The 109259-nt window shown below is 68.0% G+C and carries 109 protein-coding genes (1 of these 109 running past the window's edge); 59 read left to right on the plus strand and 50 right to left on the minus strand.

All coding sequences use genetic code 11. From position 1 onward, the window contains the following. Positions 1-573: the 3' portion of a 4-hydroxyphenylpyruvate dioxygenase gene (gene hppD, locus AC1Q6E_RS00590; protein ID WP_152793527.1), read on the plus strand. It extends 531 nt beyond the left edge of the window; only the last 573 of its 1104 coding nucleotides appear in the window; its start codon lies off the left edge, out of view; its stop codon occupies positions 571-573. Between the two features lie 124 nt (positions 574-697). Here the strand turns inward: hppD and AC1Q6E_RS00595 are convergent, their stop codons facing one another. Beyond that, positions 698-1132 carry a hypothetical protein gene (locus AC1Q6E_RS00595; protein ID WP_152793528.1) on the minus strand — a complete coding sequence of 145 codons (435 nt, stop codon included), beginning with the start codon at positions 1130-1132 and terminating at the stop codon, positions 698-700. A 147-nt stretch (positions 1133-1279) separates the two neighbouring features. On the opposite strand from AC1Q6E_RS00595, the gene gspG reads away from it, so the two are divergent. From gspG to AC1Q6E_RS00655, 12 genes are all read left to right on the plus strand, one after another. After that, positions 1280-1723 (plus strand): type II secretion system major pseudopilin GspG, encoded by a 444-nt coding sequence (gspG, locus tag AC1Q6E_RS00600; RefSeq protein WP_296554797.1) that lies wholly within the window; start codon positions 1280-1282, stop codon positions 1721-1723. Beyond that, positions 1695-2246, plus strand: a complete 552-nt coding sequence (locus AC1Q6E_RS00605) for a prepilin-type N-terminal cleavage/methylation domain-containing protein (RefSeq protein ID WP_152793529.1) — start codon at positions 1695-1697, stop codon at positions 2244-2246. Before gspG ends, AC1Q6E_RS00605 begins: the two co-directional genes overlap by 29 nt. Beyond that, positions 2233-2604, plus strand: coding sequence for a type II secretion system minor pseudopilin GspI (gene gspI / locus AC1Q6E_RS00610; RefSeq protein ID WP_152793530.1), 372 nt, complete (start codon positions 2233-2235; stop codon positions 2602-2604). Before AC1Q6E_RS00605 ends, gspI begins: the two co-directional genes overlap by 14 nt. Continuing rightward, a complete protein-coding gene (locus AC1Q6E_RS00615) occupies positions 2601-3215 on the plus strand; it encodes a PulJ/GspJ family protein (protein ID WP_152793531.1) in 615 nt (204 codons plus the stop codon). The genes gspI and AC1Q6E_RS00615 overlap by 4 nt, the downstream gene beginning before the upstream one ends. After that, positions 3212-4219, plus strand: coding sequence for a type II secretion system minor pseudopilin GspK (gspK, locus tag AC1Q6E_RS00620; protein WP_152793532.1), 1008 nt, complete (start codon positions 3212-3214; stop codon positions 4217-4219). The genes AC1Q6E_RS00615 and gspK overlap by 4 nt, the downstream gene beginning before the upstream one ends. Then, entirely contained in the window at positions 4216-5607 is a 1392-nt protein-coding gene (gene gspL, locus AC1Q6E_RS00625; RefSeq protein WP_296556786.1) for a type II secretion system protein GspL, read from the plus strand. The genes gspK and gspL overlap by 4 nt, the downstream gene beginning before the upstream one ends. Continuing rightward, positions 5604-6185 (plus strand): type II secretion system protein M, encoded by a 582-nt coding sequence (locus AC1Q6E_RS00630; protein ID WP_152793534.1) that lies wholly within the window; start codon positions 5604-5606, stop codon positions 6183-6185. The genes gspL and AC1Q6E_RS00630 overlap by 4 nt, the downstream gene beginning before the upstream one ends. After that, positions 6185-6928, plus strand: coding sequence for a type II secretion system protein N (gspN, locus tag AC1Q6E_RS00635; protein WP_152793535.1), 744 nt, complete (start codon positions 6185-6187; stop codon positions 6926-6928). The genes AC1Q6E_RS00630 and gspN overlap by 1 nt, the downstream gene beginning before the upstream one ends. A gap of 4 nt (positions 6929-6932) precedes the next feature. After that, positions 6933-9440 (plus strand): type II secretion system secretin GspD, encoded by a 2508-nt coding sequence (gspD, locus tag AC1Q6E_RS00640; protein WP_296556787.1) that lies wholly within the window; start codon positions 6933-6935, stop codon positions 9438-9440. Then, positions 9437-10861 carry a type II secretion system ATPase GspE gene (gene gspE / locus AC1Q6E_RS00645; RefSeq protein ID WP_152793536.1) on the plus strand — a complete coding sequence of 475 codons (1425 nt, stop codon included), beginning with the start codon at positions 9437-9439 and terminating at the stop codon, positions 10859-10861. Before gspD ends, gspE begins: the two co-directional genes overlap by 4 nt. A 14-nt stretch (positions 10862-10875) precedes the next feature. Beyond that, entirely contained in the window at positions 10876-12090 is a 1215-nt protein-coding gene (gene gspF, locus AC1Q6E_RS00650; RefSeq protein ID WP_152793537.1) for a type II secretion system inner membrane protein GspF, read from the plus strand. 98 nt (positions 12091-12188) lie between these two features. After that, a complete protein-coding gene (locus AC1Q6E_RS00655; protein WP_152793538.1) occupies positions 12189-12692 on the plus strand; it encodes a glutathione peroxidase in 504 nt (167 codons plus the stop codon). 10 nt (positions 12693-12702) lie between these two features. Here the strand turns inward: AC1Q6E_RS00655 and AC1Q6E_RS00660 are convergent, their stop codons facing one another. From AC1Q6E_RS00660 to AC1Q6E_RS00685, 6 genes are read right to left on the minus strand one after another with little or no spacing between them, the layout of a single operon-like run. Beyond that, on the minus strand, positions 12703-13632 hold the full coding sequence (locus AC1Q6E_RS00660; RefSeq protein WP_152793539.1) for a LysR family transcriptional regulator: 930 nt from the start codon (positions 13630-13632) through the stop codon (positions 12703-12705). 51 nt (positions 13633-13683) lie between these two features. After that, entirely contained in the window at positions 13684-14586 is a 903-nt protein-coding gene (locus tag AC1Q6E_RS00665) for a polysaccharide deacetylase family protein (RefSeq protein WP_296556788.1), read from the minus strand. Then, positions 14583-15290 carry an isochorismatase family protein gene (locus tag AC1Q6E_RS00670; protein WP_152793540.1) on the minus strand — a complete coding sequence of 236 codons (708 nt, stop codon included), beginning with the start codon at positions 15288-15290 and terminating at the stop codon, positions 14583-14585. The genes AC1Q6E_RS00665 and AC1Q6E_RS00670 overlap by 4 nt, the downstream gene beginning before the upstream one ends. Before the next feature lie 13 nt (positions 15291-15303). Beyond that, on the minus strand, positions 15304-16926 hold the full coding sequence (locus AC1Q6E_RS00675; RefSeq protein ID WP_492572030.1) for an FAD-dependent monooxygenase: 1623 nt from the start codon (positions 16924-16926) through the stop codon (positions 15304-15306). 4 nt (positions 16927-16930) lie between these two features. Beyond that, entirely contained in the window at positions 16931-17923 is a 993-nt protein-coding gene (locus tag AC1Q6E_RS00680) for a Bug family tripartite tricarboxylate transporter substrate binding protein (RefSeq protein WP_152793542.1), read from the minus strand. Between the two features lie 43 nt (positions 17924-17966). Next, positions 17967-18776 (minus strand): maleate cis-trans isomerase family protein, encoded by an 810-nt coding sequence (locus AC1Q6E_RS00685; RefSeq protein ID WP_296556790.1) that lies wholly within the window; start codon positions 18774-18776, stop codon positions 17967-17969. A gap of 159 nt (positions 18777-18935) precedes the next feature. On the opposite strand from AC1Q6E_RS00685, the gene AC1Q6E_RS00690 reads away from it, so the two are divergent. Next, positions 18936-19313, plus strand: a complete 378-nt coding sequence (locus AC1Q6E_RS00690; protein ID WP_152793544.1) for a RidA family protein — start codon at positions 18936-18938, stop codon at positions 19311-19313. Between the two features lie 6 nt (positions 19314-19319). On the opposite strand, the gene AC1Q6E_RS00695 is transcribed toward AC1Q6E_RS00690, so the two are convergent. Continuing rightward, on the minus strand, positions 19320-19793 hold the full coding sequence (locus tag AC1Q6E_RS00695; protein ID WP_296556798.1) for an Lrp/AsnC family transcriptional regulator: 474 nt from the start codon (positions 19791-19793) through the stop codon (positions 19320-19322). Positions 19794-19949: 156 nt separating this feature from the next. On the opposite strand from AC1Q6E_RS00695, the gene kynB reads away from it, so the two are divergent. The 3 genes from kynB to AC1Q6E_RS00710 all read left to right on the plus strand — a co-directional run bounded on the left by kynB (position 19950) and on the right by AC1Q6E_RS00710 (position 22808). Next, positions 19950-20576 (plus strand): arylformamidase, encoded by a 627-nt coding sequence (kynB, locus tag AC1Q6E_RS00700; RefSeq protein ID WP_152793546.1) that lies wholly within the window; start codon positions 19950-19952, stop codon positions 20574-20576. Positions 20577-20622: 46 nt separating this feature from the next. Beyond that, complete coding sequence (gene kynA, locus AC1Q6E_RS00705; RefSeq protein WP_296556791.1) at positions 20623-21477, plus strand: tryptophan 2,3-dioxygenase; 855 nt, start codon at positions 20623-20625, stop codon at positions 21475-21477. A 140-nt stretch (positions 21478-21617) separates the two neighbouring features. Further along, a complete protein-coding gene (locus tag AC1Q6E_RS00710) occupies positions 21618-22808 on the plus strand; it encodes an amino acid aminotransferase (protein ID WP_492572031.1) in 1191 nt (396 codons plus the stop codon). Positions 22809-22829: 21 nt separating this feature from the next. Here AC1Q6E_RS00710 and AC1Q6E_RS00715 read toward each other — a convergent pair whose 3' ends face one another. Together AC1Q6E_RS00715 and AC1Q6E_RS00720 are read right to left on the minus strand one after the other, a co-directional pair. Next, positions 22830-23834 carry a Bug family tripartite tricarboxylate transporter substrate binding protein gene (locus AC1Q6E_RS00715; protein ID WP_492572032.1) on the minus strand — a complete coding sequence of 335 codons (1005 nt, stop codon included), beginning with the start codon at positions 23832-23834 and terminating at the stop codon, positions 22830-22832. Between the two features lie 35 nt (positions 23835-23869). Then, a complete protein-coding gene (locus AC1Q6E_RS00720) occupies positions 23870-24685 on the minus strand; it encodes an alpha/beta fold hydrolase (RefSeq protein WP_152793550.1) in 816 nt (271 codons plus the stop codon). A 122-nt stretch (positions 24686-24807) separates the two neighbouring features. On the opposite strand from AC1Q6E_RS00720, the gene AC1Q6E_RS00725 reads away from it, so the two are divergent. Beyond that, a complete protein-coding gene (locus tag AC1Q6E_RS00725) occupies positions 24808-25713 on the plus strand; it encodes a LysR family transcriptional regulator (RefSeq protein ID WP_296556792.1) in 906 nt (301 codons plus the stop codon). Positions 25714-25744: 31 nt separating this feature from the next. Here the strand turns inward: AC1Q6E_RS00725 and AC1Q6E_RS00730 are convergent, their stop codons facing one another. The 5 genes from AC1Q6E_RS00730 to AC1Q6E_RS00750 form a co-directional block, all read right to left on the minus strand. Next, positions 25745-27331 carry a CYTH and CHAD domain-containing protein gene (locus tag AC1Q6E_RS00730; protein ID WP_492572033.1) on the minus strand — a complete coding sequence of 529 codons (1587 nt, stop codon included), beginning with the start codon at positions 27329-27331 and terminating at the stop codon, positions 25745-25747. A gap of 103 nt (positions 27332-27434) precedes the next feature. Next, a complete protein-coding gene (locus AC1Q6E_RS00735; protein ID WP_492572034.1) occupies positions 27435-28442 on the minus strand; it encodes a 2Fe-2S iron-sulfur cluster-binding protein in 1008 nt (335 codons plus the stop codon). Continuing rightward, positions 28439-28945: an aromatic-ring-hydroxylating dioxygenase subunit beta gene (locus AC1Q6E_RS00740; RefSeq protein ID WP_492572036.1), complete on the minus strand. Its 507-nt coding sequence runs from the start codon at positions 28943-28945 to the stop codon at positions 28439-28441. The genes AC1Q6E_RS00735 and AC1Q6E_RS00740 overlap by 4 nt, the downstream gene beginning before the upstream one ends. A gap of 1 nt (position 28946) precedes the next feature. Next, positions 28947-30203: an aromatic ring-hydroxylating dioxygenase subunit alpha gene (locus AC1Q6E_RS00745; protein WP_152793554.1), complete on the minus strand. Its 1257-nt coding sequence runs from the start codon at positions 30201-30203 to the stop codon at positions 28947-28949. Between the two features lie 36 nt (positions 30204-30239). Further along, a complete protein-coding gene (locus AC1Q6E_RS00750) occupies positions 30240-31217 on the minus strand; it encodes a Bug family tripartite tricarboxylate transporter substrate binding protein (RefSeq protein ID WP_296556794.1) in 978 nt (325 codons plus the stop codon). A gap of 116 nt (positions 31218-31333) precedes the next feature. Between AC1Q6E_RS00750 and AC1Q6E_RS00755 the strand changes: the two genes are divergently transcribed. Continuing rightward, positions 31334-32242, plus strand: coding sequence for a LysR family transcriptional regulator (locus AC1Q6E_RS00755; RefSeq protein ID WP_296556795.1), 909 nt, complete (start codon positions 31334-31336; stop codon positions 32240-32242). 42 nt (positions 32243-32284) lie between these two features. Here the strand turns inward: AC1Q6E_RS00755 and AC1Q6E_RS00760 are convergent, their stop codons facing one another. Next, on the minus strand, positions 32285-33190 hold the full coding sequence (locus AC1Q6E_RS00760; RefSeq protein WP_152793556.1) for a cell division protein FtsX: 906 nt from the start codon (positions 33188-33190) through the stop codon (positions 32285-32287). Beyond that, positions 33187-33882: a cell division ATP-binding protein FtsE gene (locus AC1Q6E_RS00765; RefSeq protein WP_152793557.1), complete on the minus strand. Its 696-nt coding sequence runs from the start codon at positions 33880-33882 to the stop codon at positions 33187-33189. Before AC1Q6E_RS00765 ends, AC1Q6E_RS00760 begins: the two co-directional genes overlap by 4 nt. A gap of 145 nt (positions 33883-34027) precedes the next feature. Between AC1Q6E_RS00765 and AC1Q6E_RS00770 the strand changes: the two genes are divergently transcribed. The 9 genes from AC1Q6E_RS00770 (at position 34028) to AC1Q6E_RS00810 (ending at position 43054) form a co-directional block, all read left to right on the plus strand. After that, positions 34028-35047, plus strand: coding sequence for an amino acid ABC transporter substrate-binding protein (locus AC1Q6E_RS00770; protein WP_152793558.1), 1020 nt, complete (start codon positions 34028-34030; stop codon positions 35045-35047). A gap of 7 nt (positions 35048-35054) precedes the next feature. Further along, the gene (locus AC1Q6E_RS00775; protein ID WP_152793559.1) at positions 35055-36209 is read left to right on the plus strand and encodes an amino acid ABC transporter permease; all 1155 of its coding nucleotides are present in this window, start codon (positions 35055-35057) and stop codon (positions 36207-36209) included. Positions 36210-36226: 17 nt separating this feature from the next. Beyond that, positions 36227-37339, plus strand: coding sequence for an amino acid ABC transporter permease (locus AC1Q6E_RS00780; RefSeq protein ID WP_492572187.1), 1113 nt, complete (start codon positions 36227-36229; stop codon positions 37337-37339). Positions 37340-37383: 44 nt separating this feature from the next. Next, the gene (locus tag AC1Q6E_RS00785) at positions 37384-38130 is read left to right on the plus strand and encodes an amino acid ABC transporter ATP-binding protein (protein WP_152793561.1); all 747 of its coding nucleotides are present in this window, start codon (positions 37384-37386) and stop codon (positions 38128-38130) included. A gap of 100 nt (positions 38131-38230) precedes the next feature. After that, entirely contained in the window at positions 38231-39142 is a 912-nt protein-coding gene (locus tag AC1Q6E_RS00790; RefSeq protein ID WP_152793562.1) for a LysR family transcriptional regulator, read from the plus strand. A gap of 203 nt (positions 39143-39345) precedes the next feature. Further along, positions 39346-40320: a Bug family tripartite tricarboxylate transporter substrate binding protein gene (locus AC1Q6E_RS00795; protein WP_296556796.1), complete on the plus strand. Its 975-nt coding sequence runs from the start codon at positions 39346-39348 to the stop codon at positions 40318-40320. Next, the gene (locus tag AC1Q6E_RS00800) at positions 40317-41273 is read left to right on the plus strand and encodes a M14 family metallopeptidase (protein ID WP_492572038.1); all 957 of its coding nucleotides are present in this window, start codon (positions 40317-40319) and stop codon (positions 41271-41273) included. Before AC1Q6E_RS00795 ends, AC1Q6E_RS00800 begins: the two co-directional genes overlap by 4 nt. 207 nt (positions 41274-41480) lie before the next feature. After that, entirely contained in the window at positions 41481-42020 is a 540-nt protein-coding gene (locus AC1Q6E_RS00805; protein ID WP_152793564.1) for a cupin domain-containing protein, read from the plus strand. 77 nt (positions 42021-42097) lie between these two features. Beyond that, positions 42098-43054 (plus strand): tripartite tricarboxylate transporter substrate binding protein, encoded by a 957-nt coding sequence (locus AC1Q6E_RS00810; RefSeq protein WP_152794697.1) that lies wholly within the window; start codon positions 42098-42100, stop codon positions 43052-43054. 75 nt (positions 43055-43129) lie between these two features. Here AC1Q6E_RS00810 and AC1Q6E_RS00815 read toward each other — a convergent pair whose 3' ends face one another. After that, complete coding sequence (locus AC1Q6E_RS00815) at positions 43130-44554, minus strand: aldehyde dehydrogenase family protein (RefSeq protein WP_152793565.1); 1425 nt, start codon at positions 44552-44554, stop codon at positions 43130-43132. 190 nt (positions 44555-44744) lie between these two features. Between AC1Q6E_RS00815 and AC1Q6E_RS00820 the strand changes: the two genes are divergently transcribed. The 3 genes from AC1Q6E_RS00820 to AC1Q6E_RS00830 all read left to right on the plus strand — a co-directional run bounded on the left by AC1Q6E_RS00820 (position 44745) and on the right by AC1Q6E_RS00830 (position 46655). Continuing rightward, complete coding sequence (locus tag AC1Q6E_RS00820; protein WP_296556784.1) at positions 44745-45422, plus strand: TetR/AcrR family transcriptional regulator; 678 nt, start codon at positions 44745-44747, stop codon at positions 45420-45422. A gap of 125 nt (positions 45423-45547) precedes the next feature. After that, a complete protein-coding gene (locus AC1Q6E_RS00825; protein WP_152793564.1) occupies positions 45548-46087 on the plus strand; it encodes a cupin domain-containing protein in 540 nt (179 codons plus the stop codon). Between the two features lie 25 nt (positions 46088-46112). Then, complete coding sequence (locus AC1Q6E_RS00830; RefSeq protein ID WP_296556195.1) at positions 46113-46655, plus strand: SRPBCC family protein; 543 nt, start codon at positions 46113-46115, stop codon at positions 46653-46655. Between the two features lie 51 nt (positions 46656-46706). On the opposite strand, the gene AC1Q6E_RS00835 is transcribed toward AC1Q6E_RS00830, so the two are convergent. The 6 genes from AC1Q6E_RS00835 to gcvA form a co-directional block, all read right to left on the minus strand. Further along, entirely contained in the window at positions 46707-47702 is a 996-nt protein-coding gene (locus AC1Q6E_RS00835; protein ID WP_492572039.1) for a Bug family tripartite tricarboxylate transporter substrate binding protein, read from the minus strand. Between the two features lie 79 nt (positions 47703-47781). Beyond that, entirely contained in the window at positions 47782-50139 is a 2358-nt protein-coding gene (locus AC1Q6E_RS00840; RefSeq protein WP_296556196.1) for a xanthine dehydrogenase family protein molybdopterin-binding subunit, read from the minus strand. Next, positions 50126-50632, minus strand: a complete 507-nt coding sequence (locus AC1Q6E_RS00845; protein ID WP_152793570.1) for a (2Fe-2S)-binding protein — start codon at positions 50630-50632, stop codon at positions 50126-50128. Before AC1Q6E_RS00845 ends, AC1Q6E_RS00840 begins: the two co-directional genes overlap by 14 nt. Positions 50633-50643: 11 nt before the next feature. After that, positions 50644-51513 carry an FAD binding domain-containing protein gene (locus tag AC1Q6E_RS00850; RefSeq protein WP_152793571.1) on the minus strand — a complete coding sequence of 290 codons (870 nt, stop codon included), beginning with the start codon at positions 51511-51513 and terminating at the stop codon, positions 50644-50646. A 10-nt stretch (positions 51514-51523) separates the two neighbouring features. Continuing rightward, on the minus strand, positions 51524-52516 hold the full coding sequence (locus AC1Q6E_RS00855; protein ID WP_296556200.1) for an ABC transporter substrate-binding protein: 993 nt from the start codon (positions 52514-52516) through the stop codon (positions 51524-51526). A 172-nt stretch (positions 52517-52688) separates the two neighbouring features. Beyond that, a complete protein-coding gene (gene gcvA / locus AC1Q6E_RS00860; protein WP_152793573.1) occupies positions 52689-53570 on the minus strand; it encodes a transcriptional regulator GcvA in 882 nt (293 codons plus the stop codon). A gap of 105 nt (positions 53571-53675) precedes the next feature. Here gcvA and AC1Q6E_RS00865 point away from each other — a divergent pair, with 105 nt between their 5' ends. Together AC1Q6E_RS00865 and AC1Q6E_RS00870 are read left to right on the plus strand one after the other, a co-directional pair. Next, positions 53676-54473, plus strand: coding sequence for an aspartate dehydrogenase (locus AC1Q6E_RS00865; protein WP_152793574.1), 798 nt, complete (start codon positions 53676-53678; stop codon positions 54471-54473). 18 nt (positions 54474-54491) lie between these two features. After that, positions 54492-55400 (plus strand): alpha/beta hydrolase, encoded by a 909-nt coding sequence (locus AC1Q6E_RS00870; RefSeq protein ID WP_152793575.1) that lies wholly within the window; start codon positions 54492-54494, stop codon positions 55398-55400. On the opposite strand, the gene AC1Q6E_RS00875 is transcribed toward AC1Q6E_RS00870, so the two are convergent. From AC1Q6E_RS00875 to AC1Q6E_RS00910, 8 genes are all read right to left on the minus strand, one after another. After that, a complete protein-coding gene (locus tag AC1Q6E_RS00875; protein ID WP_296556204.1) occupies positions 55397-56176 on the minus strand; it encodes an SDR family oxidoreductase in 780 nt (259 codons plus the stop codon). The genes AC1Q6E_RS00870 and AC1Q6E_RS00875 overlap by 4 nt on opposite strands. Positions 56177-56232: 56 nt before the next feature. Continuing rightward, positions 56233-57711, minus strand: coding sequence for an aldehyde dehydrogenase (locus tag AC1Q6E_RS00880; protein WP_296556205.1), 1479 nt, complete (start codon positions 57709-57711; stop codon positions 56233-56235). Continuing rightward, positions 57708-59402, minus strand: coding sequence for a thiamine pyrophosphate-binding protein (locus AC1Q6E_RS00885; RefSeq protein ID WP_492572040.1), 1695 nt, complete (start codon positions 59400-59402; stop codon positions 57708-57710). The genes AC1Q6E_RS00880 and AC1Q6E_RS00885 overlap by 4 nt, the downstream gene beginning before the upstream one ends. A gap of 19 nt (positions 59403-59421) precedes the next feature. Continuing rightward, positions 59422-60618 carry a M20 aminoacylase family protein gene (locus AC1Q6E_RS00890; protein WP_296556227.1) on the minus strand — a complete coding sequence of 399 codons (1197 nt, stop codon included), beginning with the start codon at positions 60616-60618 and terminating at the stop codon, positions 59422-59424. A 32-nt stretch (positions 60619-60650) separates the two neighbouring features. Next, positions 60651-61418, minus strand: coding sequence for an ABC transporter permease (locus tag AC1Q6E_RS00895; RefSeq protein WP_296556208.1), 768 nt, complete (start codon positions 61416-61418; stop codon positions 60651-60653). A 3-nt stretch (positions 61419-61421) separates the two neighbouring features. Continuing rightward, the gene (locus AC1Q6E_RS00900; RefSeq protein ID WP_296556210.1) at positions 61422-62177 is read right to left on the minus strand and encodes an ABC transporter ATP-binding protein; all 756 of its coding nucleotides are present in this window, start codon (positions 62175-62177) and stop codon (positions 61422-61424) included. After that, positions 62174-63160: an ABC transporter substrate-binding protein gene (locus tag AC1Q6E_RS00905; RefSeq protein ID WP_296556211.1), complete on the minus strand. Its 987-nt coding sequence runs from the start codon at positions 63158-63160 to the stop codon at positions 62174-62176. The genes AC1Q6E_RS00900 and AC1Q6E_RS00905 overlap by 4 nt, the downstream gene beginning before the upstream one ends. Before the next feature lie 124 nt (positions 63161-63284). Beyond that, positions 63285-64568 carry a CapA family protein gene (locus tag AC1Q6E_RS00910; protein WP_296556213.1) on the minus strand — a complete coding sequence of 428 codons (1284 nt, stop codon included), beginning with the start codon at positions 64566-64568 and terminating at the stop codon, positions 63285-63287. A 182-nt stretch (positions 64569-64750) separates the two neighbouring features. Here AC1Q6E_RS00910 and AC1Q6E_RS00915 point away from each other — a divergent pair, with 182 nt between their 5' ends. Further along, the gene (locus tag AC1Q6E_RS00915; RefSeq protein ID WP_296556214.1) at positions 64751-65650 is read left to right on the plus strand and encodes a LysR substrate-binding domain-containing protein; all 900 of its coding nucleotides are present in this window, start codon (positions 64751-64753) and stop codon (positions 65648-65650) included. A gap of 46 nt (positions 65651-65696) precedes the next feature. Here the strand turns inward: AC1Q6E_RS00915 and AC1Q6E_RS00920 are convergent, their stop codons facing one another. Both AC1Q6E_RS00920 and ftsY read right to left on the minus strand, forming a co-directional pair. Then, entirely contained in the window at positions 65697-66218 is a 522-nt protein-coding gene (locus AC1Q6E_RS00920; RefSeq protein WP_296556216.1) for a cupin domain-containing protein, read from the minus strand. 111 nt (positions 66219-66329) lie between these two features. Beyond that, positions 66330-67550: a signal recognition particle-docking protein FtsY gene (ftsY, locus tag AC1Q6E_RS00925; protein WP_152793576.1), complete on the minus strand. Its 1221-nt coding sequence runs from the start codon at positions 67548-67550 to the stop codon at positions 66330-66332. Between the two features lie 113 nt (positions 67551-67663). Between ftsY and rsmD the strand changes: the two genes are divergently transcribed. The 3 genes from rsmD to AC1Q6E_RS00940 all read left to right on the plus strand — a co-directional run bounded on the left by rsmD (position 67664) and on the right by AC1Q6E_RS00940 (position 69236). Next, positions 67664-68266 (plus strand): 16S rRNA (guanine(966)-N(2))-methyltransferase RsmD, encoded by a 603-nt coding sequence (gene rsmD / locus AC1Q6E_RS00930; RefSeq protein WP_296556218.1) that lies wholly within the window; start codon positions 67664-67666, stop codon positions 68264-68266. A gap of 178 nt (positions 68267-68444) precedes the next feature. Beyond that, positions 68445-68945, plus strand: a complete 501-nt coding sequence (gene coaD, locus AC1Q6E_RS00935) for a pantetheine-phosphate adenylyltransferase (RefSeq protein ID WP_152793963.1) — start codon at positions 68445-68447, stop codon at positions 68943-68945. Between the two features lie 30 nt (positions 68946-68975). Further along, complete coding sequence (locus AC1Q6E_RS00940; protein WP_152793965.1) at positions 68976-69236, plus strand: YfhL family 4Fe-4S dicluster ferredoxin; 261 nt, start codon at positions 68976-68978, stop codon at positions 69234-69236. Positions 69237-69252: 16 nt separating this feature from the next. On the opposite strand, the gene AC1Q6E_RS00945 is transcribed toward AC1Q6E_RS00940, so the two are convergent. Then, a complete protein-coding gene (locus AC1Q6E_RS00945; RefSeq protein ID WP_492572188.1) occupies positions 69253-70320 on the minus strand; it encodes a maleylacetate reductase in 1068 nt (355 codons plus the stop codon). 268 nt (positions 70321-70588) lie between these two features. On the opposite strand from AC1Q6E_RS00945, the gene AC1Q6E_RS00950 reads away from it, so the two are divergent. The 4 genes from AC1Q6E_RS00950 to AC1Q6E_RS00965 all read left to right on the plus strand — a co-directional run bounded on the left by AC1Q6E_RS00950 (position 70589) and on the right by AC1Q6E_RS00965 (position 74432). Then, positions 70589-71551 (plus strand): VOC family protein, encoded by a 963-nt coding sequence (locus AC1Q6E_RS00950; RefSeq protein ID WP_296556220.1) that lies wholly within the window; start codon positions 70589-70591, stop codon positions 71549-71551. 41 nt (positions 71552-71592) lie between these two features. Further along, entirely contained in the window at positions 71593-72381 is a 789-nt protein-coding gene (locus AC1Q6E_RS00955; RefSeq protein WP_492572041.1) for an alpha/beta fold hydrolase, read from the plus strand. 75 nt (positions 72382-72456) lie between these two features. Beyond that, positions 72457-73437, plus strand: a complete 981-nt coding sequence (locus tag AC1Q6E_RS00960; RefSeq protein ID WP_152793973.1) for a tripartite tricarboxylate transporter substrate binding protein — start codon at positions 72457-72459, stop codon at positions 73435-73437. A gap of 95 nt (positions 73438-73532) precedes the next feature. Next, entirely contained in the window at positions 73533-74432 is a 900-nt protein-coding gene (locus tag AC1Q6E_RS00965) for a LysR family transcriptional regulator (RefSeq protein WP_152793975.1), read from the plus strand. A 9-nt stretch (positions 74433-74441) separates the two neighbouring features. Here AC1Q6E_RS00965 and AC1Q6E_RS00970 read toward each other — a convergent pair whose 3' ends face one another. Beyond that, complete coding sequence (locus AC1Q6E_RS00970; RefSeq protein ID WP_492572042.1) at positions 74442-75908, minus strand: 2-hydroxymuconic semialdehyde dehydrogenase; 1467 nt, start codon at positions 75906-75908, stop codon at positions 74442-74444. A gap of 22 nt (positions 75909-75930) precedes the next feature. Next, complete coding sequence (locus tag AC1Q6E_RS00975) at positions 75931-77139, minus strand: FAD-dependent oxidoreductase (RefSeq protein ID WP_492572043.1); 1209 nt, start codon at positions 77137-77139, stop codon at positions 75931-75933. A gap of 258 nt (positions 77140-77397) precedes the next feature. Between AC1Q6E_RS00975 and AC1Q6E_RS00980 the strand changes: the two genes are divergently transcribed. Next, positions 77398-79128 (plus strand): thiamine pyrophosphate-requiring protein, encoded by a 1731-nt coding sequence (locus AC1Q6E_RS00980; RefSeq protein WP_492572044.1) that lies wholly within the window; start codon positions 77398-77400, stop codon positions 79126-79128. Positions 79129-79133: 5 nt separating this feature from the next. On the opposite strand, the gene AC1Q6E_RS00985 is transcribed toward AC1Q6E_RS00980, so the two are convergent. Together AC1Q6E_RS00985 and AC1Q6E_RS00990 are read right to left on the minus strand one after the other, a co-directional pair. Beyond that, positions 79134-80006 (minus strand): MOSC domain-containing protein, encoded by an 873-nt coding sequence (locus AC1Q6E_RS00985; RefSeq protein WP_492572045.1) that lies wholly within the window; start codon positions 80004-80006, stop codon positions 79134-79136. Positions 80007-80030: 24 nt separating this feature from the next. Beyond that, entirely contained in the window at positions 80031-82451 is a 2421-nt protein-coding gene (locus AC1Q6E_RS00990; protein WP_296556226.1) for an AsmA family protein, read from the minus strand. A 188-nt stretch (positions 82452-82639) separates the two neighbouring features. Here AC1Q6E_RS00990 and AC1Q6E_RS00995 point away from each other — a divergent pair, with 188 nt between their 5' ends. Both AC1Q6E_RS00995 and AC1Q6E_RS01000 read left to right on the plus strand, forming a co-directional pair. Further along, positions 82640-83521, plus strand: coding sequence for a pirin family protein (locus AC1Q6E_RS00995; RefSeq protein WP_492572046.1), 882 nt, complete (start codon positions 82640-82642; stop codon positions 83519-83521). 119 nt (positions 83522-83640) lie between these two features. Continuing rightward, positions 83641-84618, plus strand: a complete 978-nt coding sequence (locus AC1Q6E_RS01000) for a Bug family tripartite tricarboxylate transporter substrate binding protein (protein WP_296554607.1) — start codon at positions 83641-83643, stop codon at positions 84616-84618. Positions 84619-84696: 78 nt separating this feature from the next. Here AC1Q6E_RS01000 and AC1Q6E_RS01005 read toward each other — a convergent pair whose 3' ends face one another. After that, positions 84697-85545: an AraC family transcriptional regulator gene (locus AC1Q6E_RS01005; protein ID WP_492572047.1), complete on the minus strand. Its 849-nt coding sequence runs from the start codon at positions 85543-85545 to the stop codon at positions 84697-84699. 102 nt (positions 85546-85647) lie between these two features. On the opposite strand from AC1Q6E_RS01005, the gene AC1Q6E_RS01010 reads away from it, so the two are divergent. The 6 genes from AC1Q6E_RS01010 to AC1Q6E_RS01035 all read left to right on the plus strand — a co-directional run bounded on the left by AC1Q6E_RS01010 (position 85648) and on the right by AC1Q6E_RS01035 (position 90790). Further along, on the plus strand, positions 85648-86010 hold the full coding sequence (locus tag AC1Q6E_RS01010; RefSeq protein ID WP_152793994.1) for a nucleotide pyrophosphohydrolase: 363 nt from the start codon (positions 85648-85650) through the stop codon (positions 86008-86010). Positions 86011-86022: 12 nt separating this feature from the next. Further along, a complete protein-coding gene (locus AC1Q6E_RS01015) occupies positions 86023-87063 on the plus strand; it encodes an adenosine deaminase (RefSeq protein WP_492572048.1) in 1041 nt (346 codons plus the stop codon). Positions 87064-87080: 17 nt separating this feature from the next. After that, on the plus strand, positions 87081-88016 hold the full coding sequence (locus tag AC1Q6E_RS01020) for a LysR family transcriptional regulator (RefSeq protein ID WP_152793998.1): 936 nt from the start codon (positions 87081-87083) through the stop codon (positions 88014-88016). Positions 88017-88134: 118 nt separating this feature from the next. Beyond that, positions 88135-88671, plus strand: coding sequence for a phosphonopyruvate decarboxylase (locus AC1Q6E_RS01025; protein WP_296554611.1), 537 nt, complete (start codon positions 88135-88137; stop codon positions 88669-88671). Continuing rightward, positions 88668-89267, plus strand: coding sequence for a thiamine pyrophosphate-dependent enzyme (locus tag AC1Q6E_RS01030; RefSeq protein WP_152794002.1), 600 nt, complete (start codon positions 88668-88670; stop codon positions 89265-89267). The genes AC1Q6E_RS01025 and AC1Q6E_RS01030 overlap by 4 nt, the downstream gene beginning before the upstream one ends. Positions 89268-89311: 44 nt before the next feature. Continuing rightward, positions 89312-90790 carry an aldehyde dehydrogenase gene (locus AC1Q6E_RS01035; protein WP_492572049.1) on the plus strand — a complete coding sequence of 493 codons (1479 nt, stop codon included), beginning with the start codon at positions 89312-89314 and terminating at the stop codon, positions 90788-90790. A 20-nt stretch (positions 90791-90810) separates the two neighbouring features. On the opposite strand, the gene AC1Q6E_RS01040 is transcribed toward AC1Q6E_RS01035, so the two are convergent. After that, positions 90811-91239, minus strand: a complete 429-nt coding sequence (locus AC1Q6E_RS01040; protein ID WP_152794006.1) for a VOC family protein — start codon at positions 91237-91239, stop codon at positions 90811-90813. A gap of 154 nt (positions 91240-91393) precedes the next feature. On the opposite strand from AC1Q6E_RS01040, the gene AC1Q6E_RS01045 reads away from it, so the two are divergent. From AC1Q6E_RS01045 to AC1Q6E_RS01055, 3 genes are read left to right on the plus strand one after another with little or no spacing between them, the layout of a single operon-like run. Further along, the gene (locus AC1Q6E_RS01045) at positions 91394-92629 is read left to right on the plus strand and encodes an acyl-CoA dehydrogenase family protein (RefSeq protein WP_296554615.1); all 1236 of its coding nucleotides are present in this window, start codon (positions 91394-91396) and stop codon (positions 92627-92629) included. A 53-nt stretch (positions 92630-92682) separates the two neighbouring features. Further along, positions 92683-93675 (plus strand): Bug family tripartite tricarboxylate transporter substrate binding protein, encoded by a 993-nt coding sequence (locus AC1Q6E_RS01050; protein ID WP_296554616.1) that lies wholly within the window; start codon positions 92683-92685, stop codon positions 93673-93675. A gap of 19 nt (positions 93676-93694) precedes the next feature. Further along, the gene (locus AC1Q6E_RS01055; RefSeq protein WP_152794013.1) at positions 93695-94786 is read left to right on the plus strand and encodes a flavin reductase; all 1092 of its coding nucleotides are present in this window, start codon (positions 93695-93697) and stop codon (positions 94784-94786) included. On the opposite strand, the gene AC1Q6E_RS01060 is transcribed toward AC1Q6E_RS01055, so the two are convergent. Beyond that, positions 94764-95528: a GntR family transcriptional regulator gene (locus AC1Q6E_RS01060; RefSeq protein WP_296554617.1), complete on the minus strand. Its 765-nt coding sequence runs from the start codon at positions 95526-95528 to the stop codon at positions 94764-94766. The genes AC1Q6E_RS01055 and AC1Q6E_RS01060 overlap by 23 nt on opposite strands. 301 nt (positions 95529-95829) lie before the next feature. On the opposite strand from AC1Q6E_RS01060, the gene AC1Q6E_RS01065 reads away from it, so the two are divergent. Continuing rightward, positions 95830-97434 carry a hypothetical protein gene (locus AC1Q6E_RS01065; RefSeq protein WP_492572050.1) on the plus strand — a complete coding sequence of 535 codons (1605 nt, stop codon included), beginning with the start codon at positions 95830-95832 and terminating at the stop codon, positions 97432-97434. A gap of 40 nt (positions 97435-97474) precedes the next feature. On the opposite strand, the gene AC1Q6E_RS01070 is transcribed toward AC1Q6E_RS01065, so the two are convergent. The 5 genes from AC1Q6E_RS01070 to AC1Q6E_RS01090 form a co-directional block, all read right to left on the minus strand. Then, positions 97475-98377: an isocitrate lyase/PEP mutase family protein gene (locus tag AC1Q6E_RS01070; protein WP_492572051.1), complete on the minus strand. Its 903-nt coding sequence runs from the start codon at positions 98375-98377 to the stop codon at positions 97475-97477. 13 nt (positions 98378-98390) lie between these two features. Next, entirely contained in the window at positions 98391-99011 is a 621-nt protein-coding gene (locus AC1Q6E_RS01075) for a cysteine hydrolase family protein (RefSeq protein WP_492572052.1), read from the minus strand. After that, positions 99008-99538 carry a LeuD/DmdB family oxidoreductase small subunit gene (locus AC1Q6E_RS01080; protein ID WP_152794023.1) on the minus strand — a complete coding sequence of 177 codons (531 nt, stop codon included), beginning with the start codon at positions 99536-99538 and terminating at the stop codon, positions 99008-99010. The genes AC1Q6E_RS01075 and AC1Q6E_RS01080 overlap by 4 nt, the downstream gene beginning before the upstream one ends. Then, a complete protein-coding gene (locus tag AC1Q6E_RS01085; RefSeq protein WP_152794025.1) occupies positions 99535-100812 on the minus strand; it encodes a 3-isopropylmalate dehydratase large subunit in 1278 nt (425 codons plus the stop codon). The genes AC1Q6E_RS01080 and AC1Q6E_RS01085 overlap by 4 nt, the downstream gene beginning before the upstream one ends. A gap of 125 nt (positions 100813-100937) precedes the next feature. Further along, positions 100938-101723 (minus strand): GntR family transcriptional regulator, encoded by a 786-nt coding sequence (locus tag AC1Q6E_RS01090; protein ID WP_296554623.1) that lies wholly within the window; start codon positions 101721-101723, stop codon positions 100938-100940. Between the two features lie 111 nt (positions 101724-101834). On the opposite strand from AC1Q6E_RS01090, the gene AC1Q6E_RS01095 reads away from it, so the two are divergent. After that, complete coding sequence (locus AC1Q6E_RS01095; RefSeq protein ID WP_296554624.1) at positions 101835-102845, plus strand: Bug family tripartite tricarboxylate transporter substrate binding protein; 1011 nt, start codon at positions 101835-101837, stop codon at positions 102843-102845. Positions 102846-102852: 7 nt separating this feature from the next. After that, entirely contained in the window at positions 102853-103611 is a 759-nt protein-coding gene (locus AC1Q6E_RS01100; RefSeq protein ID WP_492572053.1) for a maleate cis-trans isomerase family protein, read from the plus strand. A 42-nt stretch (positions 103612-103653) separates the two neighbouring features. On the opposite strand, the gene AC1Q6E_RS01105 is transcribed toward AC1Q6E_RS01100, so the two are convergent. Both AC1Q6E_RS01105 and AC1Q6E_RS01110 read right to left on the minus strand, forming a co-directional pair. Next, positions 103654-105153 (minus strand): aldehyde dehydrogenase, encoded by a 1500-nt coding sequence (locus tag AC1Q6E_RS01105; protein WP_492572054.1) that lies wholly within the window; start codon positions 105151-105153, stop codon positions 103654-103656. Between the two features lie 12 nt (positions 105154-105165). Further along, positions 105166-106374: an FAD-dependent oxidoreductase gene (locus tag AC1Q6E_RS01110; RefSeq protein WP_296554627.1), complete on the minus strand. Its 1209-nt coding sequence runs from the start codon at positions 106372-106374 to the stop codon at positions 105166-105168. A gap of 181 nt (positions 106375-106555) precedes the next feature. On the opposite strand from AC1Q6E_RS01110, the gene AC1Q6E_RS01115 reads away from it, so the two are divergent. The 3 genes from AC1Q6E_RS01115 (at position 106556) to AC1Q6E_RS01125 (ending at position 108568) form a co-directional block, all read left to right on the plus strand. Next, positions 106556-106987: a carboxymuconolactone decarboxylase family protein gene (locus tag AC1Q6E_RS01115; protein WP_296554628.1), complete on the plus strand. Its 432-nt coding sequence runs from the start codon at positions 106556-106558 to the stop codon at positions 106985-106987. A gap of 31 nt (positions 106988-107018) precedes the next feature. Then, positions 107019-107909 carry an RNA polymerase sigma factor SigJ gene (gene sigJ, locus AC1Q6E_RS01120; RefSeq protein ID WP_152794793.1) on the plus strand — a complete coding sequence of 297 codons (891 nt, stop codon included), beginning with the start codon at positions 107019-107021 and terminating at the stop codon, positions 107907-107909. 176 nt (positions 107910-108085) lie between these two features. After that, a complete protein-coding gene (locus AC1Q6E_RS01125; RefSeq protein ID WP_152794035.1) occupies positions 108086-108568 on the plus strand; it encodes an LEA/WHy family protein in 483 nt (160 codons plus the stop codon). Positions 108569-108575: 7 nt separating this feature from the next. Here AC1Q6E_RS01125 and AC1Q6E_RS01130 read toward each other — a convergent pair whose 3' ends face one another. Next, positions 108576-109220: a TetR/AcrR family transcriptional regulator gene (locus tag AC1Q6E_RS01130; RefSeq protein WP_492572055.1), complete on the minus strand. Its 645-nt coding sequence runs from the start codon at positions 109218-109220 to the stop codon at positions 108576-108578. Between the last annotated feature and the right edge of the window lie 39 nt (positions 109221-109259).

The following is a 109259-nucleotide window of genomic DNA, read 5'->3' on the forward strand; positions in this document are numbered from 1 at the left end:
CACCTGACGCACAACGTGCACCGGGGCCGCATGGCCGAATGGGCGGATTTCTACGAGCGGCTGTTCAATTTCCGCGAGATCCGCTACTTCGACATCGAGGGCAAGGTCACCGGCGTCAAATCCAAGGCCATGACCTCGCCCTGCGGGCACATCCGCATTCCCATCAACGAGGAAGGCAACGACGAGAAGGGCCAGATCCAGGAGTACCTGGATCTCTATCACGGCGAAGGCATCCAGCACATCGCGCTGGGCTCGGACGACATCTACGCCACCGTCGAGGCCCTGCGGGCCTCGGGCGTGGTCTTCCTGGACACCCCCGACACCTACTACGAACTGCTGGACAAGCGCCTGCCGGGCCACGGCGAGGACGTCGCGCGACTGACGAAGAACCGGATCCTATTGGACGGCGCTCCCGGCGGCGGCCTGCTGCTGCAGATCTTCACGCAGACCGTGATCGGCCCGATCTTCTTCGAGATCATCCAGCGCAAGGGCGACGAAGGCTTCGGCGAAGGCAACTTCAAGGCCTTGTTCGAATCGATCGAACTGGACCAGATGCGCCGCGGGGTGTTGTAGCCCCCCTACGCGCTGACGCGCGCCCCCCCAGGGGGCGATGCGGGTGGACCGGCAAAGCCGGATCCACCGCATCCTGGGCTAGACAAACGGCTGGCGAGGGCTGGCGCTTTGTGGTGGTCCGCGTTCAGCGCGGCGCGGTGACGCTGCGGATGCCGTCCACGGGGGGGAGCCTGGTGGCCTGGACTTCGACGCGTTCGCCCCCCTGGTCCAGCACCACGCCACCGCCCAGGACCTCGGCCAGCGTGACGCCTTCGGCCAGCTGGGTGCCGACGGCATAGGCGCGGGCGGGGCGGCCGTCGATGGCCAGGACCGCCGAGCCGCTGGGCCCGGCGGCGATGAGGCCCGCCACGACCACCTGGATCTTCGCTCCCGCGCCCGTGCCGAACCAGCCGGCCACGGGGCCGGTGTCGGTCTGCAGGGCACCGTCGCCCACCGCGGTGGGGGGAGCGGGCGGCGGAGACGGCGCGAGCAGGATGGCTCCCCACACGCCCAGGCCCGCCGCAAGCACGAGCAGCGCGACGAAGGTGCTCAATCGGGGGAGATTGGGGATTACCCGCATTACTGGCTCCGGCAGGGGCCGCTTGGGCGCGGCCGGTCAAAATGGTCCATTTTGCGGGCGGAATATGACAGGGATACCCACATCATGAATTGTCATCTAAAGCAGCGATAATAGGTGCCGCAAAAATTACGACACGGAGTTTACGCTGTGACACGGTCACGCTCTATCCGCGCCCGGCGCCAGGCCGGCTTTACCCTGATCGAGATCATGGTCGTCGTGGTCATCCTGGGCATCCTGGCGGCGCTGGTCGTGCCGCGGGTGCTCGACAGGCCCGATCAGGCCCGGGCCGTTGCCGCCCGGCAGGATGTTTCCGGCATCATGCAGGCATTGAAGTTATACCGTCTCGACAATGGCCGCTACCCCACGACCGAGCAAGGCCTGCGCGCCCTGGTCGAACGGCCCGCGACCGGACAGGTTCCGCCCAACTGGAAACAGTACCTCGACCGCCTCCCCGCCGATCCCTGGGGCAATCCGTACCAATACCTGAACCCGGGCGTACGCGGCGCCGACGTCGACGTGTTTTCGCTGGGCGCCGACGGCCAGCCCGGCGGCGAAAACGCCAATGCCGACGTCGGTTCCTGGGATCTCTAAGCCCCGGCGCAGCACCGCCGCCCGCGGGGTCGGCGCGGGCCCCCGGCGTGCCCGGGGGTTCACGCTGATCGAACTGATGGTCGTGGTCGTGATCGTCGGGATCGCCGCCGCGGCCGTGACCATCCGGGCCTTCCCCGATCGCCGCAAGCTGCTCCGGGACGACGCCGAACGGCTGGCCCAGTTGTTCTCCGTGGCCCAGGGCGAGGTCCGGGCCGACGGCCGCCGCATCACCTGGCAGGCGGACGAACAGGGCTATCGCTTCGTCCGGCGCGCCCGTGCCCTGACGCCGGGCGCGGTCGTGGCCGCCGGCACCTCCACCACCACGCTGGACACCTTCGGCCGCGACGAACTGCTGCGCCCGCGCCGCTGGGCCGACGGCCCCGTCACCGTACAGGTGGAGCCGCCCGGCCCGCCCGTGTTCACATCGGAGTGGATCCCGGGTCCGCTCATCGTCCGGTTGCGCAACGCCGATGCGATCGTGACCATCCTGCGCGACGAGGCGGGACGCTATGCGGTCCAATGACGCCGGCTTCACCCTGGTCGAAGTGCTGGTCGCGCTGGCCATCGTGGGCGTGGCGCTGGCCGCGTCGGTGCGGGCGGTCGGCCTGATCGCGCAGAACAACGCCGCGCTGCGCGCCAAGTCGCTGGCGCTGGTCGAGGCCGAGAACCAACTGGCCGAATTGCGCCTGGCCCGCCTCATGCCGAGCCCGGGGCGCCAGATGGTCGCCTGCCCCCAGGGCGGCCAGGCCATGCAGTGCGAACAGGTCTTCACCAACTCCGACAACACCAACATCCGCCAGGTGATGATCCGCGTCCATCCCGAGGGCGATCCCGACCGCGTGCTGGCGCAGGTCAACGGCTTCCTGAGCGCGCTGCCATGATCCGACGCGCGCAGGCCGGCTTCACCCTGATCGAGGTGCTCGTCGCCATCTCCCTGATGGCGGTGGTGGCCATCATCTCGTGGCGCGGCCTGGAGAACGTCAGCGCCCTGCAGCGCCGGCTGGCGGGCGATGCCGACGAGGTCGAGAACGTCACCCGCATGCTGGGCCAGCTCGAGCGCGACCTGGCCATGCGCGCGCCGGACGCGCTGCTGGACACCGGCACCGCCACGGCCACCGGCGCGCGGCTGCCGCAAAGCCTGCGCATCACCATCAAGGAAACGCCCGACGCCTCCGCCACGCTGGAGATCATCCGCGCCGACGCGGCCGACCCGGCGGGCTGGCAGCGTGTCGTCTGGTTCCTTGACGGTACGGTGCTGCGCCGCGCGGCCGGCGCCCCGGCGCGCCTCTACCCCCTGCCCGCGGCGGGCGGCGGCGCGGCGATACTAGGGGGCGTGACACGCTTCGCCATACGCGCCTGGGTACCCGGCCAGGGCTGGATCAACACACCGTTCCCCGCCACCGGGACCCCGTTCACCGGCCTGGAGCTATCGGCCGAACGCCGGAACGGCGAGCGCGTGGAGCGCTATCGGCGCGTGGTGGTGCTCGAATGACCGGACGCCCGGACCTTCGCGGCAAGGCGCGCCGGCAGCGCGGCATGGCGGTGATCAGCGCCCTGCTCATCGTGGCCGCCGTGGCGGTGCTCGTGACCGGGCTCTTCCAGCGCCAGGCGGCGTCGGTGCGCGCCGTCGAGAACGAACAGGCACGCATCCAGGCGCGCTGGCTGCTGCTGGGCGGCCTGGACTGGGCCCGCCTGGTCCTGCGGGAAGACGCCCGCCGCAACAACACGACGCGCCTGGGCGAGCTGTGGGCCACGCCCGTGGCCGATACCCGCATCACCCGGCCCGGGGACGACAGGGTGGCCTTGTTCTCCGGCCGCATCGAGGACGAGCAGGGCAAGTACAACCTGCGCAACCTGGCCAAGGCCGGCGTGCCGCAACCCGCGGAAATCGCCGCGCTGGACCGGCTGTGCGCGATGCTGGGCCTGCCCGGCAGCCTGGCGCCGCGGATCGCCGTGCGGATCGCCAGCGCCCAGGCCGTGCCGGGCGGTTCCGGGGAAACCGGCACGGGAACGGGAACGGGAACGGGGGCCGGAACCGGCACGGGCCAGAACGGGGACACCGCGCAGAGCCGCGGCCCCTCGGCCCCGATGATACGGACGGTGGACGACCTGGAGGGCATCACCGAGGTGGACGAAAAAACGATCGAGGCCCTGCGCCCCTACGTGACGGTGCTGCCCGAGAACACCGCCGTCAACGCCAACACGGCCCCGGCCGAGGTCCTGGCGACGGTGGTGCCGGGACTGTCGCTGGCGCAGGCCCGCGCGCTGACCGAACAGCGCAACGCCGGCTCCTGGTTCAACGACCGGGCCGATTTCGGCAACCGCCTGGCCAATCCTGACATTACTATCAGCGACGCGCAGATCGTCACCGCCAGCAAGTGGTTCATGGTTTCCGGTACCGTGACGCTGGAGCGCGCCGCCGTCACGATGCAGGCGCTCGTCTCGCGGGCCAATGCCAATTCACCCACCGTGGTCTGGAAGAGGGAGACCAATTGAAGACAACGTTGCGGCTAGAGCTACCCGCCCTATCCATGCTGCATGCCAGTTCGCGGGTGGCGTTCGCGCTGCTGGACCGCCAGCATGCCGTCCAGCGGACGGGCGAACTGCCGCTGGCCGAACTGGCCGCGGCCGTGCCGCCCAGCCGCGTCGAGGCCATCCTGCACCCGGCCGACAGCGTGCTGACCACCGTCACGGTGCCGCCCCTGCCCACCCACCGGCTGCAGGCCGCCGTCGCGGGCGCGGTCGAACCCATGCTGCTGGGCGATATCGAGAGCCTGGCCGTCGCCCACGGCGCCCGCACCGGCGACGGCGCCGTCGCCGTGGCATGGACGGCCCGCGACCCGCTGGCGCGCGCCCTGCGGCTGCTGGCCGACAACGGCTTGCCCGCCGACGTCCTGATGCCGGCCCCGCTGGCCCTGCCGCTGACAGAAACAGGATGGACCGTGCTGGTGCGCGACGACCACGTGGTCGTACGCACCGGCCTGCAGACCGGCCAGGCCTGGGCCATCGACCCCTTCGCCACGACCGATGCCGATCCGGCGGTGGCCGCGCTGCTACCCGCGCTCGAACAGGACACCCCCGGCGTCGTCGGCTGGATCGATCCGCCGCCCGCCGGCTGGCCCGAACTCTCGGATACCGAACGCCGCCCCCTGCCCGCCACCGCTCGCTGGCAGGGCGCCACCCCGGGCTGGTCGCTCGCCCTGGCCGATCTGCAGCCGCACCGCACCGGCCGTTCGCCGTGGCGCCAGCCGGCCCTCTGGGCCGCGGCCGCGGCCGCCGTCTGGCTGCTGGGCCTGAACGTCCATGCCTGGCAGCTGGGCCGCGAGGAAGCCGGCCTGCGCCAGCGCATGACCGCCCAGGTCAAGGCGGCCTTCCCGGACATTCCCGTCGTGCTGGACCCGCTGCGCCAGGCCGAACAGCGGCGCGACTCGCTGCGGGCCGCGGGCGGTGAATTCGGCTCGTCCGATTTCCTGCCCCTGGCGCTGGCGACCACGCAATTGCTGCCGGCCGCCACGAACAACGTCGTGGCGCTGCGCTACACGCAGGGCGAACTGAAGCTGGAACTGGTGGACGACGGCATAGGCATGGTCGCCAAGGCCGGCGCCGCCCCGACCCCGGCGCCGCAGCAACAGGCGACGCATGGCCTGCGGCGCTTCGTGCCGCGCCGGGAACAGGCGGCCACGCCCGCCCCCGCGCCGGCGGCCAGCCGGATGGAAATCGATCCGGCCATCCTGCAACGCGCCGAGAGCCTGGGCCTGCAGGTCGCGCATGACGACGGCGTCTGGACCATCCGCTCCGCCGCCAGCGCGGGCCAGGACGGCAGCTCGCGCCCATCGCCACAGGGCGGCGGCGTGCGCATTCAACAGGACAACCCGCGACGATGAATTTGCCCGCTTTCAAGCTTTCCATGCCGCCGGCGCTCACCCGGCTCGGCGAAGACGCCGGGCGGCGCTGGGCCCGGCTCGCGCCGCGCGAACGCCGCCTGCTGGGCATCGCCGGCGCGGTGGCCGGCGCATCCCTCGTATTCCTGCTGTTCGTCGAGCCCGCCTGGACCCGCGCCAGCCGCCTGGGCACGCAGTTGCCGCAGTTGCGCACCCAGGCGGCCCGCGTCGACGCGCTGACGACCGAGGCGCGCGGCCTGCAACGCGTGACCAGCGGCAGGATGACGGCCGACGAGACCCGCCAGGCCCTGGCCCAGAGCCTGGAACGCGCCGGCCTCGCCGCCGAGGTGGCCCCCGCGGCCTCGCCGGCGGGGACCACCGGCGAGGCCTGGCAGGTCACCGTCGACCAGGTCCAGGCCGCCGGCCTGATGCAGTGGCTGGCCTCGGTGCCAGGCCGCACCCGCCTTCAATTGGCACAGGCCGATCTGGAACGCCCCACGGACGACAACGGCCGCCTGCTGACGGGCAAGGCGTCGGGCGTCCTGGTATTCACCCCGGCCACGACCGGACAGGCCCGCTGATGCGTACCTGGCTGAAGATCCTCCTGTGCACCGCGGTGGCCCTGGCCGCCGCCCTGGCGGTACTGCCGGCCCGCTGGCTGATCGCGATCCTGCCGGCCCAGTGGCCGGTGGCCGTGGTCGACGCCTCGGGCACGGTCTGGCGTGGCAGCGCGCTGCTCGCGCTTGGTTTCCCCGAAGCCCGCAGCACACTGCCGGCGCCGGTCGAATGGCGGACGAGATGGGATGGCGGCCCGATGGTCGAGATCCGCCACCCCTGGCTGGACGGCCCGCTGGGCCTGCGCCTGCAGACCAACGGTTTCCTGCTGTCGGGCCGCACCCTGAAGCTGCCCGCCTCCACCCTGGAGCAACTGGGGGCGCCCTTCAACACCCTGCGGCCCGCTGGCGACCTGCGGCTCAAGTGGCCGTCCCTGCGGCTCAACGGCGGCATTCCTGCCGGCGAGATCCTCGATGCCGAATGGAGCAACGCCGGCACCGCGCTGTCGCTGCTCCGGCCCATCGGCCACTACCGCGCGCGCCTGACCGGCGAAGCCGGCGGCGCCGTCGCGCTGGCGCTTTCCACGCTGTCCGGCCCCCTGACCATGGAAGGGTCCGGCCGCTGGGCCGCGCGCACCGGCTTCAGCTTCAACGGGGTTGCCCGCCCCGCCCCCAATGCCTCGCCCGAGGCCCGCGCCGCGCTGCAAAGCACACTATCGGCGCTCGGCCGCCGCTCGGGCGACGACTCCATCCTGCAAATCGGCCGCTAACATCATGCCCATGCTCAACCAAGCCTCTTTCCGCAACCGACCGGCACCGGCGCCCCTGGCCCGGACGCTGGCCGTGGCGGTCTCCTCGGCCCTGCTGGCGCTGGCCGTACCGCCCGCCGCCGGCGCCGCCGCCGCAGGTGCCGGCGCCGCCAACTCCTCGGCGGCCGACGGCGTGGTGCTCAACTTCGTCAACACCGAGCTGGACGCGGTCGTGCGCGCGCTGGGGCAGTTCACCGGCAAGACCTTCCTGGTCGATCCCCGCGTCAAGGGCCAGCTGACCCTGGTCTCCGAGAACCCGGTCAACCGCGACACCGCCTATCGCATGCTGCTGGGCGCGCTGCGCATGCAGGGCTTCGCGGTGGTGGAGGTGGACGGCGTCAGCAAGGTGGTCCCCGAGGCCGACGCCAAGTTGCAGGGCAGCCCGGTCACCAGCGGCGCCGGCGCCAACAGCGGCCAGCTCGTCACCCAGGTGTTCAAGCTCAACTACGAGAGCGCGACCAACCTGGTGCCCGTGCTGCGGCCCATGATCGCGCCGAACAACCCGATCAATGCCTACCCGGGCAACAACACACTGGTCATCACCGACTACGCCGACAACCTGAAGCGCATCGCCAACATCATCGCCAGCGTCGATACCCCCTCGGCCATCGCCACCGACCTGATCGAGATCAAGTACGGCATCGCCACCGACGTGGCGGCGCTGGTCACCAAGCTGCTCGATCCGGGCACCGGCGGCGACGCCACGCAGCGGATCACCGCCGTGGCCGACCCCCGCACCAACAGCGTCCTGCTCCGCGCCAGCAGCCCGGCGCGCAACAAGCTCGCGCGCGACCTGATCGCCAGGCTGGACAACCCCGCGGCCCGCGCCACCAACATGCACGTGGTCTACCTGCGCAACGCCGAGGCGGTCAAACTGGCCGAAGTGCTGCGGGGCGTGCTGACCGGGCAGTCGGGCACCGGCACGATGGGCGGCACGGGCAGCCTGGGCGGCGGGATGAGCGGCGGACTCGGCGCCGGGCTGGGCGGCTCGACCGGCCTCTCCGGCAACAACACCTCGTCCGTCAGCGGCAACTCCAACACCTCGAACACCTCCGGCGCCCTGGGCGGCGGAACGGGGCTGGGCGGTTCCGGCTCGCTGGGCGGCACGACCCAGGCCGGCTCGACCGTGTTCAGCGGCGGCGGCGCGACGGTCCAGGCCGACGCCACCACCAACACGCTGATCATCACCGCGCCCGAGCCGCTCTACCGCAGCCTGCGCGAGATCATCGACCTGCTCGACGTGCGCCGCGCGCAGATCTTCGTCGAAAGCCTGATCGTCGAAGTCTCGGCCGAAACCGCCGCCGAATTCGGCATCCAGTGGCTGACCGGGCTCGGCAACCTGAACGCGGGCAACGGTACCGCCGTGGTGGGCGGCACCAGCTTCGGCGGCACGGGCTCGAACATCATCGGCGCGGCGCAGAACATCGGCTCCATCGGCAAGGGCCTGAGCATCGGCATCGCCAAGGGCTCGGTCAACATTCCGGGCATCGGCCAGGTCACCAACCTGGGCTTCCTCGCCCGCGCCCTCGAAACCCAGGCCGGCGGCAACATCCTGTCCACGCCCAACCTGCTGACGCTGGACAACGAGCAGGCCAGCATCATCATCGGCCAGAACGTGCCCTTCATCACGGGCCAGTACGCGCAGACCGGCAGCACCTCCACCGTCAGCCCGTTCCAGACCGTGGAGCGCAAGGACGTAGGCCTGACGCTCAAGGTCAAGCCACAGGTGTCCGAAGGCGGCACGGTCAAGATGAGCATCTACCAGGAAGTCAGCAGCGTAGACGAAAGCAAGTCCAACAGCGCGGGCATCATCACCAACAAGCGCGCCATCGAATCCAACGTGCTCGTGGACGACGGCCAGATCATCGTCATCGGCGGCCTGATCCAGGACCAGGTCACGGGCAGCGTGGAAAAAGTGCCGGGACTGGGCGACATTCCCGTCCTGGGCAACCTTTTCCGCTACGACAACCGCAAGCGCACCAAGACCAACCTCATGGTGTTCCTGCGGCCCTACGTGGTACGCGAAGGCGGCTCGCAAAGCAGCCTGATGATCGACCGCTACGAATACATGCGCGCCCAGCAGGCCCAGGCGCAGCCGGGCTCGCACTGGCTGCTGCCCGACATGCAGGCGCCGCAGTTGCCGCCGCGCGTGCCCGGCGTGGGCGACCCCGTCCAGAGCGGCAGTGCCGGCGCCGGCAACGTGCCGCCCACGACGATCCCGCGCGACGTCTCGGCGCTGCAATCGACCGACCCGACCATCGTGCTCCAGGTGTTCGGCGCGCCTTCCGAAAGCGAGGCCCACCTGGCCTCGCGCCGGGTCGCCGACGCGGGCATGAGCGCCTACGTGGTCCACGACGATGCCCTGCGCTGGGACGTGCGCATGCGCGTGGCGCGCGACCGCGTCACGGTGGACTCCACCCTGGCGGCCCTGCGCGACCTGGGCTACGCCGCCGAGATCGTGACACGGCCATGAACCCGCTGCCTTATTCCTGGGCCCGGGCGCAGCGGGCGCTGCTCAGCATGCGGCCCGACGGCAACCTGCTGACGGTCAGCCCGCGCACGCCGGCCTGGGCCATCGCCGAAGTCCAGCGCCGCCACGGCGCGGTGCGCATCGCGCGGATTTCCGACGCCGAACTGGAAACGCGCCTGACCGCGGCCTACGCCGATACCGGGGATGCCGCCGCGGTGGTGGGCGCGGCCGAGAACGAGATCGACCTGGCGCGCCTGATGCAGGACATTCCCGAAGTGGAAGACCTGCTCGAAACCCAGGACGACGCGCCCGTCATCCGGATGATCAACGCGCTGTTCACCCAGGCCGCGCGCGACGGGGCGAGCGACATCCACATCGAGCCCTTCGAGACCCACTCGGTGGTGCGCTACCGCGTGGACGGAACGCTGCGCGACGTGGTGAGCCCGCGCAAGGCGCTGCACGCGGCGCTGATCTCGCGCATCAAGATCATGGCCAACCTCGACATCTCGGAAAAGCGCCTGCCGCAGGACGGGCGCATCGCGCTGCGCGTGGGGGGCCGCCCGATCGACGTACGGGTGTCCACGCTGCCCACCGGCCACGGCGAACGCGCGGTGCTGCGCCTGCTGGACAAGGAAGCGGGCCGGCTCGAATTGTCGCGCCTGGGCATGGACGCCGGACTGCTGAAGCAGCTGGACCGGCTCATCCACCAGCCCCACGGCATCGTCCTGGTCACCGGCCCGACCGGCAGCGGCAAGACCACCACGCTGTACGCCGCGCTGGGCCGGCTCGATGCCTCCACCACCAACATCCTGACGGTGGAAGATCCCATCGAGTACGACCTGCCCGGCATCAGCCAGACCCAGGTCAACGCCAAGATCAGCATGAGCTTCGCGCTGGCGCTGCGCGCCATCCTGCGCCAGGATCCGGACGTGATCATGATCGGCGAGATCCGCGACCTGGAAACCGCGCAGATCGCGGTGCAGGCTTCGTTGACCGGCCACCTGGTGCTGGCCACGCTGCACACCAACGACTCGGTGTCCGCCGTGACGCGCCTGACCGACATGGGCGTGGAACCGTTCCTGCTGTCGTCGTCGCTGCTGGGCGTGCTGGCCCAGCGCCTCGTCCGGCGCCTGTGCCCCGATTGCAAGGAATCGCACACCGAGCCCGACGGCCGCGCCGTGTACCGTCCGGTGGGCTGCGCCACGTGCAGCCACACCGGCTATCTCGGCCGCACCGGCATCCACGAACTCTATACCGTGGACGATGCGCAGCGGCAGCTGATCCATGAAGGCGCGGGCGAGCAGGAACTGCGCAACGCGGCGCAGGCCGCGGGCATGCGCACCATGCGGCAGGACGGCGACCGCTGGATCGACTCCGGCACGACCTCGCCCGAAGAAGTCGTCCGCGTCACACGAGATGTCTAGGAGGAAAGGCTGACATGCCTTCGTATCGCTTCGAAGCCGCCGACGCACTGGGCAAGCTCGACCGCGGGTTGATCGACGCGGACAGCCCGCGCGCGGCGCGCGCCCAGTTGCGGGCGCGGGGGCTGACGCCGCTCGCGGTGGAAGAAGCCAGCGCCCAGCGCAGCGGCGGCGGATCGCGCGCCTGGTTCGGCGCGCGCATGTCCGACTCGGAACTCGCCTGGGCGACGCGGCAGCTGGCCAGCCTGCTGGCGGCCCGCCTGCCGCTGGACGCGGCGCTGACCGCGACGGCCGAGCAGTCCGAGAAAAAGCACGTTTCCGAGGTCCTGTCCGCCGTGCGCGCCGACGTGCGGGCCGGCCATCGGCTGGCCGACGCGCTGGCGACGCGGCCGCGCGACTTCCCCGACATTTATCGCGCGCTGGTGGCGGCGGGCGAGGAATCCGGCGATCTGGCGCACGTCATGGAGAAGCTTGCCGACTACATCGAGGAACGCAACGCCCTGCGCATCAAGGTCCTGACGGCCTTCATCTATCCCGCCGTGGTCGCCCTGGTATCCATCGGCATCGTCATTTTCCTGTTGGGCTACGTCGTGCCGCAGGTCGTCAGCGCGTTTTCGCAGGCCCGCCAGGAACTGCCCTTGCTGACCCGCGTCATGCTGAGCCTGAGCGACTTCGTCCGCAGCTGGGGATGGCTGGTCGCCCTCGTCCTGGCTGCCGCGCTGGCCTGCTGGCGCATGATGCTGCGCGCGCCCGCCACGCGGCTGGCCTGGCATTCCCGCTTGCTGAAGATGCCGCTTGCCGGCCGCTTCATCCTGGGCCTGGACGCCGCGCGCTTCGCTTCCACGCTCGCCATCCTGACCGGCAGCGGCGTGCCGCTGCTGCGGGCGCTGGACGCCTCGCGCCAGACGCTGGGCAACGACCGCCTGCGGACCAGCGTGGACGACGCCACCTCGCGCGTGCGCGAGGGCGTGTCGCTGGCTTCGGCCCTGCAGGTGCAGAAAACCTTTCCGCCCTTGCTGGTGCACCTGACCGCCAGCGGCGAGAAGACCGGCACGCTGCCCGAGCTGCTCGAACGCGCGGCCCAGACGCTTTCGCGCGAGGTCGAGCGGCGCGCCATGGCGTTGACGGCACTGCTCGAACCGCTGATGATCCTGCTGATGGGCGGCTTCGTGCTGCTGATCGTGCTGGCGGTGCTGATGCCCATCATCGAAATCAACCAGCTCGTGCGCTAAGGCACGTTGCACCGGCGGCGGCCAGCGACGTCCCGACGCGCGATGAAACGGCGCGGCCCCTCCTGGGCACGCGCCCGCCGTTCAACCAGGAGCCCGCCATGACGACTCTTTACGATTTTTCCGCCACGGACATCGAAGGCAGCGACGTGCCGCTCGACCGCTTCCGCGGCAAGGTGCTGCTGGTGGTGAACGTTGCCTCCCAGTGCGGCTTCACGCCCCAGTACGCGGGCCTGGAGGCCCTGTACCGCGCCTACCGCGAGCGCGGCCTGGAAATCCTCGGTTTCCCCTGCGACCAGTTCGGCCACCAGGAGCCGGGCAGCAACGAGAGCATCCGGGACTTCTGCAAGCTCAACTACGACGTGACTTTCCCGATGTTCGCCAAGATCGACGTCAACGGCGACGCCGCCCATCCGCTGTACCGCTGGCTCAAGAGCGCCAAGCCCGGCCTGCTGGGCACCGGGGCCATCAAGTGGAACTTCACCAAGTTCCTGGTCGACCGTGCGGGCGCGCCCATCGCCCGCTACGCGCCCACCGACAAGCCGGACTCGATCGGGCCGGACATCGAGGCGGCGTTGGACGCCACCGGACCGGCCCCGTCCTGACCCGCCGCGATCACCCCGCCAGCGCGGCCCCGCTGCCCGGAATCTCCACACCGGGAATGCCGGCCAGGATCTCCGACAGGATGTCGATGAATCCGTGAACCGGCGCGGACAACGCCTTGTGGCGCGGCCAGGCCACGACCACCTTGCGCCGGATGGCCGGCTCGGCCAGGGCCACGCTTCGCAAGGCGCCGCCGAACAACTCCGACGACAAGGCCATGGGCGGAATGATGGACAGCCAGCCCGGCCTGAGCGTGACATGCAACAGGCTCTGCAAGGAGTCGATTTCCAATTGCGGCCGCAAGACCAGCCCCTGCAGGCCGAACTGGGCATCGATCAGGTTGCGCATGGATTTGTAGCGCGACGGCAGCACGAGCTGGAACCCGGCCAGTTCATTCCCCCGCACCAGGTCCCGGTCCGCCAGGGTATCCCGGTGGCCGACCACCACCAGCGCTTCGGTGGAAATGTCCCGGGTCTGCATGTTGAGCAGGTCCTGCGTGGTGCTCAGCAGCGCGCACTCCAGGTCGCCGGCGATGAGCCAGCTGATCAGGTCGCTGCGGTATCCGTCCCGGGACAGGAACTCGACCGCGGGATGGCGTTCGCGGAAGGCCTCCAGTGCCCGCGCCATCACGAACTGGTGAAACGACGCCTGCGCACCGATCCGGATCTTGCCGCTGAACCGGTCCGCGCCGCTCGCCAGCACCGCCCCGGCGCGTTCGAGTTCGGTCAGCACGCGGATGCAGTGCCGGTAGAACTCGTGCGCCAGGGGATTGGGCGTCACCCCATGCGGATCGCGGCTGAACAACTGCACGTCGTGATGCGCCTCGAGCCGCTTGATCTGCTGGCTGATCGCGGGCTGGACGACATGCAGCCGGCGGGCGGCGCGCGTAATGCTGCCCTCTTCATAGAGCGCGACGAAGCAGCGTATCTGGCGTATGTCCATGCTGGGCACCGGGACGGAGAGTGATGCGCGCTTGGGGCCTGGGCGTCCCGTTCAGCGGATGGGAACCACACCCGGCGGCAGGCCCGCGACATGCTCGGCGATCGCTCCGGGTGTCGTCAGCCAGACCCGGTGGCGCTGCGAGGCGATATGGGACAGTATCCGCCGCAACTGCCTGATGCGATGGGGCTGCCCGGTCAGGAACGTATGCAGCGACAGGCAATATACCATCGGGTATTGCGACGATTCCTGGAGCTGCTCGTCGAACGCATCGATGGCCATGCGCGTGAACTCCTCGTCGCTCGCTCCGCGATTCACGTAGGCGGGCAGGTCGTTGAGTTCCATCGACGGATAGGGCACGGCAAGAATGGGGCCATGCTTGGTCCGGAACCACATCGGCTGGTCGTCGAACCACCAGTCCAGCATGTATTTCCACCCCAGCTCCTTGAGCAGTTCCGGCGTGTTCGGACTCTGCGAGATGAACGGACCCAGCCATCCGGCCGGCGCCTTGCCCTCATGCCGCTCGAACAGCGACCTGACCTCGCCCAGCATGGTCCGCTCCGCGTCCGGCGACATGTCCGCCTGGCGCTCGGAGTTCGTGCGGCCGTGCCCGACCATCTCGTCGCCGCGCCGGCGGCAGGCCTCCAGGACCTCCGGGCAGACGTCGTAGACCGACCCATTGGCCAGCACGGCCAATGGAAACCCGAACGACTCGAACTCCCTCAGGATGCGCCAGACGCCCACGCGGTTGCCGTAGTCCCGATAGGCGTAGCCCCGATGATAGGGCGCCGCAGGCATGGAGGTGAAATCATTGCCGGGGTTGCGGCCGAACTCGAAGCCTTCGATGTTGAGGGCGAAATAGACCGCCAGCCGTCGCCCTTCGGGCCAGTCGTAGACCGGCCGGGTAACGATGGCGCTGTAGTCGTAGCGATCATTGCCGTGTTCGAACTTCTTCACTTCGCTTCCTCCTCTGCTGCCGCCGGCGCCAAGGCGTCGAGCGCCGCCAGCAATGTCGTGGTATCCATCACGTCCGCGTACTTCTCCGCCATGTCGTACAGGTTGACGGCATGCGAAGCCTGGTTCCGGTCGTAGACCGCATCCGAAGGAACGGCCACCCGGTAGTTGTAGGAAAACGCGTCCACCACGCTGCTGCGGACACAGCCCGACGTCGCGCAGCCCGTCACCACCAGCGTGTCGGCGCCGGTATTGACCAGATAGCTGGCCAGGGGGGTGCCGAAGAATGCGCTGGGATGCTTCTTGGGCAGCAGCACGTCGCCCGGGCGCGGCGCGATGGCCTCCACGAATTCGTAGCCCTTGGCCGGGATCTGCATCATGGTCGGCACCTTCTCGGTCAATCGGCCCTGGTCAAAGCCGAACTTGGGTGCGACGTGGGGATACAGCACCGGCCAGTTCTTCGCGCGGAACAGGGCCAGCAATCCGGCGATGTGTTCGATGGCCCGCCAGGCGGTGTCGCCGCAGGACGTGGCGAACTCCTGGACGGCCTGCTCGAACGGCATCGGCCTCGTCCCGGCCGTGCGGTACTGCACGTCGATGATCAACAGCGCCGGGCGGCGGCCCAACCCCGATGGCCGGCCAAAGCCGGCCAGCCGGGAAGCGGCCCGGTCTCGCTCGGGAATGAGCGGGTCCCATATTTTCGACATGTCGTTTTCCTCCTCAATGCGCGCCGCGCGCGATATCGACGATCCGGGCCGCGGCGCGGCCGTCGGCCCCCCGCCACGCCACGTGGCCATCGGGACGCACCAACACCAGCGCCGCGCCATACGCCTCGGCCGCCTGCCTGGAGTCGATCCGGTGCACCGCCAGCGGCATCCCCCGGCGATCCGCTTCGCGCACGAACCCGCCCGCCTCGGCCATGGCCCCATCGTCGAACGCCAGCAGCACGAACCCCCTGCCGAACAGATCGAGGGTCGAGCGCCCCGGCGCGAGCCAGGCATGCGGCGCGCGCGCGCCCGGGCGCGCGGTCTGCTCATAGCGCGAATATTCGTCGGGAACCGGCGGCGTGCCGTCCGCCGCGCAAAGCGGCGAGTCGTCGTAGCGGTATCCCATCTGCAGTCCCCACGACTGCCATTCGTACTGCGTGGCGCGCTTCATCCGCTCGCCGGTCTCGCGGCGCGCGGCTTCCGCCCGCTCCGACTCTTCCAGCAGGTACTCACAGCGCGGCGGCGACACCCAGGTCTTGTAGTTATGGGTCGAATAAGCCGCATTGCGCACGGCCACCGGCTTGCGCTCCTGCGTGTAGGCCGGCAGCAAGGCCGGTCCGCCCCATCCCTCGATCATCGCCTGCAGCTTCCACCCCAGGTCGACTACGTCGCCCAGGCCGGTGTTCATGCCCATGCCTCCCGTCGGCGACATCGTGTGGACGGCATCGCCGGCCAGCAGCACCCGTCCCCGCCCATAGCTCTCGGCCACCAGCTCCGCCCGCTTCCACGGCAATATGGACACCACCTCGAACGCGATGCGATCCGTGCCCAGCGCGCGCAGCACCCAGGCTTTCGCATCGAAAGCCTCCATATCGAATTTCGACGCCGTGCCATAGACAGTCAGCCGCCACACGTCGCGTCCGTCTATCACCGTCACGTTGCCCCACGTTCCTTCCGGCCCGATCAGCAGGAAACGCTCGGCGGGCCGCTTGCCGCACAGTTCCAGCAGCCGCGGGCAGGAGAACAGCACGCTCATCGAGTAGTTCAGATGGCCCCGGCCCTCCATGTCTATGCCCAGGCCGGCGCGGACCGTGCTGCCGGCGCCGTCGCATCCGACCAGGTAGTCGGCCCGGATCGTCAGCGGTGCATCCCGGCGCAGGTCGGTGGCGCGGATCAGGACCCGTTCCTCATCCTGCTCGAAGCCATCGACCCGCGTCTGGACCCGGATCGTGCCGCGCCCGCTGTCCCGCAGCGCCGCCTTCAGGACCGGATCGAGCCAATGCTGCGGGCACCGCTGTTTCTTCTCCGGCGACCACTCAGGCAGCGGCATGGCCGCCAGCGCGGGATACTCGTCCCTGGCCAGCGTATGGCCCGCCAGGCTCGTGCAGAACTCGATGGAAAGCGCGAAGTCGTCGGGAAACCCGCTTTCCCGCACGGCTTGCGCGATCCCCCAGCGCCGGAAGAGTTCCATGGTCCGCACGGAGACGAACCCGGCCCGGGGATGCGTCACCTGCCCATCTTCTTTTTCCAGCACCACCGCGTCGATGCCCCGCCACGCGAGATCAAGCGCCAGGGACAAGCCCACCGGGCCCGCGCCCACGATCGCGACCGGGATGGACAACACTTCTTCAGTCATACAGTCACTCCACCGAAATCTTTGCATCCGTCACTACCTGCTTCCACTTCCTGCCTTCGGCGGCGGCCGCCGCCGCGAACTGGTCCGGCGTCTCGTCCACGGGCATGTAGCCGAGCTTGGCGATATCGGCGCGCACCGACGGCTGCTGGCTGGCGTGGCGGAACGCGCTGTTCAGCCGCGCCAGCACGCCGGCGGGAACCCCCTTGGGAGCCACCAGCCCGAACCATTCGAGCGACTCGAACCCGGGATAGCCGCTTTCGGCCAGGGTCGGCAGATCGGGGACCAACGGATTGCGCTCCAGGCTGGAAATGGCGATGGGACGCAGGCCGCCGTCCTGCATGTGCGGCAGCATGTGGCCCAGGGCGATGAACGCCATGTCCAGGTGATCGCCGGTCAGGTCCGTCAGCACCTGCGCGTTGCCCTTGTAGGGGACATGGATCATGTCGATCCCGGCACGCGCCTTGAGCAGCTCGCCGGTCAGGTGGATGATCGACCCCACGCCGGCGGAGCCGAAGCTCAGCCTGCCGGGCCTGGCCTTGGCCAGCGCCACGACATCCGCCACCGTGCGCACGGGCAGTTTGCTGTTGACCGCCAGCACCAGCGGTCCGCGCACGGCCCTGCTGACCGGCTGGAACGAACCGAGCGGATCGTAGGGCAGCGAGGCATACAGCGCCGGCGCGACGGCCAGCGTGCTGGTGCCGCCCCACAGCAGCGTGTAGCCGTCGGCCGCCGCGCGGGCAGCCTGCCCGCCCCCCAGGGTCCCGCCGGCGCCCGGCCGGTTGTCCACCACGACGGTCTGGCCCAGTTCGGGAGCGATGGCCCGCGCGAAGATCCGCGCGGTGACATCGGTGGGACCTCCCGCCGCAAAGGGAACGATCAACGTAACGGGCCGGCTGGGATAGTCCGCCGCCCAGGCCGCGGACAGCGCGGCCGCGGACAGGGTGCAGGCCAGCAGGATTCGGGCGTGACGATGCCACGCCTGTCTGGAAGCGTTCATGCGATTCTCCTGAGGTTGCGCGGTCGCCGCCGCGCCGGGATGACTAAACGGGGATCCGGCCGGCCCATCCGCCGTAGAGCGGTTCGCCCGTGCGCTCGGGGGCGAGGTACGCCTGGCCGCCCGCCTCCCTCACCATGGCCCAGGCCAGGCACAGGTTGGAAGACAGGACGGGCTTGCCGGTCATGGACGAGACTTCGACCAGGGCCCTGAGCGTCGGCATGCCGGTTCCGGTGAACATGATGGCGTCGGCCTCCTGCCAGCGCAGCTGGCTGAACGACGACATCACCAGAGGTGTCGTAATGCCGTAGATATCGCGCGTGTCGCGGGTATCGAGCGCGACCGACGCGCAATCGACGATGTCCAGGCCCCCGGCTTCCCAATAGCGCTTGCTGGCCTCGACCAGGAAGGGCGGATAGGGGGCGAAAAGGGCGACCCGCTTCGCGCCGATGTGATCCAGGGCCCGGCGCAGCGCCTGCGCCGAAGAAATGATGGGATAGCCGAAGCGCGCCGACGCGGCATCCAGCGCGCGCCGCTCCTCGTCCGCCCCGACCAGATACGAACTGCCGGTGCAGGCATAGCCCAGCACGTCCAGCCTGGCGCTGTCGTAGGACTCCAGGCTGGACGGCAGATTGCCCAGGTAGTCGATCAGCCGCTGGCGCGAATCCGTGCGGCTGCCCTGCAGCCGCGTGACAAGCATCGAGAATCCGGCAGGCAGCAGGGCCGCCAGCTCCGGCTCGACCACCGGATTCGCCTGCGGGACCGCCACGCCCAGCACGGCGCCGTTACCGTACTCGCGCACGCCATTCGTACCCGCAAGATCGGCGGGAGGCACCGCCGCTACCACGTCGCTCATGACATTCCTTCGTTCGAGAGTCGAGGAAATTATCTACAGGCGGTGCCATCGCAACAATTAACTTTGTTTGATGGGGGGTATCACGCGGCGGCCCGCCCTGGGCAAATCCCCCCGTTTCATGGGAGCATCTGCGCTTTCCGTCAGACAGCGAGCAACAGCATGAAAGAAGTCATCGACGTCGGCCTGCCCGATGTGGGCCAGCCTTTTTCCTGGGCGGTGCGCAGCGGCGGGATCCTGTTCACCTCGCAAGGCCCGGTGCGCAAGGACGGCAGCATCGACACCGGCCCGATCGAGGACCAGGCCCGGCTGACCTTCCGCAACCTGCAATCGGCGGTCGAGGCGGCCGGCGGCACGCTGGACGATGTCACGCAGGTGCTGATCTACATGACCGACGTCCAGGACATGAAGGCCATCGACACCGTCTACCGCGAGTTCTTCACCGCGCCCTACCCCAGCCGCTCCAGCGCCGCGGTCGCGGCCCTGGTCGTGCCGGGCATGAAGGTGGAGATCGTCGCGTTCGGGGTCGTCAACAAGTAGCGGGTTTCACTCCCGTTCCAGCACTTCGAAGGGCGAGGCCGAGCGCTTGATGTAGCCCAGCACGATGTTGGACTCGATATCGCGCACGCCTGGCGCGCGATACAGCCGGTTGACGATGAAATCCGAATAATGGCTGACGTCGCGGGCCCGCACCACCAGCATGTAGTTGGCTCCGCCCGTGACGATGCGGGCGGACAGCACCTCCGGCCAATCCTGGATCGCGGCCACGAAGGCCTCGTGCCATCCCTCGACCTCGTGGCGCATGGACACGTGCACCACGGCCTCCACCTCCAGGCCCAGCTTGGCGTAGTCGAGCACGCAGCTGTAGCCCTGGACGATTCCCGCCTCTTCCAGCAGCTTCACCCGCCGCAGGCAAGCCGATGGCGACAGTGAAACCCGGGCCGCCAGGTCCTGGTTGCTGATACGGCCATCGCGCTGCAGGCACTCGACAATGCGCATGTCGAGACGATCCAGTTTTATTCGCATGAAATTTTACAAATTCCTTTCATTTCAGAATTTTATTCGAATTCACACCTGCCCAGGCACTGAAAATGCCAGCACATTCGATGGGGGCTTCGTTAAGATTCCATCTGGATGCGGCGTTGCCAGAAACGCCGGCCCTTTCCCCCCGACGCCATGCCCCTGATCGACATCAGCCCTCCGCTTTCTCCCGCCACCCCGGTCTGGCCGGGCGACACCCCGTTCCAGCAGGCCGAGGTCTGGCGCATGGAAGGCGCCTGTCCCGTCAACGTCGGGCGCGTGACACTCTCGCCCCACACCGGCGCCCACGCCGATGCGCCCCTGCACTACGCGCGCGGCGGCATGCCTGTCGGGGAGGTCCCGCTCGACACCTACCTCGGCCCGGCCCGCGTCATCCACTGCCTGGACGCCGGTCCGCTGGTGGAAGCACGCCATGTCGGACACGCCCTGGATGGCGTGCCGCCGCGCGTGCTGCTGCGCACCTATGCCCGCAACCCGGTCGAGCGCTGGGACGACGGCTTCTGTGCGATCGCGCCCGCCACCATCGCGCTGCTGGCGCGGCACGGCGTGCGGCTGGTCGGCATCGACACGCCCTCCATCGACCCGCAGGAATCCAAGACCATGGACGCGCACCGCGCGGTGCACGCCGCGGGCATGGCCATCCTCGAAGGCCTGGTGCTGGACCAGGCCCCCGAGGGCGACTACGAACTGATTGCCCTGCCACTGCGCTTCGCCACGCTGGACGCGAGTCCCGTGCGGGCGGTGCTGCGACCGCTGCGCTGATTCCTCCATCTCCGTTTCAACGACCCATCGTCCAGGACGTTCCTCCATGACTGCCCCCAGGCAAGACAGCGAAGCCTCTCCCTCCTCGTGGCACAGCGCGCAGATGGATTTCTCCAAGTCCATGAGCTATGGCGACTACCTCGGCCTCGACCAGTTGCTGGGCGCCCAGCATCCGCTGTCGCCCGACCACAACGAAATGTTGTTCATCATCCAGCACCAGACCAGCGAACTCTGGATGAAGCTGATGCTGCACGAGCTGTTCGCGGCCCGTGCGTGCATCCAGCGCAGCGAAGTGGAGCCGGCCCTGAAGATGCTGGCGCGCGTCTCGCGCATCATGGAGCAGCTGGTCCATGCCTGGACGGTGCTGTCCACCATGACGCCATCGGAATACACCAAGTTCCGCCCCTACCTGGGCAGTTCGTCGGGCTTCCAGTCCTTCCAGTACCGGCAGATCGAGTTCGTGCTGGGCAACAAGAACGCCGCGATGGTGGCGCCGCATGCCCACCATCCCGAGCGCAAGGCGCTGGTGCAAGCCGCGCTGGCGGCGCCTTCGCTGTACGACGAAAGCCTGATGCTGATGGCCCGGCGCGGATTCGCCATCGCGCCGGAGCGCCTCGCGCGGGACTGGACCCTGCCCACGCAATACGACGCTTCGGTCGAAGCCGCCTGGCTGAAGGTCTACGCCGACCCGGATGCCTGCTGGGACCTGTACGCGCTGGCCGAGAAACTCGTCGACCTGGAAGACGCCTTCCGCCAATGGCGTTTCCGCCACGTGACGACGGTGGAACGCGTGATCGGCTTCAAGCGCGGAACCGGCGGCACGGCCGGCGTCAGTTACCTGCGCAAGATGCTGGAAGTGGTCCTGTTCCCCGAGCTCTGGCAGATGAGAACGAGTTTGTAGCCCCCCCTACGCGCTGACGCGCGCCCCCCAGGGGGCGGCACTGTCGGACCGGCGGAGCCGGATCCGCTGTGCCCTGGGTAGAGCGGCGCTTGAAAAGCGCCACTCTATAATCGATCAACAGTTCCAAGGAAAATCGTTCCATGTTCGAGCACGTCCCCCGCTATGCCGGCGACCCCATCCTGTCGCTGGTGCAGACCTTCCTGAAAGACCCGCGCGAGCACAAGGTCAACCTCAGCATCGGCTTCTACTACGACGGCGCCGGCAAGGTGCCCGTGCTCGGCAGCGTGGGCCAGGCCCGCGACCGCATCGACACCTCGGTGCCGGCGGTCTACCTGCCGATGGAGGGCGATGCCCAGTACCGCAAGGCGATCCAGGAAACCGTGCTGGGCGCCGGGCACCGCGCCGTGGCCGAGGGCCGGGTGGCGACCATCCATACCCTGGGCGGCTCGGGCGCGCTCAAGGTGGGCGCCGATTTCCTGAAGGCGCACTTCCCCGGCAGCGAGATCTGGATCAGCGATCCGACCTGGGAGAACCACTACAACATCCTGGGCGGCGCGGGCTTTCCGATGCACGCCTTCCCCTACTACGATGCGGCCACCCACGGCATCCGCTTCGACGAGATGCTCGCCGCGTTCGAGACGCTGCCCGAGCGCAGCATCGTGCTGCTCCAGCCTTGCTGCCACAACCCGACGGGCATCGATCCGACGCGCGAGCAATGGCTCAAGATCATCGACGTGCTGGTCGCCCGCAATGCCATCCCGTTCTTCGACATGGCCTACCAAGGCTTCGGCGACGGCCTGGAAGAGGACGCCTGGGTCGTTCGCGAGACGGCCGACCGCGGCATCGCCATGCTGGTGGGCAATTCGTTCTCGAAGAACATGTCTCTGTACGGCGAACGCGTGGGCGGGCTGTCGGTGGTCTGCCCGACCGCCGACGAGGCCGGCCGCGTGCTGGGCCAGCTCCAGGCCACGGTGCGCAAGAACTACTCCAGCCCGGCGCTGTTCGGCAGCCGCGTGGTCAGCACCCTGCTGAACGACCCCGCGCTGCGCGAGGAATGGAAAGGGGAAGTGGCGCAGATGCGCACGCGCATCCATGCCATGCGCAGGGGCCTGCGCGACCGCCTGCACGCCCTGCGTCCGGACCTGGACGTGGATTACTTCGTCAACCAGCGCGGCATGTTCAGCTACACCGGCCTGAACCCGGCGCAGGTCGACCGCCTGCGCGACGAGTTCGGCGTGTACCTGATCCAGTCCGGCCGCATGTGCGTGGCCGGACTGTTCGAGGCCAACCTGGACTACGTGGCCGCGTCCATGGCCAAGGTCCTGGCCTGATCCAGGCTGGCGCGGCGCGGCTCAATCGAGCCGGATGTTCGCCTTGTCGATGACCTGGCGATACAGGCCGCGCTCTTCCTCGACCTGCCGCGCCAACGCCGCGGCATCGACGCCGGGCACGTCGAAGCCGCGCTCGTTCAATTGCCTGACGAAGGCCGGATCGCGCAGGATGCGGTTCAGGTGCGCGTCCAGCCTGGCCCTGGCGCGGGCATCCATGCCCGCGGGCGCGAGCAGGCCGACCCAGCTGTCCACGGCGGCCAGGGCCGGATAGCCGCGCTCGGCGAAGGTGGGCGTGTCCGGCAGCAGCGGACTGCGCTGCCGGCCGGTAACGGCCAGCGCGCGCAGCTTGCCCGCCTGCACCTGGGGCGCCACGTTGGTGACGGTGTCGAAGGTGGCCGTGATGTTGCCGCCCAGCAGGCTGCTCATGGCCGGTGCCGCCCCCTGGTAAGGGACGTGCAGCATGGAGATGCCCGCCGCCTGGTTGAGCAGTTCGCCCAGCAGATGGGTGATGTTGCCATTGCCGAACGAGCCGTACGAGACGCTCCCGGGCGCCCCTCGCGCCTTGTCCACCAACGCCGCCAGATCATTCAGGCCACTGCCGCCGCTGGTGGAAAACACCATCTGGTTGGTTCCCACCAGCGCCACCGCTTCCAGGCGCTTCACGTCGAACGGCAGCTTGGCGTAGAGCTGGGGAATGATGGTCAGCGTGGAGTTGGGCGCCAGCATCAGCGTGTAGCCATCCGGCGCGGCCCCGGCCAGGGCGGTGGCGGCGATGATCGTGGCGGCGCCGGGCTTGTTCTCGACCACCATGGGCTGGCCGGTGCGCTCGGAGAAGTCCTTGGCCAGGATGCGGCCCACCAGGTCCATGGCGCCACCGGGCGGATAAGGCACCAGCAGCTTGACCGGCCTGTCCGGATACCCGGCCTGCGCGTGCGCCGCCATGGGCGCGACGGCCGCCAGCCACAGCGTGGCCACGGCGGCGAGCAACAACGATGTTCCTGCGAAAAACGATCTTGCGATGAACATGGGAAGACTCCAGCTCCAAGGGTGGAACGGCGGATTCAGGCGGACGGCGCGCGCCCGGCCAAGGCATCCAGGAATGCGCGCAGGCGCGCGTTGAAGGCCGCGGCCTGCTCGATGTTCAGGAAGTGGCCGCAGTCCTCGAAGATGTCCAGCTCGCTGCCGGCGATGGCCCGGGCGATGGCCTGCATCTGTTCGACCGGCGCGAGCTGGTCCTGCCTCCCGCCCAACACCAGCGTGGGCACGCGGATGTCGGCAAGCGCCAGATAAGGCGGCAACTGTGTGCGCACCGGCACGATCTGGCGGTACTGGTCCAGTCGCAGGCGCATCAGGCTGTCGCGCAGGCGGGCCACGACGTCGGGCGCCGTGGCGGGCCCCATCAGCTTGGGCAGCAGGCTGTCGGCCAGCGCCTGCCGGGGCCGCTCGGACTCCAGGGGAGCCAGGCGGTCGCGGGCGAACTGTTCGCCATGGGCCACGGGCGCGTCCGCCGGCCGGCAGGCGGCCAGCACCAGGGCGCTGACCCGCTCGGGTGCGCGCGCATAGACGGACTGGATCACCAGGCCCCCCATGGACAGCCCCACCAGCGGCGCGCGCGCCAGGCCCAGCGTGTCCATGACCGCCAGCACGTCGGCGGCGAAATCGTGGAAGTCCAGGGTGCCGGGGATGTCGTCGCTATGGCCGTAGCCGCGCAGGTCCAGTGCCACGGCCCGATGATCGCGGCCGAAATGCTCCAGCTGGTCCCGCCAGTTGTCCAGGTTGCCCCCCACACCGTGCACGAACACGATGGGCTCGCCCTGGCCGTGCGACTCGTAGGCGATCCGGGGCGTGCCGGAGGTGAGCTGATATCCTTGATGCATGGGTGTCGCGACCCTCGAAAAAATGGGAAACCTTGGTGGAAGCCCATTCTATGCATGTCCTGGAGCGGCCTGCTAGATGGCTTTGGGCTACCTGAGTCATAACCAATGGATATGGGGCGTGCATGGACGCCAAGCTGCAGCATTTTCTCGCGGTGTACGAACACCGGTCGCTGGGCAAGGCCGGCCGGGCGCTGGGCATGTCGCAGCCCGCCCTGAGCAAAAGCCTGCGCCAGCTCGAACAGTCGCTGGGCATGGCACTGTTCACCCGCCACGCCTGGGGCGTGGCGCCGACGGTCTACGCGCATACGCTGCTGCCCTACGTGCGGGCGATCGACATGCAATTCGCCGCGGCGCAGGAAGAACTGGACGCGCTCAAGAGCGCGCACATCGGTGTCGTGCGCGTGGGCTGCGGCGCCGGGGCGTCGGCCTCGCTGCTGCCGCGCACGCTGCTCAGGCTGTACGGCGAACGCCCGGGCATGCAGGTCTTCGTGGAAGAAGGGCTGTACCACCCGCTGGTCATGAGCGTGCGCGAGGGGCGCCTGGACATGGCGGTGACCATGCTCACCAACCTGGAACTGCCGGCGGCGCTGGCCCATTGCCGGCTGATGGCCGACCCCTTCCATGTCGCCCTGGCGCCCGACCACCCATTGCGGGAACTGCCGGGCCGCTCATGCCTGCCGCGCCTGCGGGACTATCCCTGGGTGCTGCCGCCGCAGAACGGCGTACTCCGGCCGCATCTGGTGGCGTTGTTCAAGCAACTGGAACTACCGGCGCCCACGGCCACCGTGCAGGGGGTCTCCATTCCGTGTACCGCGGAGCTGCTGCGCAAGGGCCGCTTCCTGACACTGTTGCCGGACTCCGTGCTGCGCCACTATCCGGACCTTGCCGTGCTGCCCCTGCCGGAGCTGTGCCTGCGGCGCGACCTGGTCGCCGTCTGGAACCAGGAGATACCGGCGACGCCGGCGGCGGAGTATTTCCTGGCCTTGCTGCGGGACGAGGCTGCGCGGATGTCCCCCGGCACGGCATAGCGCGCAACGCCCGGGCCCGCGGCCCGCGCCTTCACCGCCGGGGCTTCCAGGGCAGCCGGGCCTCGGCCAGCGCGCCAAAGGCCGCCTCGGCCTGGACCTCCAGCTCGCGCAGCCGGGCCGCGATCCATCCCAGCGCGAACCAGGCCTGGGAATGCGCGTCGGCCAGCGAGGCATAGTGCGTGCGCGCCACGACCAGATCGTTGATCTCGCCCAGGATGTCCTGCAGCGCCGAGAGCTTCTTGCGATAGGCGCGCACGCGCGCGGCGCGGTACAAAGGCGCCGACAATGCCAGGCCGTAGCGCAGGCGCTTGGCCAGCTTGCGCAGGGCGTGGCGGCGCTCGTCCTCCAGGCGCACGAAATGCCGTCCGTCGCGCACCAGCCGGCCGTGCCACTTCCGCAGGCGAGGCGTCACCGCGCGCGCGAGGCGGACGGGGCGCCCGGGCTCCGGTGCCGCGGCGGGCTCGGCCGACGGCAGCCCGCCGGCCATGGGCAGGCCGGGAGCCGGCTCGCGTATCCCCACGTTCCAGGCCAGAAGGCCCAGCAACCAGGACTGGAAGTCCACCGACGCCGCCAGCGTGGCCGCGTCGGTCCCGGCCTCTGGCTGCCATTGCAGGGGCGGCATGCCGGCATCGACCAAAGCGGACAAGACCGCGCCGCCCATGACGTCCTGGTCGCGGACCCGGCCAAAGTCGGAAAAATGCCTGCGCGCGCCGTCCCGCAGTCCGGCCGGAGGCAGCTCGGCATTTCCGTCCAGCAGTTTCCACGCCGAGCGCAGCCTGCGCATGCCGACGCGCAATTGATGCACGTGTTCAGCGCCCCCCAACCGCACCCCGGGAGGCGCGTCGGCGGCGGCCAGCGGCGCCGCGTTGCGGGCGATCTGTTCGAAGCATTCGGCGGTCATCGCGGCCAGCGCCCGGTCGGGCGCTTCGTCCTGGCCGAGCTCGATCCCGGCCGCGAAGCGCGGCCCCCAGAACGCGGCGATCTCCGCTTCCCTGACCTGCGGGCGCTCGTCCAGCGGCGCCGCGGCGATCCGCGCCGCCGCGTTGGCCAGCCCGTCGCCACGCTCGGCCTTGCTCCGCAGGTCCAGCACCAGGCCGTGCCGGGCCAGCCAGCGGCCGGCCACGATGAACAGCGCCTGGGGCCGCCCGGACACCAGTTCGAACTCCAGCTCGCACACCGGCAGCTCCAGCCCCTGCGCCCGGATCGTACCCACATCGTAGGCCGCTTCCACCGTGCCCGCGCGGGTACGCACCGCCACCGCCCGGCGCCAGACGTCGGTCTCGTAGCGCACGACCAGTTCGGCGGTCAGTCCGGCCAGCACCGCTTCGGCCGGCGTACCGGCATAGACGGACAGGTCCAGGGCCCGGCCGGGACTGGGATGGTTCAACTCCACGCGCGACATGGCGTCGGCGCCCGCCATCTTGAAGGTCTGCACCCACGTGCGGCCTTCCTGGCGCAGCCGGATCGCCGCCCGCTGGCGGGCGAGCTGCCTGTCGGGCGTGTCGAAATACATCGCGCGCAGATGCATGCGGGGCGCGGATGACAGGGAAGCGAACTGACCGGCGACGGCCTTGTGAGCGGCGGAGGGGACGGAAAACTTGAGTTCTTGTTCTACCATCGGGAGCAGATCGGCCGCGAGCATGAGAATCCCCAATGGTAGCGCTCAGCCCCGCTCCAGATTATGACAATTCATTTTCGAGTAACAAAAACAAGGCCGCCGCTCACGGCCCCACGACGAAAGCGTCGCTGAAGAAGTGCGCGGGCGGCAACCCGGCGTGCGCGGCGAACTCGCTGCGAGCCGCGGCGATCATGGCCGGCGAACCGCACGCGTAGACGTGCGCCGTGGAAAGATCGGGAAAGTCTTCCAGTACGGCCCGGTGGACCATCCCGGCCCGCGCGCCGTCCAGCGCGCCGTCCAGCGCACCGGCCGGCTCGTCCGACAGGACGGGAACGAAGCGCAGGCCGGCATGGCGGGCGCGCCAGGCGGCCACGGTTTCCAGCGCGTACAGATGGCGCGGCGTGCGCCCGCCCCAGTACAGGGACAGCGGCCGCTCGACCTTGCGCTTGAGCATGTCCTCGATGATGGACGCCATGGGCGCGAAGCCGGTGCCGGTCGCCACGAAGACGATCGGCCCTTCGTGCTCCTCGCGCCAATGGAAATCGCCGAACGGCAGCTCGATCTCCAGTGACTGCCCCCGTTCCAGTCCGGGCAGGATCGCGCCGGTGAAATGGCCGCCCGGCACATGGCGGATATGCAGATGCGCCTCGTCGCTGATGCCCGGCGGGTTGGCCATCGAGAACTGCCGCCGCTGGCCGTCCCGCAGCACGACCTGGAGATACTGTCCGGCGCGGAACCGTACCCGCACCCCCGCCGGAAAGCGCAGCCGCAACAGCGTGACGTCGTCGGCCAGGCGGTCGATCCTGTGGATCCTGGCCAGCACACGCTTGCGCGCGGACCGGTCGGCCGGGCGTATCGAGGACGGACGTATGGTCACATCGCTCGACGGCGTGGCCCGGCAATAGAGAATGCCCTGTCCGGCGGCCGTGCATGCCGCGCCCGCCACGACCACCTCGCCGCTGTCCAGCCCACCCTCGCAGTTGCCGCACACGCCTTTGCGGCAGGAATAGGGCAATTCGAAGCCGGCGCGCTCGGCGGCGTCGAGCAGCGACTCCCCCGCCTCGCAGGGAAAACGATGGGGCGTCCCCGCGACGGTGACGTCCCAGGTCATAGCGGTATCGCCAGCAGCGTATCGAAGCTGGAGCTGTCGCACACGACCCGCCGCTCCACGATTTTCGCCTCGTCGCCGGCGTCCAGGCGCAGCACGTCGACGTAGCGGCCGGTCACGAACAGGTCGGTGCGGCCGGTGCGCATGATGCGATAGACGGCGAACGGCGTCTCGGCGCAAGCCCGGCCGCCCTCCAGCGACAGCACCGAGGCGGGGCCGACCAGGTGGCGGTAGCGGTGGCCTTCATAGATGTTGGCCTCCCGCAGGCCCGACACCCGGTCGCGCAGCATGCCCACCGAATCGGCGTAGACGATGCCGCCCACGAATCCCCGGCGATGGTTGTCGTCGGACGTGACGGTGTACAGGCATCCCTCGTCGAAGAAATCCGGCCAGGCCTCCAGTGCGTCGCTGTCTATGCAGCGGGCATAGGCGGCGTTCAAGCGGTCGATGCGAAGCTGCGCGCACATCCGGGCGTCCAGCCATTGTTTGACATCCGATTGGTCCATGTCAGACTCCCATGTGGCGGCGATAGGCTTTCCAGAAACCGCGCACCGACGCTTCGGTGGCGCGGGTGTCGGACGATGCCGTGTCTTCGCCCCCCATCTCCAGGACCGCCGAGTATTCCCGGGCCGTGCCCACGCCGCGCTGGACGAAACCGCCCACCGCGCCGTCCTCCATCGAGACCAGTCCCGCCGGCCCGACCAGGTTCAATTGCCGGTGCCGCATGCGCCGCAGCTCGGGCGTGTCGTCCGCGTAGCCGAGGTAGGTCCAGTTCAGTTCGGTGGCGTCGATGTCCTTGGGCAGCACCTGGCGCACGACCATGCTGTTGTTGACCTGTCCCAGGACGAAGCCCGGGAACACCGACAGGATCTGGAGGGTGATGCCGTCGCCGACCTCGTCCACATAGTCGAGGAAGCTCGGGTCCTGGAGCCGGTAATGCTCGTTGTCGACCCGCAATTCCTGGTCCTTGTATTCCGACCCGGCTTCGAGGCTCTTGTCGATGATCGAGTAGCTGACATGGCTGCCGCCATCGGGCGAGACGATCAGGCCGCCGCGCTGGGTCAGGCGGTTGATCTCGAACGTGGTCAGGAACAGATGCAGCAGGCTCGCGTGGTACGAGTCCTTGACGTTCTCGAAATACAGCTTCCAGTTGTTGGGCAGGATCTGCGTGTAGCGGCCGATGACCTCCAGCGGCCGGTCGCCCAGCAGCCGGCGGATGCGCGCCAGCACGTCCTCGCCGATGTATTCCTCGATGGGATCGACGTCGTCGCTCAGGCTGCCGAACACCAGCCCGCAGGTGGCGGCGATGCGCAGCTTGCGCGGCGCGTGCCGGCCCGCGTCGAAGCCCGCCGGCATGCCGCCCTTGCCGTTCACCCCGTGCTGGAAGGCCACCCCCTTGACGTTGCCCTGCAGGTCGTAGGCCCAGGCATGGTAGACGCAGGAAAAGCCCTTGGCGTTGCCGGCGTTCTCCAGCGCGATCAGCGCGCCCCGGTGCGCGCACCGGTTCTCGAAGCCGTACAGTTCACCGTCCGCGTCGCGCGTCACCACCACCGGCATGGCGCCCATGAAGGTGGATACGTAGTCGCCGGGCTCGCGCAGCTCCGCCTCCAGGCACAGGTAGTTCCAGGTGGCGCCTTCGTAGATGCGCTGCTGTTCCAGGTCGTGCACCGCACGGCTCTGGTACGCCTCGAACGGCACGCGCGTCAGCGTATCCGGCCAGGCCGGCATGCCGGCCTCGATGCGATCCTCTGTGGTCGTTTCCATTTCTGTTCCTCGTCGCCGGCCCCCGGCCGGCACTCCTCAATCCAGCGTGACGTGGGCGGTGCGGATCACCGCCCCCCAGCGCTCGGCTTCCTTGCCGACGAAGGCCGCCATCTCGGCCGGCGTATCGCCGACGGGAGCGGCCGACAAGTCGGCGAATCGCTTCTGCACGTCCGGCATGCGGACGATCTCCGCCACCGCCTGGCTGATCCTGGCGGTGATGGCCGGCGGCGTCCCGGCCGGGGCGGCGAAGGCCACCCAGCTGCCGGCAACGACGTCGGGCAGCCCCAGCTCGCCGAAGGTCGGCACGTCGGGCAGCGAGGCCACCCGCCTGTCCGCCGCGACGGCGATGATCTTGACCCGCCCCGATTGATGGAACGCCAGCGACGAGCTGATGTTGTCGAACATCAGGTCCACTTTCCCGCCTATCAGGTCCGTCAGCGCCGGCGCCGTCCCCTTGTAGGGGATGTGCAGCAGCTGGGCCCGCAGTTCCATGCTGAACAGATTGGCGGCCAGGTGCGAGGTCGTGCCGTTGCCCTGCGACGCATAGGTGAACTTGTCCGGATTCCCGCGTATCTGGCGGAACAGGTCCTGGGGCGGCATGGCGGCCAGCTCGGGCCGCACCACCAGCACCGTGGGCATGGTCGCGGCCACCGAGATGGGCGCGAAACGGCGGGCGTCATAGCCCAGCTTCTTGTACAGGTTGAAGTTGATCGCCATCGGTCCCGGCGGGCTGGCGATCAAGGTATAGCCGTCGGGCTCGGCCCGGGCGAAGGTGTCCGCGCCGATGTTGCCGCCGGCGCCGGGCCGGTTCTCGACGATGACCGGCTGCGACCACTTCAGGGCGAGCTTCTCGGCCACGATGCGCGGGATCGAATCCGCCGTTCCCCCCGCGGGAAAGGGAACGATGATCCGGATCGGCTTGGACGGGAACGTATCGCCGCCCTGCGCCCCCGCGGATCCCATACAGGTCCATGCCACGATGCCCGCTGCCAGCGGTGCCACGAATTGCTTCACGATCGTCTCCTCGGCGCGGTTCCATCACGCCTGTTTCTAAGGTCGACATCGTAATTACTTTTAACTTGAGTGATAATCCACGAATTCGCCCGATCACTTTTTTCATTTCGAGAAAGATGGACACGCTGGACAACATGCGCGCCTTCCTGGCGACCGTCCGTACCGGCAGTTTTTCCGAAGCGGGGCGCCAGCTGGGCGTCTCGCCCTCGGTGATCACCAAGCGCGTGGGGCAGCTGGAGTGGAAGATGCGGGGACAATTGTTCAACCGGTCGACCCGCAGCGTCACGCTGACCGACCTGGGCGAGCAGTTCCTGCCGCGCATCGCGGGCCTGGTGGCCGATTTCGACGACACGCTGGGAGAAATGACGAAGACCCGGGGCGGCCTGCTGGGCCGCATCCGCATCAAGATCCCGACCACGCTGGGCGCCCCCTACCTGGCCCGCGTCCTGACCGAGTTCCAGCAGGCCCACCCGCAGGTGCTGCTGGACGTCGTCATGCTGGACCGGTCCGTCAACCCCGTCGAGGAAGGCTTCGACATCGTGGTCGGCGCCCTGCCCGAGCTGTACGCGAACGTGGACGACGAGTGGCTGGCCCCGTATCCGCGCGTGGTCTGCGCGGCGCCGTCCTACCTCGAGGCGCGCGGCCACCCGGCACATCCGCGCGAGCTGACCGACCACGATTGCCTGGTCTTCACGCCCTCGGGCGCGCTATGGCAGTTCGAAAACGCGAACGGCACGGTGCAGGTGGAGGTCCGGTCGCGCTTCACGTCCAACAGCAGCCGCGTGCTGCGCACCTCGGCCATCGCGGGCAATGGCATCACGGTCCTGTCGGCGGGCATGGCCGCGCCGGCGCTGGCGCGTGGGCAGTTGCGCACGGTGCTGGACGGCTACCGGCTGCCGGAGCTGGCCTTGAAGGCGTTGTTGCCGCGTACCCGCGGCGCCCTGCCCCGGGTACGGGCCCTGGTCGACTGGCTCAAGCGGGGGCTGGCCGAGAACGGGGACTGGAGCGACGAGGAAAGCCTCTGACGCCCCGGGGATCGCGCCCCGCGTCGCGGCGGGGCAGGCGGATCAGAAGCGGGTGTTCCGGGTGACCGACCAGCGCGCGGACAGCGCCCCCAACAGGGCCACCCCGACCACGAAAGCCGCCAGCCACTCCCACTGGGGCAGGCGCAGCGCGAACTCGGTCCCGTAGCTGCGGGCCAGGTCCGCCAGCGCGGCGTTGAGCGGATCCAGCACCAGGGCCACGAGCCCGATGGCGGCCAGCGCGGCCACGCCGCAACTGATCGCCCCCAGGTACAGGAAAGGCCGCCGGACGAAGGACTCGGTGGCGCCCACCAGCCGCGCGACGCCGATTTCCTCGCGCTGCGACAGGGCCTGCATGCGCACGGTGTTGAACACCGCCGCCAGCACGGCCACCGCCACCACCAGGGCAAGGAACAGCAGGCTGGCGCGGGCGAACCGCAGGATGGCCTCCAGCCGCTGCACCCAGGCGCTGTCCACCTGCACCATGTCGACCTTGGCCCAGGTCTTCCACAGGGCGGCGAGCTTGGCCGACCGCTGGGCCAGGCCCTCGCCCTCCAGCGTCACCACGATGGCGTCGGGCAGGGGATTGTCGGGCAGCACCGCCAAGGCCTGGGCGTAGGCCGGGTTGGCCTTGAGCTCGGACAACGCGCGGTCGCGGCTGATCACCCGCAGGGCCTGGATCTCGCTGGCGTGGTCGCGCCGGATCCGGTCGGCCACGGCGCCGGTCTCGGCCGGCGTGGCGCTGACCTGCATGAAGACGGTCATCTCGGGATCGGCCGTCAGGTGGCTGGCCACCGGCCGCAGCGACATCAGCGCCGCCGCGCCCAGCAGGGGAATGGCCAGCGCCAGCGTGATGACGAGGATGTTGGCGACGGACGAGAACGGCTGCGACAGCAGCCGGCGCAGGGTCACGCCCAGCGCGTAGCGATGTTGGCGGATCAGGGGGCTCATGCGTGGACCTCCCCGCCCAGGCGCGGCGTGCGCTTGCCACCGTCGGTAACCCGGCCTTCCTTGACCAGCAGCACGCGCGTGGCGTAGTCGGTGATCAGGCTTTCGTCGTGCGTGGCCAGGATCGTGGTCACCCCCACGCGGTTGAAGTCGCGGAAGACTTCGACGATGCGGCGGGCGCTCTCGCGGTCCAGGTTGGCGGTCGGTTCGTCGGCGATCAAGAGGCCGGGACGGTTGACGATGGCCCGCGCGATGGCCAGCCGCTGCTGGTCGCCGCCGGACAACTCCTGCGGCCGCAGCCCGTCCTTGCCCGACAGGCCGACACGTTCGATGGCGGCGTGCGCCCGCCTGGCGGCGGCCGACCGCGAATGGCCGGTCACGGTCAGGGGCAGCATGACGTTCTCGAAGGCGCTGCGGTCGCTCAGCAGGTGCACGTCCTGGAGGATGGTGCCGATGGCGCGCCGCAGGTAGGGACGGAAGCGGCCGGGCAGCTTGCCGACGTCCTTCCCGTTGACCAGGACCGTGCCCCGGTTGGGAACGTCCAGCCCGGCGATGAGCTTGAGCAGGGTCGACTTGCCCGCCCCGGAAGGGCCGGAGACGAAGACGAATTCACCCTGGGCGATGCCGAAGGTCACATCGGCCAGCGTGTCGATGCCCCGGCCATAGGATTTGTAGACTTGCTGGAATTCGATCATGAGGTCGAAATAGTAACCTGGGCCGCCCGACGACGACAGGCCCCGAGGTTTTCATCATACCCAACACATGCTACGGTACGTTTCCCCACGAGGCCGTGGCCGGCGATGCTTTATAGTCCAGGGCCGTCCGCGCCAGGAGCCCGCCATGAAAGCATTGAAAACCTTCCTCGCCGCCGCCCTGATGATGGGCGCCGCGCACGCCGCCCACGCCGGCCCCACGCTGGACGCCGTCAAGAAGAAGGGCTTCGTGCAATGCGGCGTCTCGACCGGCGTGGCCGGCTTCAGCAATCCCGACAGCAAGGGCAACTGGACCGGCATCGACGTGGACCTGTGCAAGGCCATCGCGGCCGCGCTGTTCGGCGACGCCACCAAATTCAAGCTGACGCCGCTCAACACCCAGCAGCGCTTCACCGCGCTGCAATCGGGCGAGGTCGATGTCCTGCCCCGCAACACCTCCATCACGCTGCAGCGCGACGCGGCGCTGGGCCTGACGGGCGTGGGCGTGAACTTCTATGACGGCCAGGGGATCCTGGTATCGAAGAAGCTGGGTGTCAAGAGCGCGAAGGAACTCAATCAGGCGGCCATCTGCCTGCAGCCGGGCACCACCACCGAGCTGAACCTGGCCGATTGGTTCCGCGCCAACAAGCTGACCTTCAAACCCGTGGTCATCGACAAGTTCGACGAACTGGTCCGCGCCTTCGCCGCGGGCCGCTGCGACGCCTACACCACCGACATCTCGGCGCTGAACGTGATCCGCGCCACCAAGCTGTCCAACCCGGACGACTACGTCGTGCTGCCCGAGATGATCTCGAAAGAGCCCCTGGGACCCATGGTGCGCCGGGGCGACGAACAATGGGCGACCATCGTCCGGTGGACGCTGAACGCGATGATCGAAGCCGAGGAATACGGCATCACGTCCAGGAACGTCGACGAAATGGCCAAGAGCGCCAATCCCAACGTGCAGCGCATCCTGGGCGTGACGCCCGGCGCCGGCAAGAACCTGGGCGTGGACGAGAAGTGGGCCTACAACATCGTCAAGCAGGTCGGCAACTATGGCGAGAGCTTCGAACGCAACCTGGGCCAGGGCAGCCCGATGAAGATGCAGCGCGGCGCCAACGCGCTCTGGACCCATGGCGGCCTGATGTACGCGTGGCCCATCCGCTGACGCGCGCATGTCCCGGTTGAGCTGGAGCAATCCCTCCGTCCGGTCGGCGGTCTACCAGGCCGTGGCGCTGGCCGCCGTCGCCGGGCTCGCCTGGTTCCTGGTCTCGAACACGCTGGCCAACCTGGCCGCCCGCAACATCTCGTCGGGCTTCGGCTTCCTGGGACGCGAGGCGGGCTTCGCCATCGGCGAAACCCCCATCCGCTACGACCCGCAGGACACCTACGCGCGAGCCATCCTGGTGGGCCTGCTGAACACGCTGCGCGTGGCGGCCGCCGGCATCGTGCTGGCGACGCTCCTCGGTACGCTGGTGGGCATCGCCCGCCTGTCGCGCAACTGGCTGGTGGCGCGGCTGGCTTCGGTGTACGTCGAGCTGATGCGCAACACGCCGCTGCTGCTGCAGCTCTTCCTCTGGTATGCGCTGGTCACCGAGACCCTGCCCCCGGCCCGCCAGGCGCTGGAACTCCTGCCCGGCGTGTTCCTGTCCAACCGCGGCATCAAGCTGCCGCTGCCCGCCGACCACCTGGGCTTCGACCTGGCGGCGGCCGGGTTCGGCCTGGCGGTCGTGCTGTCGCTGGCACTGGCGCACTGGATGCGGCGGCGCCAGCAGCGCAGCGGAGACGTGCAGCCCATCACCCGCTGGGTGGTCGCGCTGCTGGTCGGGCTGCCGCTGGCGGGCTGGCTCGCGGGCGGCGCGCCCGTGCGGTTCGACGTCCCCCACCTGCAAGGATTCGGCTTCACCGGCGGCGCCACCCTCACCCCCGAGTTCACGGCCCTGCTGTTCGGACTCGTGGTCTATACGGCGGCCTTCATCGCCGAGGTCGTGCGCGCCGGCATCCAGTCCGTGGACCGCGGCCAGTGGGAAGCCGCCGAATCCCTGGGCCTGCGGCGCGGCAGGGTCCTGCGGCTGGTGGTGCTGCCCCAGGCCCTGCGGGTCATCATCCCGCCCGTCACCAGCCAGTACCTGAACCTGACCAAGAACAGCTCGCTGGCCGTCGCCATCGGCTACCCGGACATCGTCTCCATCGCCAACACGACGCTGAACCAGACCGGCCAGGCCATCGAGGGCGTGCTGATCATCATGGCGGCGTACCTGGCGGTCAGCTTGACGATCTCGGTGCTCATGAATCTGTACAACCGCCGCATGGCGCTTGTGGAGCGCTGATGGGTTCGGCGTCCCACATTGACAACGCACCCGCTCCAGGGCGCCGCGGATCCGGCTCCGCCGGTCCGCCAGCGCCGCCCCCTGGGGCGCGCGCGAAGCGCGTAGGGGGGAACCTCTTCGCAACACCTCTGAATATCGTGCTGACGCTGCTGGTGGCTTGGCTGCTGCTGATGATCGTCCCCGCGCTGGTGGAATGGGGGCTGATACGCGCGACCTTCGTCGCCTCGTCGGCGCAGGAATGCCGCGAGGCCGGCGGCGCGTGCTGGGCCTTCATCGCCGAGAAGCACCGGCTGATCCTGTTCGGTCTGTATCCCTACGACGAACAATGGCGTCCGTTGCTGGCCAGCGCGCTGCTGATCGGCGCCGTCGTGGCCAGTTGCCTGCGGCGTTTCTGGAACCGGTGGCTGGCGCTGATCTGGATCGTCGCGCTGACGGCCACCGGCATCCTGATGTGGGGCGGCGTATTGGGCCTGCAATACGTCGAGAACACGCTGTGGGGCGGCCTGCCGCTGACGCTGATCCTGGCGACCTTCGGCATGGGCCTGGCCTTTCCCCTGGGCGTGCTGCTGGCGCTGGGACGCCGCTCGCGCCTGCCCGCGATCAAGGCCCTGTGCGTGGTCTACATCGAACTGATACGCGGCGTGCCGCTGATCAGCCTGCTGTTCATGTCCTCGGTCATGCTGCCGCTGTTCCTGCCCGAAGGCATGAGCATCGACAAGCTGCTGCGCGCGCAGATCGCCATCGTCATGTTCGCCGCCGCCTATCTGGCCGAACTGGTGCGGGGCGGCCTGCAGGCCATCCCCAAGGGCCAGTACGAGGGCGCGGATTCGATCGGCCTGCACTACTGGCAACAGATGCGCCTGATCATCCTGCCGCAGGCGCTCAAGACCATCATCGCGCCGCTGGTCAGCATGTTCATCCTGGTATTCAAGGACACGTCCCTGGTGGTGATCATCGGCATCTTCGATCTCACCCAGTCAGCCAAGGCCTCGCTGGCCGATGCCGCCTGGCCGGGCGTCTCGGTCGAGGCCTACCTGTTCATCGCCGCCATCTACTTCGCCTTCTGCTTCGCGATGTCGCGCTACAGCCAATCGCTGGAGAAACGCCTGCGCACCGGCCGGGAACGATGATGTCCCCTCCCGGCCCGGCCCAGGCCACCGACAGGAAACCCGCCATGTCCTCATCCACGCAGCCGATCATACAAATGGAAGGCGTCAGCAAATGGTTCGGCAAGTACCAGGTGCTGCGCGACATCGACCTCGCCGTCGAGCGTGGCGAACGCATCGTCGTCTGCGGGCCCTCCGGGTCCGGCAAGTCGACGCTGATCCGCTGCATCAACCGCCTGGAAGAGCACCAGCAAGGCCGGATCGCCGTGGGCGGCATCGAGCTGACCAGCGACCTGAAGGACATCGAGGCGATCCGGCGGGAAGTCGGCATGGTGTTCCAGCATTTCAACCTCTTCCCCCACCTGACCGTCCTGCAGAACCTGACGCTGGGGCCGATCTGGGTGCTCAAGCAGCCCAAGGCCCAGGCCGAGGCCGCCGCCATGCAGTACCTGGAACGCGTGCGCATCCCGGAGCAGGCGCACAAATACCCGGGACAGCTCTCGGGCGGCCAGCAGCAGCGGGTGGCCATCGCGCGGTCGCTGTGCATGTCGCCCAGGATCATCCTGTTCGACGAACCCACCTCGGCGCTGGACCCGGAAATGGTCAAGGAAGTGCTGGACGTGATGACCTCGCTGGCGGAGACCGGCATCACCATGCTGTGCGTGACGCACGAGATGGGTTTCGCCCGGCAGGTGGCGGACCGCGTGATCTTCATGGACCAGGGCCAGATCGTCGAACAGAACACGCCCGAGGCCTTCTTCTCGAACCCGCGGAATGACCGCACCCGGCTGTTCCTGAGCCAGATCCTGCACTGAGCGGCCCGGGCGCCGGAGTCATGAACCGGACACACGCAATTATTACGGTTGAGCAACCCTGGCGGGGATGATCACCCCGGGGCGTTAAAATCCGGGACTCATGGACCTCAAACTTCTCGAAGACCTCATCGCGCTCGCCCGCACGCAAAGCTTCGTGCGGGCGGCCGAACTGCGGCACGTCACCCACCCCGCCTTCGGCCGCCGCATCCGCGCGCTGGAAGTCTGGGCCGGCGCGCCGCTGGTGGAACGCAATCGCACGCCGGTCCAGCTCACCCCCGAGGGCGAGGTCATGCTCAAGACCGCGGAACGCACGGTCGAAAGCGTCGCCAATGCCCGCTCGCAAATCCAGCGCCACGGCACCAACCAGGGCATGAGCCTGCGGATAGGCACCGGCCGCACGCTCGCCCGCACGCTGGTGGCCGACTGGCTGGCCCGCATCACGCACATGCCGCGCAGCCCGCTGCGCGGCAAGGCACAGATCGACATCATCACCGGCGCGACCTCCGACCTTGCCGCCATGCTGGAACAGAGCAAGGTCGACATGCTGTGCTGCTACGAACATCGCGCACTGTCGGTACCTCTGAACGGCCACCGCTATCGCCACCTGACGCTGTCCACGGAAAAACTCGTCCCCGTCAGCGTGGCCGATGCGCAGGGCAAGCCCCGCTACAGCCTGATCGGGGCCAGCCAGGCGACGCCGCTGATCGCCTACGGCATCGGGCTGTCCATGGAGCGACTGCTGAGCGAGCATTTCGAACGCAATCCGCTGGCGGGCATGAACGTGTTCCTGCGCTGCGACTCGGCCGACGCCGTCTACGAATTCGTCAAGAAAGGACTAGGCGTCGCATGGCTGCCGTGGTCCATGGTGGCGGCCGACTGCCAGCGCCGCAGCATGGTGGTCCTGGGCGGCCGCAGCGACGAAGTCCCGTTCGAAGTCCGGCTCTACCGGCCCCGCGCCCGCCAGGCCGATGTGGTCGAGGCGGTCTGGGCGGCGACGGAATTCGCGCGCTGATCCGCGCGGCGAGGTGCCTCGGCCGGCATCTCGCACCACCCTGGGGCGCCAAGCGTTCCGTATATCCGCCGCTTTCCGCCCCCACCTGGTGCAAACCCTGGTGGCGAGCCGAATCCGCACGCATGCGTGCCTGATTCGCACCTTCCCATCGATGCCATGCGCAAGGATGGCGGCACGATAACTGCTCTGTACGGGGCCCCGCCATGAACCAGCCTACCCTTACCCGCCGCGCGCTCATGCTGGCGCTCGCCGCCTGTGCCGCCGGCGCCGCCCACGCGCAGGACGACTATCCCGCCCGTCCCATCACCCTGGTGGTGGGCTACCCGGCGGGCGGCAGCACCGACCTGACCGCCCGCCTGTTCGGCGAAGCACTGTCCAAGCGCATCGGCGAGCGGGTCATCGTCGAGAACGTGGGCGGCGCCGGCGGCGCGATCGGCGCCCAGCGCGTGGCCAAGGCCCGCCCCGACGGCTATACGCTGCTGCTCGGCGCGTCCAACGAAATGGCCATCGCCAGCCTCATCAACAAGGCGGTCAAGTATGACGGCCTGAAGGACTTCACGCCCATCGGCATGATCAGCACCCAGCCCATGGTGCTGGTGGCCTCGGCCAACTCCCCGGTCAAGAACATCTCCGACTTCCTGGCCCAGGCCCGCGCCCATCCCGGCAAGTTCAGCTTCGGCACCTCGGGCGTCGGCACCGCCCTGCATCTGTCCGCCGAAAGCGTGAAGGAAGCAGGCGGCCTGCAACTCGTGCACGTGCCCTATCGCGGCGTCGCGCCCCTGGCCAGCGACATCATGGGCGGCCAGTTGCAATTCGGCGTGTTCGTGCTGTCGAGCGCGCTTGCCAACATCCGCGCCGGCAAGCTGGCGCCCATCGGCCTGATGCAGGCCACGCGCGCGCCGCTCGCGCCCGAGATCCCCACCTTCGCCGAAGCCGGCCTGAAGGACGTCGACATGGACATCTGGTTCGGCCTGTACGGCCCTGCCCACGTGCCCGGGCCCGTGGTCGGAAAACTGCGCGCCGCCCTGGACGATGTCCTGAAAATGCCTGAGTTCCGCAGCAAGATGCAGGAGTCGGGATCGACGGTGGCCGCGCCGGGCGTCGATCTTGCCCAGTTCCAGCGCAAGGAAACAGAGAAGTACAAGCGCATCGTCGAGTTCGCCAGGATCGAGGAATGACCATGGCGACCCACGACTTCCTGCTGCCCGTGCCCGACCTGTCCGCCGTGCGCGCCGGCAATACCGGCGTCGAAGGCGTCTGGCACTTCGATTCGGGCACGCCCGGACACCATGTCCTGGTCACGTCTCTGGTCCATGGCAACGAGCTGTGCGGCGCCTGGGCGGTCAAGGCCGTGCTCGAGGCCGGCCTGCGGCCCCGGCGCGGCAAGCTGACGCTGGCGTTCTGCAACCTGGCCGCGTTCGATACCTTCGACGCCGCGCGCCACGATGCCTCGCGCTACCTGGATGAAGATCTGAACCGGGTCTGGAGCGACGACAAGCTCGCCGCCCCCACCACCCGCGAACGCACGCGCGCCGCCGCGCTGCAGCCCTGGGTGCGGCAGGCCGACTGGCTGCTGGACCTGCACTCCATGCACGAGCCGTGCGCGCCGCTGCTGCTGACGGGCATGCAGCCGCGCAACCTGGATCTGGCCCGCGAATTGGGCGCACCGCGCCACGTCATCGTCGACGCCGGCCACCAGGACGGCGTGCGCATGCGCGACTACGGCCGCTTCGGCCAGATGGCGGACAACGGCACGCGCTCGCTGCTGATCGAATGCGGCTACCACGGCGCCATCGAGAGCCGCACCGTGGCGCTGGACCAGGTGGGGCGCTTCCTGCGCGCCTCGGGCATCGTCGACGAGCACGACATGCCCGCGGCGTGGATCGTCCCCGCTCCTGGCGCCCAGCAGGCGATCGAGGTCACGCAACCGGTGGTCGCGCGCAGCATGGACTTCCGGTTCGCCCAGCCCTGGCAGGGACTGGAGGAACTGGAGCATGCCGGCACCGTCATCGGCTGGCAGGACGGCGAGCCCGTCACCACGCCGTACGACCATTGCACGCTGGTCATGCCGTCCCTGCGGCAACTCGTGCCCGGCGTAACCGTGGTCAGGCTGGCCCGGCGCGTCGCCTGAAGTCCCGGGGCCCGGCCCCTGCCGGGCCTTCGTTACTTACCATACAGTCAATAATTAGAATCCGTAACCAACAACAAGCCAAACAAAATAACAAAAAAATAATACTGAAAATCAAAATATTGACCATTTAGTCAACTTAACCTATCGTGCGATTGAACGATGGCCGTCGCGCGCCATCGCCCTCCATCCCTTCCAGAGGAACCCACGATGGCCATCGCACGCCACCCCAGACCGCCCGAGCTCCAGGACGCTTCGCTCGAAGACATCGCCACCCGGTTCGTCGGCCGATTCCGCGACAAGACCCCCGACTGGGCCGCCTTCGAAGACGCCAGGATCGAAGGATTCAAGCGCGCCCAGCACCGCTTCATCGGCGCCGGCGGCTCCGGCAAGCACAACGATGCCTCCGCCATCCCCCCGCGCGGCTTCACCCTGAGCATCATGTACGTCGAGCCCGGACAGGGAAACGCCGCCCACACCCACGAAGTCGAAGAAGTCTTCTTCGTCCTGCAGGGCTTCCTCGACGTCTTCTTCCAGGACGAAGACGGCAACAAGGCCTGGCGACGCCTGGCCCCCTGGGAATGCGCCGCCTGCCCGCCCGGCGTCATCCACGGCTACGAAAACCGCAGCCTCGAACCCGTCTACTTCCAGGTCATGCTCGGCCGCGCCCAGCCTGAACTCATGGGCTATGCCAGCGACGACCTCTTCCAGAAACGCGACGGACACCTCACCTCCGTCCCACGCGACTAGACCCACCCCGCGCCCCCGCCGGGCGAAGCGACGCTCGCGCGGCGCCGCCGCTTGCAGGAGAACACGCTGTGAATCGAATGAAACTGGCATTCGTCTGCGCGACCATTGCAATGACGGCCCCGGCCGCCGCCGACACCTACCCCGCCAAACCCGTGCGGATCGTCGTCACCGCGCCGCCCGGCGCCACCTCGGACATGCTGGCACGCGTGATGGCCGAACAACTGGGCAAAGCGCTGAAGGTCGCGTTCGTCGTCGAGAACCGTCCGGGCGCCGGCGGCAATATCGCCGGCGACTACGTCGCCAAGTCGACGCCCGACGGCTATACGCTGCTGCTGGCCTCGGTCAGCTCGCACGCCATCAATCCATCGCTGTACACGAAGATGCCCTACGATCCGGTCAAGGATTTCGCGCCCATCATCGTGCTGGCCTCGAACCCCAACGCCCTCGTGGTCTCGCCCGCCTCCGGCATCAAGTCCGTCGCCGACCTGGTCAAGGCCGCCCGGGCCAGGCCCGGCGAACTCAGTTTCAGCTCCGGCGGCAACGGGACGTCGCAGCACCTGGCTGGCGAACTCTTCAAATCCATGACCGGCGTCCAGTTGATGCACGTCCCCTACAAAGGCTCGTCGGAAGCGCTGACGGCGGTCATGCGCAACGAGACCACCCTGATGTTCCCCAACATCCCCAACGCGCTCGCCCTGGCCAAGAACGGCAACGTCACCCTGCTCGCGGTCACGACCCGGAACCGGCTGTCCTGGCTGCCGGAAGTACCGACGCTCCATGAAAGCGGCCTGCCCGGTTTCGAGGCCGTGGCCTGGTTCGGACTGGTCGCCCCCGCCGGCACGCCGCGCGGCGTGGTCGACACCCTCAACAACGAATCGGCCAGGATCCTGGCGCGGCCGGACGTGCAGCAGCAGTTGATCGGCCAGGGGTTCGACATCATGGGCGGCAGCCCGGAGGCGTTCCAGACCTTCCTGAAGACCGAGATCGAGAAATGGCGCGTGGTCGTCAGGCAGTCCGGCGCAACCGTCAACTGACCGGCAAGGAATCGGGACGCCCCCAGGGGCGTCCCGCGAAGGGGCATCCCGGCCGCGGCGCGCGGCCGGCCCTCGCTACAGCGGCCGGATGCCGATGAAGCGGAGCTGCGACAGCTCCTCTATCGCATAGCGCACGCCTTCCCGGCCAAAACCCGACTGCTTGGCGCCGCCGAAGGGATACATGTCCAGCCGGAAGCGGCTGGCCTCGTTGATCCACAAAGAACCCACCTCGAAACCGTCGGCGAACAGGAAGGCATTGCCCAGGCTGCGGGTGAACACCGCGCCCTGCAGGCCGAACGGCGAATCGTTCGCCAGTTGCAGGGCATCCTGCGCATCGGCGGCGCGCTGTACGACCGCCAGGGGACCGAACGCCTCGTCCGCCCAGATGGGGCTGCCGGCGGGCGCATCGACCAGGATGCCGGGACTGACCCGGCAGCCGTCCTGCCGCGGCTCCAGGGCATACCGGGCGCCCTGCTCGACGGACCGGCGCGCCATGGCCATGACGCGGTCCGCCGCCGCGCGCGACACCATGGGGCCGACATCGGTGGCCTGGTCTTCGGCGCTGCCCACGCGCAAGGCCCGGGCCGCTTCGACGAACAGCGGCAGGAAGGCGTCATACACCGGCGCCTCCACGATCACGCGTTGCGCGGACACGCACTGCTGGCCGCTTGCCTCGAAGGCTGCGGCGGCGATGCGGCGGGCGGCATCGGCCAGGTCGGCGTCGGCCAGCACGACATTGGCCGCGTTCGAACCCAGCTCCGCCACGAACTTCTTGGCGCCGGCCGTGCGCGCCAGCGCATCGCCGGCCGCCGTGCCGCCGGTGAACGTAACGACGCGGACCCGCTCGTCCCGCGCCAAGGCCTGCGCCGGGGAGCGGTCGCCGCACACCACGTTGAACAACCCGGGCGCCAGGCCGGCTTCCACGAACAGCGCGGCGACGGCCAGCGCCGCGCGCGTACCGGCCGGATGCGGCTTGACCACGACGGCATTGCCCGCCGCCAGGGCCGGCGCCACCTTCTGCACCAACAGGTTGACGGGCGCATTGAACGGGGTGATCGCCGCCACGACTCCATACGGCACCCGGCGTACCAGGCCATGCCGCCCCACGCCCGCCGCGACCGCGTCGAGCGGCAGCATCTCGCCGGTCAGGGTCTGGAGCTGCACCGCGCAGGCGCGAAGGAACTGGGCCCCGCGAACGACCTCGACGCGCGCGACCCGGACGGGCTTGCCGACGTCGCTCACCAAGAGTTCCGCCACCGCCTCCACTCGCGCTTCCAACAGGTCCGCGGCCCGGTTCAGCAAAGCCGCCCGCTCCACCACCGGCGTCGCGGCATGGCGGCGGAACGCGGCCAGGGCAGAGGCGACGGCCCGCGCGCATAGCTCGTCCGAAGCCTCGGCCAGGACCAGGCGCCGGTCCGCATGCTGGGGCGATTCCAGCGTGATTGTCGTCCCGGTGGCGGGTACGGACTGGCCATCGATGAAGCTGTGCAGGATATCCAAGGCAGGCTCGCTCGCAAGATCAGAAGAAGAGGAAAGTGTTTTCCATTCTAGAGTTTGTTTGACTATTTAGTCAATTTAAAGAAGAAAAGACGAAAATCCCCCGCCCGCGCGGCGTACCTACTCGCGGGCACGAATCCCGCTGCATGTACACTTGCACGGCACCCCTAGCCTTTAAGTCCCTATGTCCGCCATGACTCCAAAAAAAGCAGACACCACCGCTCCCGAAACCCCCAGGCGCCGAACCGGCGGCCCGCGGGAAAGCGCCGCCCGCACCCGCCTGTCCATCATCGAGGCGTCCATCCAGGAGTTCTCGCAGAAAGGTTTCGAAGGCGCGCGCGTGGACGAGATCGCGCTGCGGGCGGGCGTGAACAAGAACCTGCTCTACCACCACTTCGGCAACAAGGACGGACTGTTCGTCGCGGTGCTGACCCATACCTACGAAAACATCCGCAGCCGGCAGCAGGACATCCAGCTGCGCACGGTCGATCCCGAGGCGGCCATGCGCCGCCTGGTCATCTCCACGGGCAAGATCTGGGTCCAGTTCCCCGAGTTCCAGCGCCTGCTGATGAGCGAGAACCTGGCCGGCGGCAGGCACGTCGCCAGCGACGCGGCCATCTCGGACCTGTACAACCCGCTGCTGGACACGATCGAACAGTTGCTGGCCCGCGGCCGCGAGGCGGGCGTCTTCCGCGACGACATCGATCCCATCGATCTCTACATCTCGGTGACCTCGCTGACCGCCCACTACGTCAACAACCAGCACACCTTCGAGGCCATTTTCCGGCAGAAGCTGATGACGCCGCAGCGGGTCCGGCAACGCCTGGAGCACGCGGCGGACATGGTGATCCGGTATCTGAAAAAGGATTGACCGGCACTGCGCCGGATCGGATTTCCGGCGCTTAAGATTGACCATTTAGTCAATTTACTCTATCGTGTGGTTGAACGATGGCCGTCGCGCGCCATCGCCCTCCATCCCTTCCAGAGGAACCCACGATGGCCATCGCACGCCACCCCAGACCGCCCGAGCTCCAGGACGCTTCGCTCGAAGACATCGCCACCCGGTTCGTCGGCCGATTCCGCGACAAGACCCCCGACTGGGCCGCCTTCGAAGACGCCAGGATCGAAGGATTCAAGCGCGCCCAGCACCGCTTCATCGGCGCCGGCGGCTCCGGCAAGCACAACGATGCCTCCGCCATCCCCCCGCGCGGCTTCACCCTGAGCATCATGTACGTCGAGCCCGGACAGGGAAACGCCGCCCACACCCACGAAGTCGAAGAAGTCTTCTTCGTCCTGCAGGGCTTCCTCGACGTCTTCTTCCAGGACGAAGACGGCAACAAGGCCTGGCGACGCCTGGCCCCCTGGGAATGCGCCGCCTGCCCGCCCGGCGTCATCCACGGCTACGAAAACCGCAGCCTCGAACCCGTCTACTTCCAGGTCATGCTCGGCCGCGCCCAGCCTGAACTCATGGGCTATGCCAGCGACGACCTCTTCCAGAAACGCGACGGACACCTCACCTCCGTCCCACGCGACTAGACCCACCCTCCAAGGAGAACGAGCGATGCAATTGGTTGGTGAACAACGGATACCCGCGGACCAGCGGACGACGTGGGAAGCGCTGAACGATCCCGAGGTGCTGCGGCAATGCATCCCAGGCTGCGATGCCCTCACGGAAGACGGCGAGCATGCCTACCGGGTCGACATGAGTGTGCGCATCGGCCCCATCAGCGCGAAATTCAAGGGCCGGTTGCGGCTGCTGGACATCCAGGCCCCGACGTCCTACAGCCTGGAGTTCGAAGGCCAGGGCGGCGCCGCCGGATTCGGCAAGGGCACGGCCGCCGTCCGGCTCGAACCCGAGGCCGATGCCACGCGGTTGGCCTATACCGTCGATGCCTCGATCGGCGGCAAGCTGGCGCAGGTCGGCGCCAGGCTGATCGAAGCCGCCGCGCGCAAACTGTCGGACGATTTCTTCGGCAAGTTCAACGCGCTCATGCAACCGGGCACCGGCGACGCGCCGGCCGACGCCACGGCGGCGGCCGACTCCTCCGGGAATGCCCTTCCCCGCTGGAAGCGGCTATTCAGAAAAGAAGGCGCGCCGTCGTAGATGGCGCGAAAGGCCCCGGGGCGCGGACTCGCCGCCCCGGGGTGACGCGGATCACTCCGCCTTGATGCCGGCCGTCCTGGCCGCCGCGCCGTAACTTTCCACATCCCGCTTGATCAGCGCGGCCGACTGCGCCGAATCCAGGAAGAACACGTCCAGGCCCGCGCCCGACAACTTGTTGCGGGTTTCCGGCGATTCCAGCACCTGTTTGACGTCGCTCTCGATCTTGGCCACGACCTCCTTGGGCGTCCCCGCCGGCGCGGCCAGGCCATAGTAGTTTTCCACCGCGAAATTCTTCAGGGCGGGAATACCGGACTCCGCCACGGTCGGGATGTCCTTGGCCGACTCCGAGCGCTTCGCCGAGGTGACCGCGATGGGCACCAGCTTGCCGCTCTTGATGAAAGGCAGGACCGTGGGCATGGTCGCCACGACGGTGTCGACGTGCCCCGCCACCGCGTCCACCACGGCCGGGCTGCAACCCCGGTGCGGCACGTGCACGGCCTTGGTATGGGTCTCGACCTTGATCAGCTCCATCGCGAAATGGTGGGCCGTTGCCGCGCCGCAGGTCAGGTAGTTCATCTCGCCCTGTTCCCGCTCCATCTTCGCCAGCAGCTCCGGCATGGTCTTGATCTTGGCCTTGGGATTGACCGCGATCACGATGGCAGACGACGTCATCATGCCCGCGAAGGCGAAGTCCTTGGTGACGTCGAACTCGGTCTCGGTGTAGAGCACCCGGTTGATCGCGTGCGTATTGCTGACCAGCAGCAGGGTGTGGCCGTCCGGCGGCGAGCGGTAGACGTTCAGCGCGCCGATGTTGCCGCCCGCGCCGATCACGTTCTCGACCACCACGGCGTGGGGCTTCCATTTCTCCGCCAATTTCTCGGCCATGATGCGCGCCGTCTGATCGGCGGCGCCCCCCGGCGTGAAGCCGACCACGATGCGCACCGCCTTGGTCGGAAACCGCACTTCGGCATGGCCCTGCTGCGAAGCCGCCATGAATAGCGCCGCGACGACGCCTGCGCATGCGCGCACCTTGTTCAAGCTGGACATTGTTCAACCCCTTCCCAGGAAGTAAGAACTGCTTGGATCGATGAATGCGCCGGCGGAATGCCGGCGGTGTGGCAAGGCGTCAGCCCGCCGCCTGCTCGTGCGCGGCGATCTGCCGGACGAGTTCGACCGGCTCCACGGGCACCCGTGATACCCGGATCCTGAAATCCGCCAACGCGTCATCGATGGCCGAGGCGATGGCCGAGGTGACGGGAATCGTCCCGGCCTCGCCCACGCCCTTCACGCCCAGCGGATTGCTGGGCGCCGGAGACTCGGTGAACGAGATCTCCAGGGGCGGCACTTCGGTGGCGGTCGTCAGCAGGTAGTCCGCGAAAGTCGTGCTGATGGGCTGGGCCTGGTCGTCGTAGCGCATGCACTCGAACAAGGCGTTGCCGATGCCGTGCACGATGCCGCCGTGGATCTGCCCCTCGGCGGTCATGGGATTGATCAGCGTGCCGCTGTCGTGGGTCGCGACATAGCGCAGGATGCGCACCTCGCCGGTCACGATGTCCACCTCGACCTCGCAGGCGTGGAAGCCGTGCGCGTAGGCCATGTCGGTGGGCTCCCAATGGATGGTGGCTTCCAGGCCCGCGCCCACCCCGGGCGGCAGGTCATAGCCGGGTATGCCTCGCAACAGCCGCGCGATCTCGCTGTAGGTCACCGAACGGCCGCCCTCCCCGGTCTCGCGGACCGAACCGTCGCGCAGGCAGACTTCCGATTCGTCCACCTTCAGCATGGTGGCGCCGACCTTGCGCAGCTTGGCCGCCACCGCCACGGCGGCATAGTGCACGGACGAACCGGCCGTCACGGTCTGCCGGCTGGCGAAGCCACCCACGCCCATCGACGTGTGGGCGGTATCGCCGGAAATCACCTGCACCGACTCGACCGGCACGCACAACTGTTCGGCGGCGATCTGGGCCATGGCGGTGTTCAGGCCCTGGCCCATCGCCATGGCGCCGGTGGCCACGGTCACGTGTCCATTCGACGACACGCGGACGCTGCCGGACTCGAACGGCCCGCGCCCCGTCCCCTTGACGGCATGGGCGAAGCCCAGGCCGATGTAGCGCCCTTCGCGCCGCGCCGCCTGGCGCCGTGCCTCGAAGCCGGCATAGCCGATCTGCTCCAGCACGCGGCGCTGGGCATCCAGGTAGTCGCCGCTGTCGAGCACGATGGGCCGGCCCGAGCGCGCGGTCAGCGGTTTGACGTAGGGCATCTTCTCGGGCAACACCAGGTTGCGCGCGCGCACCGTGGCGCGGTCCTCGCCCAGCTCGAAGGCGATCCGGTCGAGCAGCCGCTCCATGACGAAGGTCCCCTGCGGATACCCTGCCCCGCGGACGGGGATCACGTAGATCTTGTTGGTCTGCACCACCGTGACCCGCATCTCGTACGCCGGGATGGCATAGGGACCGGTCACCGCCGTGCTGGAGTTGTAGGCGCAGTTGACGCCCTGGGGCGTATAGGCGCCCTGGTCGTGCAGCATGGTCCCGCGTATGCCCCGGACCACGCCCTGGCCGTCACAGGCCACCTCGACCTCCCAGAGCTGGTCGCGCTCCTGGATGGCGCCCAGGAAGTGTTCCATGCGGTCCTCGATCCACTTGACGGCGCGCTTGTGGTGCCAGGCGACGGCGGCCACCGCCAGCTCCTCGGGATAGACCACGAACTTGCAGCCGAACCCGCCGCCGACGTCGGGCGCCACGACCCGGACCAGCGAATCGGGCAGCCCCAGCGCCTTGGCGACGGTGAAGGCCAGCTCGTGCGGCATCTGGGTCGAAGCCCAGATCATCAACGCCCCCTGGTGCTTGTCGTACTGCGCCACCATGCCCCGGCACTCCATGGGATGGGCGCCGCCGCGATGCTGCGAAATGGTCTCGCGGAAAACGTGCGGCGCATCCCGGAACGCCCCATCGCATTCGCCGTAGCCGACGCTGAATTCCCGCAGCACGTTGCTGGGCGCCTCCCGCCGCACCTTGGGCGCGCCGGGCTCCAGCGCGGCGTGCACGTCGGAGACGGCCGCCAGCGGCTCGTAGTCCACCATCACCAGCGCCGCGCCATCCTCCGCGATGTAGCGGGAAGTCGCCAGCACCATGGCCACCGCCTCGCCCACGAAGCACACTTCCTCGGGACACAGCACATAGGGCGTGATGCCGGAAGGCAGGTCGCTGGTCGGCCAGCCGAGCGGCATGCGGATGGCCTCGACATAGGTCGCCATCTCGCGCGCGTCGATGACCGCGACCACGCCCGGGACCTCCAGCGCGGCCGAACCGTCCACGTTCCGGATCAGCGCATGGGCGTAGGGACTGCGGACGAAGGCGACGTGCAGGGCATCGGGCAGGTCGATGTCGGCCACGTAGCGGCCCTCCCCCGTCAGCAGGCGGACGTCCTCGGCACGCAACGCGCGCTTGCCGATATGAGAGGCCGGAACCCGGTCACGCGCGTTCATGGACAGTCCTCCTGCTTTCCAGGGTACGCATGGCGGCGGCCACGATGTTCTGGTATCCGGTGCAGCGGCAAATGTGCCCGGACAAGGCCAGCCGGACGTCTTCCTCGGTCGCCTCGGGCATGTCGCGCAGCAGCTCGGTCAAGGTCATCAGGATGCCCGGGGTACAGAAGCCGCACTGCAATCCGTGCAGTTCCCGGAACGCCTGCTGCAAATCGTTGAGTTCGCCGTTGCAGGCCAGCGACTCGACCGTGTGGATCTCATACCGCTGCGCCTGCGCCGCCAGCATCAGGCAACTGCGCGCGGTGGCTCCGTCCACGTGCACCGTGCAGGCGCCGCAGACGCCATGTTCACAGCCCAGGTGGGTGCCGGTCAGGCCCAGGTCGTTGCGCAGGCAATCGCCCAGCGTCGTTCGCGGCTCGACGCTGACCGTATGCTGGGCGCCGTTGACGCACAGGGATATCCGCGCCAGCTCGCCGACTTCGAGTTTTTTCATGGTGGAGGTTCCTAGGATAGGACGGCGGCGCGTTCCAGCGCCTTGGCCAGTGCTCGCTCGAGCAGGCGCTGGGCCAGCCGTTGGCGGTACCACGCGGGATAGGCCGGATCGCTGACCGCTTCGCACTGGGCAGCCTGCGCGCACGCTTCGCGCACCACCGCTCCGGTAGGAAGACGCCCCTGGAGCACGCGTTCGGCCGCCTCGACGCGGAACGGCACGGACGCGACGCCCCCGAGGGTCAGTGAACAGCGCTCGACCGCGCCGTTCGCATCCAGCAGGACCAGCACGGCGGCCGACACGATGGCGAAGTCGCCATGCCTGCGGCCGTACTCCACGAACGCGTGGCCGGCGCGCGCGGGCCAGGGCGTGAAGCGGACGGCAACCAGCAGCTCGTCGGGCTCCAGGCACGAGGTCATCAGGTCCACGGCGAACTCCCTCATGGACACCATCCGCTCGCCGCGCACGCTGCGCAGGGACAGCCGCGCGTCCATGGCGATCGCGATCGTCGGCTGCTCCGCGGAAGGATCCAGGTGGCAGACGCTGCCGCCCAGGGTGCCGCGATTGCGCGTCTGCCTGTGCCCGACGTTCAGGATGGCTTCCTTGAGCAGGGGCAGGCGTTCGGCCACCAGGGAAGAGAACTCGATGTCCCGCTGGCGGGTCATCGCGCCGATGACGACGTCGCCCCCGTCCTCGCGCAGGCCCGCCAGTTCGGCGATACCGTTGAGGTCGATGACGTCGTCCGGAAAGGCGAGCCGCAGGTTGAGCATGGGCATCAGGGACTGGCCGCCCGCGATCACGCGGGCATTGTCGCGGCTGGCGAGCAGTTCCAGCGCCTCGGGCAGCGACTCGGGCAAATGCAGGGAGAACGGAGACGGTTTCATGGGCCCCGCCTCAGATCCTGGTCAGGTCGAGCGTAGACGGCGAGAACAGCTCTTCCGGCGCGACCTTGCGCGCCGAGAGCCCCTGCTCGTGGTGATAGCGGACGAACGTCTCCAGCACGTGGCGGTTGGCCTCGAACCCATAGCTCCAGTAATCGTCGCCCATGTCGCGCCTGGCCTGCTCGTAGGCCGCGACGCCCCAGGGCAGGCTGTGATAGAGGTGGCCGATCTGCCCCATCTCGGCGAAGGCCAGGTCCTTGGCACGGGTGAACGCCTTGAGCACGTTCACCGGCAGCCACGGATGCTGCGCGACCAGTTCCTTGCGGATGCCGATGGCATGCATGGTCGGAAAGATGCGCGTGCGCTGGAAGTAATCCGCCTCGACGCTGGGATAATCCGGGAACATGCGGGCGACGCCCGCTTCGCCCCGCAGGAAACAGGACGGCGCCCGCGCGCTGATGACGGCATCCAGTTCGCCATCGGCCAGCATGCCGCTCAGCGTCTTGTCGCCGGCGATCTGTTCCAGCTCGATGCCCGGCGGCAGCTTGATGGGCGCGCGCTCCTCGCGCCCCGCCTGCTCGACGCCGCCACGCCGCCACCGCACGGAGGCGGGGTCCAGGCCATGGTCGTCCTGCAGGATGCCGCGTATCCACACGTTGGCCGTGATCTGGTACTCGGGCAGCCCCACCTTCTTGCCCGCCAGGTCCGCCGGGGACCGGATGCCCCTGTCGGTGCGGATGTAGATGCCGGAGTGGCGGAACAGCCGCGAGACGAAGGCGGGGATCGCGACATACGCGTTCTCGCCGCGGGAGGTCATCATCGTATGGCTGCTGAGCGAGATCTCGCAGATGTCGAACTCCGCGTACTTGAAGGCGCGGTGGAACGATTCCTCGGGTTCGAGCTGCGACGTGACCAGGTCCACGCCTTCGATACCGGTCCGGCCGTCCATCAGCGCGGACGTCCGGTCATAGTTCGCACAACTCATGCTCAATTGCAGGCTTTTCATAGGATGGCGTCGAGATCATGGGTGCGCGGCAACGGGAATGGCAGGTGCCTGCGCGGATTGAAAATTGACTAAACAGTCAACATCTTATATCCGACTACAAGGTATATCAACGGATTTTTTTAGATCAAGCTGACTGTACAGTCAACACACCATGCCCCAAACAGGGGCACGGTCAGGCCACCCGGGCCTGCGCCATCACCCAGTCGCGGAAGTCGCAAACCTGCGCGTCGTTCCGCAGGCGCTCGGGATAGACCAGATAGAAGGCCGAATCCAGCACGAGCCGGCCCGCGAAGGGCGCGACCAGCCTGCCCGCGGCCAGGTCGTCGGCCACGAGGGCGTACTGCCCCATCGCGACGCCCATGCCTTGCAGCGCCGCCTGGTAGGCCAGCGTGACGTTCTCGAAGGTCAGGCCGTGCGCCGGGTCGACGCCTTCCACGCCCTGGGCGGCCAGCCACCGCCCCCAGTAGTCGGGCCGGGCCGCCGATTGCAGCAGGGTATGGCGCGCCAGGTCCGCCGGTTCGCGCAGGGGCACGGGGCCGGCAAGCAAGGCCGGGCTGCATACCGGCAGCAGTTCGATGTCCACCAGCCGGTGGGCGACCACGCCGGGCCAGTCTCCATGGCCGATGCAGATGGCGACATCGGCATCGCTGAGGTTGTCCAATTGCTTGAGCGAGGTGGTGAAGACGGCATCGCGGTCCGGATGCCGGGCATGGAATTCGGCCATGCGCGGCAACAACCAGCGCATGGCGAACGTCATCTGGCACCACACGTGCAGCGGCTTGTCCCGGTTGCGCTCCAGGGCCTTGGTGGTCGCCTGCGAGATCCGCTCGAAGGCGCCCCGCAGGTCGTCACGGTACTCCCGGCCCGCCGGCGTCAGGCGCACCTCGCCGCTGGCGCGCTCGAACAGGCGCATGCCCAGGAATTCCTCCAGCACGCGGATCTGCCGGCTGACCGCGCCCGTCGTCACATGCAGCTCGCGCGCGGCCTGCGTGAAACTCAGGGTATGCGAAACGGACTCGAACACCCGCAGGGGATTCAGGGGCGGCAGCTTCATCCGGGCCGATGTTGATGAAAAGTAAACCGGATTGACTATATATCGATTGCCTGCCGGCGCCCAGTCTTGCAGGATTCAGGGCTGACGAACCGGAGGCATTTCCGCATGAAAACCATCTTGCTCGCAGGTTTCGGAGCCATGGGACAGTCGATTTTTGATCAACTGAAAGATGACCCGCGCATCGGCCGGTGGCTGGTGCTGGAACGGGCCGAGCGGGCCGACGAGGCCCGCCGCAAGCTCGGCGCCCATGGCCAGGTCGTCCTGTCGGCCGACGGCCTGGACATCCGCCCCGATTTCGCCGTCGAATGCGCCGGCCACGAAGTGCTGGGCACCGTGGTGCCCCGGCTGCTGGAGCAGGGCATCGACACCATCGTCGCGTCGGTCGGCGCGCTGGCGCTGCCCGGCATGGTCGAACGGCTCGACGCGGCCTGCCAGGCGGGCCGGACGCAACTGACGCTGGTGCCGGGCGCCCTGGCCGGCGTCGATGCCCTGGCCGCCGCGCGCGACAGCGGCCTGGCATCGGTGGACTACACCGGGCGCAAGCCCCCCGGCAGTTGGCGGGGCACGGCGGCCGCCCGGCTGTGCGACCTGGACCATCTTGCCGAGGCCACGGTGTTCTTCGAAGGCACCGCCCGTGAAGCCGCCGCGACCTTCCCGCAGAATGCCAATGTGGCCGCCATGGTCGGGCTGGCCGGCATGGGGCTGGACAGCACCCGGGTCCGGCTGATCGCCGACCCGGCCGCCGGCGGCAACACGCACACCATTTCGGCGCGCGGCGCCTTCGGCCGGCTCGAAGTCATGGTCGAGGCCGCCGCCTTCGCGTCGAACCCCAAGACCTCGGCGCTGGCGGGCATGTCCATCGTGCGCGCCGTGCGCAACCGCCTGAACGCCCTCGTGATCTGAACGCTCCAGGAAACCGCCATGTCGAACCCACCCGAAATCCCGCCGTCCCTGCGCCAGGCCATGGCGGAACTCGGCCCGCGCTGGGGCACCAGCGTGCAGGCCCATGTCCGGCAGATGGTGCTGGGATTCTCCGAGGTCCTGCGCGACGCCCCGAAACAGGCCACGGTCACGCGCGACGTCCCCTACGGCGACGATCCGCGCCAATGCCTGGACGTCTTCCAGCCGCAGGGCCCGGCCGCCGCGCGCCGGCCGGTGCTGATGTTCGTCCACGGGGGCGCCTTCGTCGAAGGCGAGAAGGACCGCACGGCGGAAATCTACAGCAATGTGCTGTGGTACTTCGCGCGGCACGGCATCATCGGCGTCAACGTCGAATTCCGCCTGGCGCCCGCCCATCCCTACCCCAGCGGCACCCGGGACGTCGCCGCCGCGGTGGCCTGGGTGCGCGCCCACGCCGACGAGCTGGGCGCCGATCCCGGCCGCATCTTCCTGATGGGGCATTCGGCCGGCGGCACCCATGCCGCGCACTACGCCTACGATGCCCGCTTCCATCCGCCCGAAGGCCACGGCCTGGCCGGCCTGGTGGTGGTGTCCGGCCGCGTGCGGGCCGAGAATTCGGCGGAGAACCCCAACGCCAACCGGGTGGAGGCCTACTACGGCACCTCGCCCGCCACGATGGAGGACGGTTCTCCAGTCAACCACGTCACCGCGCAGGCGCTGCCCACCATGATCGCCGTCGCCGAATACGAGAACCCGCTGATCGACGTGCATTGCGTGGAACTGCTTGCCGCGCTGACCCGCGTCCGGCGCCGTGCGCCGCGCTTCGTCTGGATGGCGGGCCACAACCACACGTCGATCGTGGCGCACTTCAATACCGCCGAGGACGAGCTGGGCCGGCAGGTGCTGGCGTTCATGGAGCGGCCGGCCTAGAACACTCCCGGGAATGACCCGCCATCGATCAGGATGTTCTGCCCCGTGACGTACCCCGCATGGGCGCTGCACAGGTACGCGCAGAGGGCGCCTATTTCCTCCGGCCGGCCGAACCGTTTCGCCGGGTGGGCCGCCAGGCGCAGGCGCAAGGCCTCCTCCAGGGACTGGCCCCGCCCGGCCGCGATCGCCGTGAAATTGTGCGCCAGCCTTGGGGTGTCGAACGTTCCGGGCAGGATGTTGTTCATGGTGACACCGTGCCCCACCGTGCTGCGAGCCAGTCCGGCGACGAAACCGGTCAGGCCCGAGCGGGCGCCGTTGGACAGGCCGATCGAGGGAATCGGCTCCTTCACGGCGCTGGAGGTGATATTGACGATGCGCCCGAACCGCCGCGCCATCATCCCATCCACGGTCGCCTTGATCAGCTCGATCGGCGCCAGCATGTTGGCGTCGATGGCACGCAACCAGTCGTCCCGCGTCCAGTCACGAAAATCCCCGGAAGGCGGCCCACCGGCATTGGTGACCAGGATGTCGAAGTCGGTGCCCTGGCGAAACACCGCCTGCCGGCCCTCCTGCGTCGCGACGTCGGCGGCGACCACGGTCGCCGAGCCCCGTCCGAGGGCATTCAATGCCGTGGCTGCCTCGCGCAGGCGCGCCTCCCCGCGGGCCACCATGACCACGTCCGCGCCTTCCTTTACCAGGGCCGTGGCGCATGCCAGGCCCAACCCCGAACTGGCGCCGCCAACCAAGGCTCGCCGTCCTTCGATACCCATATCCATATGGAAACCTTCCGATTGTGGACGCCGCCCATCCCTGATGGACGGGCCGCGCATGGTCAATCCGCCCAGGCGATGGGGGTCTCGTTCAATCCCCAGTACAGGCTTTTCTGATTGGTGTATTGCAGGATGCCGAGCCGCCCCTTCTCCTGACCGTAGCCGCTCATCTTCACGCCCGAGAACGGCGTGCTGATGGAGAACACCTTGTAGGTGTTGACCCAGACCGTGCCCGTCTGCAACCGGGCCCCCAGCCGCCACGCGCTCCGGAAGTCGCGCGTCCAGACGCCGGCCGCCAGCCCGTAGGGGTTGTCGTTGCACCGGGCGACCAGATCCTCTTCGTCCGACCAGGGAAGCAGTGCCAACACCGGGCCGAAGATTTCCTCGCGGCACAACCTGGCCTCGTTGGACACGCCTTCAATGACGGTGGGCAGGTAATAGCTCCCACGCGCATACGGCGCCCCCTCGGGACGCGCCCCGCCGGCCAGGAGGCGCCCGCCGTCCGCCACCCCCTCCATCACGTAGCGCTCCACCGTTTCCCGGTGGAAAAGACTGACCAGCGGCCCCACCTGCGTGCTCTCCAACGCCGGGTCGCCCACCCGCAGCCTGCGGACGCCTTCCAGCAACCGCGACTTGAAGGCGTCGTAGATACTCTCGTGCACGAAGGCCCGCGAGCCGGCGATGCATGCCTGGCCGGACGAACTGAATATCCCGTAGAGCACGCCCGCGACCGCATGGTCCAGGTCGGCGTCCGGCATGACGATCGTCGGTGACTTGCCCCCCAGTTCCAGGGACGTCGGCATGAGTTTCTCGGCGGCCAGGCGCTGTATTCCCAGGCCCACGCGGGTTCCCCCCGTGAAAGCGATGCGCTTGACCAGTGGATGGCGCACCAGCGCATCGCCCACGACCGCGCCGCGCCCCGGCAACACGCTGACGATGCCGGCGGGGATGCCCGCCTGCTCGCATATCCTGGCCAGCTCGATGGCGCAGCGGGGGGTGATCTCGGCGGGCTTGAGCACCACCGCGCAACCGGCCGCCAGCGCCGGGGCGAGCTTCTGGGCCTCGCTGGCAATGGGCGAATTCCACGGCGTGATCGCTCCGACCACGCCGAGCGGCTCGTGCAGGCTCATGGTCAAGTAGTCCCCACGTGCCGGCGTGATGGTTTCTTCCCAGGTTTCGGCGGCAGCGCCGAAGAACTGGAAGGTGCCCGCGGCGCTGGCCACCAGGGCACGGCACTCCTGAATGGGTTTGCCGTTGTCCAGCCGCTGCAATTGCGCAAGCTCTTCCGCACGATCCCGGATGCCGTTCGCCACGCGATACAAAAGCGATGCACGTTCATGGTGCCTGAGCCCGGCCCAGGACGGCCGCTGGCGCGCCTGCTCGGCCGCCTGGACCGCCTCGTCCACATCGGCCTCGGTTGCCGCGCGCAGGTGCGACACCACGCGCTGGTCATGGGGATACTCGGTGGCGTACTCCGGACCCGATCCGTCGCGCCAGCGACCACCGATCATGGCTTGCAGCCGGGAAATGGTCATACTCATGCCCGCGCCTCCTCTTGTCCTTTCGCCCTGGCCGCGGGTCGTCCGGGCGGTCCGGCGAACTTTCCGGCAAACGGTCCCCAGGCGGCCATGTCTACCTCGACCACGACGGGCCCCGGCGTCGTCAGAGCCCGCTCCAGCGCCTCGGCGGCGGCGGCGGCGGGACCATCGAGCCGGACGTGCGGCACCCCCAGGCTGCCGCACAATTGGCCGAAATCCGGCGTGTGCAGATCGACATAGCAATGACGACCGCCATAGATGTCATCCTGGATGTTCCTGATGACCCCGTAGCGGCGATCGTTCATCACGAGGAAGACGACATCCGCGCGCTCCTGCGCCGCGCAGGCCAGCTCCCCGATATTCAGCATGAATCCCCCATCCCCGCACAGCGCGAGCGTCTTGCGCCGCAACCCGAAGACCTCGTTGGCAATGGCGGCACCTATGCCCATTGCGAGGCCCTGGCCTATCCCCCCGCCCAGGGCATGGACGCCGGCGCGCGGATGATCCAGCGCCGGGGCGCGATTGCCCCACATGCTGTTGGACAGCGTGATGTCACGCACCCACCACAGGCCGCCGCGCGCCGCCCCCTCCACCGCTCGCTTGAGGGAAACGTAGGGCCCCAGCGCCCCTTCCACGGCGGCCTCCGCCGCCGCGCGCGTGCGCCGCACATCCTCCGCCAACGCCGGATCGATGCGCATGCGTCCCTCCAGCCGGTCGGCCAGCGCGTCGAGGGCCTGTGCCGCGTCGCCAAGCACGAAGTCGTCGCTGGCATAGCCCCGGTTATCGGCCAGGGGATCGGCATCGATGCGGTAGCGGGTCGCTGGCAGCCTGAGCTGGTAGTTGAGCGTCTCGTTGCTGCGCAGCCGCGATCCGACCACCACCATGGCGTCCAGCGTCTGGTAGAACTCCTCGGTGGGCGCCTGCAAGTTGTACGCTCCCAGCGAAAGCGGGTGATCCTCCGCCACGACGCCCCGGCCCTGAACGGACGTCACAACGGCAAAGCCCATCCCAGCCAGCCGCGCGGCCGCGGCCGCCGCGCCCCGGGCGCCGCCCCCCAACCACAACAGGGGCCGCCGCGCCCCGCCCAGGCGGTCCGCCACCCGGTCCAGCGCCGCCGCATCCGGAACCACCGCCTCCACGGCCAAGGGCGACAGATCCGCCGGCAGGTCCACCATCGCCTTCTGGACATCGATCGGAATTTCCACGCTGACGGGACCGCATGGCGCGGTGCGCGCCAACTGCACGGCCTTTCTCAGCGTCGCCAGGGCGGTTTCCGGATCGCGGATGCGAAAGGCATCCTTGCCCACCGACTTCAACATGGCCAACTGGGCCGGATGCTCGTGGATGTAGCCCAGGCCCCGGTCAAGGAACGGCGATTCGATCTGTCCGGTAAGGTGCAGCAAGGGCGTACCGGCGGTGAACGCCTCCACCATCGCGCCCGCCGCGTTGCCGCAGCCCGTGCCGGTGCTCGTGACGCACACGCCCAGCGATCCGCTGACCCGGGCCAGCGCGTCCGCCATGTTGCAGGCGCCGGCCTCGCCTCGGGCCGAGACGAACCGGATCTTGCCGCGCCGGTGAATGGCGTCAAGCACGGGCATGTTGTGTATGGAAATGACCCCGAAGGCGGCGCGCACGCCGCAAGCCTCCAGGAAACGCGCGGCGAGTTCGCCCACGGTGATGCGAGTACAAGTCATGATTCTGCCAAGGGAAAAGTCACGCCGGCCGGGACGCCCAGTCGTCGGCGAGATAGGTTTCGGCCAGCGCGATCCAGAAGCGGATGCCGTGCGAGAGGTTGTCATCGTTGAAGTCGTATTGAGGCGTATGGAGCCCTGCCGCCTCGCTGCCGCAGCCGTTGCCCAGCCGTACCATGGCCCCGGGGACCTGCTCCAGCATGTAGGCGAAGTCCTCGCTGCCCATCGACCGCCTGGCGCCGCGAACGACCCGGTCCTCGCCGAACAGCCGCCCGGCCACCAACGCGCCCAGGGCCGAGGCGTCGGTATCGTTCCTGACCACGGGATAGCCATGGACGTAGCGGACCTCCGCCTCGGCGCCATAGGCCTGTGCCGTGGCGTTCACCAACCCCAGGACCCGTTCCTTGATCAGGCTGCGGATCGCGGGGTCGAACGAACGGATGCTCAGGCCGAGCTGCGCGGCCTCGGGAATGACGTTCAGGGCCTCGCCGGCGTTGAACCGGCTGACGGTCACGACCGCGGCCTCCTCGGGGTCGAGATTGCGCGCCACCACCGACTGCAGGTTCATCACGATCGACGAGGCCGCCAGAATGGGATCGACGCTTTGATGCGGCCTGGCGGCATGCCCCCCCTTGCCCCGTATCGTCACGAACACCCGGTCGCCGGCGGCCAGGAATCCGCCATCCCGAAAAAGAAAGACGCCGCTCTCGACCCCGGGCAGGTTGTGGATGGCGTAGATGCGGTCGCAGGGAAAACGCTGGAACAGACCGTCGCCAAGCATGGCGGCGGCGCCGCTATCGAAGCCTCGCTCCTCGGCCGGCTGGAAGATCAGGTTCAGCACGCCGGAGAACCGCCGCGTTTCCGCCAGGCGGCGAGCGGCACCGAGCAGCATGGCGGTATGGCCGTCATGGCCGCAGGCATGCATCACGCCTGGCCTGCCGCTCGCATAGTCGAGCCCCGTCGCCTCCGTGATCGGCAATGCGTCCATGTCGGCCCGCAGCCCCAGTGCCCGCGCTCCGTCGCCATGACGCAGCCGGCCGACAACCCCGGTTCCGCCCACTCCACGGGTCACCTCGTAGCCCCACTCCTCCAGCTTCCCCGCCACGAGATCGGCGGTCGCGAACTCCTCGAAAGCCAGTTCTGGGTGGCGATGCAGGTGCCTGCGCAGCGCCTTTGCTTGGTCCACCGCGGCCTCGAATGCCGGACCGCCGTCCATCATGGCATCGATGCCTTGCGTTTCGATCATGTGGCTCATAGGCTTGTCCGTTGCTTGGCGGACTCATGCCACGGCACGAGAATCTTGCGCAGCGATCCCACGGAGAAATAGAGAAGAAAGCCGATCGTCGCCAGCAGCAGGACGACGGCGAACAAGGTGTCGACCTGCATTTCCTGGAGCTTGACCGTGGCGAGATAGCCAAGTCCGCGAGAGCCGGCCACGAACTCCGACACCACCGCGCCGATGATGGACAGCACGATCGCCATTTCCATACCGGTCAGGATGAAAGGCAGCGACGAGGGGATGACCAGCAGCCGGAACCGCTTGCGCACCAGCGCCTTGCCCACCGTGAATACCTCCGACAATCCGCTGTCCACCGACTTGGCGCCCAGGTAGCTGTTGGAGAAGACAGGGAAGAAACCCATGACGGCCGAGATCACGATCTTCGATTCGATGCCGAAACCGAACCACAGGATGAACAACGGAATCAACGCCACCTTGGGCGTCAGTTGCAGTCCCACGATAAAAGGCTTGAATATGGTGTCGAGTATCGCCACGCGGCCCAGCACCTGGCCCAGGACGGACCCCAGCACCACCGCGATGCAGAATCCGCCCAGGCATTCGAACAGCGTCGTGCGCATGTGCATGTAGGTGTCCGGCTGCTGAAGCAGGACGATCAGCGCCGTCAGGACAGCCTCGGGCGGCGGCAGCACCAGCGGCGACACCTCGAACAGCACGACGTACGATTTCCAGATGGCAAGGAAGACGACGATCGACGCCACCTGTATCAATGTTTTCTTCACGGGTCAGATCTCCAGGAGACGGCGCAACTGATCGCACAGTTGCACGTAGCGAGGATTGGAGCGCTCGCGCACATGGGGCCTGGGCAGATCCACGGTGATTTCCGCCGCGACACGGCCCGGCCTGGGAGAAAGCACCAGTACGCGATCAGCCAGTTGCACCGCTTCGTCGATCGAATGCGTGATCAGGAAGGCGGTGAACCGGCGCTCCAGCCAGATGCGTTCAGCGTCGGCAATGATTTTTTCCCGCGTCAATGCGTCCAACGCCCCAAAAGGCTCATCCAGCAGCAGCAACTCGGGCTTCGCATACATTGCTCTTGCGAACGACGTGCGCTGGCGCATGCCTCCCGATAGCTCCGACGGCATACGTTTCTCGAAGCCGTTCAACCCCACCAGCGCGCACAGATCGCGCGCGCGCTCCCTGCTGGCCTTGGAGAACTTCGCGGTCATGTGGTCGGCGAGCGCGATGTTGTCCTCGACCGTCATCCAGGGAAGCAGGCGATGCTCCTGGAACGCGACCCCGAAGTCGACAGCGCCGCCGCTATAGCGGATGCGGCCCCGGGTGGGTTGCTCCAGGCCACACAACAGCCGCAGCAACGTGGACTTGCCGCAGCCCGAAGGGCCGATGACCGCCACGAACTCCCCCTTCCCGATGGCCTGGCTGATCCCCTGCAACGCAACGGTTTCCCCCGACGCCGTATGGAAGGACTTGTGGACATCCTCGAATGTGACCAGGGCCTGGCCCGATGTGCCGGTGCTCACTTTGCCGCCTTGTTCCAGATGTCGTTGGTGTACATGGCCCGGGAAGTAGACTTGATGACCCCGGCGCCCTCCAGCAGGCGGCGGGCCTCCTCCCATTGCTTCTCGTCGTTGCGGACGACCTTGTCCACGCCATGCGTGGTCCAGAGCGGCCGGGTGGCCTTGACGTCCTGGAGCGCGACGTCGAGCTTGTCCAGCCCGGGGACGTCATACCTGGCCCGGATGCGAACCAGCGCCTCCGTCAACGCCTTGTCGTCCATGGCGGCCAGTTCGCGGGCCGCCTGCATGACGCTGCGGGTGAAAGCGACATACGGCTCGGGCGTCCTGTTCAGGTTTTCCTCGCGTGCCACGTACACGTTTCCGGGCACGTCATCGTCGATGTCCATCACATGGATGGGCATGCGCTCGGCCTGCATGCGGGCCACCGCGCTGGTGTTGGCGAAGAAACCGTGAAGCCTGCCCGCCTCGATCAGGCCGAACGTGGCCGGGCTGTAGGCCACCTTCTCCCTGCGGACGCTGGCGGGCGCGACGCGGGCCTTTGCCAACATCAGGTTCAGGCTGACTTCGGCGGTACCGCCGAACGAAGGCAGCCCGATCACCTTCCCTTCCAGGTCCTCGGTGCGGCGCAAGGGCGCCTTTGCCGCGGACACCAGCAGGAAAGGCGAGGTCTGCGCGATCGTCCCGAAGGCGATGACATCCGAATTTCCAGCAGCCCGGGCCGCCATGTAGGCATCGCCACCGGCTCGCCCGATATGGATCTGGTTGCCGGCCACCAGTTGGATGGCCTGGGCACCGCCCCGGCCCACCTCCAGGCGTACCCGCACGCCGTTGCGCCCGTATATGCCCGCCACATCCGCGTGGAATTCTGGCGCATACGCGAGCGACAGCGTACTGGGCGTCATATAAGTAAGTTCGGCGCCCGATGGCTGCCCGAATACGGGAGCGGCCAGCAGGGAGGCCCCCGCCATGCCCAACCCCGTCTGCATGAAAGTTCTGCGATCCACAATGATCCCCTTGGTCCAGTCAGTGGGTACGACTCCGAAACATCTCGTCCTTGCTTGGCCGTGCCGCATCGCACGTGCTTTTCTTTGCGTCTTTGCCCTGGCTCCCTCAATCCAGCACCAGCCGGCCCAGGCCACCCTCGATGTGCAGGCGCGTTCCGTAGGGCTCGCACAGCGCCTCGAAATCGCGCAGGATGTCCTCGTCCGGGACCAGGACCGGCGTCCCCCGCCGCCATCGCGGCTCGCCGGGACCCAGCGACACCGGATGCAGGGTCAGCGCTTCCAACCGGCCCTCCGCCATCGTCCAGCGCGGTAGCACCGCTCTCCAGACCTCGGGGTTCGTGGCCAGGCCCCTGCGGCCATGGTCCGACCGTGCGTCGAATGCCTCCTGGGTCGACGCACGCTCGTCCAGTCCGTATTTCTCATAGAAATCGGCGGGCAGCGACGCGACGGTTTCATTCTGGAAAATGAAATTCCCGAGGCTGTAGAAAATAGGGCAGCCGTTATATATTTCGAGCCCCCGCATGACGTGGGGACCATGGCACAAAATGGCATGCGCGCCCGCGTCGATATATTCATGAGCGGCCTCCCTTAGAAACCCGGCCGGAGCGCGTTTATCTCCCCGCTGCATTTCATGGGAATGAATGCTGACGAGCACATAATCGGCCTGGGCACGTGCATCGCGTATTCCCGCCAGGGTCCTGTTCATGTCCCTGGCGTCTGGCCGGCTGACGGGCCCGGGCGCCGGACCGGCCTTGAACCGGATTCCTCCGAATACATGGTCCACCCCCTCGGCGGCCAGGGAAAAACCCTCCTTGATTCGCAGGGACTCGTGGTCATTGATGCCGGTAGCCAGGGCAATGGACCGCAGGCATTCGATTTCTGGCGCCGGCAGGGTATAAACCGTCCGGTGCCGCAGCGGATTGATACCTGGCCGCCCCCGCATGTCCGTCCGCTGCGCCCCTGCCGCGGCCGACTCGTGGAAGGTGGAGGCCATCGAGATCAGCCCTGCCCTGCCGGCGGCCGTCTCTACGAAACAGGCCCTGCTGGCCTGGGCAAGATCGGCCCCGATTCCCGCGTAGGCCAAGCCGGCATTCTTCAACGCCGCGACCGTATCCAGCAGGCCTCTCTCGCCAAAATCCAGGGCATGATTGGTAGCGGCGGCGACGATATTGAATCCATAGCTGGCCAATATGTCTGCGTGGCATTCCGAAGTACGGGCCCAGGTGCCACCGCTGACAGCCGCGGGACTGGCGTCGGCCGACGCGAAAGTCGTTTCCAGATTGCAGAAACACACATCCGCCCCTCGCATGAACTGCTGCAGATCTCGAAATGCCTGATCGGGAAACACTTCCCGATTGACGAAAACATCGCCCGCGGCAACGAAGGTCATTTTTCCCATTTTCCCATGGGTATTATTTTTCAAAACCAGCCCCCGCCATTTATAAAACCACCGAAAACCGGACTATTAACTCCGGCCTCAGGATTCATTGTTGAATATTGACGGGATCAGTATACTGACGTGAAATATCGACGTCGCATGCGTTTTTTTTGCAGAAACCATTCCGTTTTCGCATGAAATATTCCCTGGGCCGCCACCTGCCTTCCACCATCAATCTGATAGCCCTGGTCACCGTGGCCCGGACGGGCAACGTCACGCGCGCCGCCCAGGAGTTGTTCCTGACGCAGAGCGCAGTCAGCAGGCAGATCAAGGACCTGGAGGAGTTCGTGGGGCGGCCCCTGTTCAGGAGAAGCAGGGGTGAGCTCTCCCTGACAGCGGAGGGTCGCCGCTATGTCGAACAGATCGAGGCACTGCTGAACCAGATCGAAGAGGCCACGCTCGGACTGAGCACCTCGACCGACACGAATGCGCACGTCACCGTTTCCAGCCAGGCGACGCTTGCCGTCAAATGGCTATTGCCGCGCCTGGCGGATTTTGGAAAACAGCATCCGGACATCATCATCGATGTGGAAACCCATGTCGGACAGATCGACATGAAGCGTGTGCGCGCCGATATGCTGATTATTTTCAGGGAGCACGCCGAACCGGGCTGGACGCTGGACCGATTGGCCAGCGGCGGAGGTTATCCCGTCTGCGCCCCCTCGTTGCTGGAAACCACGGACAAGCGGGGAATCGAAGCGCTTGCCGTATTGCCGCTGCTGCACCAGGGATCCAGCACGGGAGGCTGGGTGGAATATCTCGAAAGCCTTGGCCAGCCCGGTCTGCGGGCTCGGCCGGGACCTACCTATTCCCTGCTGACCATGGGCCTGCAGGCGGCTCTTGCGGGGATGGGAATCGCCATCCTGCCCGATTTCGTCGTCCAGGAAGATCTGAATGCGGGCAGGCTGGTCAAGGTCCACGGCGTCCCGTTGGTCAAACGGGGTTCGTATGTGCTGATGATCAGGGAATATGCGCGCGGCGCGCCCGCCATCGAACGCCTGCGGGAATGGCTGCTGGGCACCACGGCCCTGTAGCCCGTGGGCGCGCAAGGCACGGCCCCGGGGCGGCCGCACGACGACGTCATTTCTTCCCGTGCAACTCGTGGCCGGGCGGATACGTGGGGCGCACTGGGCGCGGCGCGCCGATGACGACGACGAAGTGGCTTTCCTCGTCCGTTTCGGAAACAATGGACCGATAAACCCCGGGCGGAACCGAGATCAGGTCGCCTTCCTGAAGAAGGGTTTCAGCGCGCATACCGTCGTGCTCGATGACGAACCGTGCCTTGCCCCGGGTCAGGTAGAAAACCTCCTCCACATCCACATGCAGGTGCGGGGGAAACTCATGGCCCGCCGGCAATAACATGGTCGTGAATGTGAAATGCTCGGGATCCAGGCTTTTTGAATCCGCCGTCGCTCCCGCGGCCCCGAATCCGATATATCGCATTTGCGCGCGCGAATATTTCGGATTGATATCGGCCTGGAATTTCAATACCCCCCAGTCGTAGGCCAGGCTGCTTTTGCGAACGACGCGCAACGCCAGCAGGCTTTCCAGCGTGTGCCCCTCCGGCAAGGGACATGGGGAAGTCGTATCATAATCTTGCATACCCGGCTCTCTACTTCGTCCTAAAGAGCAAAGTGTAGATATGCCACAGCCCCGTCACCCAATGAATTAATTTCCAGGACGGTATTCCCTTTTTTCATCACCGGGCCGGGCCTAGTTGCCCAGCAGCGCCCCGGCGAACTCGTCCGCCACGAAAGGCTGCAGGTCGTCGATCCCCTCGCCCACGCCTATCCAGTACACCGGCACCGGCCGCACGCCCTGCGCGCCGGCCGCCACCGCGGCCAGGATGCCGCCCTTGGCGGTGCCGTCCAGCTTGGTCACGATCAGGCCCGTCAGGCCCAGGGCCTGGTCGAAGGCCTTGATCTGCGCCAGCGCGTTCTGACCCGTGTTGCCGTCTATCACCAGCAGCACCTCGTGCGGGGCCGAGGCGTCGGCCTTGGCGATCACACGCTTGATCTTCTTGACCTCTTCCATCAGGTTCAACTGCGTGGGCAGGCGGCCGGCGGTATCGACCATCACCACGCCCATGCCCCGCGCCTGGCCGGACTTGACCGCGTCGAAGGCGACGGCGGCGGGATCGCCACCCTCCTGGGCAATGACCGTGACGTCGTTGCGGCGGCCCCACTCCACCAATTGCTCGCGCGCGGCGGCGCGGAAGGTGTCGCCCGCGGCCAGCAGCACGTGACGGCCCTGTTGCTGGAAGGTGCGCGCCAGCTTGCCGATGGAGGTGGTCTTGCCGGCCCCGTTCACGCCCGCGATCATGGTCACGATGGGCGCGGGGCGGTCCAGGTCGAACCGGCGCTCCAGCGGCCGCAGGTGCTCGGCCAGCAGCTCACGCAGCACCCGGCGCACGCTGTCGCCGTCCTCGATGCGTTCCTGCCGCACACGCTCGCGCAGTCCCTTGAGCAGCGATTGCGCCGCATCCACGCCGGTATCGGCCATGATGAGCGCGGTTTCCAGTTCCTCGAACAGATCTTCGTCGACCTTCACGCCCACGAACAGCGTGGTCAGGCTCTGGCCGGTGCGCGACAGGCCGGTCTTCAGGCGCGCCAGCCACGACGATTTGGCGGGCGGGGCCGCCTGGGGAACCGGCGGCATCGACGGCGGCTGGATCGGCGCGGCGGGGGCCGCCACGGCGGGCACCGCCGGCTCCGGGGAGACCGGCCGTGCATCCGCCACGCTGTCCGCCAGGCCGGCGGGCACCGCATCCCGGCCGGGATCGGCCTGGGGCGCCACGGGCCGGTCCACTACGGGCGCATCGGGCCGCTCCGCCACGCCCGGCACGGGAGCAGGAACTGGCGCGACCTCCGGCTCCTGGACACGGTCCTGCTCGGGTGGGGGCGAAGGGGCCTTCTTCTTGAAGAAACTGAACATGGAAACCTGTATGCTGAAACGGCCTGCGGCATCATCGGGACAACGGGCCGCGGCCCGTCCGGCGGACACATGGCCGCCGGCTATAGAATCTGGGATTCTACCGGTCCATCGCCATGCCCTCATCCCGCCCTCCCGCCACCCGCTCCCACCGCTCCGCCCCCCACAAGGTCCGCATCATCGGCGGCCGCTACAAACGCACCCCGCTGCCCGTCCTGGACCTGCCCGGCCTGCGCCCCACGCCGGACCGTGTGCGCGAGACGCTGTTCAACTGGCTCAACCACCTGTGGGCCGGCGAATTCGCCGGCAAGACCGTGCTCGACGCCTTCGCCGGCTCTGGCGCGCTGGGCTTCGAGGCCGCCTCCCGCGGCGTGGCCGAGGCGGTGCTGGTGGAAACCGACCGCAAGGCAACGGCTTCCCTGGAGGCATTGCGCGCGCGCCTGGGCGCCGACAATGTCAGCATCGTGACCGGCGACGCCCGTACCTACCTGTCGCGCACGGCCTCCCGCTTCGACCTCGTGCTGCTGGATCCGCCATTCGGGCAAGACTGGCTGGACCGCGTCCTGCCATCAGCATTGCGAGCGCTCACTAACGACGGAATGCTCTATATTGAAGCCGAAGCGCCTGTCCTGGCCCCGCCCGGAACCGAATTGCTGCGGCAGGACAAGGCAGGCGCGGTACATTTCCAGTTGCTGCGCGCCCACCCGGAAGCCGCGTAGCGCCTGGAAACGTCTGATACGCGTCATTGCCAATTTGCTGCGCCGCGCAAATAAGGAAATAATCACATCATCCGGTAACCGGATGCCGGCCCCCTAGAACGCCGGACGACTCGTCCCCGCCATCCGGCCGGGACCGAAGAGGCTGACGCCCATCAATAGAGAAATACGGAGCCTACGCATGATCATTGCCGTATACCCTGGCACCTTCGACCCGATGACCCGCGGCCACGAGGATCTCGTCCGCCGCGCGGCCGGGCTGTTCGACAAGGTGGTGGTGGGGGTGGCGGTCAGCCGCAACAAGGCCCCCTTCTTCACGGTCAGCGAACGGGTCGAGATCGCCCGCGAGATCCTGGGCCACTATCCCAACGTCCAGGTGGCCAGCTTTTCCGGACTGCTGAAAGACTTCGTGCGCGAGCAGAATGCCCGAGTCATCGTGCGCGGACTGCGCGCGGTCTCGGACTTCGAATACGAGTTCCAGATGGCGGGAATGAACCGATACCTGCTGCCGGATGTCGAAACCATGTTCCTGACGCCGTCCGACCAGTATCAGTTCATCTCGGGCACCATCGTGCGTGAGATCGCCCAGTTGGGCGGCGATGTCAGCAAGTTCGTGTTCCCGTCCGTCGAGCGCTGGCTGCACGCCAAGGTCGCGCAACTGGGCGGCCGCGACGGCACCTGAGTCCCCCAAGGCAGCAAGGAAGTCCCCACCATGGCTCTGCTGATTACCGACGAATGCATCAACTGCGACGTCTGTGAGCCCGAGTGCCCCAACGATGCCATCTACCTGGGCGTGGAGATCTACGAGATCGACCCCGCCCGCTGCACCGAGTGCGTCGGCCACCACGACGAGCCCCAGTGCAAGGTCGTCTGTCCGGTCGAGTGCATCGAGCTCAATCCCGAATGGCCGGAAGACCGCGATCAGTTGATGGGCAAATACCGCAGGCTGACGGTACATCCCGTGGTGGAATGACCGCCGGCCGGCGCGCTTACGGCATCGGCGCCGGCGTGCCGCCCTCGTAGGCCTGCTGCAGCAGCATCCGGATCGCCGCCCGCTCCAGCAGACGCGGGTTCGGATAAGGCTGGCTCACCGCCAGGTCCGCGATCCGGTCCAGTTGCGGCGCCCGCACCCCCAGTTCCCCGAGCCCCTTGGGCACGCCCAGCGTCCGGCCCAGCGCATGCAGCCCGGCGGCGGCGTCCGGCACATCCAGCGCCCGGCGGATCGCCGCCATGGCGGCGGGAGCGGCCGGCGCGTTATAGGCGGTCGCATAGGGCAGCACGATGGCGTGGGTCTCGGCATGGGGAAGATTCAGGCTGCCCCCCAGCACATGGCAAAGCTTGTGATGCAAGGCCATCGACGCGACGTTGAGCGACATGCCCGCGAGCCACGCTCCGTACAGGCAGCGCTCGCGTCCCGGCAGCGCCCCCGGTTCGCGCAGCACCTCGGGCAGCCCATGCGCCAGGGCGCCGATCGCCTCCTCGGCCATGAGCGACACCACGGGGTTCCCGTCCGCCGCGTACAGCGCCTCGACACAGTGCGCGATCGCGTTCAGGCCGCTGCTGGCCGACAGCGGCGCGGGCAGGCTGCGCGTCAGCGCGGGATCGTACAGCACGGTGGCCGGCAACACCCGGTCGTCGCGGCCCGTGCGCTTTTCTCCTTCATCGGTCAGCCCGTAGATGGACGTCATCTCCGACCCGGCATAGGTGGTGGGAATGGCGAGGATGCGCAGCGGCAGTTCGAGCGCCATGGCCTTCGCCAGGCCGGTCGCCGAGCCGCCGCCCAGCGCGACCAGGCCGTCCGCGTCCGCTGCGCGGGCCCGGGCCACCGCCGCCCCGACGACCGCCACCGGCACGTGCATGACCGCTTCGGCGAACACCGACGGCCGCGCGTCGCCCAGGTTTGCGGCCACGGCTCGCGCGTCGGCCGCCTGCTCCGGCGTGCACAGGATCAGCGGTCGCTTCATGCCCAGCATCTCCAGTTCGCGTCCCAGGTGGCGCAGGCTGCCTGCCCCGAACACCACGCGCGCCGGCGCGCTGCGATAAACGAAGGCGGCGATGCCTTCGGGCGGATTCCTGCGACCTTGCATGACGGCTCTCCCTTGATGTCCGGCGGACATGGTAGGGACGCCGGCCCCGCCGGGTCGATAGCGGAACCCTTATGCATCCGATGCGAAAACGGCATGCGGCGCGCCATCGGGTGGCCCGGCCTTGTATGCCGATTTCGCATGCGGCGCATCGCGAAACCGGTATGGTGCCCCGCGATGCGCTGCCGGATACTGCCCCGGCGCCTGTCGTGAGGAGGCGCGGCACCACACAGGAGACGACATGACCGAACGCTCTGGCTCGATACAGGGCCTGCATCACATCACGCTGTGCACCGCCACGGCGCAAGGCGATGTGGATTTCTTCGTAAAAGTGATGGGGCAGCGCTTCATCAAGCAGACGCTGTTCTATGACGGCAAGATCCCCATTTATCACTTGTACTTCAGCGATGCCGACGGCACGCCGGGCACGGTCATGACGACCTTCCCGATGCGCCGAACCGGGCTCGTGGGCCGCAAGGGCTCGGGGCAATTCACCGCGATCGCGTATTCGGTCCCGCCGGGTTCGCTCGATTTCTGGCGCGAGCATTTCCGCCGCAACGGCATCGCCATCGCCGGCGAATCGGAACGCTTCGGCGAAAAGTACCTGCGCGTGGTCCACGCCGGCATCGATTTCGAAGTGGTCGAGGACCCGGCCGACCCGCGCAAGCCCTGGAAGTCCGACTACGTCCCGGAGCGGTATGCCGTGCGCGGCTTCCACAACTGGACCGTGACCGTGCGCGAGCAGGAGGACATGGATGCCTTCATGCACGAGGCCTGGAGCTTCCGCCGCACGCTGTCCGACGGACTCTTCACGCGCTACGAGGTTGCCGGGGGCGGCGGCGGCAAGCGCATCGACATCCTGCATGCGCCCGACCTGCGCCAGGGAACGTGGACAGTGGCCGAGGGCATCGTCCACCACGGAGCCTTCGACGTGCCCGACTACGACACGCAGATGCGGGTCAAGCTCGAAACCGAGGGCATGGGTTTCACCGATTTCTCGGACCGCAAGAACCGCGGCTACTTCGAGTCCACGTACGTGCGGACCCCCGGCGGCGCGATGTTCGAAGCCACCAAGTCGCTGGGATTCAAGATGGACGAGACCGAGGAAGAGCTCGGCACCGACCTGAAGATCTCCCCGCAGTTCGACGTCTCGCACGAAGAGCTCAAGGCCTTCATGCAGAAGGAAGACCCCATCCACCTTTGAGTTCCATCGCGGACTCGATTCCCACCCTAGAAGACGCCGCCATGAATACATTCACCACCTTCGGCACCGGCCCCCGGAAAGTGCTGGTCCTGCCGGGACTGTTCGGCGCCCGGCCGCTCGAACCCATGCTCGCGATGGCCGACGGCGACGCATGCCAGTACGTCGTCATGGACTACCGCGGCTACGGCGCCTCGCGTGCCCTGCCCGGCCTGTGCCACCTGCGCGAAGTCGTCATCGACGCCATCCGTCTGCTGGACTACCTGGGCTGGACGCATGCCCACGTGCTCGGCCATTCGATGGGCGCGCTGGCCGCGCAGATGCTGGCGGTGGCCGCGCCCCGGCGCATCCGCTCCATCGTCTCGCTGGCGGGGCTGGGCGCCCAGGGCGCCTCCCGCGAACCCGCCCATCGGCGCCTGATGAGCGAAGCCGCGCACGACCTGGCCAAGCGCGCCGCCGTCATCGACAACGGCACGGGCAAGCGCTACGGCGCCGCGCAGGTCCGGCTGCTGGCCGAGGCGTCCTGGGACGCGATGAAACCCGAGGCCTTCGCCGCCTATGCCGCGGACGCGGCCGCCACCGACATCCAGCGCGAAGTCGACGGCAGCGCCGTGCCCTTCCATGCCATCGTGGGCGCGCACGATCCCGCCGCGAGCGAGAAGGCCGCGCGGGAAACCAGCCTGCGCTGGTACCGCGACAGCAGCCTGTCGGTCCTGGCCGGCGCCGGCCACTACCCTTCGATCGAAACACCGCTGCAAGCCATCGCGGCGATCGAGTCCTTCCTGCGCGAGGCCGAATCGGCCGCGCGCGAGAAAGAGAAACTGGCGGCCTGACCCAGGCACCCGACGCCGCCGCCGGGCATCCCGCCCGGCCGGCGGCCGACCCCATAATCAGAACGGAGACACACCATGCATGCGCGCTTGCCGCGGGCCTTCGCCCGCCTGCTTCTCTTCGCCCCGGCACTCGTCTCGGCGGCCGAGGCATCCTCCTATCCCACCCGGCCGCTGCATCTGGTGGTCCCCTTCACCAGCGGTGGCATCGCCGACATCATGAGCCGCGTGCTGGCGGAGCGGCTCAAGGACGCCCTGGGCCAGCCCGTGATCGTGGAGAACCGCCCGGGCGCCGGCACGCTGCTCGCCTCCGAGTACGTGCAGCGCGCCGACGCGGACGGCTACACGCTGATGATGGCGGCCTCGTCCCTGACGATCGCGCCCAGCGTCTATCCCAAGGGACGGGTGAAGTACGACCCCGAGCGGGACTTCACGCCGATCTCGCTGGTGGCCGAGGTGCCGCAGGTCCTGGTCGTGTCCCCGTCCCTGCCCGTCGGCAACGTGGCCGAGCTCATCCGCTACGCGCAGAAACATCCCGGGCAGCTCAATTACGCCTCCGCCGGCGCGGGTACCTCGAACCATCTGGGTGCGGAACACTTCAAGCAGATGGCCCATATCAGCATCACCCATGTCCCGTACAAGGGCACCGTGCCCGGGCTGAACGACGTCATGACGGGCAACGTGCAGATGATGTTCGCCGACCTCGCCGCGGCGGATCCGTTCATCCAGGCGGGCAGGCTCAAGGCCCTGGGCCTTACCAACGCCAAGCCCTCGGCCGCGCGCCCCGAACTGCCGACCATCGCCCAGGCCGGCGTGCCGGACTACGACAGCAAGTCCTGGCTGGGCGTCGTGGCGCCCGCCGGCACGCCCCCGGCCATCGTGGCCCGGCTCAACGCCGGCATCGTCAAGGTCCTCGCGCAGCCCGAGGTCAAGCGCCGTTTCCAGGCCCTGAACGTCGACGTCGCGCCGAGTTCGCCGGAAGAATTCAGGCACTACATCTCGGCCGATACGGCGCGGTGGGCCCGGATCGCGAAAGAGACCGGCGCCTCGGTCGACTAGCCGCGCCTTGACGCTCCCTAGCCGGCTGGACAGAATGAACGGCCATTGACCTATCCTGGCACCCGCCCGCGGCGGGAGCCACCGGAGGACCAAGCGTGCGCTCCCTCGATCTCCGATTGCTAGCCGTGTTCGACGCCATCCTGCGCGAGAAGAGCGTGACCGTGGCCGGCGAGAGCCTGGGCCTGAGCCAGCCGGTGATGAGCCAGTCGCTCAGCCGCCTGCGCGACTACTTCGGCGATCAGTTGTTCGTCCGTACGTCCGAAGGCATGATGCCCACGCCGCGCGCGCTGTCGCTCGCATCCAGCGTGGGCGAGGTGCTGGGCATCGTCAGCCAGCGCTTCGAGCCGCCCCAGGCCTTCGACCCCTGTACCTCGTCGCGCACCTTCAGCTTCTTCGCCACCGACTTCGCCGCCGCCATCCTGGTCCCCAGCCTGATGGCCCGTTTCCGGCCGCACAGCCCCAACCTGCGGGTACGCGCCCTGCCCATGCGGCCCAAAGGCATGGACGAGGCGCTGGAAAGCGGCGAAGTCGACCTCGCCTTCGGCAACCTGTCGGAATTCGGAACCGGCTTCTACCAGACCGGCATCTACCACTCCGACTACGTCTGCCTGGCGCGCGGCGACCATCCCGAGATCCGGAGAGCCCTGACCGTCCAGCAATACCTGTCGGCCTCGCACGCGCTCATCTCGCCCCTGCCACCGGGCTACGACGGCCTGGAGAAATTCCTGCGCGACATGCTCGACCCCGCCCGCATCGTCCTGTGCCTGCCCAATTTCTTCACCGTGCTGACATTCCTGCCGCAATCGGACATGCTGGTGACCATGCCGCGCCGCGCGGGCACCACCGCCGCCCGCATCATCGGGGCCCAAGTGCTGGAACTGCCGGTCAAGATCCCGGGCTTCGACGTCAAGCTGTTCTGGCATGAACGCTTCCACAAGGACCTGGCCAACCAGTGGTTCCGCAACCAGGTCCGGGAAGCGTTCAACGACCGCTGATTGGTCCCCTCACACCAGCGAGCAGACATTGCGCTGCTGGCTGTAGAAGTCCAGCGAGGCCAGCCCGCCCTCTCGGCCTATGCCCGATCGGCCCAGGCCGCCGAAGGGCGTGCGCAGGTCGCGGATCCCCCAGGCGTTGACCCAGACCACGCCCGCGCGCAGCCGGGCGGACACGCGCAGCGCCTGGGCGTGGTCGCGCGACCACAGGGCCGCGGCCAGGCCGTATTCGCTGTCGTTGGCCAGGTGCACGGCCTCTTCCTCGTCGTCGAAGGGGGCGATGTGGCAGCAGGGGCCGAACACCTCGTGCCGGACGATGGTGGACGATTCGTCCAGCCCGGTCCAGATCGTCGGTTCCATCCACGCGCCCTCGGCCAGGCGCCCCGACATGGCCGGGGCCTGGCCGCCGGTGTGTACGGTGGCGCCTTCGTCGCGCGCCACGGCGCAGGCCCGCAACACCTTGTCGCGGTGGCGCCGGCTGATCAGCGGTCCCATGGTCGTGCCGGGATCCAGCGGATCGCCCATCCGCAGCGCGGCGGCCCGCGCCGACAAGCCATCGACGAAGCGCTCGAACAACGGCCGATGCACGTAGATGCGCTCGGTCCCGAAGCACACCTGTCCCGAGTTCAGGAAGGCGGACCGGGCCGATCCCTCGATCGCGGCGTCGAGCTCGGCGGACCCGAAGACGACGGCGGCGTTCTTGCCGCCCAGTTCCAGCGACACCGGCCGCACGCCCCGCGCCGCGGCCGCCATGATCGCCTCGCCCGTCCGGGTCTCGCCCGTGAACGTCAGCGCGTTCACGCCGGGGTGCGCGGCCAGCAGGGCGCCCGCCGAATCCTGGCCGAAGCCGTAGACGACGTTGAAGAGGCCCTGGGGCAGCTCGATCTCTTCGATGACCCGCGCCAGCAGCGCCACCGAGGAAGGCGTTTCCTCGGACGGCTTGACCACCACGGCGTTGCCGCAGGCCAGCGCCGGGGCGATTTTCCAGACGGCCAGCACCAGCGGGAAATTCCAGGGGCAGATGATGGCCACCACACCGTGCGGCAGGCGCGTGGTCATGTTGACGGCGCGCCTGCCCTCCGGCAGGGCCGTGACCACCACGTCGTCGCGATGCGTCCTGAGCAGTTCCGCGAAAGTCTCGAAGGTGGCGATGGCGCGCGGGATCTCGACGCTGCGGACCATGGACAGGGGCTTGCCGGTGTCGCGCACTTCGGCATCGACGAAGGCGTCGAACCGCCGCCGGATGGCGCCGGCGATCTTCAACAGCCAGTCCGCCCGCTGATCGGCCGACGCGGCCGCCGCGACACCGCGCGCGGCGCGCAAGGCGGCCTGCACCGCTTCGTCCACCAGCGCGGCATCGGACTCCTCGACCTCGGCGATCAGGGTATCGGTAGCGGGGTCGCGCTTCTCGAAGCGGCGCAGTTCCGGACGTGAAACATGCCTTCCATCCAGGAAGGCGGAAATGACGGGAGTGGCCATCGTCGTCTCCATTGGCAATGGGTCAGCGGATCGCGGCGGCCTGCGCCACCGAGTTGATCATGGAACTGTCGCGCAGATAGGACTTCGCCAGCGCCGGATCGCGCACCACCGCGCGCAACTCGTCGATGTTCTGCCTGCGCACGCCGGGATCGCGCTCCTGCATGAGCCGCTTGTTGCGTATGCTCTGGCGCTGCACGTTCTCGACCGCCACGTGCCGCCGCTGGCGATCGTAGAGATCGAGCAGCGCGCAGTCCGCTCCCCCGCAGACCGCGGCCAGTTTCTCCGACAGGTTGATCGCGTCGTGGACGCCGCCATTGAGTCCGAATCCGCCTATGGGATTGTTGATGTGGGCCGCGTCGCCCGCCAGCAGCACGCGGCCGTTGCGGAAGCTGGACGCCACGCGCTGATGGACCCGGTAGGTGCTCTGGTAGACCAGTTTGCAGTTCCGCTCCCGGCCCAATACGTCGCGCAGCATGTCCTGGGCGTAGTCTTCGGCCAGCACGGCCTCTTCGGGCAGTTCAGGATCGGACGGCATGGCGATGCGCCACAGGCTCCCGACCCGGGGATCGGCCAGCCGCAAGATGACGGCCCACTTGTCCGGGTCGGCCACGTACGACGTCTCCGCAAAACCTTCGCCGGCCAGGTCTTCGTCGACGTTGGTGACCAGGAAGCGTTCCGGCCACGTGAATCCCTCGTAGTCGATGCCGCTGCTCTTTCTTACCGCGCTGCGGGCACCGTCGCATCCCACCACCCAGCGGGCGACGATCGTCTCGCGCCGTCCGCCGGCGTCGCCGTACCGGACCTCGACGCGTTCGCCTTCCTGTGTCACTTCCTCGACACTCGCGCCGAACACCACTGTCGCGCGCGGCTCCCGTTCGAGCCTGGCCAGCACATCGGCGGCCAGGTGATGCTGGGGCAGGTGGAACCGGTAAGGGTAGCGGGTCTCCCCGGCCAGCATGCCTAGGTCGAATTCGGCGACGACGCCCTCTTCCTTGTCCCGTATCTGCCAGACCGGAATGCGCAGGCCCAGCGGCAGCAGGCCGTCCGTGATCCCGAAGGGTTCCAGCATTTCCAGCGTGGGGGGATGGAAGGCCGCGCCGCGCTGCTCGCGGGGAAGTTCGCGCAGCGCCTCCAGCACCACCACGTCGATTCCCGACCGCGCCAGCGCCAGCGCGGTTACCAGGCCCACCGGGCCGGCCCCGACGATCACTACCTGAGTTTCTGATGTCATGATGAATGAATGGCTGATCGATGAACATCGCCGCTCGCGACTCGCGAGGCCGGCGTCCTGTCGCCACCATACGAAGGGCCCGTACCCGCGTCGAGAATGCGCCGCTTATGCCCGGCATGCACGATATGCATGATTCGCCGGCGGACACGCGGCGGCCGGGCATAGCGTTCGCGCATGCCGCGCATTAGCGTTCGGAGATGGCGGGCGCCCCCGGCGCGCGGCTAAGGTGGCGGCCGACCTCCACTTCCGGAAACTCCGATGGCCTTGAAAGAAAGCGCGGCCCATCCCTCGGCCGCAGAACGCCTCATCCGCCTAGCCGCCCGTCTCGGCATCGAACACATCTTCGCCAACCTGGGCAGCGACCATCCTGCCTTCATCGAAGCGCTGGCGCGCCTGCGCGAATCGGGCGAGCCGGCTCCTCGGGTCATCGTCTGCCCGCACGAGATGACCGCGCTGAGCGCGGCCCACGGCCACGCCATGCTGACGCGCCGCGCCCAGCTCGTGCTGGTGCATGTGGACGTCGGCACCCAGAATCTGGGGGGAAGCGTGCACAACGCCTGCCGCGGGCGCGTGCCGGTCATCGTGGTGGCGGGCCTGTCGCCCGTGTCCGAGGACGCGGCGCGGACGGGCTCCCGCACCGAATACATTCACTACATCCAGGACACTCCGCGCCAGCACGATCTCGTGGCGCCGTTCATGAAATGGCTCTACGAACTCCGGGACCCGGCCACCACCGAGGCGACCTTGCTGCGCGCGCACCAGCTCGCGGCATCGGAGCCACAGGGCCCCGTCTATCTGACAGGCGCGCGCGAAGTGTGGGATGCGGCGGCCCCCGCCGGCACGCCGGATCCCGCGCTGCGCGGCCCCGTGGCGAAAACCGCCCTCGCGCCGGAAGCCGTCGAGAAGCTGCATGCGCTGCTGGCCGGCGCCCGCCGTGCCCTGCTTGTCACCACCTACGCCGGACGCGATCCGGCCACGGTCGGCAAGCTGACCGCCGTGTGCGAAAAATACGGCCTGGGCGTGGTCGAGGTCGGCCCGCAATACGTGAACTTCCCCGGCGACCACCCCTGCCATCTGGGCTACCGCCGCGACTGGCTCATCGACGAAGCCGACGCCATCGTCCTGCTCGACGTCGACGTGCCCTGGCTACCCCGCAACACCGGACCGGCGCCGGATGCCCGTGTCTTTCACATCGACGCGGACCCGGTCAAGCCCACCCTGGGTGCCTGGCACTTCGAGGCGCACGAACGCCACCAGGCCGACAGCGGCATCGCGCTCGATCAGCTTCTGCGAACCGGACTGCCCGTCGATGCCGGGTTGAAGCAGGAACGTCTGGCATGGATCCGGTCACGAGCGCCGGCGGGCCCCGGCCCGGCGCCCGCCAACGGTCCGCTGACGCCGCAGGAAGTGACACTGGCCGTGAAGGAATTGCTGCACGAACGCAGCATCGTCCTGTGCGAGGAACCCTCCAACGCGTACGCTATCGTCTCGACGATGCGCATGAACCGGCCCGGCAGCTTCTACGCCAGTGGCGGAAGCGGCCTGGGATGGTGCATCAACGCCGCCGTGGGCGCGAAGCTGGCGGCCCCGGACGCCGAAGTCATCGCCCTGGTGGGCGACGGCTGCTATGTCTTCGGCGTGCCCGCCAGCGCCTACTGGGTCGCCCGGACGTACGGCGCTCCCATGCTCACCGTCATCTACAACAATAGCGGCTGGCGTTCGCCCAAGGTCTCGACCGAACTCGTCCATCCCGCGGGCGCGGCCCACGCCGACGACACCTATTGGGTCGCTGCCAGCGCCGGTTCGCGCCTGGCCGATCTGGCGGCAGCGGCCGGCGACGCCCTCGCCATCCGCGTCGACGACCGGCGCGAGCTGCGCGCGGCATTGGCGCGGGGCCTGGCCTGCGTGCGCGCGGGACGGCCGGCGGTCATCGAAGTGATGTTGGCGCGAGCCACCCGCCAAGAACTGGGAACCCCGCCCGGGCATTGACCCCGTCAGAAATCCAGGACCACCTCGGCCCGGTCCCCGACGCTCAGTACCGCGCCGGGCGGCGCGTCGACGATGGCATTCACGCCGAATGTCACGCCGCCCCCGGGCTGGCCGCGGAAGGTGGCGAGCGTGGCCATGGGCTCGCTCGCCCGCGCGCCGGTCGACTGGTCGGTATTGGGGATCTCGCAGCGCACGCAGGGCTTGACCAGCGCCAGCCGGACCCCCCCCACCGAGACCAGCACGGTGTAGTCCTCGTCGAAGGCTCCGAACTCGCTCAGCACCACGTTGGGACGGAAGCGGTCCATGCCGACCCCGGATTGCCCCACGGCAGCCAGCTTCTGGTTCAGTTCGGCCAGAGAGGCCTCGTTGGCCACCAGGATGGGGTAGCCATCGGCGAACGCGAAGATGTGATGCGGCGGAAAATTCTCGGCCACCGGATGGCGGGCCAGCCAGTTCTCGATGCGCATCGTGCTGGCCAACCGCCGCGACTGCGGATGGACCTTGACCAGCCGGCACGGCGTGCCCAGCAGCGCGCCGAACCACTGGGCGGCCAGATCGCCCTCGTCCACCGCGTCGACCTCGTCGCGCCAGACCGTGACCCGTGTACGCACGCTGTCGTCGTCCTCGATCACGTCCACCGGGATGTCCAGGCGCGGTTGCCCCGGCGCGGTCACGATCAGGTAGCCGTCGCGCAGCTCGGTGCGGATCCGGGCCATGGCCGGATGGCTGCGCTGGGAAAGGAAGATGCCCCCGGCGTCGACCACCATCCACCGGCGGTCGTTGTGCAGGCCCGCCATACCGATGGGCGAACGGTCCAGGGCGATGCCGCCGCAGGACTTGATGGGATAGATGTAGAGGCCGGAGATGGAAATGGACATCGGCTTTCCGCGCTGCTGATTCGACTACCGGAACAATCCCTTGAGCCGGTCCTTGACCTTGCCGCGCAGCTTGTCGCCCGGTTCGGACGGCTCGATGCCCAGCTCTTCCTTGAGTTTGTTCCTGACGGTGTTCTTGAGCACGTCGGTGGCGACCTTGCTCCACTGGATCGTATAGGACGGCGCGGCGAAGGGGCCGGCCACGTGGACCGGCACGGTGACATTGCGCAGGTCCGCGAGGTCCTTGCCGTCCTGCCCGGTGGAAGTGTTCACCACGGTGACCAGCGCCACCAGGTCGAAGCGTTCACCGGGGATGTCGATGCGGGCCGGCTCGCCTTCCGACACGCGCAGCAACGGCGCCTTGATGGCCAGGCTGCGCAGGGTCCCGATACCACTGGCGAACACCAGTTGGGCCTGGAGCTCGGAGAAATCGGTCTGCAGCGTGTCCTGGTGCTGCCTGGCATCGTCCTTGCGCGCCGACAGCAGCGAGTGGAACTCGCGCAGGGACTGGGCGATATTCACCCCCTTGACCGCGCCGTCGCGCACCGCAAGGCTGGCCGTGCCGTTCAGCCCGCGCTTCATCTGCCCCACGGTCTTGCCGGTCGCGGTCAGGTTGAGCGCGACGGTCGCCCGGCCGATCAGCCCGTCCTTGTGCCCCAGGTCCGACAGCAGCGGCTGCAGCGACACGTTGGTGAGCGTGGGCGCGAGGCCGATGCGATTCGTGGCCGCGTCCGCGAAGACGCTGCCGGACAGCGAACCGCCGTACAGCGAGGCCTTCAGGCCGCTCACGTCGGCCCGCCCCCTGGCCACGCGCACCGAGGCGGACACGTTGCCGGCCTTGAGTCCCCGGGCGACCAGGCTGCCGATCTTGATGGTCCCGCTGGCCGTGATGTCCTCCAGCGCGGACAGCTTCACCGGCGGATCCGCCGGGACACGGGCACCGCCGGCCCCCGCGGGCCCTCCCGGCCGGGCCGCGGGCAGCAGCTTGTCCAGGTCCAGCGCATCGGCGGCGATCGAGAAGACGATGCGCGGCTCGTCGAACTGCGAGATGTCGGCCGTGGCATTGAACGCACCGCCCTCGATGGTGGCATCGAGCCTGGCCACCGCGTGTTCCTTCTCGAAATTGGCGCGCAGGTTGCCCTTGATGGGAATCGCCATTTGCCTGGCGGGAAGCGCGGGGTCCTGGATATCGAGCTGGCCCGCCAACTGAGGCAGCGACACTTTCCTGCGGGGCAGGCTGGCCAGGACCGGCGATGCGCTGGAGAACCGGACCACGCGATCGCCTTCTTTAAGTTCTCCGTCGAGCGCCAGGCGTTCGATGGAGAGCTTGTCCGCGGTGCCGGACAGGCCCGACAAGGCGAGGCGCAGGTCCAGGTCCCGCTTGCCGTCCACGCTCACCCGGGCGGTCAGCGCCTCGCCCTGGGCGGATGTCGGCGAGACATGCAGCGCCGGCGCGGATAGCGACAGTTCGAAAGGATCGGCTCCCAGCTTGCCCTGCGCGGACAACGACAGTTTCTCGACCTGGACCCGGCCCTCGGCCACCCCGGCGTTCAGGCGCGGGGCTTCCAGGCGCAGATCCACGCCGCTCAAGGGCCGGCTGCCAGCCACGTCGCCCTGGAAGGCGATGGAGACCCCCGAGGCGTCGATGGCCTGGCGCAGGCCGTCGTAGGCGATGTCGCCCTGCGCCGTCAACGCGGTGGCCCGTATCGAGGGCAGCACGCCGGTGGCCTTCAGGTCGAAGCCCTTGGCCGAGAAAAACTGCCGCTCGGGATCCACCGTCAACCGCCCCTGGACCTGGACCGTGGCATCCACGCGCGGGCTCTGCCCCAGCACCCGGGCCGACAGATCCATGTCGAACGGCACGCGGGGCGCCACCCGCCCCGTGGTGGCGGACAACCGCTCCACCCGCATCGAGGTGCCTTTCATGTAGTCGCGCAGCGCCAGTTCGCCGCCGCTGAACTCGATGCCGGCCACGTCGAACGACAAGGGCCGGCCCCCGGCATCCAGCTCCCCGCCGCCCGGCTGGCCAGGCTGGCCCGGCGCCTTGGGCGCGGGTCCCAGCAGATCCTCGAAATTCAACTTGCCGTTCTGGTAGCGCACCACGTTGGCCTTGAGCCCGACCACCCTGACGCGATCGACCACGATACGGCCGGACAACAGCGGCAGCACCGCCACCGATACCCGCGCGGTGTCCACCGCCGCGAAGATCTGGGTGGAGCGCGGCTCGGACAGCGACAGCTTCTCGATCTCCACGCCCAGGTTGGGGAAGACGCTGAACCGGACGTTGCCATCCATGCGCAAGGTACGGTCGTAGCGCTTCTTGACCGCGTCGGCGACGGGACCCTTGTAGTGATTGGGATCGACCAGCAACACCAGGGCCGCCAATCCGATGGCCGCCACGGCGAGCAGGGCCGCCGCACCGATCGCGATGCGCTTGAACCACCGCATTGAATACGTCTCCGAAAATCCTGGATGGCCGGCGTGCCGCTGCCGGTTCCGCGACTGTACCTCCAGGGGAACTATATGATAACTGTCCCCTCCTACGCGCTGCGCGCGCCCCCCCGGGGGCGGCACCGGCGGACCGGCAGGGCCGGATCCGCCGTGTCCTGGGAACAAACTGCACAGGGAGTACTGACATGACAGCTGGACATTCCGGTATCGAACGCATCGAGTCGCGCACGGCGCAGATCGGAGGCGGCATCAGTGTGGATCGGGTGTTGCCGGTGCGGCAGCGCCGGCGCATCGGAGCCTGGTGTTTCCTGGACCATGCCGGCCCCGCCCGGTTCGAGCCGGGCGAAGGGATGCTGGTCGAGGCGCATCCCCACATCGGCCTGCAGACTTTCACCTGGCTGATCGAGGGCGAAGCCCTGCACCGCGACAGCCTGGGCAACGAGCAGATTCTGCGCCCGGGGCAGGTCAACCTGATGACGGCCGGCATCGGCATCAGCCACACCGAGGAATCCCTGCCCGACCAGCGCGTGCTGCACGCCGCCCAGCTCTGGATCGCGCTGCCCCCCGGCAAGCAGGAAATGCCCCCGGCGTTCGATCACTATCCCGACCTGCCCCGCTGGTCGGAAGCCGGCCTGGATTTCACCTTGCTGGCCGGTTCCCACGCCGGGCGCACGGCGCCGACCCGCGTCCATACGCCGCTGGTGGGCATGGACCTGCAAAGCCCGGTGGCGGCGACGCTGCGCCTGGCGCTGGAACCCGCCTTCGAACATGGCCTGCTCGTGCTGGAAGGCGCGGCGAACGTCGAGGGTGAACGCTTCGGTCCGAACGAGCTCGCCTACGTCCCCACGGGCTGGGAAGGGCTGGACCTGTCGGCCGAGGCCGGTAGCCGCCTGCTGCTGATCGGCGGTGAACCGCCCACCGACGACATCACCATCTGGTGGAACTTCGTCGGCAGCAAGTCCGCCATCGCCCAGGCCCAGCGCGACTGGGAAGCGCGCAGTCCGCGCTTCGGCCCGGTCAAGGGCTACGAAGACCGGCGGCTGGTCGCGCCGCCCGTGCCCTGGTAGGTTTTCGCTGGGCGGAAACTCGGAAAATCCGGCTTGTGATCGGTCTTCCCGCGGTGTCTAGTATGCATGGCGTGCCTCGCAGGCGCGCCATGTCCTCACAAGAACATCCGGAGACCCTCATGCGCGTCCTCGCACTCGGACGGCTCGCCGCCACCCTGGCCGCTGCGCTTGCACTGTGCCCCCCGGCCCTGGCGGCCGACTACCCTTCCCAGCCCGTCACCTTCGTGGTCGGCTACACCCCCGGCGGCGCGATCGACCAGTCCGCCCGCCTGATCGCCAGTGAACTCGCCAAACGCTGGAAACAGTCGGTCATCGTCGACAACAAGCCCGGCGCCAACGCCACGATCGCCGCCACCGCGGTGGCGAACGCCAGGCCGGACGGCTACACGCTGCTGGTGGCCGCCAGCAGCCACAACCTGAACAAGTTCGTGAACAAGAACCTGCGCTACGACGTGGAGAAATCGTTCACGCCGGTCGCCTTGACCGTCGAAGTGCCCAACGTGCTCGTCGTGAACGCGGGGTCGCCCTACCGCGACCTGGGCCAGTTGCTGGCCGCGCTGCGCGAGAAGAAAAAACAGTTCAGCTACAGCTCCCAGGGCATAGGCGGCGTGCCGCATCTGGCGGGAGAGCTGTTCAAGATCCGCACCGGCACAGACATCCTGCACGTCCCCTACAAGGGCGCCGCGCAGGGCATGACCGACCTGATGGGCGGCGTGGTGGACATGTCCTTCCCCACCCCGGGCTCGGCCATGGGCTACATCAACCAGGGCAAGCTGCGGGCGCTGGCCGTGGCCTCCAACGAGCGGCTGGCGCAGCTGAAGGACGTTCCCACCTTCGCCGAGGCCGGCGTGCCCGACTACCTGATCAGCACCTGGCACGGCCTGCTGGCCCCCGCGGGCACCCCTCCCGCCGTGGTGGCAAAGATCAACGCCGACGTCGCCGACATCCTGCGCGACCCCGCCGTGCAACGGGCGATGGAAGCGCAGGGCAACCTCGCGGCCAAGCCGCTGACGGCCGAGGAGTTCCGCGCCAAGCTGTCCCGCGAGCTGTCGGTCTACGGCGACATCGCCTCGCGGATAGACCTGTCGGGTGGCTGACCCCCTGCGCGCTTGCGCGCGCCCGCCCCAGGCGGACGGCACGGGCGGAGCCGGATCCGCCATGCCCTGGACCGCGGATCAGGCTTTGTCGGCCAGCAGCAGGTAGATGCGGGTCTTCAGGTCGGATGGCGGGGTGGTCTTCGGGTCGTTCACGTATTCCTCGAACACGGGGAAATCGGCGGGCTGTTCGCCGCTGGCCGGCAGCCAGCCGCCGAACAGCCAGGCATAGGCCGACTCCAGCTCGCTGTACGGCCCCGTGTGTTCGAGTACCGCGCAGCGGCCGGCGGGCAGGTCCAGGCGGTGCAGGGGCACGTCCAGCGCGATGCCGGGCGGCACCGCCAGCCCGGCTTCGCTGCGCAGGTCCGGCGTGGCCACCTGCTCGGGATCGTCGTAGTACACGCCGAAGCTGCGCGCCTCGCTCCGCAGCAGTTGGCGGCCGCCCGCCAGCATGGACAGGCGGTCGAAGGTGGCGCCTATCTGGAGATAGTCGCCGGCGTGGGGCAGGGCCGCCAGGGAAAGACCAGGAAACGATTCGATCTGCACGGGATACATCGTGAGCTCCTTGCTGCGGTAGATGACGTCGGGAGAACGGTCCTCGCGATATCGCCCGGGCGGCATGCCGAAGGCCGCGCCGAAAGCCCGGCTGAACGCGGCGGTCGAGCCATAGCCCGCCCGCCGCGCGACCTGGTCCAGCGTGCGGCCGCCCCGGCGCAATTCCGCCGAGGCCCGCATCAGCCGGACCCGCTGCGCCGTGGCCGCCACGGTCTCGCCCAGCATGGCGCGATAGACCCGGTGGAAGTGATACGGCGACAGGCAGGCCAGCCCGGCCAGGTGATGCAGGTCGGCATCCTGGTCCGGATGCGCGGCCAGCCAGGCCAGGACCGGTTCCAGGCGGCGCTCGTAGTGGCTGCGTGTTTGCGATTTCATGAGTACCTCCGGGTACAGACTGTACGGGCGGACGTATTGCGGATTTTGCGATTTTTGCACCTGGCGGCCGGGGCTAGAATATAAGCGTCCCGCCCCCGAGGTATGAACGTGTCCGACTTCGACAAGATCACGCGCGCCGTCCGGCGCTTCACCGAAGAACGCAACTGGGACCAGTTCCACTCCCCCAAGAATCTCGCCATGGCGCTGAGCGGCGAAGCGGGCGAGCTCGTCTCCATTTTCCAGTGGATGACCGAAGAAGAGTCCAAGGAACTCAATCCCATCAAGTTGTCCGAGGCCGCCGACGAGATCGCGGATGTCCAGCTCTACCTGATCGCGCTGGCCGACAAACTGGATATCGACATCGGCCAGGCGGTGGAGCGCAAGATGATCAAGAATGCGATCAAGTATCCGCCCAAGGCTTTCTACGGCAGCTCCCGCAAGTACAACGAAAGCGACGAGACCTGAAAGGCGACCGCCATGACTGCGTCCAGTACCGTGCCCCCGTCCCGCCTCGCGGCGCTGCTGCAGGCCATGCCCAAGGCTGAACTGCACCTGCACATCGAAGGGACCCTGGAACCCGAGCTGATCTTCGCGCTGGCGCGGCGCAACGGCCTCGACCTGCCCTACCCCGACATCGACAGCCTGCGCCGGGCCTATGCGTTCCAGGATCTGCAAAGCTTCCTGGATCTGTACTACGCGGGCGCCGCCGTACTTCAGCGCGAAGAAGACTTCTACGACATGGCCATGGCCTATTTCCGGCGCGCCGCTGCGGACAACGTCGTGCATGCGGAGATTTTCTTCGATCCGCAGACGCACACGGTGCGAGGCGTGGAGTTCGGCACGGTCATCGCGGGCCTGGACCGCGCGCGCCGCGATGCCCGCGACACGCTGGGCGTGAGCAGCGAACTGATCATGTGCTTCCTGCGCCACCTGCGCCAGGAGTCGGCCTTCGAGACGCTGGCGGCGGCGCTGCCGTACCGGGACCATATCCTGGGCGTGGGCCTGGACAGCGGGGAAGTCGGTAACCCGCCCGGGAAATTCACCGAGGTATTCCAGCGCTGCCGCGAACTGGGATGGCATGCCGTCGCCCATGCCGGCGAAGAAGGCCCGGCATCCTATATCTGGAGCGCATTGCGCGACCTGAAGGCCGAGCGCATCGATCACGGCGTACGCTGCCTGGACGATCCGCGGCTGGTCGCCCACCTGGCCGAACACCGGATTCCGCTGACCGTCTGCCCGCTGTCCAACGTCATGCTGAAGGTCTACCCCCGCATGGAACAGCACTCCCTCGCGCGGTTGCTGGACGCCGGGCTGTGCGTGACGGTGAACTCGGATGATCCGGCCTATTTCGGCGGCTACGTGAACCGGAACTACCTGGCCTGCTTCGAGGCCCTGCCCGAACTGGGCACGCGCGAAGCGTACCGGCTGGCCCGCAACAGCCTCGACGCGAGCTTCGCGCCCGAGGCGGACAAGCTGGCCTGGCGGAAAAGGCTGGACGCCCTGTTCGGGACCGCCTAGAGCCGCCGATCGACTCCATGGATCTCAAGCAATTACGCGCCTTCCTCACTGTCGCGGAAACCGGCAACATGACGCGCGCCGCCGACATCCTGCATCTGGTCCAGCCCGCCATTTCCCGTCACATCCGCCTCCTGGAGGAAGAGCTCGGCGCCCCCCTGTTCGAGCGGGAGCGCTATGGCATGGTCCTGACGGAAACCGGGCACACCCTGGTCGGCTACGCGCGGCGGGCGATGCTGGAGCTGGACCGGGCCCGGGCGGAAATCGGCAGCACGGCCGTGGCAGGCGTAAACGGCCTGGTGACCTTGGGCCTGCTGCCCAGCACCGTCGACATGCTCTCCGGTCCATTGGTGACGGCGCTGGCTTCCCGCCATCCCGGCATCCAGATCCGCCTTGCGGTCGGGTATGCGGGCACGCTGCTGCAGTGGCTGGAGACCGGGGAAGTCGATGCCGCGCTGCTTTACGGCGCGGAGCGTTCCACCGACATCCACACCATGCGGCTGGTCGAGGAGCCGCTATGGGTGATCGGCCCCGCCGAGGCCAGGCTGCGCAAGAACAAACCCATGGCATTGGCCCGGCTGGCGCAGAGCCGGGTCGTTCTGCCCAGTGCCCCGCACGGCATCCGCACGCTGGTGGAGCACGCCTGCGCCGTTGCCCAGGTCACGCTCGACATTTCGGCGGAGACAAACGCGCTGAGCGTGCAGCGAGCGCTCGTGCTTGGCGGACACGGGCTGACCATTCTTCCTCCCATTGCCGTGGCCGACGATTTGCGGGCGCACCGCCTGTCCGGGGCGCCGCTGGCGGACCCCGCCATTTCGCGCACCATCGTCCTGGGATTGCCCGCCAACCGGGCGACGGCCCGGCACGTGCGGCGAACCGTCGAGCTGCTGATCCAGACCACCCGCCATGTCATCGAGTCCGGCGTCTGGCTGGAGGGGAGATGGCTGGGCGATTGACTGCCGGCACAGGCGCTCTCGATTGCGGCATGTGATCGTCACATCAAGAAATTCTATTTCTTGATCGAATGGATCAAATCATATGATTTCTCGACCATTCAACTCGATCACTCGCCCGATGAGCAATATCACCGCTGTGGCGCCTGCGTGGCAGGAAACCATCTTCAAGGTGTTGAAAGAAGGAGGCGTCAGGCAGATCGCCTACGTTCCCGACGCCGGACACTCGCACGTCATCCGGAGCGCGATCGCCGATCCGGACATCGAGGATGTGGTGCTCACCACCGAAGAAGAGGGCGTCGCCTTGTGCGGCGGCGCGTGGCTCGGCGGGCAGCGCGCGGTGCTGCTGATGCAGAGCAGCGGCGTGGGCAATTGTGTGAATATGTTTTCTCTCCTGCTGGCGGCCGACCTCCCTTTCTTCACCCTGGTGACCATGCGGGGCGAATATGCCGAGTTCAATCCCTGGCAAGGCCCCATGGGCAGGGCCACGCCGGCCGCGCTCGAGATGATGGGCATCCATGTACTGCGCGTATCGAAGGCCGAGGAAGTTGAAGAGATCGTCAGCGCGGGGTTTGACGCGGCCTTCCTGGCGGGCGAGAGGGTTGCCGTGCTGCTGGGACAGGAACTGATCGGCCGCAAGAAATGGGAGCGCAAATGACGGACCGCCTCGAAACCGACAAACGCGTGGATCGCCGCGCATTCGTTTCGGAACTGCTGGCCTTGACGCCGGATGCGCTGGTGGTGACCGGCCTAGGGTCGGCGTCCTATGACGTCTTCGCGGCCGGCGACCGCGACAAGAACTACTACCTGTGGGGCGCCATGGGTGGCGCCGCGGCGTTGGGACTCGGGCTGGCATTGGCACAGCCCGGCCGGTCCGTCGTCGTGATCACCGGCGATGGCGAGCAACTCATGGGCATCGGCGCGCTGGGCGCGATCGCGGTCAAGCAACCCGACAATCTCACGATCGTCGTCCTGGACAACGGCCACTTCGGCGAGACCGGCATGCAGCGCAGCCATTCCAGCCTGGGCGCCAACCTGGTGGAAATCGCCAGGGGCTTCGGCATAGGCAAGGCTCGTTCAGTGGACAGCCTGGAGCAGGTGCACGAGAGCGCCCGCGGCATCCTGGCCCGCGACGGCACGGCTTTCCTTCAAGTGTTCGTCGAGGCGAACGAACCGCCACGCGCCCTGCCGCCCCGCGACGGGCCATTCATCAAGAACCGGTTCCGGACGGCACTCGGCCTGCAACCGTTTTGAGCGCGGCCGCCCCGGCCAACCGGCGTCGAACCCAGGAGCCTTTCATGAAACGCTATCAACTCCGAATCGCGGGCAAGGCGCAGGAGCCGGCAGGCCTGGCCTGGTTCGAGACCCAGAATCCCTACACAGGACAGGCCTGGGCGGAAATCCCGCGTGGCGACGCGCGCGATGTGGATCTTGCCGTGCAGGCGGCCCATCAGGCGCTGACCAGCGGCCCATGGGCGGAAATGACACCGACCCAGCGTGGCGCATCGATGCGCAAGCTCGCGGACCTGATCGAGCGCGATGCCTCCAGGCTGGCCGCCATCGAGGTACGCGACAACGGCAAGCTGCTGGCAGAGATGCAGGGGCAGCTCAACTACCTCCCGCAATGGTTCCACTACTACGGCGGGCTGGCGGACAAAGTGCAGGGCAGCACGCTGCCGCTGGACAAGAAAGGCTATTTCGCCTTCACCCGCCATGAACCCGTCGGCGTGGTGGCGGCGATCACGCCCTGGAATTCGCCGCTCCTGCTGCTGGGCTGGAAGATCGCGCCCGCGCTGGCAGCCGGATGCACGGTGGTCGTCAAACCTTCGGAGTTCACCTCGGCGTCCACCCTGGAACTGGCCGAACTGTTCGAGGCAGCGGGCTTTCCGCCTGGCGTGTTCAACGTCGTCACCGGCTTCGGCACCGAAGTGGGAACACCGTTGGTCGAGCATCCGCTGGTCCGCAAGATCAGCTTCACGGGGTCGGACAGCACGGGACGCCTGATCAACGAAGCGGCGGGTCGCCATCTCAAGCACGCCTCGTTGGAACTGGGCGGCAAGTCGCCCAACATCGTGTTCGAGGATGCCGACCTGGAGCAGGCCGTGTCCGGCGCCATTTCGGGGATTTTCGCCGCGACCGGCCAGACGTGCATCGCGGGCTCCCGCCTGCTGGTGCAGGACAGCATCCACGATGCCTTCGTCGACCGGCTGCTCGCGGTCGCGCGCACCGCCCGCATGGGGGACCCGATGGACCCCTCGACCCAGGTGGGACCCGTGACCACTCCTCTCCAGTACCGGAAAGTCCTGGAGTACATCGACATCGCCCGCGGCGAAGGAGCGACGGCCATCCTGGGCGGCGAAAAAGGCACCTCGCCGGAGTGCGGCGCCGGCTGGTTCGTGCAACCGACGATCTTCACCGGCGTGCGCAACCACATGCGCATCGCCCAAGAGGAGGTTTTCGGTCCGGTGCTCTCGATCATCCGCTTCAAGGACGAGGCCGACGCGCTGCGCATCGCCAACGACGTGCGCTTCGGCCTGGCGGCGGCGGTGTGGACGCAGGACATCGGCCGCGCGATACGCATGTCCGAGAAGCTGCAGGCCGGTACGGTATGGGTCAACACCTATCGTGCGATCAGCTTCATGGCGCCATTCGGCGGCTACAAGGATTCGGGCCTCGGCCGCGAGAACGGCGCCGATGCGATCCGCGAATATCTGCAAACGAAATGCGTCTGGATCAATAGCGGCGCGGCGACAGCGAATCCCTTCGTCATGCGTTGAACATGGACCCGGGCGCAGGCTCAGACCGTGCCGCTCAGCGTTGCATCCACGCGCGCTCCCTCGCGGCGGGCGCGGTCGGCTTCTTCGCCGGTATAGATCATCTCGACCTGCGTGCCGTCGGGGTCGCGGAAAAACACCTGATGCATCCCCTGCTCGGGTACCGCGAATTCCTCGAACGACACTCCGTGCATCCGCAGGCGCTCGCGCAGGCCGTCCAGGCCGGAGGCGAGGAACGCCACGTGGTTGAACGGACCGGTGTGGTCCGGGGTGGGCTGGCGGCCCGTGGACAGGTGCAGCACCGGGCGCTCGTGCGCGTACATCCATGCCCCCGCGCGATTGAACGGCGGGCGTTCGCCCTCGACCAGGCCGACAACCTCGCTATAGAAACGGCGCGACACCGCCAGGTCCCGCGTCGCCAGGTTCAGGTGGTCCAGGGATTCGACAGGCATGGTGCGCTCCGATTCGAGGTTGGATTAATAGTAATAACAAATAAAAAAACACTCAATGAAAATTCGAATTTTTATCCTATAAATACAGAAAAACAAACTTGATTTGTTAGAACAATTAAATCATGATGAGCACCTCGCCCACGAGGATATCGCAATGAACCATTCAGTGCGCCTGCCTGCTTCCGTCCTTCCCGCCATGAAGCATTCGGACTTCTCCCAAGTCACCTACCAGGAAGCACTGGATCGCGCGGAAGGACTGATTCCTCTCCTGCGAAGCGAAGCCGAAGCGAGCGAACGACTGCACCGCATGACGCCAGCGGTCGTTCAAGCCTTGCATGAGACCGGCCTGTTCCGCATCCATCAGCCGCGCTACTGGGGAGGAATGGAGTTGTCCTACAGCGCGCAGTTCGACGTGTGCGAGATCCTCGGCCGCGGCGACGCCTCCGCCTCGTGGACGTTCGCCAACCTGGCCTCGCATCATCGCCAGCTCGCGCAGTGGCCGCTCCCGGCCCAGCAGGACGTGCTGGAGAACGATGCGGACGCGCTGGTCGCCTCCGGCATCGCCTACATCCAGGGGCAGGGCCGCCCCGTCGAGGGCGGCCTGCGCCTGTCGGGCAAGTGGGGCTTTTCCTCGGGGGTGACCGTCTCGAGCTGGAACATGCTGGCATGCGTCATCAAGGAGGACGGCAAACCAGTGGACTGGTGCATGTGCCTGGTACCCGCGGCGGACTATCGCGTGCTCGACGATTGGCACACGCTGGGCATGCGCGGCACCGGCAGTTGCACGGTGGAATGCGAAGACGTGTTCGTGCCGGCTCATCGCGTGCTGTCGATGAAGGCCGACCCCGGTGTGCCGGGGTTTCCCGGGCTGCAACAGCATCGCGACCCGCTCTACCGGATACCCAATTCCGCGCTCGGCGGCAACGGCATCGCCGCGGCCATGCTCGGCAATGCCCAGGCCGCGCTGGATGCCAGCATCGCGTCCGTCAAGGAACGCAGCACCAGCTATACGGCAGCCAAGATGCGCGACTTCCCCACCGTCCAGTTGCGCATATCGATGGCGGGGGCCAAGATCGACGCGGCGCGGCTCATGTTGCGCAACGATTGTCTCGAAGGAGCGGCCACGGTCGAACGCGGTGCCGCCATAGACACCGAAGCCCGCCTGCGCTATCGGCGCAATACCGCCATGTGCATCCGCATGGCGACCGAGGCGGTGGGCTCGCTGCAGGAGATGGCCGGCGCCAACGGCATCTACGACAAGTACCCGATCCAGCGCATGTACCGGGATGCCCTCGCGGCCAACGGGCACGTGCTGTTCAACGTCGACATGCAACTGACGGCCTGGGGGCTCGTCGCATTGGGCGGCGAAGTCCGCAGCCCGACCGTCTAGCATCGAAAAACTGCTTCATGTTCGCTCATATGACACAACGAGGAGACAAGAGCATGTTCGCAATCCCACCGCATCGCCTTCGTACCGCGTTCGCAGTTTTCACCAGCATCGCCGCCGGATCCATGGGCGCCGGACCGGCCTCGGCCCAGGGAGCGGCAAGCTGGCCCAGCCAGCCCATACGCTTCATCGTTCCGTATCCGACGGGCACGCAAACCGACATCACCGCGCGCATCATCGGCAATGAAATCACGCAGGCCACCGGCCAACCCGTGATCGTGGACAACCGGCCCGGCGCGTCGACCCTGATCGGCGCCGAGGCGCTCGCCAAGAGCGCGCCGGACGGCTACACCATCATGCTGACGACCAACACCACGTCGGCCGCCAACAAGAGCCTCTTCATCCGGCTGCCCTACGATCCGCTCAAGGACTTCGCCTACGTCGGCCTCCTCAACACCACGTCGCAGGTACTGGTCGGCCGCGCCGATATTCCCGCCAATACGCTGGACGAGTTCCTGGCCTGGGCGAGGAAGCAGAAGAATCTCGAGGCGGGCCACTGGTCGGCGGGTTCCCAGGTATCGGTGGCGATGCTCAAGTCGCTGGGCGGCATCGACCTGCTACCGGTCCCCTACAAGGGCGGCCCGCAAGCGGTGACCGATGTCCTGGGCGGACAGATCGCCCTTACCTTCACCGACTTCTCGAGCGCGCTGCCCCACATCAAGAACGGCAAGCTCAAGGGCATAGGCATCACGGCGCCGAAGCGCTCTTCCGTGGCGCCCCAGATCCCGGCGCTGGCCGAGTCGATTCCCGGCTTCGACGTGCTGGTATGGACCGCCATCGTCGCGCCTGCCGGCACGCCGCAATCCATCATCGCCAAGCTCAACGGAATCGTGAACCACGGACTGGCCAGGCCCGAGGTCAAGGCGAAATTCGCCGACATCGGATTCGACGTGTCGCCGTCTTCGCCGGAAGAACTCACGCGCTTCGTCGAACGCGAGATCGATCGCTGGAAGAAGCTGGTGGACAACGCAGGCATTGCGCCTCAGTAAAGAATCAGGAGCATGGCCCATGGCTTCCTCCAACACTATCGATGCGCTGCAGTTGCGCAGAGCGCTCGGAACCTTCGTGACCGGCGTGACGGTCATCACCACGCTGGATGCGCAAGGACGGCGATACGGGCTGACCGCCAACTCCTTCAGTTCGGTGTCGCTGGACCCGCCGCTGATCCTGTGGAGCCTCTCCAATACGGCGCCGAGTTTTCCGGTGTTCCAGGCGGCCGAGCGCTTCGTGGTGAATATCCTGGCCGAAGACCAGGTGGCCGTGTCGGGCCAGTTCGCTTCGCGCGCCGACGACAAATTCGCGGGCATCGATGCACGACCGGGCATCGGCGGCCTGCCCCTCATACAGGGGTGCACGGCCTGCCTGCAATGCCGGAAAGTCGCCACCCATCCAGGCGGCGACCACGCGGTATTCATCGGACAGGTAGAAGAATTCCACCATACGGCGCGCACGCCGCTCGTCTTCGGCGGCGGCGACTACCTGACCGCCGAACCGCACGAGTTCGGCCGGGCACGTACGGCCATGTCGCAGGAACTGGTGCAGCTCAGGGCGATCAGGCTGGGAACCCGCGCGGTGGTCAACCTGGCACGGCAGCGCGGCCATACCTACGGCGTCGTGGCATGGGGCAACCGCGGCCCCACCGTCGTCCGCTGGGAGGCGCCCGCGACGCCTTTCACGCTGCACCTTCCCATCGGCGAGGTACTGCCGCTGCTCAATAGCGCCTCCGGCCTGGCCTTCGCGGCGCATCTCCCCGAAGCCACGACGCACGCACTCGTCGTGGATGCCGTTGCCGCCGATGCGGTAGCGGGCCTGCCGGGCGCCACGCTCGAACAGGTGCGCGACAAGCTGGCAACCATCCGGCAGGACGGCGCCGCGCGCATTGCCGGCAAGCCTCGGCCCGACGTGCCGGCCGTCAGCGGCATGAGCGTGCCGGTATTCGACGGCAGGGGCATCATGGTGTGCGCCTTGACGGCCATCGGGGCCGGCGCCGCCTTCGACGGAGAACTGCACGGTCCGCTCGGGGAAGAACTGAAAGCCGTCGCGCGGCAGCTATCCAGCCAGTTGGGCTACGAAGCGGTCAGCGCCGCGCCAGTGGCTTGAGCTCGCGCCGAAACTGGAAGGTATAGCGGTAACGGCTCTCGGGGTGGACGCTCACCGTGGTCTCGAACGGCAGGCCATCGGCGCCGCAATACCGCCGTATCACGAACAGCGCGGGCGAGCCTCCCTCGGCCTGCAGCGGCTCGGCCAGATGCTCGGGCACGCTGCCCGCGAAAATCTCTATGTCCGCCTGCTCGATGGTCACGTCGTACATCTCGGTGATCTGCACGCAGACGGGAATCTGCTCGTGCTTGGGATGCTTCTGCACCCCCGCATAGCGCGGCAGCACGTAGATGTCGGACCAGCAGAGCGGGGTCGTCGAATCCCCCAGGAAACGCAGCATGCCGATATGGAACCAGTCCGCGTCGGCGTCGCAGCGCAAGACACTGGATAGTTCGTGGTCCGCCTTGATATAGCTGCTTGCGACAGCGCGGCGATGGGTCGTGGCCGGGTAATCGAGCAGTTCCTCGATCGAGCCGACCTGCTGCGCAAGCACCGAGAGCGGACGGGTCGCGATGACCGTGGAACCGGTACGGGGACGCCTGACGATGAGTCCTTCCTGCGCCAGCGCCGCGAGCGCGGTACGCACGGTGGGGCGGCTGGCCCCGAAGCGCACGCTGAGTTCTTCCTCGGTCGGCAGGCGGGTGCCCACGCCGAACGTCCCGCCGCGGATTTCCATCCGTAGTACCGCCGCGATTTCGCGGTGCCGCGGGACATGACTGACGTGGTCCGTTCTGGGCGGCAACGCGAGGCCTCCTGCGATGGGCGATTGAAGACATGGGACACTTCTCGGGGCGGCTTCGGCACGACCCTCCCACGCCATTTTCCTGCCCCCGGATGCGCCTTGCATCATACCCCACTCCCCCGCGGGCCCGGGGGGCGCGGGGCGCCTGGACGTTGCCGGTGCCATGAAGCCGTCACACGGGCGGCCAACAATGCGCGTCGCCGGTGCCCACCCGCGACGCATCCCGACGCGGGCGGGCGCCGTCCGTCCGGTGCGGCCATTGAGCCAGCCTCCGCAGCACGCCACCCAACCTGACACGCCCATGAAGACACGCTGTTTCAACCGGCAGGCGCCCTCCCGCCCCGTCGCCGCCGCCCTGCTCGCCTCCCTCGTCCTGTCGCTGGCCGCCTGTGGCGGCGATGGCGACGGATCATCGGGAACGACGCCGCCGACCACGCCCCCCGTCACCCCTCCCGCCGCTTCCGTCGACGTCACCCTGGCCGGCTGGCCCGGCCTTGCCGGACTGACCGTCAAGGCGGACGGCAAGGAGATCGCCGTCGCCAACGGCGCCTTCTCGGTTGCCCAGGGCACCACGCTGACTTTCGAGGCGGGTGGCGTGGAACTGGCGTCGCTCTCGCCCCGGCGCACCATCACCGTGTTCGACCTCCTGCCCAGCCGCGACTGCCAAAGCTCGCTTGAGCTGGGCAAGCTGCTGAGCCTGCTGCTGGCGCTGGACAGCGACCAGGATCCCGGCAATGGGATCACTCTCGCCCCGGTCCCGCAGCCGGCCTCGGGGGTCAAGCTGGCCATGCTGAGCGAGCAGGAACTGCTCGCACTGGAAACCCGGCTCGTGGGCCGCAGCGTGCCGACGACAGATGCCCTGCGCGCGGCCAACGCGGCGCTCGACCAGGAGACCTGGAGCGAGTCCCTGGCCTCGCGCACCTCGTTCACGAACGACATGACCGTGTTGCAGAACTATCTGGACCGCGTCCTGGCCGAACTGGCCCGGGACCCCCGGACGCTGACGGGCTTCTCGTACCTGACCGACGACCAGGCCGCGCGCATCCCCGCGACCCTCAAGAGCCAGGGCATGGCCTTCGACGGCGACACGCCCGTCTTCTCGTGGCGCTACGGCCTGCAGCGCACCGACGCGGCGTACCAGGCCACCCTGAACCGGCCGCTGGCGCTGCCCGCCGACATCCAGGCCGAGTACGGCGCCAGCGCCGACGGGCCCCACATGGGCCACATCGGCGACATCGACATCCTGGACGGCAAGCTGTATGCGCCCATCGAGGACGAGGACGATTCGTCGCAGCAATCCTACATCGCCATATTCGACGCCAAGACGCTGCAGTACACCGGCGAGAAGCACGCGCTGCCGCTGCCCGAACACGCCGACGGGGTGCCCTGGGTGGCCGTGGACGGTCCCCGCAAGCTGCTCTACACGGTGACCTGGAGCACTTCGGCCGCCGACAAGCTGAACGTCTTCGACCTGACGACCTTCCGGCTGATCCGCTCCGTGCCCCTGCAGACGTCGTTCAACGGCAAGCGGGTGCAGGGCGCCAAGGTCTACCGCGGCATGCTGTACGCCTCCAGCGACACCAAGGACAGCGTGGCCGGGACCGACCTCAAGCGCAAGCGCATCTACAAGATCGACCCCGTCAGCGGCGCCGTCATCGAGCTGATGCACTACGACGAACCCAACCGCACCGAAGCCGAGGGACTGGCCTTCAGCGCCGACGGCACCATGCACCTGACGGTCATCGCGCCCTACACCACGCCGATCTACGGCCAGACGACCAACCCCAAGCCCTTCGACGAGAGCTACAGCATCGACGGCGACGACTGGAATCCGTCCGCCACCCTGCGCCACTTCACGCGCACCCGCGCTCCGCTGCGGGAGAAGATCTGCGCCCTGGGCGCATGACCACCGCCGGGAAGCGGCGGGCGGCCGCTTCCCGGCCCGCCTACGGACCTTCCGGAAGATCCGTGGGCGGAGTGTCAGCCATGGCGGCGTACGCGCTTCCCAGCCGCATCAGTTCCGGCGTGCCGATCAGTCCGTTCAGTTCGTCGAAATCCAGCATGCGGTCGCGCCAGGGTGCCGTCGTGCCGTGTCCGCGCAGGCTGGCGTAGTAGCCTTGCAGCACGTGGGCCACCGCGCGCGCGGTGCCGCCCGGAAAGATCGCGATGCCGAAGCCGTGCCGCTCCAGTTCCGCCGCGCTCTGGACGGGCGTCTTGCCGCCTTCCACCATGTTGGCGAGCAGCGGCGCCCGGCCTTTGAAGCGGCGGCAGGCCGCGTCCATCTGTTCCGGGGTCCTCAGGGCCTCGATGAAGAGTGCGTCCACCCCCGTTTCCAGATATCGCTCGGCCCGGTCCAGCGCCGCCTCCAATCCCTCCACGGCAACGGCGTCGGTGCGCGCCAGGATCAGGGTCGAAGACGACACCCGCGCATCCAGCGCGGCCTTGAGCTTGCCGGCCATCTCGGCGGCCGGCACCACGGACTTGCCGTCCAGGTGGCCGCAGCGCTTGGGAAAGGTCTGATCCTCGAGCTGGATCATCGCGGCGCCGGCGCGCTCCAGGCCGCGTACCGTGCGCATCGCGTTCAATGCGTTGCCGAACCCGGTGTCGGCATCGACGATCACGGGCAGCGATACGCGCTCGGTGATGCGCGCCAGCGTGTCGGCCACCTCGGTATAGGTGGTCAGGCCGACGTCGGAACGTCCGAGCCGGGTATAGGCGATGGACGCCCCGGACAGGTACAAGGCCTCGAAGCCCGCCTGCTCGGCGATCAGGGCGCTGAAGGCGTCGTAGACGCCCGGTGCGAGCACGATGCCGGGACGGGCCAGGCGGGAGCGCAGGTCGTGGGACATGGCGGCGTCTTCCTCAGTCAGTCAGGCCGCGCTCGAAGCCGCGGCAGTCGGTCACATCGGCGATGCCCGCCATGTCGGCCAGCGCCGTGGCGTGCACCTCCTCGCGGAACGCGGCGCAGCCGTCCGCCAGCACGGCAACGTGGTATTCGCGCATGTGGGCGTCGCGGACGGTGCTGGCCACGCCGCCGTTGGTCACGATACCGCACACGGCCACCGTGTCGATGCCCGCGTGGCGCAGCACCCAGTCGAGCTGCGTATTGAAGAAAGCGGAATACGCCACCTTGCAGACCGAGACGTCCACCAGGCCGTCCAGTTCAGCCACATTGGCCTGTCCACGGCTGCCCGGCGCGAAATCGCCCTTGCGCAGGAACGGCCGCAGGGCCGCCAGGTGCGGCGCGATCATCGGCTCGCCGCGGCCATCCGGCCACAGCGTGAACTGGCTGGCGACCACCATGCCGCCGGCCGTCTTCAGCGCCCGCGCCGTTGCCGCCACGCGCGGCGGCAACGCGGCAGCGGCGGCGCTGACCGCGCCGCCCCGGGCATAGGCGCCGTCGGGCGCGAGAAAATCGTTCTGCAGATCGACGATCAGCAGCGCGGTACGCGCCGGATCGGCGGGAAAGGGGGCGTTCGTCATGACGGTCGATGTCCGGTGGAAGAAGTGTCGAGGCCATCCCCGGCCAGGCGCTTGCGAAGCTGGTTCAACAAGCCGCCGCTACGGGCCATGTCGACCAGGAAGTCCGGAATGGCCTCGCACTCGAGCACCCTGCCGTCCCCGGTCGCCACCCGCGGCGTTGCGCCCAGGCGGATGTCGACCTGCCCGGCCTCGTCCAGCGACTCGGCCTGCGGGCAGGTCAACAGCATCAGCCCCACATTGAAGGCATTGCGGAAGAACAGGCCCCCATAGGATGGCGCGATCACCGCCGCCACGCCCAGGCGCACCAGCGCCGCCGCGGCCTGCTCGCGCGAGGACCCGATGCCGAAGCCCGGCCCCGCCGCCACGACGTCGCCGGGCCGCACCGACGCCGCGAACTCGGGCCGGACCGACTCCAGGCAATGCGTGGCGATGACGTCGATGCCGTGCTTCATGACGTATCCGGGCGCCAGCAGGTCGGTGTCGATGTCCCGCCCAAGCTTCCAGACACGATGCGTGGACCCATTCATGCCAGTACCTCGCGAGGATCGCTGATGACGCCGCGCAATGCCGAGGCGGCCACCGTGTAGGGCGAGCCCAGGTACACCTGCGCCGTGGGCGACCCCATCCGGCCCTTGAAATTGCGGGCGGTGGTGGAAATGACCGTGACGTCGTCCCCCATGGGGCTGCCATAGCCGGAGCAGGCGCCGCAGGAGGTCGGAAAGAGTTCGGCGCCGGCATCCATCAGCACCTGCAGCACGCCTTCGCCGCGCGCGGCGTCCTGGTCGCGCAGGCTGGCCGGAGCCACGATCAGCCTCACGCCCGGCGCCACCCGGTGCCCCTTGAGCACCGACGCCGCGGCGCGCAGGTCGTCGAGCTTCGCGCCCGTGCAGGCGCCCACATAGGCGACGTCTATCGGGACGCCGCGATAGTCGTCGACCGGCCGGGAATTGGCGGGGCTGTGGGGCGCGGCCACCATGGGCGCGAGCGCGCCGGCGTCGAAATCGTACCGGGTGCAGGCGGCGCTTTCGTCCGTGTACCATTCGCCGACATCGGGCACCTGCGCGCCGGTGGCGGCCAGCCATTCTGCCGTGACATCGTCAGGTGCGATCAGGCCGGCCTGGGCACCCAGCTCGGCGCTCATGTTCGACAGCGTCATGCGTTCCTGCATGCCGAGCGCCCGCACCGCCGGCCCGCAGAACTCCACGGCCTGGTAGGCACCGCCGTTCATGCCGAACCGGCCCAGCATGTGCAGCATCATGTCCTTGGCGGTGACGCCGTCGGACAAGGCGCCGGACCAGTACATGCGCAGGGTGTCCGGCACGCGCAGCCAGATCTCGCCCGTCACCACCACGCCCAGCATCTCGGTCGCGCCGATGCCGAACATGTAGGCCCCGAACGCCCCCCCCGTGGGCGAATGCGAATCCCCGCCCACGCAGAACATGCCGGGCAGGATGTGTCCGCCTTGCGGCACCACGACGTGGCAGATGCCCTGGCTGTCGTAGACATGCGGCAGGGCCTGCTCGCGCGCCCATTCGCGCGCGATGCGGACGATCCTGCGGGAGTCCTCGTCGCGCTCGGGCACGTAGTGGTCCATGACCAGCACCACGCGCGACTTGTCCCAGATGCGCGCGCCCAGCTCTTCCAGCATGGGCTTGAGCCGCCTCGGTCCCGACGAATCATGGAACATCGCGAGATCGACCTTGCAGGTCACGATCTCGCCCACGCGCACGCTGGCGCGGCCCGACGCGCGCGCGATCAGCTTCTGCGCCAGCGTCCGGCCTTCATCCGGCGGTGTATTCAAGCTGTCACCCGATATCCTCGAAGGGTCCCGCGGGATCCTTCCAATCTATTGTCCTAACAATAGTACATTTGATTCGGGTTCTTGTGTTCGTATTTGTGGCGCGCCGGACACCCCGGCGCGGCGCGTCAGCGCATATAGGCGTTGAAATCCTTGCTGACCCAGACCTTGGCGTCGATGTCGCCCACGCGCGACAACTCCATTTCGTACTCGTAGCGGTCGGGGCAATACAGCCCCTGCAGCCAGAGTACGGGACGATCGTTCACGTCGTAGACCACGCGGCTGACCGACAGCAGGGCGGATCCCAGCGGCATGCCGAGCAGGCCCGCGACGGTGGCATCGGCCTGGCGCGCGGAAATGCTCTGCGTGGCCCGGCCGATCTCCACGCCCGACTCCTCGATCAGCACCAGCATGGCCTTGCGCCCGAGCTGCCGGCGGCCGAGGTTGCCCGCGAATTCGCGCGGCACCCAGGTGGTGATGCAGGAAACGGGACCCGCTTTCGTGCTGCGCACGCGCACCGCCCGCAGCACCTGCGCGCGCGGTTCGATCCGCAGCATCCGGGCGACCGGCTCGGTAGCGGACACATGCTCGTGCTCGATGACCTTGACCGTGGTGTCCAGGCTGGCGGCGATGATGTTGTCCAGGAGACCCGCCATCCGGTGCGGGGACGCCCCACCCCGGGACGCCTGGCCTTCGGGCTGCAATCGCCGCGTGCCACGGCCGGCCGACCGCTCTATCAAGCCTTCCAGGGACAGGTTCTCGAGGGCCTTGCGCACGGTTGCCCGCGACACGGCGAATTCTTCCATCAGCTCCAGCTCGCCGGGCACGCGCTCGTCATACACGCCGTCGCGCAGCCGTTCTTTCAATACCAGGTAGACACTGTGGTACTTCGGCAGGGGCAAGGTTTGCTGCATAGGTGGCATTCTGTCTTATTGTCTGTCCAATAGAACAATTTAGCTTGACTCGATGGCGGAACCTGGCGGAATATCCACATGCCGCCGTACACATTTCCTTCAGGTCACGTCATGCGCAATCATATTACAGGGGAACACCGCGCCCGCCCCCGCGTGCTGAACATCTGCCGCCGCGCGTTCCTTGCAGTGGGTCTCGCCGCCGCTTCCGGCGCGGTCCTGGCCCAGGCCTATCCCGATCGTCCCATCAAGCTCATCGTGCCCTTCAGCCCGGGCGGCTCGACCGACGTCATCGGACGCCTGGTCGCCAACGCGCTGGCCGAGGAAGTGGGTCAGTCGGTCATCGTGGACAACAAGGGCGGGGCCGGCTCCATCCTGGGAACCGACCTCGGCGCCAAGGCGCCGCCCAACGGCTACACCCTGGTCATCACCAACGGCGCGGCCATCACCACCGGGCCGCTGCTGGGCCAGAAGATTTCCTACGATCCCTACCGCGACTTCACGCACATCATGCTGCTGGGCACCTTCCCCAACGGGCTGATCGTCCGCACCAGCCACCCCGCGAAGGACTTCAAGGAATTCGTCGAGCTGGCCCGCCAGGCCGGCGGCAAGTACAACTACGGCTCGGCCGGCGTGGGCTCGGCCGGCTTCCTGACCGGCGAGATGCTCAAGCAGAAGGCGCACATGGACATGACCCACGTTCCCTACAAGGGAACGGGTCCCGCCATGAACGACCTGCTGGGCGGGCAGTTGGACGCCATCTTCAACAACATGGCGGTCGCCTCGACCCAGGCCAAGGCGGGCAACGTGCGCATCCTGGCCGTCAGCGGTCCCAAGCGCGTCCCGGCCTTCCCCGACGTGCCGACGATGAACGAAGTCGTACCGGGTACGGTGGGCGAGGCCTGGTTCGGCGTCTCGTCTCCGGCCGGCACCCCCGCGGCGGTCGTCGACCGGCTCCAGGCCGCCCTCGGGAAAGTCATGGCCAACGCCGATTTCCGCGCCAAGCTGGCCGAACAGGGCCTGACCCCGATCGGCGCGCCGCAAGCGGAGTTCGTGAAGTTCCTGCATGACGAGGACCGCAAGTGGGCCCCCATCATCAAGGCTGCCAACATCAAACTGGACTGATCGCCGCATGGCCGTCGAATACGCACCCAAGGGGCTCATCGGCCTGCTGACCCCGCAGGCCAACACCACGGTCGAGCCCGAGTACTTCATCCTGCTGCCGGCCGGCTATGCCCACATCAACGCCCGCCTGATGAGCGACAAGTCCACCATCGAGGCACGGCTGGTGGACTACGTGGACCGGCTGGACACCGCCTGCGACCAGTTCGCCAACGCGCCCATCAAGGCGGTGGCGGTGGGCTGCACCGGAGCGTCGTATCTGGTGGGCCGCGCACGCGAGGAACAGGTGCTCGCGGGCATCGAGCGCGAGCGCGGCGTGCCGGCCTTCACCGCGGCCACCGCGGTGGTCGCCTCGCTCAAGCAACTGGGCGCACGCCGGATCGCCCTGGCCTCGCCCTACCCCGCCGGCCTCACCGCGACCAGCAAGGTCTATTGGGAGTCCCAGGGATTCACGGTCTCGCGCGTCGCCTCGGCCCCCATGGACCACACGCAGTTCCACCCCATCTATTCGATGAAGGCGGACGCCGCCGGCGCGCTGCTGGAAGAGCTGGCCCGCGACGACACCGACGCCATCCTGATGCTGGGAACCGGCATGCCCACGCTGGCGCCGCTGCTGGCGGCGAACGCCCGATCGCCCGTGCCGGTGCTGTCGTGCATGCTGTGCCTGGCCTGGATGGGCGTCTCGGCCGTGGACGGCCGGCCCGCGCCGCTGGAGCCCTGGCTGCGCGGCGACCACTGGCGCGAACGTCTCGCGCGGCAGCAACCCTGAGCCGCCGGGAGAACGGCGCTTTCCTCGGAAAGCGCCGTTTTTTTATATACCCAGGCGAGGTATCGACGGCGGCACCGTGGGCAGCATGACGGTCTTCTCGAACGTATAGAACTTCATGCTGGACTCGCCGCCCTCGCGGCCATAGCCCGACGCCTTGATGCCCCCGAAGGGCGCACGCAGGTCGCGCGTCATGGGTGTGTTGACCCATACCATGCCGGCCCGGATTTCCGTCAATGCGCGCATCACCGTGGGTTGGTGGTCGCTCCACACGTAGGACACCAGGCCGAACTCGCTGTCGTTGGCGATCGAGCAGGCCTGCTCCGCCGTATCGAACGGCACGATGGTGGCGAACGGACCAAATATCTCCTCCCGGCAGACGCGCGCCGTATTGTCCCGCGCCAGCACCACGGTCGGCTGGAAGTAGAAGCCGGGCTCCAGCGCCTCGACCGTCGCGCCGCCGCACAGCAGTCGCGCGCCGTCGGCACGGGCGATGTCCACGTACCCCGCCACCCGCTGCCGGTGGGCCTGGAACGCCAGGGGTCCGATCTCGGTGGCCGGGTCCAGCGGGCTGCCGATACGCAGCCGCGCGGCGCGTTGCGCGAAAGCCTCGACGAAGCGGTCCAGCACCGGACGCTGCACCAGGATGCGGGAACCGGCCAGACACTGCTGGCCATTGTTCGAGAAGATGCCGACCAGGGCACCGTCCACCGCGCGATCCAGGTCGGCCGACTCGAAGATGATGTTGGCGGACTTGCCGCCCAGCTCCAGCGACAGGGGCTTGAGCCCCTCGCCGGCGCTGGCCGAGATTCTCCGCGCCGTCTGCGTGCCGCCCGTGAATGAAACCAGGTCCACCTGGGGATGGGCCACGAGGGCTTCGCCCGTCACGGCGCCGCGGCCATTGACCAGATTGACCACGCCGGGCGGCACGCCGGCATCGATCAGCAGCTCCATGAACCGCGCGACCGCCAGCGGCGTCACCTCGGACGGCTTGCAGACGCAGCTGTTGCCGAACGCGATGGCGCCGGCGATCTTCATCGATGTCAGGGCCAGCGGCGCGTTCCACGGGCCGATCAGCGCCGCGACGCCCACCGGCTCGCGCAGCACCAGCGTCAGGTATCCATCGGTCTGGCCATGGAGCTTCTCCGCATGCTGGCCCAGGAATTCCGCGAAGAAGCGGAAGTTGTAGGCGGCGCGGGGTATCTGCCCCTTCTGCAAGTGGCGCATGGGAATGCCGGAATTCATGCACTCCAGATAGGCCAGTTCGTCGCGATGGCGATCGACCAGATCCGCCACCTTGCGCATCACCGCCTGCCGGGCCTCGACCGGCCGCCGGCGCCAGCGCCCGTCGTCGAAGGCGGCCCGGGCGGACCGCACCGCCGCGTCGACCTCGTCCGCCGACGCCTCGACCAGGGTCGAAATGCGCCGCGCGTCGCCGGGATGGATCACCGGCAGTTCGTATCCGCCCGCGTGCGTGAAGCGGCCGTCGATGAAACTCGATACTTGCTCGCGGATGGGAAACTCCGCCGGTGCTGGCTGGGTCATGGAGCTTCGCGCCTAGTCGATCGCGGCTGCTTCGCGCAGGCTCAGGATCATCGAGGTTTCCAGCAGGTACTCGCGGGCCAGGCGGGGATCGTCCGCCTTGCGCTTCAGGTCCTCCAGCGTCGTGCGGCGCTGCGATTCCCCTCTTTCCTGCATGCGGGCACGGTTGCGGCCGGACTGCTGCAGCACGTGCTTGATCGCGATCGGACGCCGCTGGCGCTCGTACTGGCCCAGGAGCGCGTCGCTCTCGCCGGCGTAGATGCGGCGCAGTTTATCGGTCAGGTTGAAGGCGTCGTGGATGCCGCCGTTCATGCCCATGCCGCCGCTGGGACTGTTGATGTGCGCGGCGTCGCCGGCCAGCACGATGCGGCCGTTGACGTAGTTGTTCACGACACGCTGGTGGATACGGTAGGGGCGGATCTCCATCACGTCGTAGGCCTGGTCCCGCGGCAGTACGTGCTGGAGCTTTCTCTGGATGGATTCGGGCTGGAGGGCGTCGTCGACCGTCTCGCCTTCCCACGGATACAGGCTGACCCGCCAGAGGCCGGGAAGCCGCAGCAGGCTGAAGGTGCCCGTGGAGGCCCAGCAATAGTTGATGTAGGACAGCGACGGAATATGTTCATGGAACGGAAACCGGGTGGTGGCCAGCACCGTGGTCTCGGGAAACGTATGCCCCTCGAAACTCAGGTCCAGCGCGGTCCGCACCGTGCTGCGGGCCCCGTCCGCGGCGATCAGGTAGCGCCCCGACAGTTCCAGGCGCTCCCCGCCCGGGGACACCACGATGGCGCGCACCGAGTCCGCGTCCTGCGCCACCTCCACGCACGGATGCCCCATCAGCACCCGCACCGCCGGCAGCTTTTCGCGGATGTGGGCGAGCAGCAGCTCGGACAGCTTCCATTGCTCGGTCTGCAGGCGATAGGGATGCGCGGTCTCGTCCTTGAGCGCCGACAGGTCGAATTCGGCGAACTCGCCCGTCTCGTGCATGCGCACCTGCCAGGTGGGGGCGACCAGTCCGGCTTCGATCAGCCCGGGCGTGATACCGTATTCATCCAGCATTTCCAGCGTGGGGGGATGGAAGGTGGAGGCCTTCAAGGCCCGCGACACCTGTTCATCGGCTTCCACGACGACGACTGGAATGCCGTAATGGCCCAGCCGCATCGCCGCGACCAGGCCCACGGGGCCGCCGCCTACAATAATGACCTGTTCGGGGGTCCCGGTGCTCACACGCTACCTCGCTTGGTTGTCGGACGCTTTTTCGGATCATTTCACATTTATTCTATTGACCTGTCAATAGGACATTTAAATCGCCCAGTCCACGCCGCCGGACGGGCGTCGGCGCCGGGACGTCACAAACCGGCAGGCTGGTTCGTCATATAGGCGTAACCCCCTTTTTCCGGAGATCGCCATGAACAACGCCTCGCCCGTCAATACCGCCGCCCTGCTTCCCTCCGTCTACCAGGCCTTCGCCGCCGCGCAGACGCAGATCCGCGAGCAGGGCCTGGACCCGCTGCTGCACCACCTCGTCGTCCTGCGCGCCTCGCAGATCAACCAGTGCGCCTTCTGCGTGAAAATGCACATCCGGGAAGCCCGGGAGGACGGCGAGACCAACGAGCGCCTGGACCGCCTGGTCGTCTGGGAGCACGTCAACGACTTCACGGAACGCGAGAAAGCCGCGCTGGCCTGGACGGAAGCCCTGACCGTGCTCGACCGCAAGACCGATTACGCCCCGCTGCGCGCCCGCCTGCGGGAACACTTCTCGGACAAGGAGATCGCCGCGCTGACCAGCACGATCGCGATGATCAACCTGTGGAACCGGCTCCAGGTCTCGATGCACTGATGGCGCGGCACGCAGCGTGGCAAAGATGAACATGATGGCGACCGATGGCACGGCGTTCTTCGAAGCACGGCGGCGATTCCTGTTCGGGCTGGCGTATCGGATGCTGGGCACGCGGGCGGATGCCGAGGATGCCGTGCAGGAGACCTTCATCAAGTGGCTGCACGCGGACCGCGGCGCGATCGCGAATCCGGCGGCATGGCTGACCAGCATCTGCACCAACCTGTGCGTGGACATGCTGCGCGCGGCGCACCGGACGCGGGTGGATTACGTGGGCTCATGGCTGCCCGAGCCCATCCATACCGTGGCGGACGACACGCCGGAATCGCGGCTGGAGCTCGCTTCATCGCTGACCACGGCGTTCCTGCTGGTGCTGGAACGGCTCACCCCCAAGGAGCGGGCCGCGTATCTGCTGCACGAGATCTTCGATACGCCCTACCCGGACATCGCCGCCACGCTCGGCATGCAGGAAAGCGCCTGCCGCAAGCTGGTCTCGCGGGCGCGCGAGGCCATCGAGTCCAGCAAGGTCCGGCACGCCACGCCGGCCGAACGCCAGGAGCAGTTGCTGTCGGCGTTCCAGGACGCCATCAACGGCCACGGCACCGGACCGCTGGCGGCCCTGTTGTCGGACGACGTCCGCTTTTCGTCGGACGGCGGCGGCAAGGCCATCACACTGCAGCAGGAACTGATGGGCAAGGTGTCGGTGATACGCTTCGTCGAACGCGGCCTGATACGGTTCTGGCAGGGCATGGATTGGATCGTGGCCGACATCAACGGCGCCAAGGGCGTGCTGCTGCGCGAGAACGGCGTGATCATCGGCGCGCTGACCTTCGCCTACGGCGAGAACGACGCGGTGTCCAACATCTACCTGATGCGCAACCCGGACAAGCTCGCCCGCCTGGGGTCTCCCCTCCCCGCGCGCTGACGCGCGCCCGGCATGGTGCCCCCCAGCCGCCACGCAGCAGCCCCCCGGGAGGCCGGGCCCCGCAGGGACGACGCTGGTGGACCGGCCAAGCCGGATCCGCGGCCTCCCGGGTCGGGTGACACAGGGGGCAATGGGCAACTAAGATGAAGGCCACGCGGCTTTCACGGGCACCGATCATGCACCTTCCCTTCCATGGATTTTCGTCGCCGCGCCGGGCCGCCCTGGCCGGTCTGCTGGCCCTGGCGCTGGCCGGCTGCGCCAGCCTGCCCGGCCGCGATCCGCTCAACGTGCAGGTCGCGGGCATCGAGCCCCTGCAAGGCCAGGGCCTGGAACTGCGGATGGCGGTCAAGCTGCGCGTCCAGAATCCCAACGACTCCGCGGTGGACTACGACGGCGCCGCGCTGGAGCTGGATCTGAACGGCAAGCGCTTCGCCACGGGTGTCAGCAGCGAGCGGGGCAGCGTGCCCCGCTTCGGCGAGACCGTGCTGACGGTGCCGGTGTCGGTGTCCGCCTTCAGCGCGATCCGGCAGGCCCTGGGCCTGGCGGATGGTTCGCGCCTGGATAACATTCCCTATGTGGTCCGCGGCAAACTGTCGGGCGGCATGTTCGGCACGACGCGGTTTTCGGACCAGGGCAGCCTGAGCCTGCCCGGATACTGAGGCGACCCTACAACCCTTTCTCCACCATTTCCAGCAGCCGCTGCCCCACCACCTCCATCTGCGCGGCGCTGAAGCTGCGCAGCGGCCCGTCTATCACCAGCATGGCCAGTCCATGGACGGACGACCACGCCAGGTATTCGGCGGCGAAGCGGCGCTCCGGCGTCAGCAGGCCCGCCGCCGCCATGCGGTCCAACGCGGCGCTGAGCAATTGGAACGGATCCAGTCCGCTGCGGCCGGCCTTGTCCGCGTCGGGCACCTTCAGCGGCCCGTCGGCCGGGGCGAAAGCGGTACGGAACAGGCCGGGCTCCTGCCAGGCGAAACGCAGGTAGCCCGCGCCCACCGCGCGCAGGCTGGCGCGGGCGTAGTCGGCGGGCGGGCTGTTGCCGTCCAGTTTGTCGAGTTCGGTTTCCATGGCGCTGGCCAGCGCGGACAGCGCGGCGGCCCGCACCGCCAGCAGCAGGTCTTCCCGGCTGGCGAAGTGACGGTAGGCGGCGTTCGGGACGACGCCGGCGCGGCGGGTGGCTTCGCGCAGCACGATCGCCGACGGGCCGCCCTGGCGGGCAAGCTCGATGCCGGCTTCCAGCAGGGCGCGGCGCAAATCGCCATGACGATAGGTGCTGCGCGAGGCGGGCGGGGTGACGGCGCTGGTCATGGGAACTCCATGTGGACACTGTACATTATCTCTGATAAC

Source organism: Pigmentiphaga sp. MLSB6-MA01 (assembly GCF_058793475.1).

What these genes read in the sequence shown, in the direction of transcription:
- AC1Q6E_RS00595 (WP_152793528.1), bottom strand. Translation starts at nt 1,132, where the DNA reads ATGCGGGTAATCCCCAATCTCCCCCGATTGAGCACCTTCGTCGCGCTG.
- AC1Q6E_RS00605 (WP_152793529.1), top strand. Translation starts at nt 1,695, where the DNA reads ATGCCGACGTCGGTTCCTGGGATCTCTAAGCCCCGGCGCAGCACCGCC.
- gspI (WP_152793530.1), top strand. Translation starts at nt 2,233, where the DNA reads ATGCGGTCCAATGACGCCGGCTTCACCCTGGTCGAAGTGCTGGTCGCG.
- AC1Q6E_RS00615 (WP_152793531.1), top strand. Translation starts at nt 2,601, where the DNA reads ATGATCCGACGCGCGCAGGCCGGCTTCACCCTGATCGAGGTGCTCGTC.
- gspK (WP_152793532.1), top strand. Translation starts at nt 3,212, where the DNA reads ATGACCGGACGCCCGGACCTTCGCGGCAAGGCGCGCCGGCAGCGCGGC.
- AC1Q6E_RS00630 (WP_152793534.1), top strand. Translation starts at nt 5,604, where the DNA reads ATGAATTTGCCCGCTTTCAAGCTTTCCATGCCGCCGGCGCTCACCCGG.
- gspN (WP_152793535.1), top strand. Translation starts at nt 6,185, where the DNA reads ATGCGTACCTGGCTGAAGATCCTCCTGTGCACCGCGGTGGCCCTGGCC.
- gspD (WP_296556787.1), top strand. Translation starts at nt 6,933, where the DNA reads ATGCCCATGCTCAACCAAGCCTCTTTCCGCAACCGACCGGCACCGGCG.
- gspE (WP_152793536.1), top strand. Translation starts at nt 9,437, where the DNA reads ATGAACCCGCTGCCTTATTCCTGGGCCCGGGCGCAGCGGGCGCTGCTC.
- gspF (WP_152793537.1), top strand. Translation starts at nt 10,876, where the DNA reads ATGCCTTCGTATCGCTTCGAAGCCGCCGACGCACTGGGCAAGCTCGAC.
- AC1Q6E_RS00655 (WP_152793538.1), top strand. Translation starts at nt 12,189, where the DNA reads ATGACGACTCTTTACGATTTTTCCGCCACGGACATCGAAGGCAGCGAC.
- AC1Q6E_RS00660 (WP_152793539.1), bottom strand. Translation starts at nt 13,632, where the DNA reads ATGGACATACGCCAGATACGCTGCTTCGTCGCGCTCTATGAAGAGGGC.
- AC1Q6E_RS00670 (WP_152793540.1), bottom strand. Translation starts at nt 15,290, where the DNA reads ATGTCGAAAATATGGGACCCGCTCATTCCCGAGCGAGACCGGGCCGCT.
- AC1Q6E_RS00675 (WP_492572030.1), bottom strand. Translation starts at nt 16,926, where the DNA reads ATGACTGAAGAAGTGTTGTCCATCCCGGTCGCGATCGTGGGCGCGGGC.
- AC1Q6E_RS00680 (WP_152793542.1), bottom strand. Translation starts at nt 17,923, where the DNA reads ATGAACGCTTCCAGACAGGCGTGGCATCGTCACGCCCGAATCCTGCTG.
- AC1Q6E_RS00685 (WP_296556790.1), bottom strand. Translation starts at nt 18,776, where the DNA reads ATGAGCGACGTGGTAGCGGCGGTGCCTCCCGCCGATCTTGCGGGTACG.
- AC1Q6E_RS00690 (WP_152793544.1), top strand. Translation starts at nt 18,936, where the DNA reads ATGAAAGAAGTCATCGACGTCGGCCTGCCCGATGTGGGCCAGCCTTTT.
- kynB (WP_152793546.1), top strand. Translation starts at nt 19,950, where the DNA reads ATGCCCCTGATCGACATCAGCCCTCCGCTTTCTCCCGCCACCCCGGTC.
- kynA (WP_296556791.1), top strand. Translation starts at nt 20,623, where the DNA reads ATGACTGCCCCCAGGCAAGACAGCGAAGCCTCTCCCTCCTCGTGGCAC.
- AC1Q6E_RS00710 (WP_492572031.1), top strand. Translation starts at nt 21,618, where the DNA reads ATGTTCGAGCACGTCCCCCGCTATGCCGGCGACCCCATCCTGTCGCTG.
- AC1Q6E_RS00715 (WP_492572032.1), bottom strand. Translation starts at nt 23,834, where the DNA reads ATGTTCATCGCAAGATCGTTTTTCGCAGGAACATCGTTGTTGCTCGCC.
- AC1Q6E_RS00720 (WP_152793550.1), bottom strand. Translation starts at nt 24,685, where the DNA reads ATGCATCAAGGATATCAGCTCACCTCCGGCACGCCCCGGATCGCCTAC.
- AC1Q6E_RS00725 (WP_296556792.1), top strand. Translation starts at nt 24,808, where the DNA reads ATGGACGCCAAGCTGCAGCATTTTCTCGCGGTGTACGAACACCGGTCG.
- AC1Q6E_RS00730 (WP_492572033.1), bottom strand. Translation starts at nt 27,331, where the DNA reads ATGGTAGAACAAGAACTCAAGTTTTCCGTCCCCTCCGCCGCTCACAAG.
- AC1Q6E_RS00735 (WP_492572034.1), bottom strand. Translation starts at nt 28,442, where the DNA reads ATGACCTGGGACGTCACCGTCGCGGGGACGCCCCATCGTTTTCCCTGC.
- AC1Q6E_RS00740 (WP_492572036.1), bottom strand. Translation starts at nt 28,945, where the DNA reads ATGGACCAATCGGATGTCAAACAATGGCTGGACGCCCGGATGTGCGCG.
- AC1Q6E_RS00745 (WP_152793554.1), bottom strand. Translation starts at nt 30,203, where the DNA reads ATGGAAACGACCACAGAGGATCGCATCGAGGCCGGCATGCCGGCCTGG.
- AC1Q6E_RS00755 (WP_296556795.1), top strand. Translation starts at nt 31,334, where the DNA reads ATGGACACGCTGGACAACATGCGCGCCTTCCTGGCGACCGTCCGTACC.
- AC1Q6E_RS00760 (WP_152793556.1), bottom strand. Translation starts at nt 33,190, where the DNA reads ATGAGCCCCCTGATCCGCCAACATCGCTACGCGCTGGGCGTGACCCTG.
- AC1Q6E_RS00765 (WP_152793557.1), bottom strand. Translation starts at nt 33,882, where the DNA reads ATGATCGAATTCCAGCAAGTCTACAAATCCTATGGCCGGGGCATCGAC.
- AC1Q6E_RS00770 (WP_152793558.1), top strand. Translation starts at nt 34,028, where the DNA reads ATGAAAGCATTGAAAACCTTCCTCGCCGCCGCCCTGATGATGGGCGCC.
- AC1Q6E_RS00775 (WP_152793559.1), top strand. Translation starts at nt 35,055, where the DNA reads ATGTCCCGGTTGAGCTGGAGCAATCCCTCCGTCCGGTCGGCGGTCTAC.
- AC1Q6E_RS00785 (WP_152793561.1), top strand. Translation starts at nt 37,384, where the DNA reads ATGTCCTCATCCACGCAGCCGATCATACAAATGGAAGGCGTCAGCAAA.
- AC1Q6E_RS00790 (WP_152793562.1), top strand. Translation starts at nt 38,231, where the DNA reads ATGGACCTCAAACTTCTCGAAGACCTCATCGCGCTCGCCCGCACGCAA.
- AC1Q6E_RS00795 (WP_296556796.1), top strand. Translation starts at nt 39,346, where the DNA reads ATGAACCAGCCTACCCTTACCCGCCGCGCGCTCATGCTGGCGCTCGCC.
- AC1Q6E_RS00800 (WP_492572038.1), top strand. Translation starts at nt 40,317, where the DNA reads ATGACCATGGCGACCCACGACTTCCTGCTGCCCGTGCCCGACCTGTCC.
- AC1Q6E_RS00805 (WP_152793564.1), top strand. Translation starts at nt 41,481, where the DNA reads ATGGCCATCGCACGCCACCCCAGACCGCCCGAGCTCCAGGACGCTTCG.
- AC1Q6E_RS00810 (WP_152794697.1), top strand. Translation starts at nt 42,098, where the DNA reads ATGAAACTGGCATTCGTCTGCGCGACCATTGCAATGACGGCCCCGGCC.
- AC1Q6E_RS00820 (WP_296556784.1), top strand. Translation starts at nt 44,745, where the DNA reads ATGACTCCAAAAAAAGCAGACACCACCGCTCCCGAAACCCCCAGGCGC.
- AC1Q6E_RS00825 (WP_152793564.1), top strand. Translation starts at nt 45,548, where the DNA reads ATGGCCATCGCACGCCACCCCAGACCGCCCGAGCTCCAGGACGCTTCG.
- AC1Q6E_RS00830 (WP_296556195.1), top strand. Translation starts at nt 46,113, where the DNA reads ATGCAATTGGTTGGTGAACAACGGATACCCGCGGACCAGCGGACGACG.
- AC1Q6E_RS00835 (WP_492572039.1), bottom strand. Translation starts at nt 47,702, where the DNA reads ATGTCCAGCTTGAACAAGGTGCGCGCATGCGCAGGCGTCGTCGCGGCG.
- AC1Q6E_RS00840 (WP_296556196.1), bottom strand. Translation starts at nt 50,139, where the DNA reads ATGAACGCGCGTGACCGGGTTCCGGCCTCTCATATCGGCAAGCGCGCG.
- AC1Q6E_RS00845 (WP_152793570.1), bottom strand. Translation starts at nt 50,632, where the DNA reads ATGAAAAAACTCGAAGTCGGCGAGCTGGCGCGGATATCCCTGTGCGTC.
- AC1Q6E_RS00850 (WP_152793571.1), bottom strand. Translation starts at nt 51,513, where the DNA reads ATGAAACCGTCTCCGTTCTCCCTGCATTTGCCCGAGTCGCTGCCCGAG.
- AC1Q6E_RS00855 (WP_296556200.1), bottom strand. Translation starts at nt 52,516, where the DNA reads ATGAAAAGCCTGCAATTGAGCATGAGTTGTGCGAACTATGACCGGACG.
- gcvA (WP_152793573.1), bottom strand. Translation starts at nt 53,570, where the DNA reads ATGAAGCTGCCGCCCCTGAATCCCCTGCGGGTGTTCGAGTCCGTTTCG.
- AC1Q6E_RS00865 (WP_152793574.1), top strand. Translation starts at nt 53,676, where the DNA reads ATGAAAACCATCTTGCTCGCAGGTTTCGGAGCCATGGGACAGTCGATT.
- AC1Q6E_RS00870 (WP_152793575.1), top strand. Translation starts at nt 54,492, where the DNA reads ATGTCGAACCCACCCGAAATCCCGCCGTCCCTGCGCCAGGCCATGGCG.
- AC1Q6E_RS00875 (WP_296556204.1), bottom strand. Translation starts at nt 56,176, where the DNA reads ATGGATATGGGTATCGAAGGACGGCGAGCCTTGGTTGGCGGCGCCAGT.
- AC1Q6E_RS00880 (WP_296556205.1), bottom strand. Translation starts at nt 57,711, where the DNA reads ATGAGTATGACCATTTCCCGGCTGCAAGCCATGATCGGTGGTCGCTGG.
- AC1Q6E_RS00885 (WP_492572040.1), bottom strand. Translation starts at nt 59,402, where the DNA reads ATGACTTGTACTCGCATCACCGTGGGCGAACTCGCCGCGCGTTTCCTG.
- AC1Q6E_RS00890 (WP_296556227.1), bottom strand. Translation starts at nt 60,618, where the DNA reads ATGATGGACGGCGGTCCGGCATTCGAGGCCGCGGTGGACCAAGCAAAG.
- AC1Q6E_RS00905 (WP_296556211.1), bottom strand. Translation starts at nt 63,160, where the DNA reads ATGCAGACGGGGTTGGGCATGGCGGGGGCCTCCCTGCTGGCCGCTCCC.
- AC1Q6E_RS00910 (WP_296556213.1), bottom strand. Translation starts at nt 64,568, where the DNA reads ATGACCTTCGTTGCCGCGGGCGATGTTTTCGTCAATCGGGAAGTGTTT.
- AC1Q6E_RS00915 (WP_296556214.1), top strand. Translation starts at nt 64,751, where the DNA reads ATGAAATATTCCCTGGGCCGCCACCTGCCTTCCACCATCAATCTGATA.
- AC1Q6E_RS00920 (WP_296556216.1), bottom strand. Translation starts at nt 66,218, where the DNA reads ATGCAAGATTATGATACGACTTCCCCATGTCCCTTGCCGGAGGGGCAC.
- ftsY (WP_152793576.1), bottom strand. Translation starts at nt 67,550, where the DNA reads ATGTTCAGTTTCTTCAAGAAGAAGGCCCCTTCGCCCCCACCCGAGCAG.
- rsmD (WP_296556218.1), top strand. Translation starts at nt 67,664, where the DNA reads ATGCCCTCATCCCGCCCTCCCGCCACCCGCTCCCACCGCTCCGCCCCC.
- coaD (WP_152793963.1), top strand. Translation starts at nt 68,445, where the DNA reads ATGATCATTGCCGTATACCCTGGCACCTTCGACCCGATGACCCGCGGC.
- AC1Q6E_RS00940 (WP_152793965.1), top strand. Translation starts at nt 68,976, where the DNA reads ATGGCTCTGCTGATTACCGACGAATGCATCAACTGCGACGTCTGTGAG.
- AC1Q6E_RS00950 (WP_296556220.1), top strand. Translation starts at nt 70,589, where the DNA reads ATGACCGAACGCTCTGGCTCGATACAGGGCCTGCATCACATCACGCTG.
- AC1Q6E_RS00955 (WP_492572041.1), top strand. Translation starts at nt 71,593, where the DNA reads ATGAATACATTCACCACCTTCGGCACCGGCCCCCGGAAAGTGCTGGTC.
- AC1Q6E_RS00960 (WP_152793973.1), top strand. Translation starts at nt 72,457, where the DNA reads ATGCATGCGCGCTTGCCGCGGGCCTTCGCCCGCCTGCTTCTCTTCGCC.
- AC1Q6E_RS00970 (WP_492572042.1), bottom strand. Translation starts at nt 75,908, where the DNA reads ATGGCCACTCCCGTCATTTCCGCCTTCCTGGATGGAAGGCATGTTTCA.
- AC1Q6E_RS00975 (WP_492572043.1), bottom strand. Translation starts at nt 77,139, where the DNA reads ATGACATCAGAAACTCAGGTAGTGATCGTCGGGGCCGGCCCGGTGGGC.
- AC1Q6E_RS00980 (WP_492572044.1), top strand. Translation starts at nt 77,398, where the DNA reads ATGGCCTTGAAAGAAAGCGCGGCCCATCCCTCGGCCGCAGAACGCCTC.
- AC1Q6E_RS00985 (WP_492572045.1), bottom strand. Translation starts at nt 80,006, where the DNA reads ATGTCCATTTCCATCTCCGGCCTCTACATCTATCCCATCAAGTCCTGC.
- AC1Q6E_RS00990 (WP_296556226.1), bottom strand. Translation starts at nt 82,451, where the DNA reads ATGCGGTGGTTCAAGCGCATCGCGATCGGTGCGGCGGCCCTGCTCGCC.
- AC1Q6E_RS00995 (WP_492572046.1), top strand. Translation starts at nt 82,640, where the DNA reads ATGACAGCTGGACATTCCGGTATCGAACGCATCGAGTCGCGCACGGCG.
- AC1Q6E_RS01000 (WP_296554607.1), top strand. Translation starts at nt 83,641, where the DNA reads ATGCGCGTCCTCGCACTCGGACGGCTCGCCGCCACCCTGGCCGCTGCG.
- AC1Q6E_RS01005 (WP_492572047.1), bottom strand. Translation starts at nt 85,545, where the DNA reads ATGAAATCGCAAACACGCAGCCACTACGAGCGCCGCCTGGAACCGGTC.
- AC1Q6E_RS01010 (WP_152793994.1), top strand. Translation starts at nt 85,648, where the DNA reads ATGAACGTGTCCGACTTCGACAAGATCACGCGCGCCGTCCGGCGCTTC.
- AC1Q6E_RS01015 (WP_492572048.1), top strand. Translation starts at nt 86,023, where the DNA reads ATGACTGCGTCCAGTACCGTGCCCCCGTCCCGCCTCGCGGCGCTGCTG.
- AC1Q6E_RS01020 (WP_152793998.1), top strand. Translation starts at nt 87,081, where the DNA reads ATGGATCTCAAGCAATTACGCGCCTTCCTCACTGTCGCGGAAACCGGC.
- AC1Q6E_RS01025 (WP_296554611.1), top strand. Translation starts at nt 88,135, where the DNA reads ATGAGCAATATCACCGCTGTGGCGCCTGCGTGGCAGGAAACCATCTTC.
- AC1Q6E_RS01030 (WP_152794002.1), top strand. Translation starts at nt 88,668, where the DNA reads ATGACGGACCGCCTCGAAACCGACAAACGCGTGGATCGCCGCGCATTC.
- AC1Q6E_RS01035 (WP_492572049.1), top strand. Translation starts at nt 89,312, where the DNA reads ATGAAACGCTATCAACTCCGAATCGCGGGCAAGGCGCAGGAGCCGGCA.
- AC1Q6E_RS01040 (WP_152794006.1), bottom strand. Translation starts at nt 91,239, where the DNA reads ATGCCTGTCGAATCCCTGGACCACCTGAACCTGGCGACGCGGGACCTG.
- AC1Q6E_RS01045 (WP_296554615.1), top strand. Translation starts at nt 91,394, where the DNA reads ATGAACCATTCAGTGCGCCTGCCTGCTTCCGTCCTTCCCGCCATGAAG.
- AC1Q6E_RS01050 (WP_296554616.1), top strand. Translation starts at nt 92,683, where the DNA reads ATGTTCGCAATCCCACCGCATCGCCTTCGTACCGCGTTCGCAGTTTTC.
- AC1Q6E_RS01055 (WP_152794013.1), top strand. Translation starts at nt 93,695, where the DNA reads ATGGCTTCCTCCAACACTATCGATGCGCTGCAGTTGCGCAGAGCGCTC.
- AC1Q6E_RS01065 (WP_492572050.1), top strand. Translation starts at nt 95,830, where the DNA reads ATGAAGACACGCTGTTTCAACCGGCAGGCGCCCTCCCGCCCCGTCGCC.
- AC1Q6E_RS01070 (WP_492572051.1), bottom strand. Translation starts at nt 98,377, where the DNA reads ATGTCCCACGACCTGCGCTCCCGCCTGGCCCGTCCCGGCATCGTGCTC.
- AC1Q6E_RS01075 (WP_492572052.1), bottom strand. Translation starts at nt 99,011, where the DNA reads ATGACGAACGCCCCCTTTCCCGCCGATCCGGCGCGTACCGCGCTGCTG.
- AC1Q6E_RS01080 (WP_152794023.1), bottom strand. Translation starts at nt 99,538, where the DNA reads ATGAATGGGTCCACGCATCGTGTCTGGAAGCTTGGGCGGGACATCGAC.
- AC1Q6E_RS01090 (WP_296554623.1), bottom strand. Translation starts at nt 101,723, where the DNA reads ATGCAGCAAACCTTGCCCCTGCCGAAGTACCACAGTGTCTACCTGGTA.
- AC1Q6E_RS01095 (WP_296554624.1), top strand. Translation starts at nt 101,835, where the DNA reads ATGCGCAATCATATTACAGGGGAACACCGCGCCCGCCCCCGCGTGCTG.
- AC1Q6E_RS01100 (WP_492572053.1), top strand. Translation starts at nt 102,853, where the DNA reads ATGGCCGTCGAATACGCACCCAAGGGGCTCATCGGCCTGCTGACCCCG.
- AC1Q6E_RS01105 (WP_492572054.1), bottom strand. Translation starts at nt 105,153, where the DNA reads ATGACCCAGCCAGCACCGGCGGAGTTTCCCATCCGCGAGCAAGTATCG.
- AC1Q6E_RS01115 (WP_296554628.1), top strand. Translation starts at nt 106,556, where the DNA reads ATGAACAACGCCTCGCCCGTCAATACCGCCGCCCTGCTTCCCTCCGTC.
- sigJ (WP_152794793.1), top strand. Translation starts at nt 107,019, where the DNA reads ATGATGGCGACCGATGGCACGGCGTTCTTCGAAGCACGGCGGCGATTC.
- AC1Q6E_RS01125 (WP_152794035.1), top strand. Translation starts at nt 108,086, where the DNA reads ATGCACCTTCCCTTCCATGGATTTTCGTCGCCGCGCCGGGCCGCCCTG.
- AC1Q6E_RS01130 (WP_492572055.1), bottom strand. Translation starts at nt 109,220, where the DNA reads ATGACCAGCGCCGTCACCCCGCCCGCCTCGCGCAGCACCTATCGTCAT.